Source organism: Pedobacter sp. BG31, assembly GCF_042464845.1.
GTDB classification, from domain to species: Bacteria; Bacteroidota; Bacteroidia; order Sphingobacteriales; family Sphingobacteriaceae; genus Pedobacter; species Pedobacter suwonensis.
Genome location: NZ_JBHNZK010000004.1, coordinates 230687 through 314840 on the forward strand (window position 1 = coordinate 230687; position 84154 = coordinate 314840).

At 38.8% G+C, this 84154-nt stretch carries 66 protein-coding genes and 2 pseudogenes (1 of these 68 only partly in view); 23 read left to right on the forward strand and 45 right to left on the reverse strand.

Annotated elements, in window-relative coordinates; all coding sequences use genetic code 11:
- From gldL to ACFE6N_RS07755, 4 genes are all read right to left on the reverse strand, one after another.
- On the reverse strand, window positions 1–649 hold the 5' portion of the coding sequence (gene gldL / locus ACFE6N_RS07740) for a gliding motility protein GldL (protein WP_378935309.1). Its footprint begins 158 nt before the window's first position; only the first 649 of its 807 coding nucleotides appear in the window; it begins with the start codon at window positions 647–649; its stop codon lies off the left edge, out of view.
- 39 nt (window positions 650–688) lie between these two features.
- Complete coding sequence (locus ACFE6N_RS07745) at window positions 689–2014, reverse strand: SUMF1/EgtB/PvdO family nonheme iron enzyme (RefSeq protein ID WP_090983354.1); 1326 nt, start codon at window positions 2012–2014, stop codon at window positions 689–691.
- A gap of 224 nt (window positions 2015–2238) precedes the next feature.
- Window positions 2239–3009, reverse strand: coding sequence for a uroporphyrinogen-III synthase (locus ACFE6N_RS07750; RefSeq protein WP_090983220.1), 771 nt, complete (start codon window positions 3007–3009; stop codon window positions 2239–2241).
- A gap of 14 nt (window positions 3010–3023) precedes the next feature.
- Complete coding sequence (locus tag ACFE6N_RS07755; RefSeq protein WP_378935311.1) at window positions 3024–4001, reverse strand: DUF4271 domain-containing protein; 978 nt, start codon at window positions 3999–4001, stop codon at window positions 3024–3026.
- Window positions 4002–4216: 215 nt separating this feature from the next.
- On the opposite strand from ACFE6N_RS07755, the gene hemW reads away from it, so the two are divergent.
- The 7 genes from hemW to ACFE6N_RS07790 all read left to right on the forward strand — a co-directional run bounded on the left by hemW (window position 4217) and on the right by ACFE6N_RS07790 (window position 10769).
- Window positions 4217–5350 (forward strand): radical SAM family heme chaperone HemW, encoded by a 1134-nt coding sequence (hemW, locus tag ACFE6N_RS07760; protein ID WP_378935313.1) that lies wholly within the window; start codon window positions 4217–4219, stop codon window positions 5348–5350.
- A 95-nt stretch (window positions 5351–5445) separates the two neighbouring features.
- The gene (locus tag ACFE6N_RS07765) at window positions 5446–6228 is read left to right on the forward strand and encodes an SDR family oxidoreductase (RefSeq protein WP_378935315.1); all 783 of its coding nucleotides are present in this window, start codon (window positions 5446–5448) and stop codon (window positions 6226–6228) included.
- A 305-nt stretch (window positions 6229–6533) separates the two neighbouring features.
- Entirely contained in the window at window positions 6534–7085 is a 552-nt protein-coding gene (locus tag ACFE6N_RS07770; RefSeq protein WP_378935317.1) for a fasciclin domain-containing protein, read from the forward strand.
- A gap of 231 nt (window positions 7086–7316) precedes the next feature.
- Window positions 7317–8198 carry a cupin-like domain-containing protein gene (locus ACFE6N_RS07775; protein WP_293745212.1) on the forward strand — a complete coding sequence of 294 codons (882 nt, stop codon included), beginning with the start codon at window positions 7317–7319 and terminating at the stop codon, window positions 8196–8198.
- Window positions 8199–8259: 61 nt separating this feature from the next.
- Window positions 8260–9045 carry a DUF3050 domain-containing protein gene (locus ACFE6N_RS07780; RefSeq protein WP_378935319.1) on the forward strand — a complete coding sequence of 262 codons (786 nt, stop codon included), beginning with the start codon at window positions 8260–8262 and terminating at the stop codon, window positions 9043–9045.
- Window positions 9046–9174: 129 nt separating this feature from the next.
- The gene (locus ACFE6N_RS07785; protein WP_378935321.1) at window positions 9175–10053 is read left to right on the forward strand and encodes a cupin-like domain-containing protein; all 879 of its coding nucleotides are present in this window, start codon (window positions 9175–9177) and stop codon (window positions 10051–10053) included.
- Between the two features lie 101 nt (window positions 10054–10154).
- Window positions 10155–10769, forward strand: a complete 615-nt coding sequence (locus tag ACFE6N_RS07790; protein WP_378935323.1) for a sugar O-acetyltransferase — start codon at window positions 10155–10157, stop codon at window positions 10767–10769.
- A gap of 535 nt (window positions 10770–11304) precedes the next feature.
- Here the strand turns inward: ACFE6N_RS07790 and ACFE6N_RS07795 are convergent.
- Complete coding sequence (locus ACFE6N_RS07795; protein ID WP_378935325.1) at window positions 11305–11730, reverse strand: YybH family protein; 426 nt, start codon at window positions 11728–11730, stop codon at window positions 11305–11307.
- A gap of 93 nt (window positions 11731–11823) precedes the next feature.
- Between ACFE6N_RS07795 and ACFE6N_RS07800 the strand changes: the two genes are divergently transcribed.
- The 5 genes from ACFE6N_RS07800 (at window position 11824) to ACFE6N_RS07820 (ending at window position 17860) form a co-directional block, all read left to right on the forward strand.
- Window positions 11824–12705, forward strand: coding sequence for a carbohydrate kinase (locus tag ACFE6N_RS07800; protein WP_378935327.1), 882 nt, complete (start codon window positions 11824–11826; stop codon window positions 12703–12705).
- Between the two features lie 352 nt (window positions 12706–13057).
- On the forward strand, window positions 13058–14155 hold the full coding sequence (locus ACFE6N_RS07805) for a VWA domain-containing protein (RefSeq protein WP_378935329.1): 1098 nt from the start codon (window positions 13058–13060) through the stop codon (window positions 14153–14155).
- Window positions 14156–14307: 152 nt separating this feature from the next.
- A complete protein-coding gene (locus tag ACFE6N_RS07810) occupies window positions 14308–15795 on the forward strand; it encodes a sigma 54-interacting transcriptional regulator (protein ID WP_090983351.1) in 1488 nt (495 codons plus the stop codon).
- Window positions 15764–16546: an AAA family ATPase gene (locus ACFE6N_RS07815; protein WP_378935331.1), complete on the forward strand. Its 783-nt coding sequence runs from the start codon at window positions 15764–15766 to the stop codon at window positions 16544–16546. Before ACFE6N_RS07810 ends, ACFE6N_RS07815 begins: the two co-directional genes overlap by 32 nt.
- 51 nt (window positions 16547–16597) lie before the next feature.
- Window positions 16598–17860 carry a metallophosphoesterase gene (locus ACFE6N_RS07820; RefSeq protein ID WP_378935333.1) on the forward strand — a complete coding sequence of 421 codons (1263 nt, stop codon included), beginning with the start codon at window positions 16598–16600 and terminating at the stop codon, window positions 17858–17860.
- An 81-nt stretch (window positions 17861–17941) separates the two neighbouring features.
- Here ACFE6N_RS07820 and ACFE6N_RS07825 read toward each other — a convergent pair whose 3' ends face one another.
- The 3 genes from ACFE6N_RS07825 to ACFE6N_RS07835 form a co-directional block, all read right to left on the reverse strand.
- Window positions 17942–18631 (reverse strand): response regulator transcription factor, encoded by a 690-nt coding sequence (locus ACFE6N_RS07825; protein ID WP_090983192.1) that lies wholly within the window; start codon window positions 18629–18631, stop codon window positions 17942–17944.
- A gap of 97 nt (window positions 18632–18728) precedes the next feature.
- Window positions 18729–20402: a sensor histidine kinase gene (locus ACFE6N_RS07830; RefSeq protein WP_378935335.1), complete on the reverse strand. Its 1674-nt coding sequence runs from the start codon at window positions 20400–20402 to the stop codon at window positions 18729–18731.
- Between the two features lie 2 nt (window positions 20403–20404).
- A complete protein-coding gene (locus tag ACFE6N_RS07835) occupies window positions 20405–22288 on the reverse strand; it encodes a S9 family peptidase (RefSeq protein ID WP_378935337.1) in 1884 nt (627 codons plus the stop codon).
- A 229-nt stretch (window positions 22289–22517) separates the two neighbouring features.
- Between ACFE6N_RS07835 and ACFE6N_RS07840 the strand changes: the two genes are divergently transcribed.
- Window positions 22518–24341 carry a tetratricopeptide repeat protein gene (locus ACFE6N_RS07840; RefSeq protein WP_378935339.1) on the forward strand — a complete coding sequence of 608 codons (1824 nt, stop codon included), beginning with the start codon at window positions 22518–22520 and terminating at the stop codon, window positions 24339–24341.
- A gap of 240 nt (window positions 24342–24581) precedes the next feature.
- Window positions 24582–24884, forward strand: coding sequence for a DUF4286 family protein (locus tag ACFE6N_RS07845; RefSeq protein WP_145859181.1), 303 nt, complete (start codon window positions 24582–24584; stop codon window positions 24882–24884).
- A 30-nt stretch (window positions 24885–24914) separates the two neighbouring features.
- Here ACFE6N_RS07845 and ACFE6N_RS07850 read toward each other — a convergent pair whose 3' ends face one another.
- The 3 genes from ACFE6N_RS07850 to dtd all read right to left on the reverse strand — a co-directional run bounded on the left by ACFE6N_RS07850 (window position 24915) and on the right by dtd (window position 27317).
- Window positions 24915–25241: a nucleotide pyrophosphohydrolase gene (locus tag ACFE6N_RS07850; protein ID WP_090983182.1), complete on the reverse strand. Its 327-nt coding sequence runs from the start codon at window positions 25239–25241 to the stop codon at window positions 24915–24917.
- Window positions 25231–26772 carry a glycosyltransferase family 39 protein gene (locus ACFE6N_RS07855; protein ID WP_378935341.1) on the reverse strand — a complete coding sequence of 514 codons (1542 nt, stop codon included), beginning with the start codon at window positions 26770–26772 and terminating at the stop codon, window positions 25231–25233. The genes ACFE6N_RS07850 and ACFE6N_RS07855 overlap by 11 nt, the downstream gene beginning before the upstream one ends.
- 92 nt (window positions 26773–26864) lie before the next feature.
- Window positions 26865–27317: a D-aminoacyl-tRNA deacylase gene (gene dtd / locus ACFE6N_RS07860; protein WP_378935343.1), complete on the reverse strand. Its 453-nt coding sequence runs from the start codon at window positions 27315–27317 to the stop codon at window positions 26865–26867.
- A 29-nt stretch (window positions 27318–27346) separates the two neighbouring features.
- On the opposite strand from dtd, the gene ACFE6N_RS07865 reads away from it, so the two are divergent.
- Both ACFE6N_RS07865 and ACFE6N_RS07870 read left to right on the forward strand, forming a co-directional pair.
- Window positions 27347–28372, forward strand: coding sequence for a hypothetical protein (locus ACFE6N_RS07865; RefSeq protein WP_378935345.1), 1026 nt, complete (start codon window positions 27347–27349; stop codon window positions 28370–28372).
- On the forward strand, window positions 28338–30782 hold the full coding sequence (locus ACFE6N_RS07870; RefSeq protein ID WP_378935347.1) for a hypothetical protein: 2445 nt from the start codon (window positions 28338–28340) through the stop codon (window positions 30780–30782). Before ACFE6N_RS07865 ends, ACFE6N_RS07870 begins: the two co-directional genes overlap by 35 nt.
- A gap of 114 nt (window positions 30783–30896) precedes the next feature.
- Here the strand turns inward: ACFE6N_RS07870 and ACFE6N_RS07875 are convergent, their stop codons facing one another.
- The gene (locus tag ACFE6N_RS07875) at window positions 30897–31943 is read right to left on the reverse strand and encodes a 3-oxoacyl-ACP synthase III family protein (protein WP_090983172.1); all 1047 of its coding nucleotides are present in this window, start codon (window positions 31941–31943) and stop codon (window positions 30897–30899) included.
- A gap of 171 nt (window positions 31944–32114) precedes the next feature.
- On the opposite strand from ACFE6N_RS07875, the gene ACFE6N_RS07880 reads away from it, so the two are divergent.
- Window positions 32115–32396, forward strand: coding sequence for an ATP-dependent Clp protease adaptor ClpS (locus tag ACFE6N_RS07880; RefSeq protein ID WP_025143968.1), 282 nt, complete (start codon window positions 32115–32117; stop codon window positions 32394–32396).
- Window positions 32397–32563: 167 nt separating this feature from the next.
- Here ACFE6N_RS07880 and ACFE6N_RS07885 read toward each other — a convergent pair whose 3' ends face one another.
- From ACFE6N_RS07885 to ACFE6N_RS07950, 14 genes are all read right to left on the reverse strand, one after another.
- A complete protein-coding gene (locus ACFE6N_RS07885; RefSeq protein WP_378935350.1) occupies window positions 32564–33163 on the reverse strand; it encodes a thioredoxin family protein in 600 nt (199 codons plus the stop codon).
- 451 nt (window positions 33164–33614) lie between these two features.
- Window positions 33615–36089 (reverse strand): glutaminase domain-containing protein, encoded by a 2475-nt coding sequence (locus tag ACFE6N_RS07890; RefSeq protein WP_378935352.1) that lies wholly within the window; start codon window positions 36087–36089, stop codon window positions 33615–33617.
- Window positions 36090–36286: 197 nt separating this feature from the next.
- Window positions 36287–37108 (reverse strand): PKD domain-containing protein, encoded by an 822-nt coding sequence (locus ACFE6N_RS07895; protein WP_186462329.1) that lies wholly within the window; start codon window positions 37106–37108, stop codon window positions 36287–36289.
- A 25-nt stretch (window positions 37109–37133) separates the two neighbouring features.
- Window positions 37134–38570 carry a PA14 domain-containing protein gene (locus tag ACFE6N_RS07900; RefSeq protein ID WP_378935354.1) on the reverse strand — a complete coding sequence of 479 codons (1437 nt, stop codon included), beginning with the start codon at window positions 38568–38570 and terminating at the stop codon, window positions 37134–37136.
- A 31-nt stretch (window positions 38571–38601) separates the two neighbouring features.
- Complete coding sequence (locus tag ACFE6N_RS07905; protein WP_378935356.1) at window positions 38602–40299, reverse strand: DUF4983 domain-containing protein; 1698 nt, start codon at window positions 40297–40299, stop codon at window positions 38602–38604.
- 35 nt (window positions 40300–40334) lie between these two features.
- On the reverse strand, window positions 40335–41954 hold the full coding sequence (locus ACFE6N_RS07910; RefSeq protein ID WP_090983159.1) for a DUF5008 domain-containing protein: 1620 nt from the start codon (window positions 41952–41954) through the stop codon (window positions 40335–40337).
- A gap of 34 nt (window positions 41955–41988) precedes the next feature.
- Window positions 41989–42729, reverse strand: coding sequence for a fasciclin domain-containing protein (locus ACFE6N_RS07915; RefSeq protein WP_159435227.1), 741 nt, complete (start codon window positions 42727–42729; stop codon window positions 41989–41991).
- 16 nt (window positions 42730–42745) lie between these two features.
- Window positions 42746–44266, reverse strand: coding sequence for a RagB/SusD family nutrient uptake outer membrane protein (locus ACFE6N_RS07920; RefSeq protein WP_378935359.1), 1521 nt, complete (start codon window positions 44264–44266; stop codon window positions 42746–42748).
- 10 nt (window positions 44267–44276) lie between these two features.
- Window positions 44277–47423: a SusC/RagA family TonB-linked outer membrane protein gene (locus ACFE6N_RS07925; RefSeq protein WP_378935361.1), complete on the reverse strand. Its 3147-nt coding sequence runs from the start codon at window positions 47421–47423 to the stop codon at window positions 44277–44279.
- 22 nt (window positions 47424–47445) lie between these two features.
- Window positions 47446–48537, reverse strand: coding sequence for a DUF5007 domain-containing protein (locus ACFE6N_RS07930; RefSeq protein WP_378935363.1), 1092 nt, complete (start codon window positions 48535–48537; stop codon window positions 47446–47448).
- A gap of 36 nt (window positions 48538–48573) precedes the next feature.
- Window positions 48574–49683: a discoidin domain-containing protein gene (locus ACFE6N_RS07935; RefSeq protein WP_378935365.1), complete on the reverse strand. Its 1110-nt coding sequence runs from the start codon at window positions 49681–49683 to the stop codon at window positions 48574–48576.
- 11 nt (window positions 49684–49694) lie between these two features.
- Window positions 49695–51212 carry a RagB/SusD family nutrient uptake outer membrane protein gene (locus ACFE6N_RS07940; RefSeq protein ID WP_090983344.1) on the reverse strand — a complete coding sequence of 506 codons (1518 nt, stop codon included), beginning with the start codon at window positions 51210–51212 and terminating at the stop codon, window positions 49695–49697.
- 34 nt (window positions 51213–51246) lie between these two features.
- Window positions 51247–54261 (reverse strand): SusC/RagA family TonB-linked outer membrane protein, encoded by a 3015-nt coding sequence (locus ACFE6N_RS07945; protein WP_378935367.1) that lies wholly within the window; start codon window positions 54259–54261, stop codon window positions 51247–51249.
- A 513-nt stretch (window positions 54262–54774) separates the two neighbouring features.
- Window positions 54775–56310: a SulP family inorganic anion transporter gene (locus ACFE6N_RS07950; RefSeq protein WP_378935369.1), complete on the reverse strand. Its 1536-nt coding sequence runs from the start codon at window positions 56308–56310 to the stop codon at window positions 54775–54777.
- Between the two features lie 200 nt (window positions 56311–56510).
- Here ACFE6N_RS07950 and ACFE6N_RS07955 point away from each other — a divergent pair, with 200 nt between their 5' ends.
- Entirely contained in the window at window positions 56511–57128 is a 618-nt protein-coding gene (locus tag ACFE6N_RS07955; protein WP_378935371.1) for a hypothetical protein, read from the forward strand.
- Window positions 57129–57307: 179 nt separating this feature from the next.
- Here the strand turns inward: ACFE6N_RS07955 and ACFE6N_RS07960 are convergent, their stop codons facing one another.
- Window positions 57308–58462, reverse strand: coding sequence for an aspartyl protease family protein (locus ACFE6N_RS07960; RefSeq protein ID WP_378935373.1), 1155 nt, complete (start codon window positions 58460–58462; stop codon window positions 57308–57310).
- Window positions 58463–58675: 213 nt separating this feature from the next.
- Here ACFE6N_RS07960 and ACFE6N_RS07965 point away from each other — a divergent pair, with 213 nt between their 5' ends.
- Complete coding sequence (locus tag ACFE6N_RS07965; protein WP_134204693.1) at window positions 58676–59089, forward strand: VOC family protein; 414 nt, start codon at window positions 58676–58678, stop codon at window positions 59087–59089.
- A gap of 201 nt (window positions 59090–59290) precedes the next feature.
- On the opposite strand, the gene ACFE6N_RS07970 is transcribed toward ACFE6N_RS07965, so the two are convergent.
- A complete protein-coding gene (locus ACFE6N_RS07970; RefSeq protein ID WP_378935375.1) occupies window positions 59291–61657 on the reverse strand; it encodes a hybrid sensor histidine kinase/response regulator in 2367 nt (788 codons plus the stop codon).
- 347 nt (window positions 61658–62004) lie between these two features.
- Window positions 62005–62586, reverse strand: a complete 582-nt coding sequence (locus ACFE6N_RS07975; RefSeq protein WP_378935377.1) for a hypothetical protein — start codon at window positions 62584–62586, stop codon at window positions 62005–62007.
- A gap of 168 nt (window positions 62587–62754) precedes the next feature.
- Between ACFE6N_RS07975 and ACFE6N_RS07980 the strand changes: the two are divergent.
- Window positions 62755–63609 (forward strand): annotated as a pseudogene (locus tag ACFE6N_RS07980) (IS982 family transposase); the annotation flags it as partial.
- A gap of 200 nt (window positions 63610–63809) precedes the next feature.
- Here the strand turns inward: ACFE6N_RS07980 and ACFE6N_RS07985 are convergent.
- From ACFE6N_RS07985 to ACFE6N_RS08060, 16 genes and pseudogenes are all read right to left on the reverse strand, one after another.
- Complete coding sequence (locus ACFE6N_RS07985) at window positions 63810–64037, reverse strand: hypothetical protein (RefSeq protein WP_378935379.1); 228 nt, start codon at window positions 64035–64037, stop codon at window positions 63810–63812.
- On the reverse strand, window positions 64034–64366 hold the full coding sequence (locus ACFE6N_RS07990; RefSeq protein WP_378935381.1) for a hypothetical protein: 333 nt from the start codon (window positions 64364–64366) through the stop codon (window positions 64034–64036). The genes ACFE6N_RS07985 and ACFE6N_RS07990 overlap by 4 nt, the downstream gene beginning before the upstream one ends.
- Window positions 64367–64517: 151 nt before the next feature.
- A complete protein-coding gene (locus ACFE6N_RS07995) occupies window positions 64518–64952 on the reverse strand; it encodes a hypothetical protein (protein WP_378935383.1) in 435 nt (144 codons plus the stop codon).
- A 743-nt stretch (window positions 64953–65695) separates the two neighbouring features.
- Window positions 65696–65950, reverse strand: a pseudogene (locus ACFE6N_RS08000) (RHS repeat domain-containing protein); the annotation flags it as partial.
- Between the two features lie 332 nt (window positions 65951–66282).
- A complete protein-coding gene (locus ACFE6N_RS08005) occupies window positions 66283–66681 on the reverse strand; it encodes a hypothetical protein (RefSeq protein ID WP_378935385.1) in 399 nt (132 codons plus the stop codon).
- Entirely contained in the window at window positions 66682–67149 is a 468-nt protein-coding gene (locus tag ACFE6N_RS08010) for a hypothetical protein (RefSeq protein ID WP_378935415.1), read from the reverse strand.
- Window positions 67150–67191: 42 nt separating this feature from the next.
- On the reverse strand, window positions 67192–67560 hold the full coding sequence (locus tag ACFE6N_RS08015) for a hypothetical protein (protein WP_378935387.1): 369 nt from the start codon (window positions 67558–67560) through the stop codon (window positions 67192–67194).
- 311 nt (window positions 67561–67871) lie between these two features.
- The gene (locus ACFE6N_RS08020) at window positions 67872–68138 is read right to left on the reverse strand and encodes a hypothetical protein (protein WP_378935389.1); all 267 of its coding nucleotides are present in this window, start codon (window positions 68136–68138) and stop codon (window positions 67872–67874) included.
- Between the two features lie 2 nt (window positions 68139–68140).
- Complete coding sequence (locus ACFE6N_RS08025; RefSeq protein ID WP_378935391.1) at window positions 68141–71842, reverse strand: DUF6443 domain-containing protein; 3702 nt, start codon at window positions 71840–71842, stop codon at window positions 68141–68143.
- A 79-nt stretch (window positions 71843–71921) separates the two neighbouring features.
- Window positions 71922–75209: a DUF5977 domain-containing protein gene (locus tag ACFE6N_RS08030; RefSeq protein WP_378935393.1), complete on the reverse strand. Its 3288-nt coding sequence runs from the start codon at window positions 75207–75209 to the stop codon at window positions 71922–71924.
- A gap of 208 nt (window positions 75210–75417) precedes the next feature.
- Window positions 75418–75924: a hypothetical protein gene (locus tag ACFE6N_RS08035; RefSeq protein ID WP_378935395.1), complete on the reverse strand. Its 507-nt coding sequence runs from the start codon at window positions 75922–75924 to the stop codon at window positions 75418–75420.
- A gap of 40 nt (window positions 75925–75964) precedes the next feature.
- On the reverse strand, window positions 75965–77155 hold the full coding sequence (locus ACFE6N_RS08040) for a hypothetical protein (RefSeq protein ID WP_378935396.1): 1191 nt from the start codon (window positions 77153–77155) through the stop codon (window positions 75965–75967).
- 2 nt (window positions 77156–77157) lie between these two features.
- Complete coding sequence (locus ACFE6N_RS08045) at window positions 77158–79101, reverse strand: type II secretion system protein GspD (RefSeq protein WP_378935398.1); 1944 nt, start codon at window positions 79099–79101, stop codon at window positions 77158–77160.
- On the reverse strand, window positions 79102–80526 hold the full coding sequence (locus tag ACFE6N_RS08050; RefSeq protein WP_378935400.1) for a GspE/PulE family protein: 1425 nt from the start codon (window positions 80524–80526) through the stop codon (window positions 79102–79104).
- Window positions 80516–81043: a hypothetical protein gene (locus ACFE6N_RS08055; RefSeq protein ID WP_378935402.1), complete on the reverse strand. Its 528-nt coding sequence runs from the start codon at window positions 81041–81043 to the stop codon at window positions 80516–80518. The genes ACFE6N_RS08050 and ACFE6N_RS08055 overlap by 11 nt, the downstream gene beginning before the upstream one ends.
- Complete coding sequence (locus ACFE6N_RS08060) at window positions 81043–81459, reverse strand: type IV pilin protein (protein WP_378935404.1); 417 nt, start codon at window positions 81457–81459, stop codon at window positions 81043–81045. The genes ACFE6N_RS08055 and ACFE6N_RS08060 overlap by 1 nt, the downstream gene beginning before the upstream one ends.
- Before the next feature lie 1027 nt (window positions 81460–82486).
- Here ACFE6N_RS08060 and ACFE6N_RS08065 point away from each other — a divergent pair.
- The 3 genes from ACFE6N_RS08065 to ACFE6N_RS08075 all read left to right on the forward strand — a co-directional run.
- Window positions 82487–83125 carry a hypothetical protein gene (locus ACFE6N_RS08065; protein WP_378935406.1) on the forward strand — a complete coding sequence of 213 codons (639 nt, stop codon included), beginning with the start codon at window positions 82487–82489 and terminating at the stop codon, window positions 83123–83125.
- A 132-nt stretch (window positions 83126–83257) separates the two neighbouring features.
- The gene (locus ACFE6N_RS08070; protein WP_378935408.1) at window positions 83258–83542 is read left to right on the forward strand and encodes a hypothetical protein; all 285 of its coding nucleotides are present in this window, start codon (window positions 83258–83260) and stop codon (window positions 83540–83542) included.
- A 176-nt stretch (window positions 83543–83718) separates the two neighbouring features.
- The coding region (locus tag ACFE6N_RS08075) for a helix-turn-helix domain-containing protein (protein ID WP_378935409.1) at window positions 83719–84154 on the forward strand (436 nt) is incomplete at its 3' end.

Genomic DNA, 84154 nt, shown 5'->3' on the forward strand with positions numbered 1-84154 from the left:
ATTTATTCATCGATTTTAAATGCGCGCTGGAATCTTGTAATTCCAATTCATAAACTGCATTTAAAGCCGATAAGTTCTTAGCTAAATTGTTAACCTGTTCGTGGTATGCCTGAGAATCTACATTGCTTTCGCCCATTGCTTTTAAATTGGCCGTTGCTTTTTCAAAAGATGCACTCAAGTTATCAAAACCGGCTGATGCGGTTTTAATCTTACCGGTTAATTCGTTTGTTGCTGTAGATGCATCTGCAACATTTGAAATTGCAGCTACTTTATCGCCAAACGTGCGCAAACCGGTACCTAAGCTTTCAATTAACTCCGGACCAATTTTAGCATCTGATAACATTTTATCCAAAGCTGCTGTATTAGACGGGGCCACTGCAGCAACAGGTCTGGCCGAAGCTGTTGGTAATTCTCCTTTATAATCTGCTTTTAATTCAGGATAAACTCTTTCCCATGCCGGTTCTGGTTCTGGTGGAAAAAACCCGGTTAAAAAGAATAAAAATGCCTCTACACCAAGACCAAGCCCAATCATGTAGTTACCTAAAATCCCGCCGATGTGTAGGATTTTAAATAATGCTCCGATAATTACAATACTTGCTCCCCATGAAATTGCCACATGTAACCAGCCTGGTTGTTTTTTTGCTGCCATAAATTTGATGTTTTTCTTTAGTTTTAGTTGTTAGTAGGTTTAACGTCTTAAATCAGTACCCGGGTAAGATGAAACGCATCTGAAACCAATATATGACCTCTGTGTATCCTGATATTCGTATGTTGCTACAGCATTTTGTAAAAAATAGCCTGTATCTTTCCAAGAACCTCCTTTTACCACTTTACGCTTTTTGTATTTGCTGTCGCCTGCACCAGCATCATAAGTAAAGTTGGGGTTTAGATCGTGTAATAGTGGGCTGGCACCTTTGTTATAAGCAGTGATAGTCCATTCAGATACGTTTCCGGCCATATTGTACAGACCATAATCGTTAGGAAAATAAGATCTGACGCCTACCGTATAAATTCCACCATCGCTCGAATAATCGCCGCGGCCGGGTTTAAAGTTAGCTTGTAAACATCCTTTTGTATTCCTGATGTAAGGTCCTCCCCAAGGATATTTGGTTTTGGTATTACCGCCTCTTGCAGCATATTCAAATTCTGTTTCAGCCGGCAACCTGTAGTCTGATCTTGATCCAGCAGGCAGTTTCCTTGCTGTCGCAACACCATCGTACAATCTGGTTCTCCAGTGAGCAAAAGCTTTTGCCTGCTCCCAACTTACACCAACAACAGGATAGTCGTCATAGGAAGGATGGTTGTAATAACCACGCACCATCGGATCGTTTTGTGAATAGGAATAATCTGTTTTCCAAACCATTGTATCAGGATAGATGGCAACCGTGTAACGATCGATATAATCCTGGCGTTTGCTGTTTGGATCTTTATGGCCAATAGCGGCTTTCTCCATATTTAATTCGGCATATGAATATTCGAATTTGCGAACATCCAGTTCTTTCTTCCCTGGAAGGGCATCTAAGCCTGAATAATACATACCGTCTAGCTGGCTTGCCTGGGCAGCCGCTGCCCCCCTGCCCTTATTACGCCAAATATTAACCCCGTTTGGGCCTACCTTTTTCCAATCGATGTATTTCTCTCCGCCAAGAGCCGTTGCCGCATTTCCTTTTGGAGTAATCATAAACTGTTGTGGATTGCCCATCATCACAATCGCAATAGAATCGCGCACCCAGTTGGTAAACTGGCGATATTCGGCATTTGAAATCTCGGTTTGATCCATAAAGAACGCACTGATCGTGGTCATTCTACTTGGTCCGTTCTGAGAAAAGGTAATATCTTCATCAGATCCCCCCAGTGGTGTATGCCCTGGTGGAATATAAACCATTCCTAACGGGATTCTATCGTTTTTAAATTTTCGGTTATAAGCGCCAACCAGCTCACCCTGGCCGCCATGGCCACAGCTTGCTAGCATTACAGTTATCCCTACAATAGCTAGAAGGTAGATTTTCTTCATATTTTCAAGGTTGTGCACAGCACGATTAGGAGCAATTTTATCAAAAATCACTGAAATTATCTACAAAAGCAAATATTTTACATGAAATCATTATCTAAACCCGGTTAAAGAAAGATTAACAATTGATCATCCGGCGATATGCGTTTTCAATAAAAGACATAACTCTCTTATTAACAGGAAAGTTATGCTTTTGTTGTGCTGACTTGAAAAAATATTTTTTATTGCTATTTATTAGATATTTTGATGTAATTCTCAATGGCCATGGTCATTGATGGGACACCTGGGGTTGGCGCGGCAATATCTACAATCAGATCCATATCCGTACAGGCTTTACTGGTATTGGTTCCAAAAGCTGCAATACGGGTATTGTTTTGTTTAAAATCAGGGAAATTTTTAAATAAAGATTGAATACTTGAAGGACTAAAAAATGCGATAACATCATAGAATACCTCGGCTAAATCGGATAGATCGCTCACTACAGTCCTAAATAAAACCGCCGGTGTAAAATTGTATCCGCTTTTTTCCAAAAACTTCATGGTATCTTCGGTTGCCACATCAGAACAAGGGTATAAAAATTTCTCGTTTGCATGTTTCTTTAACACTTCGGCCAAATCGGCTGCAGTTTGTTTACCAAAAAAGATCTTACGCTTACGATACTGGATATATTTCTGCAGATATAAAGCAATGGTTTCAGACAGGCAGAAATATTTTAATTCTGCCGGCACTTCATAACGCATTTCCTCGCAGATTCTAAAAAAATGATCTGCTGCATTTCGGCTGGTAAAAATCACAGCCGTAAAATCGGCCAGATTAATCTTATCCTTTCTAAAGTCTCTTGCGGGTACACCTTCAACGTGGATAAAAGACCTAAAATCAACTTTTAAGTTGTGTTTTTTGGCCAAATCATAATAAGGAGATTTTTCTGTTTCAGGTTTTGGTAAAGTAACCAAAATACTTTTTACTTTGCGGATTCTAGAGTCGTTCTTTTCTTGCATTTTTCCTTTTCCTGCTACAGTCCTATCGTTTTAATTAGTATGAGGACGGGACATATTTCAAGCGCGCAAAAGTACAAAAATAAATGCATTTTAGAAAACTTATTGTTAGAAAGTATCGTTACACCTGCCCTCAGGAGCTGAAAGGTAAAAATGACGCCTAACAACAAGAAAGCCAACACAATATAAACCGAACCGTATTTTAGCGGCGACAGGGCAAAAGCAACTACTAGGGGAATGAATAGCAATGACGCATTGAAGTAACTGAGATACAAAATTGAAATATATTCCCCCACTGGTTTCTGCACATTAAACAGATAACCTAAAAATCGTAAGATGATTAGTTTGAGGGCATAAAAAACAATAATCGTGATGGAAATACTAAAGAAAAACTTAAAGCCGTCTTTAGCTTGATACATATCATTCCATTGGGCAACCAGAAAAAAGAACATTCCAAAAACGAAACCAAATTGCACAAAAAGCAACAAAAACGGCCATGAACTAAACAGGTTATCTTCTTTGTTAATATTGTTCAAAATCCTGTTACTGAAAAAGGCCTGAACGATTGCTGATAATTGCTTAGAAAAAGCATTTTTTAAAATGGCAAAGATAATAAGCATACCAAAAATAAAGCCTAATAAGCCTACGTTTCCCTTCGGGATTTTGGTACCCAACTGGTAAGGATTTGCTTTCTTCTTTAAATGTTGGTACTTTTTGTGCCATGCCCACAAATCCAGCTCCGGAGAAAGATATTCCTTTTCAATAGTATCCAGAAGCGCGTTTTTATTAATTAAACGATCGGGAAGTACCCAGGTATGATGAATTAATGAATCGGTAACATACCGCTGCCTGGCCAATGTTGCCGAATCAGGCCGGTATCTTCGATATTGGTATTGCTTCACGGCTACGCTATCTGTTTGAACAGGAGTTTCCTGTGCCGCCAAACAATTAGCAAACCATACAAACGCGAACAAAAAGAAAATAAATTTTGGCATGCGGTAAATCAAAACTTCAAGATGCAAAAGTAGTTGAATAATCAGGGTTTACCTAAAGAAAATAAATTGATTGGTGAATATGCACAGTAAAGCTATTACTTAACATTACCAAACGAATAGTAAAGCTGTTACTTTACTTAGATTTGGAATTATATGCTGATGAGGCTTGTATATTATGACAATAAAGAAAAATTAACTTCGCTATCTTTGCAGCAATGTCCGGTATCTATATTCATATTCCTTTTTGTAAAAAGGCCTGCCACTATTGCGATTTTCATTTCAGCACTTCCTTAAAACATGCCGATGAAATGGTAGAAGCCATTTGTAAGGAAATAAAAATGAAAAAAGACCGGATTCACGGACAGGTTGGGAGTATCTATTTAGGCGGTGGTACACCTTCTATCCTATCTGAAAATGCGTTGCAAAAAATTTTTGATACGATTAACCATACTTTTTCGGTGGATGCAAATGCGGAAATTACCATCGAAACCAATCCCGATGATTTAACGGCCCGGAAATTAAAGGAGCTGAAACAATTGCCGGTTAACCGCTTTAGTGTTGGAGTCCAGTCGTTTTATGATGAGGATCTGATCTGGATGAACAGGGCGCACCAGGCTCAGGAAGCCGAAAATTGCATCAGAAGAAGTCAGGATGCTGGTTTTGAAAACTTAACCCTCGATTTAATTTATGGTTACCCTTTGCTTACAGATCAAAAATGGCTGAGCAATATCGAAAAGGCCATTGAACTTGAAGTTCCGCATATTTCTGCCTACGCACTCACTGTTGAGCCCAGAACGGCTTTGGCCCATGCCATAAAAAACAAAAAACAAACGCCCGTAAACGATAACCAAAGTGCTGCGCAGTTTGTAATTTTGATGGATAAACTGGTAAATGCCGGATTTGAACATTACGAAATTTCGAATTTGGCCAAACCAGGCCATTATGCCCTGCATAATACCAATTATTGGAAAGGCATAGATTATATTGGCGTTGGTCCGTCTGCACATGGTTTTAACGGCCAAAACAGGTATATAAACCCTGCGAATAATGCCTCTTACCTGGAAGCTTTAAACCAGAATAAACTTCCTGAAATGGTTGAAGAATTAAGTTTGCATGATAGATTTAATGAATATATCATGACTTCGCTGAGGACAATGTGGGGAACTGATTTACAAAAAATAAATAGCGATTTCGGAAAGGATTTTTTAGAAGAGACAAAATATAACCTTAAAAATTTTGAGGATAAAGACTGGCTGGTGATTGATGCTGATCATATTTATTTAAGTCAGAACGGAAAATTGTTTGCCGATCATATTGCTTCGGAATTATTTATATTAGGAGATGAATGAGTAAATTGAGAACGATTGGATTAAAGAATAACTGAATAGCGATCAAAACGACGTTCACGCATTCAAAACTCAATCATTCAATAATTAGCAAAAATATGTCAAAAATTGTATGGATCACAGGCGCATCATCTGGCATAGGAGAAGCCCTGGTATATGAATATTTTAAAACAGGAGATAAACTGATCATTTCAGGAAGAAACCGCGATGAATTATTCCGCGTTAAAGGAAACTGCCAAAACTCCTTTAATGTCCACGTTTTGCCATTCGATTTAAGCGAAACAGCTTCACTGGAAAATAAAGCTGCTGATGCCATCCGTATTTTTGGCAGGATCGATTTATTGATCAATTGCGGAGGTGTAAGCCAGCGAAGCCTGGCCCTGGCAACCAATCTTCATACTGAACAGCAAATTATGGATACCAATTTTGGGGGTACGGTAGGGCTTAGTAAAGCGGTTTTACCCTCAATGATCGCCAAAGGTGGTGGCCAGATCGTAGTAATTAGCAGTCTTGTTGGGAAATTCGGCACGAAGTTCCGCTCTACTTATGCGGCATCCAAACATGCGCTGCATGGCTATTTCGATTCGCTCCGATCGGAGGTTTACGATAAAAATATTGATATCACGATTATCTGTCCAGGTTTTATCAAAACCAATGTAACCTACAATGCGCTCACAGGAGATGGCAACCCACTTAATATAATGGGTGATGCGCATGAAAACGCCATGACACCTGCCGACTGTGCTAAACAAATTGTGCAAGCTGCCAGCAGCAAAAAAGAAGAGGTTTATATCGGCGGGAAAGAAACCAGGGCAGTATTATTGAAACGGTTTTTTCCAAAGATTTTTTCAAAAAAAGTGAGAACGGCAAAGGTGAATTGATAAGCATTTGGCGTCGGGCCTTAAGGGTGATCAGCGATTTGAGAAGCTCACAGATCACAAGTTTTGTAAGTACCGATCTTTTCATAAATCGGCCTAATCAGGCGACTCCATTTTTTTAATCGGATTAATGAAGACGTTAAAATACTTCCATCTAAATCGCCAAAAACATCTTTTTAAAATTTAAAAATAAAATTTTAAATCACTAATAATCAAAAACTTAATACATAATTTTCAATTTCTAAAAACCAAGCATCTGTAAGCTGTCGTAAATGGAATCAAATAACAGAAACTTAAAATTAGAAATAATGAAAAATTTAATCTTATCCGCATTTGCCATCATTACCATGGCATTCACTACTCAGGTTTACGCTCAAAAAAATCCAATGGTTGGCGGCGCTGCCATGTACGCAACCAAGGATATTGTTGATAACGCGGTAAATTCAAAAGACCACACTACATTAGTGGCAGCAGTTAAAGCGGCAGGTTTGGTAGAAACATTAAAAGGTGCTGGTCCTTTTACAGTTTTTGCACCAACCAATGCTGCCTTCGATAAACTTCCTGCCGGAACCGTAGACAACCTGGTTAAACCAGAAAACAAAGCAACCCTTACCAAAATTTTAACTTACCATGTTGTTGCAGGCAAAATGGACAGTAAAGCAATTGCAAAAGCAATAAAAGCTGGTGGTGGCAAAGCAGAATTAACAACCGTAGAAGGTGGTAAACTTTGGGCCTGGATGGAAGGCAAAAAACTGGTGCTAAAAGATGAAAAAGGCGGAATGAGTACAGTTACGATTGCAGACGTTTATCAAAAAAATGGTGTGATCCACGTAGTAGACACCGTATTAATGCCTAAATAACATTAAAATACATCCTTATTATTAGCAAAAACGTTCTGTCGAAAGTCGGAACGTTTTTGTTTTTTAAACAGTTTATATCTACGCACCAGAAATAACTATAATTCATAATTTAACCCAACCTTATACCATCTGACTTTTTTTGATGAATTGTCAGTTTTTTTTCAAGTTTTTGTATTTGTCATGCTTAGTGTTCTTAACTATTTAATTTTGTCCCATTAATAGTTTCTTAACATGAAATTCCTTTTATCTCCTATCGATGTAGTTGAAGATATTTCCAAATCAGATTTCGAACTGAACTATCTTAAACCACGCAAGCCTTTGGTAATAAAAAACATGGCCAAAAAATGGCCAGCTTACCAAAAATGGACGATGGAATATATGAAAGAAGTAGTTGGGGATAAAACTGTTCCACTCTACGACAGTTCCAAAGCTGATCCTTCCAAACCTATCAATGCATCCGCTGCCGAAATGAAATTTGGCGATTACATAGACCTGATTAAGGAAACTCCGACTGATCTACGCATCTTTTTATTTGATCCGATAAAGTTTGCACCTGAGCTGCTGGAAGATTACATTGCACCAAAAGATTTAATGGGTGGTTTTTTAGATAGTTACCCTAATATGTTCTTCGGCGGTAAAGGCTCAGTAACCTTTTTGCATTACGACATTGATTTAGCACACATTTTCCACACGCACTTTAACGGAAGGAAGCATGTAATCTTATTTGATTATAAATGGAAAGAACGTTTGTATCAAATTCCATATGCCACTTATGCTTTGGAAGATTATGATGTAGAAAATCCCGATTTTGATAAATTTCCTGCATTAAAAGGTGTTCAGGGTATTGAAGCATTTTTAGAGCATGGCGATACTTTATTTATGCCTACAGGTTACTGGCACTGGATGAAATACCTGGACGGCTCATTTTCGATCAGCTTAAGGGCATGGGATAAAAGCTGGATGGTGAAAGCAAAAAGCTTGTATAACTTAACTTTACAGCGTAAATTTGACGACTTTATGAAAGCAAACTACCGCGAGAAGTACATGCAATGGAAAGAAAATCTTGCAGTAAAAAGAGCGGGCAGAGCGCTTGAGAAAAATTTACCGAAATAATAATGACTGAATCAATTTATCTTAAAGTTTCAAATAATTCAGTCATTCACCTATCCAACATATGCATTCCAATATTCTAAAAATCCAAAAAGAAATTGAGCCGCTTAGGCAAGAGATTATCAACCATAAAGTATACTCGGCAATTAATGAGGTGGAAGATCTCCGCATTTTTATGGAACACCATATTTTTGCAGTTTGGGATTTTATGTCGCTGCTTAAAGCCTTACAGATAAATTTAACCTGCACAAACTTACCCTGGTTCCCGGTAGGTGATCCGGTTACCCGGCAACTGATCAATGAAATTGTTGCGGGAGAAGAATCGGATGTAGATGCTGATGGAAACATAAAAAGCCACTTTGAACTCTATCTGGATGCCATGGAACAATGTAATGCAAATACTAAACCTATCCAGATCTTTTTGGCAGAACTGAAAAACGGGAAAAGCTTCGATGAGGCTTTTGAAATCGCCGGGGCACCAGCAAGTGCAAGGGATTTTGTGAATGCAACTTTCGAAACCATTAATAGTGGAAAAACCCATTTACAGGCAGCAAGTTTCACTTTTGGCAGGGAGGATTTAATACCAAACATGTTTTTTAGCCTGGTAAATGACTTAAATAGTACCCAGCCTGAACAGGTTTCGATCTTTAAATATTACCTGGAGCGCCATATAGAAGTAGATGGTGACCACCACAGCCATTTAGCGCTCAGTATGATGGAGAAGCTTTGTGAAAAAGATGAATCATTTTGGACAGAAGCCGAAGAAACCGCAAAAATGGCGCTACAAAAAAGGATCGAACTGTGGGACGCTGCCTATGCCGAAATGATCAAAAATAAAGTGGAGGCTTAATTATTAAATTGTTAAGTATTTACTAATTTTAGATTACGTGATTTTAGTCACATTTAGCTGTTAACAACAATTTTATAAAATAAAATTTACACATTTGTTGTTCGGCACAAATAACCGATTTTTAAAAGCATGAGTTTCATTTTAAAACCTGTTGATATCGTTGAGAGCATCACTCCCGAAGATTTTAAGAAAAATTATCTGAAAACTAAACGTCCGTTAGTAATCAGAGGCCTAACAAAAGATTGGCCTGCCAGAGAAAAATGGACGACTGAATATTTAAAGGAAATTGGTGGAGAACTCGAGGTGCCGCTTTACGATAACTCTAAGGCAGATCCGTCAAAGCCGATTAATGCGGCAACGGCACACATGAAATTTGGCGATTACCTTGACCTGATCAAGCGGGAACCAACTGAGCTGCGCATATTCTTTTTTAATCTGTTTAAAAAAGTGCCCAGTTTAATTAATGATGTTAAAATCCCCAAAGATTTAATGGGTGGCTTTATAGAAAGCATGCCTGCAATGTTTTTTGGCGGTTCTAACTCGGTAACCTTTTTGCATTACGATATCGATTTACCGCATATTTTCCACACACACTTTGGCGGCAGAAAGCACATCATCTTATTCGATTATAAATGGAAAGACAGGTTGTATTGCCTGCCAAATGCAACTTATGCTTTGGAAGATTACGATGTGGCCAACCCGGATTTTAAGAAATTCCCGGCGCTAAATGGTGTTGAAGGTTATGAAGTGTTTTTAGAACACGGCGATACCTTATTTATGCCAACAGGAATGTGGCACTGGATGAAATATGTAGATGGTTCATTTTCTTTAAGCTTAAGGGCCTGGGATCAATCAATTACACGTAAAATCGCCAGTGTTTGGAGTTTATTTACCCATGGTGCCATTGACAGTCTGATTAAAATGACTTTCAAAGAAAAATATGCCCATTGGAGAGAGAGAAGAGCGGTTAAAATAGCCGAGAAGGCTTTGGCGAAAGGCAAGCCGTAAAATTGAAAAAAATTAAAATACAACGGGACATCGGTAAACGATAGTCCCGTTTTTTATTATTATTGCGAAAACACTTTAGCGGAATAAAAATCAGATTAGCAATGAAGACCAATAAACTTACTGAAAAACAAAAAATGCTGAGTGGCCAAGCTTATCAGGCGGGTGATGCCGAACTGGCAAAAGAAAGATTAAAAGCCCGGGAACTGGTTTATGAGTTTAATCACCTGGCTCCCAAATTCGTTAAACAGCGCAAGGAATTACTAAAAAGGCTATTCGGCAAAACCGAAAGGATGTTTTATGTAGAACCACCCTTCAGATGCGATTATGGCTATAATATTGAGATCGGAGATAATTTTTATGCCAATTTTAACCTCGTTATTTTAGATTGTGCAAAGGTAACTATTGGCAACAATGTTTTTATTGCACCAAATGTAGCCATATATACTGCCGGGCATCCAATCCATGCTCATTTACGTGATCAGGAATACGAATGGGCACAAGAAATTACCATTGGTAATAGTGTTTGGATCGGCGGAAATGTAGTCATTAATCCGGGCGTTAAAATAGGGTCTAATGTAGTAATCGGATCTGGAAGTATTGTTACCAGAGATATTCCGGATAACGTTTTTGCCGCAGGAAACCCATGCAGGATAATCCGCCAGCTAACAGATGCAGATAAAGATTATTATTACAAGGATTTTAAGTTAGGTGAATAAAGAATCGTCCCGATTTGCAATCGGGATGCTCGAGAATAGCGATTGTATCGCCTTAAAAATGACTCCCTTTCGCATTTGAAAATGCTAATCTCCCGAATCCCCGTTACAAACGGAGACTATAATGGAATGGCGATTGTATCGCCTTAAAATGACTCCCTTTCGCATTTGAAAGTGCTAATCTCCAGAATCCCCGCCAACAAACGAGGACTATTGGATCATATATATATAATCCGCCAATTAGTTGCAGATAAATTGTTATTAAATAGATTGTAAGTTAGACGAACACGAAATCGTCCCGATTTGCAATCGGGATGCGCGAGAATGGCGATTGTATCGCCTTAAAAATTAATTTTAAAACATTAAAAATGCTATTCCCGCAAGCTCTCGTTAAAAACGAAGACTACAAAGGAGATATTCGTCTTGACAGATTTCTCGACTTCGTTGCACTCCGCTCGAAATGACGACCTCTGGGAAATTTTCATTACCAACGCAACTAGGCCTCCCTCTTCCATTTTACATCTTACTTCTTCCGTACTTAGCTACTATGATCAATAATTACTTTCCAGTCGCCCTTAATTTTTTTAATCAATAAGGTAAAATATCCCTTAAGTTCATCCTTTTCACGTTTTACATTCCAGCTGCCGAGTACAAAAGCCAGATCAGGCCTTAAAAAATCGACCTTTTTGATACCAAACACCAAAAACCCCATGGCAGATTTATCAGGATAACCCTTTTTATAATTATCCAATGTTTTTTGCCAGCCGTAAGTCGGTCCGCTTTTGCCAACAAAAAGCAAACTGTCCGATTTTTCATAACCTTGCATAAAGGCTTCGACATCGCCTTTGTTCCAATCGGTACGCTGCCTTTCAAGAAGATTAAGTATGGCCTGCTTATCTTTCGAATTTTGAGCAAAAGCGCCAAGAGAGGTAAAAATTAATGCAATTAAAAGTATTTTTTTCATGATTATTGAAGTTAACGTAAAAATTAAAGATATGAAACAAATTATTTTGTTCCATGGGTAAAAATTCTTTATTTACAGCTCTATAAATCTACTATGCAAAATAAAGTAATTACAATTGGTGAAATACTCTGGGATGTTTTCCCAGAAGGGAAAAAAGCTGGCGGCTCGAGCATGAATGTTGCGCTCAATTTGCACAAGCAAGGTATGGAGAGCCAATTTATCAGCGCTGTGGGCAATGACGAAAACGGCAGAGCACTTCTTAGTTTTCTAACCGGTAACCACTTTGCAACTGATCTGATCCAAATTCACACCGAGTTACCCACCAGTACGGTTGTGGTGCAACTAGATGAAAACCATCAGGCTACTTACACCATAAAAAAGCCTGTAGCATGGGATGATATCAAAGTTACTGATGATAACTCCAAAGCTGTAAAACAGGCTGATGCATTAGTATATTGCAGCTTAACCTGCAGGGAAGAAAAATCAAGAGAAGCCATCCTGGCACTTTTAGAAAATGCCAAGACGAAAATATTCGATATCAACCTCCGGGCGCCATTTTATTCGAAAGAATTAATCGGAGCGCTTTTGGCAAAAGCAGATATTCTGAAAATAAATGAAGATGAGCTGGTTTGGGTACAAGAATCGTTTGGTTTAACAGGCAATACTGACGAACAATTATTAAAACAGCTTTCAGCTCAGTTTGATATCGGAATCATTTGCCTTACACTTGGCGATAAGGGTGCTTGTGTATTAAAGGAAGGCAAATTATTCAAACATGCAGGTTATAAAGTGCAGGTAGCTGATACAGTTGGCGCCGGTGACGCTTTTTTAGCCACCTTTATTGCCTGTTATCTGCAAGCTTATCCGATGGAAACCACTTTGGACAATGCCTGTAAGGTTGGTGCTTTTGTAGCTTCACAGCCTGGGGCAAATCCTGAGTATAATAAGAAAATTTATCATATGTCGCTCGAATAAACATTCTGCTTCCAGTTGACAGTTTTCAGTTGAAAGTTTTCAGATTCCAGTTCACCTTTCTATTTGTACCGATGGCATTTGCGTTAGGGATTGTAAGGGTTCAGTGCCGGTTCTTTACCGGTACCGAAGCGAAGCGTAGCCCTGGAAAGCCCGACCCTTGCGCAGCTTGGTGAAACGCCCAAATGAGTTTGCAATTTACTGTTTGCAGTTTTACATTAACTGTTGGAATTTTTAATTTGATTATGCTTTGGCCTTTCAGCTTTTAACTTTCCGCTTGCATCCAAATATGACACCGCGCTTAAATTAAAACAAAGCGAAACTTTTATCTTCGATAAATCGTTAATACAAACACATGAGAGGTTTTCGTTTTTCTGATTATAAGCCGGGCGATGTGCCTAAGGGCGGGTTTGATGAGTTGCTGAAATTATTTAGCGAACTGCTGAATTATACGGCGGGAGACGCAGCAGAGGCGTTAAGCTGGCTGAACGAACTCGACAAACAATACAAACTAACCAATAACGATTACGGTATCGGTAATTTTATCGACGACCTGAAAGATAAAGGTTACCTGACGGAAGACAATCAATCCGGAGCATTTAAAATTACTGCTAAAACAGAACAGACCATCCGAAAATCGGCCTTAGACGAGATTTTCGGCAAGCTCAAAAAATCTGGTCGCGGTAACCACAACAGTAATCAATCTGGAATTGGTGAGGAAAAAAATGCCGACAGACGGGAATATAATTTCGGTGACAGCCTGGATCAGATCGACATGACCGCTTCGATACAAAATGCGCAGATTAACCATGGCATTGGCGATTTCACTTTAACTGACCGTGATCTGGAAGTAGAGGAAAAGGATTTCAAAACCTTAACTTCTACGGTATTGATGATCGATATTTCTCACTCCATGATTTTATATGGTGAAGACCGGATAACACCTGCAAAAAAAGTTGCCATGGCTTTAGCCGAGCTGATTAAAACGAAATACCCGAAGGATACTTTAGATATCGTGGTTTTCGGAAATGATGCCTGGCCCATCAGCGTTAAAGACCTGCCTTATCTGCAGGTTGGACCTTACCACACCAATACGTATGCAGGATTAGAATTGGCTGCAGATTTACTCCGCCGGAGGAAAACCCATAATAAACAGATTTTTATGATTACCGACGGAAAACCAACCTGCCTGAAAGAAAATGGCAGATACTATAAAAACAGTATGGGCTTGGATAGGAAGGTCATCAATAAAACCTTAAACATGGCAGCCCAATGTAAGCGGCTGAAGATCCCGATTACAACATTTATGATTGCCAAAGATCCTTACCTGCAACAGTTTGTTCGGCAGTTTACCGAAATTAATGGCGGCAGGGCTTTTTATAGCTCTCTAAATGGTTTGGGCGAATACATTTTTGAAGATTACATTAAAAACAGAAGAAAAACAGTTAAGTAAGGTTGAAGGTAAAAGGCATAAGTTAAAAACCATCGCCAGTTCCTGCCCAGATCAACCATAAAACATTAAAAAGGAAGATAGATATAGGTAAGAGGCTTGCGCACTTGCAAACCTTATACCTTAAACCCTATGCCTTAAACCCAATTAAAAAGATGCAAAACACAACATTAGGCCAGTTAAAAACTACAGGATATACATCACGATCAGTAAAAGAAGAACTCAGGGAAAATCTGATCAAAGTTTTACGCGACAAAAAAGCGGAGTTTGAAGGCATTATCGGCTATGATGAAACAGTAATTCCCGAGCTGCAAACGGCTATTTTATCGCGTCATAACATTTTACTTTTAGGTTTACGCGGGCAGGCAAAAACACGTATTGCCCGTTTAATGGTAAACTTGCTGGATGAATACGTACCCTATGTAGCAGGAAGCGAGATTTTCGATGACCCGTTAAATCCAATTTCCTGGTATGCAAAAAATGAGATTGCCACTAAGGGTGATGATACCGAAATTGCCTGGTTGCACCGAAGTGAAAGATATACCGAAAAACTGGCCACACCGGATGTTACCGTTGCAGATTTAATCGGCGATGTTGACCCCATTAAGGCGGCGACCTTGAAGTTGACTTATAACGATGAGCGCGTAATCCACTTTGGATTGATTCCGCGTGCACACCGCAGTATATTTGTGATTAACGAACTACCCGATTTACAGGCGCGTATCCAGGTGGCATTGTTCAACATGCTGCAGGAAAAAGATATCCAGATCCGTGGCTTCAAATTGCGTTTGCCACTGGATATACAGTTTGTTTTTACAGCAAATCCGGAAGATTATACCAACCGCGGAAGTATTGTTACACCGTTAAAGGACAGGATTGAGAGCCAGATTTTAACTCATTATCCAAAAACGGTCGAAATTTCACGCAAGATTACTTTCCAGGAAGCAAAATTAACGGCTGATCAGCGGACCAGCATAGAAGCCGATGGATTGGTGAAAGACCTGATAGAGCAAATTGCTTTTGAAGCCCGTAAAAGTGAATATATCGACCAAAAATCGGGTGTATCTGCCAGGTTGACCATCTCCGCTTATGAAAATTTAATCAGCACCGCTGAAAGAAGAATGCTGATTTCCGGCGATAAAAACACATTTGTACGTTTATCTGACTTTGCAGGAGTTATCCCGGCCATAACAGGTAAGATAGAATTGGTTTACGAAGGTGAATTAGAAGGGCCCGCACATGTAGCCACAACATTAATCGGCAAAGCTGTCAAAACCTTATTTGCACGGTATTTCCCCGACCCCGAAAAAGCAAAGAAAACAAAAACGGCTAATCCATATACCGAAGTAACCGAATGGTTTACTGATGGTAATAATATTGATGTTACCGATGCTTTAACGAATGTACAATACAAAAAGGCGCTGATGCTTGTACCAGGTTTATACGATCTGGTAAAGAAGTTTCATCCTAAGCTAAGTGAGAACCAAACTTTACTTTTAATGGAATTCGTGTTACATGGTTTAGCTGAATATTCACAACTGAGCAAAAACTTTTTAAATGGCGGCTTCGGCTTCTCTGATATGTTTGGCAGTTTATTTAATGCCGAATTTGATGAAGAAGAAGATGAAGACGACTTCAGATAAGCAAATGGAATTCAACGGATATCTCTTATCGCTAAGGTTAAAACAAGAGAACCTTCCTAATGGATATCCGTTTAATATACCTTGTTTAAAATCTTTTGAAAAACTAGATTTCCACCCTAATGTTACTTTCTTAACCGGTGAAAATGGAGTTGGAAAGTCAACCCTTATCGAAGCTATAGCCGTTTATCTTGGCTTTAATGCGGAGGGTGGTGGCAAAAATTTTAACTTTAAAAGTACTGCAACACATTCTGCTTTGCATAACCACCTTATGATAACAAAAGGATTTAAACATATTAAAAACGGTTATTTTTTAAGGGGAGAGAGTTTCTACAATGTTGCGAGCGAGATTGATAAACTGGATGAGGAACCTCGCGGACCAAAAATTATAAATTCTTATGGTGGTGTATCTCTACATGAGCAATCGCATGGAGAGTCGTTTTGGTCGCTTTTTATGAACCGTTTTGGCAGCCACGGCGTTTATATACTTGATGAGCCCGAATCTGCGCTTTCTGCAACAAAACAAATCGCAATGTTATCCAAAATCAATAATTTGGTTAACGATAATTCGCAATTGATCATCGCCACACACTCGCCGATTTTATTATCCTACCCGAAAGCCTGGATATATGAAATGACCGAAAACAAAATAGTGAGGGTTAAATATGAAGAATCGGAGGTTTACAGGGTCTACAAGGCCTTTTTAGATCATCCGCAACGAATATTGAATGATATATTTACTTCAAATACTTAATTTAGGCGATTAAATCAATTTATTTATACTTAAATCGAATAACCCGATCATATGGGAAGATTACCTTTCATTATTGCCGCCTGCATTTTCATTATTGCATTTGATATTTACTGCTTTAAAGCCATCATCGCCGTATTTAAAAAATGGAAACCGAATACTAAAAAGGTATTTACCATTGCTTATTGGACCTATAGCACCTTACTGATCATCGGTGTTTTTTGTGGCATTTACCTCAATCTTTTCCTAACCCTAAGGGCTGTTATTTTAGTGGCTTTCTTTTTAACTGTAGCCTGTAAAATGGCGATGTTGCCTTTTTTAGTGTTAGATGATTTACGCAGGTTGTTCATTAAAATTTTCAGAAAAAATAAAACAGCCGAAGCTTCAACCATACCACAAAACGAACAGTCTACTACTGGCGACCATATTTCACGATCAGAATTTCTGGTAAAAGCCGGATTGGTAGCGGCTGCAGTTCCACTAACATCATTGAGTTGGGGTATTATTTCAGGCGCTTATGATTACCAGGTGAGACGTGTTAATTTGATCCTTCCTAACCTTCCCAAAGCTTTTGATGGCATTACCTTGGGACAGATTTCTGATATTCACTCTGGCAGTTTTTATAACAAAACCGCTGTGAAAGGCGGTGTAGAAATGTTGTTGGGTGAAAAACCCGATTTTATCTTTTTCACAGGCGATTTGGTGAATAACCTCACTAACGAAGTAAAGGATTATCAGGATATATTTTCGAAAGTAAAAGCACCGCTAGGCGTATATTCTTCGTTGGGCAATCACGATTACGGTGATTATTATTTTGGGAAGGAATCATCTCCGGCCAAAGTTAAAAACCTGAAAGATATGGTTGACGTGCATAAAATAATGGGCTACGATCTTTTGATGAATGAAAACCGGAGATTAAAGGTAGATGGGGAAGAAATCGGGATTTTAGGGGTTGAAAACTGGGGAATGGGCCGTTTTCCTAAATATGGAAAAATGGAACTGGCAGTTCAAAATACAGATGATTTACCGGTTAAACTTTTACTTAGTCACGACCCATCGCATTGGCGTGGAGAAGTTTTACAGAAATATCCACAAATCGATGCCATGTTTAGCGGCCATACGCACGGCATGCAGTTTGGCGTTCGTTTAAAGGAAATGCAATGGAGCCCGGTGCAATACATTTATAAAGAGTGGGCAGGCTTATACCAGGAGCAAAAACAACAGCTGTATGTTAACGTGGGATACGGCTTTTTAGGTTATCCGGGCAGGGTTGGTATTTTACCGGAGATTACAATATTTACTTTGAAAAGGGCTTAGCGTTATCTGACGTTACCATCTGGCATCTATTTGAATAACTTAAAACCGCCAGATGGCAACATCTGACGGCACAAACAGTCTTTATCCTGCATTAAAGCGATAACCTACGCCCCTGACCGTCTGCAGCAACTGCGGGTTATCAGGATTCAATTCTATCTTTTTACGTAGGCGTACAATATGCATATCAAGCGTTCTGGTGTTCACGTCGGAGTTGTAGCCCCACACCACCAGCATCAGTTCATCACGGTTAATTACTTTACCAGGGTTACGCAAGAAATAAAGGAGAATACGGTTTTCCAATATCGTCAACTCGATTTTCCTTCCGTCCCTGAATAGGGTGTGAATATTTGGATGGTGCTCCATATTACCAAAACGATGAATCTCGGCCGAATCTTTATTAACGATAAATTTCACCTTGCTCTCCAACATGGCCACCAGTACATCCATATTAAACGGTTTGGTGATATAATCAGATGCACCAAAATTGTAGGCATCTATTTTATCTACGTCCTGGGCCTTTGCTGTCATCATAATCACCAGGTTCTCGAAACCCTGTTTACGTACATTCTCGCAAACCTCAGCACCCTGCTTACCTGGCATCATCCAGTCTAATAACACAATATCAGGCTGATCGGCCAAAATCATCCTTTCACCCGCTTCACCATCGTTGGCTTCCAACACGGTATAACCTTCGGCCTTTAACCGGTGAGCAACCAGAAAACGAAGATTCTCATCATCTTCTACAATTAATATTTTTACTTCTTTAGACATTTATGTGTGTGTTACATTGTAATGTTGAAACGTTGCAATGTTTGAAGGTTAATTTAACATTACAACCTTTCAACCTTTAACTTTCCAATTCCTTAATTTAACTATTATAAGGCAGCACGATTTTAAATTCTGTACCACTCCCTACTTTACTTTTTACGGAAATTTCTCCATCCATAAAGTTAACCAGTTCTTTGCAGAATGCCAAACCCAGGCCTACACTGCCCATTTGGTTATATTCATTCTGGATCCTGAAAAACTTCTTAAATATATTGTTTAATTCAGACGCCGGGATGCCAATTCCCTTATCAGCAAAACGGAAAACCAGTACCCCTTTTATCAGCTTTGCACTAATGTGCAGTTTTTTCTGCTCTGGTTTTGAATACTTGTAAGCGTTCTCTGCCAGATTATCGAACAAGCTACCCAATAGTACCGGATCGGTAATAAAAGTTTTAAATCCCGCTACCTCATAAGTAATTTTAAAATCAGGATGTTTTAAGGTATGCGATTCAATTGTACTTTCTATAAAATCAACAATATTAACCTCATCCTGGTTTAGTTTAATGGCTTTATTTTCAATTTGTGTAAAGGCCAGTAATTTGTTCATCAAACCATTCAGTTTATCGGCTTCTTCATCCAGTATCTTGCCATAAAGCTGCTGCTCTTTCTGACTTAATGCCGGCGCGCTTTTAATATTGTTCCCCGCGATTTTAATTACACTAACAGGGGTTTTAAACTCATGCGTCAAGTTGTTTACAAAATCGTACTGCAACTTAAACATTTTACTGTTGATATTCAGGTTACGGTAAATCAAAAATGCAACCAGTAAAAGCACACCGTATACCAGCAATAACACCAATGCTATTGGCATGAAATAAATAAAAATTTCTTTCTTGATGTAAGATTTTGATGAAATGAGGTATAATTTAAAATCAGAAAATGCACCAGGAAGGGCAATTTCAGTATTGATATTTTCATCTGAAGTATCAATCGGATCATAAGTCAGTGGTTCAATCCTGATGGTTTGGTACAGCAAGGGCCTGGTATTGATAATCTTGATTTTATGTGCATTGAGATTAAAAACCATTATATCCTGTTGATATACAGGCGCCGGGCTTAACTTCCTCCTGATCATATCTTTATATATCCTTAAATCTTCACGGCGGGGAATATTTAAGTAAGTGATTTTATTTTCGTTGGAATTCACAATAGAAAAGTTGGTAAACAGCTCTTCTTGTGTGGGCACCGATGCGGTATCAAGATCCTCAACAAAAGTGGCAAGTTTAATGGCAATAGCATTAAAATCACTGCCTACGGTAAAAGATTTTGTATCATCCTCTGAATACAACTTTACTGAATCAGGCTTTACTCCTTTCCCGAACTGGAAAATAGATTTTGGCCCGATACCCAAGTGATTTGCATTAATCCCATCTTTAACCGGCACGTTCTTCACTTCTGTATCGTAAAAAGTAACCTTAGAGATGAAGGGATATTTTAACATCACAGTATCTACAAACTTCGCTGCAGTAGAAGAGTCCAGATAGCCATTATAATAAGAAATCTCAGGCATTTTGTTCTGAAAAAAATCATTGTACGGCTTAATACTTTGTTCCAGGACATTTACCTTCTCTGAAACAAAATCATTCTCTATCGTTTTTTTGCTATAGTTAAACGCGAGAAAAAGCGAAAGGATAAAAAGTATAGAAATGAGTGTAATAAAGGTTACACCTAAGGTAAAGTTTTTACGGTAGTTGCTTTGCTTTTCTAAGGCCATACCTATCTTTTACCTAAGTTTTCTTTTAAAAACTCTTCCAAGGCTTTGTACAAAGCTGTCCTGCTCTGCTGACGTACCAAAGGATCTGGACCTTCCTCTTTTTCAATATAAGTAACCTGAACGTTCCTTTTTTTAAGTTCTTTGATAAACTGTACACCTTCTGCTACGTTAACGCTTGGATCTTTGGGATTCTGGGCAATAAAAACAGGCGATTTAAACCGGTCTGCATGAAAAACAGGCGAAGCAAATCGCATATAATCCGTATCGGTTATCGGATTACCTAAAATTTCATAATACATCTGCAATTTGGCCTTTAAAAATGGTGGAAAGGTTTTCAGATAGCTAAACAGGTTAATTACACCTGAATTTGATCCGCCACATTTGTAAAGATCGGGATTTTTATATAAACAATTTAAAGCAATGTAGCCTCCAAAACCATTGCCGTAAATGGCAATTTTTTTAGGATTGGCAATTTTCTCCTTAATCAGCCATTTTACGCCATCGTTAACATCATTCTGTATCTTATCGCTCCATTGCTTAAAACCCGCAGCATAAAATGATTTTCCATAACCGGTAGAACCCCGGTAATTTACCTGCAGAACGGCATAGCCACGGTTGGCCAAAAATTGTACCTCTGCATTGTAGCCCCAACTATTTCTTGCTTTAGGACCATTATGTGGCAGGACAACCACAGGTAAGCCAGCTGCTTTCTTATTTTTTGGCAAAGTTAAATAACCATTAATGGTTAGGCCATCGCGGCTTTTGAAACTGATCGGTTTCATGGCATTCATATCTTCCGGTTTAATGGAAGGACTTACATCCGTAAGCTTTTTAAGCTTTTGATCAATTGCGGTATACAAATAATAAGAACCTGGATTTTTATCGGTAAAAGTACGGATCACAAACACCTGGTCTGTCTTATCTCTGTCCATAATGATCCATTCAGTACCAGGTAAAAGTTTATCAATCCTGGAGTAAGCTACCTTTACACTGTCATCAAGGTAAAATTTTTCTCTTTTCCAGGTCTCGCATGTTGCAAAAAGCATTTTTTTTCTGAAACGGGAGTAGGTTGCATCCACCACGTTTAAAGTATCATTTGCAAAAAGAACCTCTTTTTCTTTCCCTTTTTTTAAATCAACCGCTACCAGCGCATTTTTATCGCGGTTAATACTCGAAATGGCATAAAGTACATTAGGCTGGTCTTCAGAAAATGCAATGGGTTGAAAAGTAGTTTCAAAATTATTGGTAATTACAGGCGCAAAAGATTCATTTTCATTTTCGCGGTACATCAAGGTTTCGTTCACCCCATCACTGGCAACAGCAATTTTAAGTACACCTTTACTATCCGTCATCCATCTGGTAATATTGCCCGGGTTTTTCGCAGCAATCTCCATTTTTCCATCCCGAACGTTTAATCGGTACACGTCGAAAACCGTCGAATCTCGCTTATTCGAAGCTACAATAATATATTTATCATCAATCAATTGGTCTTCAATTACCCTCAACCTGTTTTTCTCATTGGCACTCAACTGCACCTGCTTGCTCCCATCTTTATTGATCACAAAAATATCGGATCTACGCTCTTTAGACCCATCTTCGGTATAATAAATCAGTTCATTATTGCTGGTCCAGAAATGAAAACTGATGTTCTTTCCGTTCAAATGTGTCAACTGAACAATATTACCCGTGGCAATATCTTCAGCAAAAAGGTCCAGTTTTTTATCATGAAGCTTTAAATAAGAAAGACTTTTTCCATCTGGAGAAATGCGATAGTAGGCCTTATCTTGCGTTTTAAAAAAATCGTCTACAGGAATAGTATCATGTTTTGCGCCTTTACAAGCCCAAACCGATGCAACCATTAACAGTAGGAAAATTTTTTTAAGCATAAATAAATCCTTTACGGGATAACAAAAATAAGGATCGCAACAATTTTAACAGCGATATACACCAACAATGTTACTCATGCGATCAATAATAAGTAGTGGTTCAATTTAGTATTTATAAAATATCTACAAAATAAAATACAGGTAACATTTAAAATACGTTTAATTTCAAGTGCCGGTTTGGCTTAAGATGTATTAAAATATTACATTTAAAACTTATAATTTAGGGTTTATGAACCGTTTTTTTTTCATCATATCCGTATTGCTGTCGTTTGGAGCCAATGCACAAATCTTCCGCCCCAATCAGCAGATTGCACCTGATGAAAGCAGTCTGGCTATCCAGTATTATCAGGATGGCGCATATGACAAGGCCGTTGTGTTACTGGAAAAACTTTATTCTAGCCCGAATAACGAAGTTTATTTTGATATTTACTTTAATACCCTGCTAAAATTAAAACGCTATGATGTAGCGGAGAAAATGGTTAAGAAAGAAATCAAAAAAGATCCAAAGAGCGACGTTTACCCAATCGCATTGGGCAAACTTTATCAGGAGAAAGGCGATGTGCAGGCTGCCAATAAAATCTTTAATGAGGTCATTTCGAAACTGCCAAAAGAAGAATTCAGGATCAGAAATCTTGCCAATAACTTTTATCGGTTCGAAAACTACGATTACGCAGTACAAACCTTTAAACAGGGCAGAAAACTATTTGGAGACGATCAGATGTTTGTCTTTGAATTGTTAAACATCTACCGTTTTAAAAAAGATAAGGCCATGCTCATGCAGGAGTACCTGGATGCGCTTGCAACAATGCCCCAGTTATTACCGCAGGCAGAAACTGTACTCGCTTCTATTTTTGAAGATAAAAACGATTATCAAACCTTTCAGGCGGCCATTTTAAAAAAAGTACAAAAAGCACCTGATGCCGAAGTTTACATTCAGTTGCTCACCTGGAATTACATTCAGCAACAGGAATTTGAAATGGCCCTGCGCCAGCTTATTGCCTATGATAAACGGACTAAAGCAGATGGCGGTACTTTGTTTAATGCCATTTATACCTTTGTTGACAATGGTGCCTACGAAACAGCGATTAAAGCTTACGATTACCTGCTCACCAAAGGAAAAGATAACCAGTATTATCTTCCTTCAAAAATAGAGATGCTGAATACCAGGTACAACCTACGGACCAGCGGAAAATATTCAGTTGCAGACCTCGATCTGCTTGCAAAAGACTATGAATCCTTGCTTGAAGAAAACGGCAAAAACAGGAATACCCTTTTTGCAATAAAAAAACTGGCCAACCTGCAGGCTTACTATTTAAATAAACCGGCTAATGCAGAAAAAGAATTGGAAAATGCAATAAAAATGCCAGGCATAAACGACCAGGACTTAGGCCAGTTAAAACTTGATTTGGGCGACATTTATATTTTAACGAACCAACCCTGGGAAGCGTTTTTAGTGTACGAGCAAGTAAGCAAAAGGTTTGAAGGTCAACCCATAGGAAATGAAGCCCGCTTCAGGAGCGCTAAACTTTCTTTTTATCAGGGCAATTTCGAATACAGCAATAGCCAATGTTTGGTTTTAAAAGCTGCTACCTCGCAACTGATTGCCAATGATGCATTGAATCTAAGTTTATTGATCAGTGATAACATCCAGACACCAGCCGATAGCAATGCCCTGAAAATGTATGCTGACGCAGAAATGCTTTTATTTAGAAACCTCCCTGAAAAAGCAATAAAAAAAATGGACAGCATTGCCATTGCCTATCCTCAAAACAGCTTATCAGATGCCATTATGATGAGTAAAGCAAGGATTTTTATTAAAGCAAACGATTTTCAAAAAGCTGCTGATATCCTTAAAAAAGTAACGGAAGAATATAAAGACGGGATCTGGACAGATGATGCCTTATTTACCTTAGGTGATTTATACGAAAAGAAACTGAATAATATCACACAAGCGAAAGTGTATTTCCAAAAACTGATTACCGATTATCCCGGCAGTATGTTCAGCGCTGAGGCCAGAAAAAGATTTAGGAATTTGCGGGGAGATGGGGTTTAGTGAGCCAATGGTTCATTTCGTTAGTTCATTGGTTATTAGTCATTGGTTTATTGGTCATTGGTTAATTGGTTAATTGGTCATTGGTCATTGGTCATTAGTTCATTGGTCATTAGTTCATTGGTAACTGCAGATTGGGAACTGTAAGCTATCTTATGATTGATTGGTTAATATCTAAATCACTTAAAGAATAAATCTACATCGTTAATTTTTTAACGTTTATATATTAGTTACCTTTGCGCCATGTTTTTATATAATGTTACGCTCATCCTTGAAGATGCAGTAGCCGAAGAATGGTTACAATGGATGCAGGATGTTCATATTCCACAGGTTATGGCAACGGGTATGTTTGTTTCTAATCGTTTATTAAAGGTTGTTGATTCGCCTAATGAAGGGGTAACTTACTGTTCGCAATATGTTGTAGAGACATTAGATCACTACAATAAATACCAGGAAACCTTTGCACCAGCTTTGCAGGCGGAGTTAAACGAAAAATACAAAAACCGTTTCGTTGCGTATAGAAGTTTAATGGAATTCGTAGCTTAGGCTCCGGACTCCTGACTAAGGACTTCCGACTTATTTAAGCTTCTCATTATTCTTATGCCTGTCGGCATCGCGGATGCTCTTTTTCTCCAGGTTCTTTTCTAAAGCTTCCGTTAAATTTATACCGGTTTGATTGGCCAAACAGATTAAAACAAACATTACATCGGCCATTTCATCAGCCAGGTTTACGGCCTCATCACTTTTTTTGAACGATTGCTCGCCATATTTACGGGCCATAATCCGGGCCACCTCCCCTACCTCTTCCATTAAAATTGCCGTATTGGTTAGTTCGTTAAAATAACGGATACCCGTGGTGTTAATCCAACGGTCTACCGTTTCCTGTGCTTCGTTAATAGTCATTTTTTTCTTCTTCTATTTCTGCTTTTATGATAGGGGTTACTTCGGGTTTTGCTTGTTCGAGTAAAAATACCCCTGCCCCTCTTTCTCTTGCATAGGGCGTTTTTATTTCACCGATTTTGGTAATCTGCTCAAAATAGGGCTGCTCTCTCTTACGGTCGGGATCTTCATCGTTGGCACCAGTAATCATAATAAACGTTTTAATCGGTTTATCCATTTTAAACCAATAAAGATAATCGGCGTTGTACGAGACCGCATTGATATTTTTATATTTTGAGTAATAGTTAATCGCACCAGCCTGCCCGTAATTATCGGCACGTATTAGTAGGGTAGATTTGTCTTTAACTTTTCCGTAAGCAACATCAACCAGTGCGGCCAGTTCTTTCCAGCCCTGCATATCTGCATAATCCTGAGGCAGCGCATGATTTTCCCCGTCTTCCCAACGTAAAGCCCCTACCCGCTCGAACCTTTTATGATGGGCAATAATTTGCGCAGGACTATAAACCGGCATCAAAAGGGGCAACAGGTAAATAAATGAACAAATATTAAAAGCAAAAAGCAAGCCCGTTAATATATATTTATTTGCTAAAACCCTGCTTAAATAAACCGCACCAAAAACCAGTAAAACCGGATATAAACCTAAAGCATAATAATCTTTTGCTTTAAAATAGCTAAATACAATTAGCGTAATGAAATAAGTAAGAATAATCCAGCTGTGTTTCCTGAAGTCTTTATAAAAAACCAAACTACCAATCCCAGCCAGGAGAACAAATATCGAACTGATAAAAAAGAGAAATTGAGTGATGAAAAAATCAATCCGGTTTACATGTACCAGTTGTGTGGCCTGCAAAAGTTTCATGTGGGTGAGTACAGGAAAGTGATGTGTAATTTGCCAGATTACATTTGGCGAGATAATTAAAAGTGCAAGTAAAATGGCTGGATAAAGATGCTTATCGATAAATATTTTTCGATTTGAAGTAATAATGATGGCAGGCAACAGACCAATGATCAGGAAAAGAACATTATACTTATTCAAAAAGCCCAAAGCCACAGCGATAGCAAAAACATATAAATACCTGGCTTCATTCTTATCAAAATATTTCAGCAAATAATAAAATATGGCTGTCCAGGCTAAAACATCAAAAGAGTTAGGCTGATAAAGGGTATTTAACCTCAGCAGAGCAGAACATAAAAAGGCTACGGCAACCAGGCATTTAGCCAGGAGGTTACCTTTTAAAAACCCGACAGTTTTCCAGCAGTAAAGTAGTGTTAAAGCACCCATTAAGGCAGGAACAAGCTTTACCATAAAAACACTATTGCCTAAAGCTTTGATCAGCCAGGAAAAAAGCGAAGTTAATGGCGGAACCGAGGTGAAACCTGCCGCAAGATGATTGGCCTGATCTAAATGCAAAAATTCGTCGCGGTGTAATTCATAAACGGAATTAACCAATACAAAGGATAGCAACACCTTTAGAATCAGAAAAAACACAAGACAAGTGTATTCTGCCAGCCTTTTAGGATTTGGTTCCCCCATATTTACTTAAGTCCAGGTTTTTCGCGATAAACAATGCTGATTTTTGACAGTCAGTTGCTTGATTAGTTACACGATGGCTATTTAAATTTTAATCATTCTTTCTTTTTGGTGTCAATTATGATCGTAACCGGTCCGTCGTTTAATAAAGCTATTTTCATATCGGCACCAAAAATTCCGGTTTTTACTTTTTTCCCCAATAAAGCCGAAAGTTTATCAATCATTTTCTCATATAAGGGAATCGCAACATCCGGTCGTGCTGCCCTTGTAAAGCCCGGACGGTTTCCTTTTTTAGTAGAAGCAAACAACGTAAACTGGCTGATCAATAAGATATCTCCACCCACATCAGCAAGCGCCTTGTTCATCAATCCGCTTTCATCACTAAACACACGCATACCGATAATTTTCTGCGCCAACCACTCTAAATCTTCTACAGTATCTGCATCTTCGATACCCAACAATACCAGAAATCCGCTTTCGATGGCCCCTGTTATGTCACCATCAACGGTACAACTGGCCGCTGTAACCCTTTGTAAAACTGCACGCATTTTATACTATTTTTGCTTAAATCAATTCTATGCGCAAGATAAGTATTTTAGTCATCTCTGTATTTCTCTTTTTCGGTTGCAAACAAAAACCGGTTGTCAACCCTACTTTTTACTATTGGAGAACGGATTACCAGAATAAAAAAGCAGAAACTGACTATCTTGATCGATTTAAATCAAAATCTTTGTATGTGCGGATAATGGATGTAGATTTTAACCCAGATCTGCAAATGCCCGTACCCATTTCGCCTATTAAATTTTCAGACCCCGTACCTAAACAGGTTAACATCGTCCCAGTGGTATTTATCGTTAACCAGGTATTTAATAAGATTGATACCATGCAGACTGCCGTAATGGCCAATCGCATTGCTAAGTTTGTGGCTGAAAAGGCAAAGCAGGCCGGAAAGGCAGACTATACCGAATTACAGATTGATTGTGATTGGACCAAAACCACCAGAAACAGGTATTTTAAATTTTTAGAGCAGTTAAGCGCCAACCCATTGTTAAAGGGCAAAACCATTTCGGTAACCTTGCGCTTGCATCAGGTTAAAAATATCGTGTCAAGTGGAATTCCGCCAGTAAATAAAGCGATTTTGATGTGTTATAACATGGGCAATCTACGTAAATATGGCGATCAAAACTCAATATTGGACCTGCATGAAATGGATCAGTATCTTAAAGATTTTCTGCAGGAATACCCCTTACAACTCGACGTGGCGCTACCCCTATTTGAATGGGCAGTAGTATTCAGAAACCGACAATATGCAGGTATTTCGAAGCGGATCGGCAAAATACAGATCGAGGATAAAAAGCTTTTCAAACAGCGCGAAAATTCCATTCTTTACGACCTGCTGACTGATTACCCTACTGCTGGATTGAAAAAAGGCGATGTAATAAGATGGGAACAGGTTTCTGCTGATGATTTACTTTTAAGCTCTAAATTTTTATCCCGATATTTAAGCCCCAGAGAACGAAACATCGTTTTTTACCATTTAGACATCGACCTTTTAAAACATTTTACCAATGAAGACCTTCAAAAAGTCATTGCTGATTTTTAGTACATTCCTGATTACTTTTTTCGGCGAAATTGCTGTAAATCTTGCCTGTGGCGGTGAGATTGATCCTTATGATTATTATATTTCTTATTTCCATAACAATATTGAAGGAGATGAATATTCGCCATTTGCCTATAACCAAATGGTTTATCTTAACAGCGAAACGGACGTAGCAAGCGAGCCGGATATCAACAGCCGCGAATGGGCCCGATTCCTACATGTTAAAAATGAGGATGTATTAAAGGTCATGTACAAAACAGACAGTGCAACCAATGTAAAACTGGTCAATTTTGATGGCAATATTTCACAGTTACCTGATAGCCTGCAAGAGAATAGTTTTATCCAGGCACTGGGCAAACGCAAAGCGTCTTTAAAATATTATCAGTTCGCTAAAAGCTGTGAACCATTGGCCAATGTGACATTTAACCTTTGGGATGCAACACCACGTGATACCACTGCTATGGCTGCAAAAGCCCGGGAAGGATTAAAATTAACAACTGCTGAAAAAGATGACTTTTTGAAACTACGTTATGCTTACCAAACGGAACGGATGTTTCATTTCGCTGGAATGCATGCGGAGAGTAAATCAACTTACGAAACGCATATTAAAACCAGTAAAATCAACAGTGCCGTTAAAGGTTGGGCATTGGCGTTATATGCAGGATCAATCCGCAGGTTAGGAAATCCGGATGAAGCAGCTTTTTTATTCTCAAAAGTTTTTGCCAGCAATCCCGAGCGGAGGATACAGGCTTACAAAAACTATTATTATACCAGTTCCCCTGTTCAAGGAGCTTTAAAATACGCCAGCACCAATAATGAAAAAGCCAATATCTGGGCAATTAATGGTTTTGGCAATGCAGATTCAGGGATAGAAAGCATGAACAAAGTTTACGGCTATGAACCCAAAAGCCTGCTAAACGGAACATTATTGGTACGCGAGGTAAATAAACTGGAACAAAATCTTATTCAGGCAAATGACATAGCGAAAATTGGTTATAATTATTATTTTTCGGATAACGACAATCCTAAGTATAAAGACAGTTTAAAAAATGTTAATCTAAAACACCTAAACGAAATCAGAAATTTCGCCTTAAAACTGGCTGCGGAAAAGAAATACCCGCAACCTGAACTGGGTACTTTAACTGCGGCCTATTTATCATGGATGGAGAATAACGATCCTCTGGCATTAAATTACCTGGCTACTTTAAAACCAGAACAGCTATCGGAAAGATTGCGTGATCAATACCGCATTATCGATCTGTTGGTCAAAGCTAAAAACATTAAAAAAGGCAATACATTTAACGAAAACGGTTTACTGCCAACATTAAAATGGCTGGACGAAAAGCGTTTTGCAGAAAACAAAAACCAACCTTACGAACAATATTATGATAATGCCGATAAACGGTTTAGCAGAACGACCAGGAATTTTTATCAGCAAATATTAGCGTCTGCTTATTTAAAGATGGGCGACACCGCTAAAGCTGCACTGGCAATGGTTAAAGGTGATCTGAACCGCAAAACGCTGAAAGAAAATTCCCTTTTCCAGAATATGAGCTACGAGAGCATTAATTTTTGGCAAAAATACCTAAGCCCGAAAAGTATGCAGGGTTTAGCGGTTTATAAAACAAAAGCGATGGGCAATGATGTTACCGCCCTGTTGGCTTCGGCTTTAAACCAATTGAAAAACGACGACTTTTATGAGCTTTACGGCACCACTTATTTGCGTACACATCAATACGACAATGCTGTTCAGATGTTTGCAAAGGTTTCGGCGGGTTATCAATATTTTGCTCCTGAAAACTGGTACGGAGATGGGGAAAACACTAAACTTTACGCCAATCCATTTATCGAAACCATTAATGATTTCCCTAAAAAGTATGTAACAGCCAAAGCATCTATTACCAAAAAAACTTTTGCTGCAGAAATGCTTCGTTTACAGAAGTTAACGGTTAGCGACAAAAAGAATGCCGCGCTTTACTACTATAGAATGGCGAATGCGGTTTACCAAACAGGTTATTTTGGTAACAGCTGGTTTCTGATCAGTTACGATTGGTCATCTTACGACAATAGCAACCCGGCGAAATATGTTTACGACGGGGATTATAAAAAAGCACAGACCGCAAAGGCGTGGTATTTGAAAGCGAGGGCATTAAGCACCAATGCCGATTTTAAGGCAAAATGTACCTTTATGCTGGCCAAATGTTTGCAAAAGCAGATCATCATGAATGCCAATCCACTATCATTTTACTATTATGATAAAAAGGACATAAAATGGAGAAACTTCATCAAGGCCAATTATAACAATCCTTATTTAAAAGAATTAAGATTCGACTATACTAAAACTCCTTTTTATGCCATTGCAGCAAGCGAATGCAGTTATTTAGGTGATTTTATCAGGCCTAAAGCGCAATAAGTAGCGTCGTCCCGATTGAAGCGCAGCGAAATGCCTGCCTGTACAGGCTGGGAGAGATCTATGAAGCAGATTTCTCGACTTCGTTGCACTTCGCTCGAAATGACGAATCTACAGCTACCACCTGATCAGCGCACTGGCCCAGGTAAAGCCAGATCCAAATGCAGCAAGGCAAACCAGATCGCCATCTTTGATTTTTCCCGCCTCCCAGGCTTCGCATAAGGCAATGGGAACAGAAGCAGCTGTGGTATTTCCGTATTTTTGAATGTTGTTGAATACCTGATCGTCGTTTAAGCCTAACAATTGCTGTACATACTGGCTGATACGAAGGTTTGCCTGGTGCGGCACCAATAGATCGATATCTTTCTCAGTTAAATGATTAGCGGCCAAAGCCTCTTTTATCACCTCCGGAAATTTTACTACCGCTTTTTTGAAAACAGCAGGTCCATCCATATAAGGCAAGGCGGCGCCACTTTCTAAAATTTCGGGTGTCATAAACAATCCGCCCAATTCCTGTTCCGGATAGGCTGGTTTATCATTTAGCCATTTATTGGCATGCGAACCTGGGTAATACATCGCCAGAATTTCTGCATCCGCACCATCACTATGTAAATGCGTACTTAAAATTCCTTTTCCTGTTTCATCCGTAGGCTGTAATACAACAGCACCTGCTCCATCGCCAAAAATTACAGAAACATTGCGGCTACGGGTCTCAAAATCCATGGCGAAAGAATGTTTCTCGCTTCCTACCACCAGCACATTTTTATACATGCCGGTTTTCACAAACTGATCTGCTACCGAAAGTGCGTACACAAAGCCTGAACATTGATTCCTGATATCCAAAGCACCGATTTCGCCCATACCCATTTCCCGCTGCAACAATACCCCACATCCCGGGAAATAGTAATCAGGACTTAACGTAGCAAAAACAATAAAATCGACATCTTTCGCGGTAATACCGGCTCTTTCGATGGCGATTTTTGCCGCCTCAATACCCATGGTAGTGGTGGTTTCTTCATTACGATCGGCAAAACGGCGTTCTTTAATACCCGTACGTTCCTGGATCCAGGCATCATTGGTATCCATAAACCGGCTTAAGTCATCGTTGGTATACACGTTTTTCGGAACGTAGTAACCTATTCCTGCAATTTTAGACTGGTGCATGCTCGTATATTATTTGGTTAACAAATGTATTAAAAGGGATGTAAGATGTATGAGGTAAGATAAAAAATGTAATACAAAGGCTAAAAAATCTACTTCTATTGCCTAAAATAATCACAACTATCTTCTATTTAACCTATTACATCTTACATAAAAAATAGTTATTTTTGCACCATGTCTACAGAAACCAAAGAAGAGACCTTTACGCTCGAAGAAATCTTAACTTCCTTAAAAACCGTACATCGCCTTATTTTGTGGAATGATGATATCAATACATTCGACCACGTGATTTATTGCATGATGAAATACCTTGATTATAACGAATCGCAGGCGGAAAAAATTGCATGGAAAGTGCATAATGAAGGTAAATGTCCTGTTTTAGAAGGATCTTTTACCGAAATGGAAGTATACCGCAAAATTCTGCAGCAAGAAGGCCTGACAGTTTCTGTTGATTAGGGTATTTTCAAGCGAATCGTCATGCTGAACTTGTTTTACAAGTAGAAATAGTATTTTCAATTGCCTTGTAGCTACTTCGTGGTCAGCATCTACTTAAGCAGAAGACCTGAAATAAATCCGATGGCTATCGGTTCAGGGTGACGACCGTGTAAAAAGAGACAATAAAATTACCCCTCCAATCCTTTTAAAAGTGTTAATAATCCAGCCTGTGTAGTTTGCGTTTTATCTTTAGCATACCAACCGTGAAGTTTTTCTGCTAAAACCGGCATTTCGGAAGTTTCCGTCCTCCATTCTTTTAATAGTTCCTGCAAAACCTGTGGCCTTGGGCCCCAGGTTGCCAAAACCTGTTCGGCCGATTCATTTAACACAATTAAAACCGGAATTGCTCTTCCCCCATTGGTTAAATGCGCATCAATTAATGGAAGATTTTTATCTCTAAGTACAAATCTCAGTTCAATTTTACCTAACGATGCCGTTGCGATTTTATTGAACAGTGGGACAATCTGCGCAGCGTCACCACACCAACCCTCAGTAATAACTAAAAATTTATAATTTCCTTTAAGATGATCGATTGTTGATACCAGCTCATCATTTAGGCTAATTGTTTTATCTACACGGTTCATACGCTGAACATTCATTTTAGTGTAGTGCAGATCGTAAGCTACATCACCAGTAGCTTTTCCCTCCAATAGAAGTTGATCAATCAAGGCGCGATAGGTTTGATAATCCATTCCCTGCCCGCTGAAAATTTCGCTGTAATTAACCATGATGTTTAATATTATGCTGCAAAGGAAAGGAGAAATTAGATGAAAATAATCATGATTTTGCAAGAAAACGCAGGTGGCTGATTGCATAATTCTTGGGCTGTTCAGCTAAACTGCAAACAACAAATTAGTATTTCTGAACATCCTAAACCTAACACTCAGTATTTCCATCCATTAACCTGATTCAATAGCCATTGGATAAGTTGTTAAGCCTGCAGCGAAGTAAAAGCAATGACTGTGATAGCCAAGGCAAACGGTTAAGCACTACAGACCAATCTTCCGTAAATTATGCTACTTACTGACTATTAAGAATGTATACCTGGCTTATTTGATGACGGACACCAGGCGAACAGATGTCGATGTGCTTCAATGATACTTAACATGTCATTAATAAAAAAGGTTCCGCAAATTAATGCAGAACCTTAAGTGGTTAATTTGATGGGGAGGTGCGTTATTATTTACTGTTTAATTTATCGGCAAGCAGCTTCATGTAAAAACCGCCCACCACACTTCTGGCTTTGAAATTATCGCGGATGCCGGTATTTGAATCATAGAAATCATTTAAAGGCACTCTCGATTCAGTTTCGATAGCATGCTTGTAAACCGGATGAACCAGCGCCTCGAATTCCTTTTGTGTTGGTGCAAAAGCAGCGGTCCACAAAATCCAGTCATTTTTAGTATAGGCCTTTCTGCTATCTAATGGAATACCGTATTTATTTTGTTTCGTCAGGTAATATTTGGTTTCGGTATCATATATTTTTTGAGGGAATAAATTTAAATTTAAGACCTTATCCCAAACAAGGTTATATTTCTGGCTCCATGTATTCTTATTATCGAACGTTAGCGCATAATGATCGCCGGCATCGGCCATTTCCATCCATTTTGGCACCATGCTTTCGGCAATCGCCCTATATTTTTTAGCGATATCATCGTATCCCAATGTTTGGGCCATCTGGGCATAACAAGCTATACCTACAATTGCTTTTACCGATAAGTTAGCATTGCGAGCCAGGTGACCGGCAAAGTCATCGGTACATAATTGTGTTTTTGGGTCTAAACCTTCTTTGGTTAAATAATCAACCCATGTAGTTAAGGTTTTCCAGTGTGCTTTGGCATAGTCGGCATTTCCCTGTGCTTTGGCAATTGCAGCAGTTAAAATGATCATGTTACCTGATTCTTCAACAGGCATTGGCTCGCCATATGTTTGCCCGTTGGCCAGTGGATAAGTACCAAGATCGTGTGCTGCCCAGGGATGAGGATACTTTCCGCTTTCGCTGAAATAGAAAATACCATTTAACATCCCTTTTAATAACTCTGGATTATATATCAGGTATAAGGGTGCCGATGGATAAGTTACATCTACCGTGTTGATAAAACCGCCACTGTTATTTTCTTTTGATAACCATAAAATTTCGCCCTGGGGACTCTTTACCAGGGTGTGTGCGGCAATGCTCTGGCGATAACCCAGAACACATAAATCGGCGTATTCCTTACCACCAGATTTTAAGGCATCGGCATACAAAGCCTTATTAAAAGTTTCACACTTCTCTACTACTTTTTTATATTCGTCTGCCGCAGCAGTTAATTGTGCCTCAATGGTTTCTTTACCTGAGGTATTCCACCAGGGCCTTAAATTTTTATTGAAATACTGAATACTGTAAATTTCATCATAACCCAGTTCAACATATTTCTCAACGGCAGTTTTGCCTACAGTGCCGAAAGGGATAATGGTATTTAAGGCAAGCATTTTACCTTGTTTGGCAGTTGAAGCGGAATTACCTTGTCTAAATGCATCAGCTGCATTTTTTTCAGTTGTTACAAACTGGATGGCATTACTGGTTTTTGGCGCAGCTACATAAAAGTAACCCCAATCAATACGCATATCATCACTTGCTTTTTGAAGGATCGGCTGCTCTACCGTACCTGTTTTCAATACCGATAATTTGGCTGTGCCGTATTTAGTGGCTGTAACTTCCTGCGTAGGGCGATAAACAGCAATGTTTGACGCTGCGCTCAGATATACCTTTACCTGATGTGTTTTGCTATCATTTGCCTTTACCTGGTACGAAACATAAGAAACCGGGCGAGCAAACAAACCCAAATCATTCATCAATAAGGGTGAAGTGAAAGTTAATTTGAGATCTATTTTACCACAAGTAAAGTTATAAATGGTTTGCGTAGCATTAATTTCTACACTTTTTTGCTTAGCGATCTGAACTTTCCCGGCATTATCCTTTAATTTATCTACCAGACCAAAATCAAGGAACCGACCGCCGGCAGTATTTTTAAGGTGAATGGCCATTACATTTGATCCTGCTTTTAAAGCACTCTTATCGCTATTGCTTAATGCAATATATTTGAAATCATTGGTCCAGCCTTCTTTTGTATAGATTCTTTTTCCATTCAGGTAAACCTCGATATTATCGTCATGATTAATTTTTAAAAACAGCTCGTTTATTGACGTAGGGTTAGCGACATTGAAAGTTCTCCTTACCCATATATCGTTTGATTTCCATAATGTTTTTACATTTTTGGCATCGTCGCCTATAGGTGCATTACCCGTTTGCCAGTTGCTGGCCGCGTAGCCAGCAGCCTTCCAATCTCCCTGAGGCTCAGTTTCAGTATATCTTACCTCATACAATTTTTCATCTGATGCAGGTACAACGGTTTTATAGCTGGTACTTTCTTTACCTAAAAAGCGATAAATACTACCGTCAACATTGATCATTCCTAAAAGCGAATGATCGGCACCTGTCCAGTGTTGAGTAGCAGACTCATTTAATTTATCGGTGGTAGACCAAATGCTGAAATAGGTATTGTGTGTAATTAAGGGATAGGCCGGGGCTTTCCGTTCCTGCGCCTTTAACAAACTGCCTGCAAACATACAGCCGAGTATGCCTATGGCTTTTAATATTTTGGTTCTGTTCATTGTGTGTGTGTTGAAATCCGGTAGTATATCTGGTTAGATTAATATTAGTTAAACGTTTTACTAAAGTATAAAATATAATTTGCTTTATGAAAAGAAGTCTATTTTAATTGTCTAATCGACAATTAAAGTAATAGTCTAAAAAAATACATGAAGTTTTCAGGCTTCATGTATTTTTCAGATGTGTAGAGCGCTATTTATTAAGGCTGTTTTTTATTGATGGTCCACTCTGATAACTGGAATAAACGGCTTCCCCTATTGGCTTTGATATAAAGGCGGTAAAATTTATAGGCTACAAAATTGTCGAAATAATACCGTTTGGTTACGCGTCTTTCACCTGAATTGGCCCAGGGGCAAGAGGTTACCGTATGTAAGTCGGTATACTGAATACCATCTATTGACCCCTGTAAAATCCAATACCGTGGGTCCCTGTCTTCAGCATCGTTGCCCGAAGTTAAAGTGTAAGCGCCAACTACCTGCGGCGTTGTGAGTTCAAATGTACACCTTTGCGTACCATCAAAACCTGCCTGTAAGAACTTGGTTGTAATGTCGCCATCCACCAGTTTTTTCGATCCCTCATTAGAATCGGGTCCGGCACCTGCTTCTAAGTTTACCGAAAATATGCCTCCAATAGTGCGCATATAATTTTCTCCGATTTTGGTAGGGTCGAAATTGGGATCAACAATATTTAAAATCACTTCTTTTGCGGCAGAATAACCCTGGCCATTTCTGGTGGTTAATGTTACTTTATATTTACCCGGGAAACGGTAGGTATGTTTTGGATTAACTAAAACCGAAGTACTGTCATCTCCAAACTGCCACAATAAAGTTTTGTAATTTGTAGAGGTACCGGTGAACTGATACTCTAAAAACTTTACCGTATCAGGCCTCACATAGGTAAAACCTGCTGTTGGTTTAGGTTCGTCCACTACAGGCACAACCTCTTCCGCATCTTTCTTACACTTTACTGTGGTAATTACAATAAGTATTAAAAGAGATAGGAGACTAAATAATCTTTTCATGTTATTTTTCATATCTGATTAATATTTAAGGTGTTGGGAATAACTGAGATTTTGGTATTACCCTTTTGGATAAAATATTCGGCACTTCAATTTCTAAATAAGCTTGCTGACCGCCCACATTTTCACGGTGATGTGCCTCAATGGTGTAACGTTTTCCGCGTTCTAAAAATATGGTACCTTTACGTGAGTCTTTATCCCATTGAGTGGTATAATCATCAACCAAAGCAACACCATTTACATATAGTCTGGAACCATCATCCCAACGGGTTTGATAGAAAGTATAGGTACCACGTACCGGAGCTAAAAATTCGCCCTTCCATTTAACAGCAAAATTATCCCGGCTTAATTGAGTTCCGCCATCATTTTTTACGTTGTCGGGCCAACCATCACCACTAAAATTAATTTGCTGATCAATCCTTGTTACAAATGGTGCGCGTCCATCATCCGGATCTAACTGGGTGTTGGTATAATATCTCGCGGTTAAACCAGTACCGTTTCCGGTAATGTAAGAGTTATTATCCAAGTTTACGTTAGGATCCACCACCACAATTAACTTACTTTTTGTAGGGTGAATTACATGATTGTTTGCCTCGCTAATACTGAAGGCGAATGCAAATTTCTTATTGGCAACAATGTTGGCATCAAAAACCGGCCATGGGATCTGAAGCCGCACCACTGCACTGGAAGCGCCTGTGGCAAAGCGAACCAAAGTATCAACACTATAATCTTTAGCAGCCAGATGTATGGCATCAGCAGGCAACGTTCCGTTACCTACCAGCGTACTAACGGTATCAATATTTTCTTTGATTTTAATATTGAAAGCTGTTGATGGCTGATTTTCCAGATTTACAATGAGCGGAATGGTTACCCCTGCAGGCCCCACTATATAATCTCCCTGATATACCACGTTGTAGATACCTGCGTTTTTGAATGTTAAGTAATGTAAATCGGTAGATTTCAGCAGATCAGAAGTATTGATGATTACCATGATGGTAGATTTGCCGGCAGCAATTTTGTTTCCTTTGCCCGGAGCTGAAAGCTTTAGTGCAAAGACAACTTTTTTACCATAATTGCGCTCCAATACGGACCGCCGGACAATGGCAATACCTTCACTGTTATCGGTACCATAAGCCACATTGATTACATTTGGATACTCAACTGCTGTAGACGGCATGAGTACCGCGTTGGTGATGGTTCCATTATTAATTAACTGGGCAACGGTATCATTATTTAAAGTTAAACCCACCTGGAAGGCCTCTTCTGCAACGCCGGTTAAAGAAATTTTAAAAGGCACCTTAACGTATTCGTTATCTATGGAAACCTTTCCGGCAACAATACCTTCCCCTGTTATACTCCGGATATTGGGATCGGGCAGTGTTAAGTCTTCAATTTTTGATTTGCGACAAGAATAAATGCCAATGATGGCTAAACTTATCAATGCGATATATATAATTTTTTTCATTTTATGCTATTTTAAATGATCAGCAAATCTGTTATTGATCTAACCAAACGCGGCCATCAAGTTTCCAGGTTTGTTTATTGGCAATTTTTAACCAGTTTATAATCTGCGCCGGGATATCTGCTGTTTGCGGAACAAATACGGCCAGTGTTTCCGGAGCTGGCGGGCAGATCAGATCATTAAAACTCTCCCAGTCATAAGTTCCCTGAAATTTAAAATCATGTGCCTGCGAACTGATATCTGCCATGATATTGCCATTCCCATCTGTTGCAGGCCAGTACCCTACCAGGAAATTAAAGTATGGATGACTTTGATCTATTGAAGTTTGACAGGCATAATTACCAATCATTCCATCAGGAACAGAGAATTTAAAAAAGCGGATGTCGCTGACATATACATCAGGCGAGCCGTGGCCATTTCCGTTCAAAAATCCCAGTTTTAAAGGATTGGAATTCGCCAATGAACCCGAACCTGTAATTTCGAGTTCATTGTTAAAGGTACCATTGGTATAGGTGCGTACAAAACGCTGTCCATTACGCACTTCAATTTTTGCAGTCAGGTTTGTCCATTTTCCTTTAGCAAAACTTCCGCCCCTGCATTGGTGATAATCTCCATCTTTAGTGCCCCGCCACTCAAAATACCAATAGTCTTCTTCTAAATAGATTACCCAACCTACGCTTGGATGGCCACTGGACCACTCGTTACGCTTGCCGAGCACACTTGGCCAGAAAAATCTGTCTTCATTCTTTTTAACCTTTAGCTCAATGGTCACCTTTGTTGTATCGTCAATATTATAAACATTGGCATCAGCAGCGTCAACCTGTGCCCTCACGTTCTCGCCCTTAAAACGGATGGTTTTGCCCAAATACCGGTTACCCGTAAACGGCTTTGTTAAAATCCGTTTGTTGTAGGTTGGTGCATAATAAATTACAAATGCGTTTACTTTGGGTTGGCTAAAAATGGTCTGGTCATCGGCATTTGCAGGTAAAGTATACTGCCCACCAGCACTTGAGGCAATAACCACCAACCATTGTTCATTATTATAATTTGGGCGTTTTTTTAATGCTGCAAGAATTTCACCTACACCGGTATCAAATTTTTCTATCGCTGCTTTATATGCCGGAAAAGAAACATCATATCCAGAGGCTGCCCCTGCTGCACTAACTCCTGTAAAATGGCCTACAATAACTGATGCGGTATCACTTCCGATATTGCTGATCAAACCTGCTTTAACTGCATCATCATCTGCCACCAGACTACTGGCATCAGCCCCCGTGTTTAACGATTTAAAAACCGCCGAAGGCGTATAGGTAACAATTTTCGATTTTGCACTTGCCTCTTTGATCCTGTTGAAGATTATCGGGTAATTCTGCAGATTGTTGTTCGTTAATGCATCACTGGTAACCTTATGCTTCTCCTTTTTAACCCCGGTTAACATATTTGCCCAATTAGTTGCATTTGCCGTTGCATCAGGATCACTTAAACCAACCCAGGTGTAGATTGCGTGCGGTAAAATGGCATCGATATTTGGCGTATTGGCATCTAAAACCGATTGCCCCCTGGCGCCATCAACTATTAAATAAAGAACCTTACGGTTTCCGTATTTAACGGTTGTAGTATCACTTGCATTCTTATCCCCAATAGTTCTCTCGAATTCTTTATTGCAAGAAAATATGGCTGTGGCGGTTATTGCTGCGATTAAGCCAATCAATAATCTATATTTTTTCATCATACTCATCTTAATTTATATCTGGTTAGCTTAATCTGTTATTCGATGGTTACTCTAATCATATTGTATAATGGTAAATTATCAAAACGGCTAAACCCACCGATTAGCAATAATGCTTTTTTACCATCTGCAGATTTGGTTTCAATTACATCAGCTAAGCTACCACTAAACGGACCGGTTGAATTGTATCCTTTAGCCAATGTTCCTGTTGGGGTTAAAACCATAAACCCATTTCTGGTGATGCCATTATATTTGATAAAATAGCCACTTACCACAATTAACCCGTTGCTAAGCTGTTTGGCAAAATCAGCTTGCCCTCCTTCGAAGTTCAGCGATTTGAATGATTCGTCTAAAGTGCCGTTATCGTTTAAAACGGCAACACCTAAAGCTGCTTTACCGTTATAGTGCGTAAAACTTCCGGTGATCACGTATTTTTTTGTGGTTACATTATAAGTACAGGAATATATGCCATTATCTGCACCGGTGCCAGGCGTAAAAGTAGGGTCAATGCTACCATCAGCATTTAACCGGATGATGCGGTTAGCTTGCTGACCATCGAAAGTGGTAAAATTACCAAACACCACCAGTTTTTCTAACTTCTCAGCCTCAGTGTGCATATAAGTATCGATAGGTCCGTTTGCACTTTCTTTTCCCTTATTTGTAGCGGTATTAAAACGGAATGTTTTATCAAGGCTGCCATCTAAATTGAAGCGCAAAACCTGGCGGATTTCTGTACTATCCAAGATTACCGTATCTCTTGATAAGTCGTAATTGAACTTATCATAAGTTCTTTTAACATAATATCTAAAATCACCGGTAGCCAGAATTTTCCCTTGATGCGCATATACGCGGTTGATAAAACCATTGGTGCCACCGTTAAACCTCGGAAACCATTTTTGGGTAACGGTATCAGTTACCGTTGGCTTTCTCTTTGTTTGGATTTTTACCGTGTCGATTGCTCCGCTGGTGAACAAACTGGTAATATTGCTGATGTTTTCGGTACGCTGGTTAAATCCGCTAAAACCACCTGCTATAATAAAACGGCCTCCAATCTCTAAAATCCTGGCCAAACTACCGTTAGCCCCCCTTCCTGTACGGAAGGTACGGTCATATTCTCCATCCAGTGATGTTCTTGCAATCCTGTTAATCGGAACCACACCGCCCTTGTTATCAAAATTTGTGAAATTACCTACTACGATATTCCTTCCATCAAGCATTTCGTATACCTGACTTACAAAACCGTTGGTGCCTGCTGTGGCTTTAAAAGTGGGATCAATCTTAATAAGCCCCGTTACCGTAAAAGTAGGACCAATAAATAACTGATCGCCAATGGCGATGGATGTTACGCCTGTACTTCCGCTTTCCGGAACTTTAACCGTAATTTCTGTGGGGGTTACACTAACTACTTCCGCCTTTTCGCCATTGAACATAAAGGTTAACTGATCTTTATATTTATCAAAGCCAGAAGCTTTGATCACCACGGAGGTACCAACATTACCAACAGCAGGAACAGGTACATCAGTTTGTGAAATGGCCACCCCTAAAGGTGATTTGGCATCGGCGTATGGATCAGGAATCACATCGTCGGCCTTTTTACATCCCTGAAAGCTAAAAGCCAGCAGGGTGATTATTGCGAATATTAATTTAATTTTTTTCATGGTTTAATTTCTTGAGGTCACTCCAAATGCGATTTTATTTTGAAGAATCAGACGGTGTTAGCCCACTATAATACACATCACTAAAAAAATCGCGTTCGTTGAAACCGAAATAAGCGCCACCTCTTGTTTCATTATAGGCCAAAGTGTGCACAACGCCATTGGTAGGTTTTATATCAGACGACGCTACCTTATTGATGTACCAGTTATCATTAGGTTTTGAAGCATCAGGGATATAGGTCAGATTTAATTGGCGGTACCCGATATACTTGATATTATTTGCGGTGCCATAGGTTACCCCGATATTTGAGATATTACCCCCGAGAGAATAATACAAACCGCCTGGATAAACACTTTTAACATCAAAATCGATCTGTTGATAGTCCTTTAATTTATTCACACCCTTAAACATATAGCGTTGCAAATATCTCTTCCAGATTACCGGACTAATCTGATCCAGCGTTTTAACAGTATCTTTTCCTGAATAAAAGAGAAAATTATTCAATCCACCGGTTTTAACTGTACCAATTGTTTTCTTAATTACCTCATCATCAGGTGCAAAAAATGTAAAGTCTTCATTAGAAAAGGTGCTTTCCATACCGGCCAGTTTTACAATTTGGGCTATGGTATCAAATGGTACTTTTTTAGCCTGTAAGTATTGAAGCATGTTCCCGTTAAAATTAGGATTGGCCAGACCTCCATCCCGATAATATTCATCTCGTTTACAAGCATTTAACACAAGCAGTAAAGCAGCACAAGCAAAAATTAGCTTTTTCATATGTCTTTTATTATAATTAATTACCACCATTAACCCAGTAATCATTCAATTTCATAAATGGGTTGTTGTTTAGCGCATTTTGGTTAATTGGCCAGGTCCAGGCACCACGACTAAATTTATCGGATGTAAGTACGTTGTAAGAATACTGACTGTTCAAGATTCTCTTCGTTCTAACGAGATCAAAATAATGGTGTCCCTCGCCAATCAGTTCTCTTGAACGTTCGTAAAAGATAAATTCTTTAAGATCTCCGTTTGAAGAGGTATAGGGAGATGCTCCAGCGCGGGCCCTTACCATATTAACCAATTTGATGGCTTCGGCATCTTCATCGATATTGGCCATCGCCTCTGCTGCCAGCAAAAGTCCCCCCCCATATCTAAAAATCATAAAGGTGTTATCCGGATTGGCATCTTCCTCCCCTACGATAAAAGAGTTTTTGGCATATTTTAACATCATGAACTTACCATTGTCGGCAAAAATATCTTCATTAAACCAGGTAGTAATCCTTTTATCACCACCGTCCTGAAAAAGTTTTTGCATGTACTCGCCCCGGTAATAAGCAAAACTTACGCGGTGGGTATACTCAGGCCTTTTGTATGGATAATGCAAAAACATATCGGCAATAGGTGCTACGTTCAGTACGGCATCACCATAATTTATACTTTGATAAAATTCGAATAAGCTTTCATCCGAACGGCCTTTGATTACTGTTGACCAATCTGAAAGTGGTAATAACCGATAGGCATTACTTGCAACCAGTTCTCTCCCTAAATCTGCGGTAGCCTGATAATATTTTTTTGCGTTGGCACCATCGAAACCTGCATTCCACATGTTCATCTCCATCATCAGGGCAATAATACTGCCTCTGCTTGCGCGAACGCCTTTTAAAGCAGGGTCGCTATAGGTAAATGGAATCTGGTTTTTGTAACTATTTAAATCGGCAATACATTTATTTAATACGGATACGAAATTTTCGCGGGGTAGTGATGTAGAGTGAAATGCATCGGTATAATATACTACATCGCCAAATAACCGTACCATGGTAAAGTAACAAAGCGAGCGGATAAATGCGGCTTCGGCTTTAAACTGTCCTTTCTCTGTTTCGGAAACACCGGGTACACCTTCCTCTAATTTCGCGATGAGGATATTGGCTCCTTGAATGGCCCTATAATAACCTGTCCAGTCTGTTATTCTGTCAAAATTGTAATAATCCCAGGGCTGCCCTCTTCTGATCAGGTTTAACAGATCGTTTCTACCTAAATACTCCACATATTCCCTTGAAGGAGCATTATCAGACTGGCTTTCGTGCAATACTTCGCCCGATCGGTATTCTCCCACTGCACCAACATAATGTGTTTCGTTTATTTTGCTAAAAACAATCCTCGACAGATCATAAATATTAGCAACCACATCATCTTTAGACTGGAAATAATTGTTTCCTGTTAATTTATCCAAAGGCTGTACGTTTAAAAACTTTTTACATGAAGGCAAGCAAAAACATGCCGCAATAACCAAAGTGTAAATAATAACTTTTCTCATAATAAATATTTTAGTTGCCTGTATTAAGTTCTAAGTTTAAACCAATGTTATAGGTACGTGGCACAGGATAACCGTTAGAAATATCGCGACCTAATGAGGTTACGTTTTCCGGATTGGGGCCACTATACTTAGAAAATGTAATTAAGTTATTGGTTGAAGCAAATATTCTTAAATTGGCCAGCCCATATCTTTGGATCATCTTCTTATCGAACATATAAGAAAGCGTTAAATTATTAATTTTCAGATAGGTACCACTTTCCTGCCATAAAGTTTGATCGGCCCTTAATGGTTGAATGTTTCCATAACGGCTAAAATCATAAGGGTATGGATATTTAGCTACATCACCGGGGCGCTGCCAGATATTTAAATCACCCAACGGGACTACGGCGTTCAATGCATAAGGATCTCTCATAATGGCAATACGGTCTGCCAAGGCGTTATTTAAGATTGTTCTGTCAGCGGTGTAACTGGCATATACATTTAAACCCCATTTTTTATACCTCATGGTTAAGGATAAACCACCGGTTAACAGTGGTTGGGAGTTCCCGGTAATTTCATAATCGCGGCCATCCAGAATATAATCGCCGTTTACATCTTTCAAAATCGGGTCGCCGCCATAAAAGAAGGTATTGTTTGTTTGGTACCTTTTTCCGGTAACCGGATCTACCGGTACATCAGCATCTGTTTTATAAACCCCCTGGTTAATCCGCAGGTAGTTTGACAGGGTATTTCTGCCTACACGGAAAACATTATGCTGCAGGTAACCAGAACCATCGAAACGGATATACTGTCCGTTATATTCTGCCGGCAATTTTAACAGCACATCGCGGTTATACGCGCCATTTATCGAAAAAGATAAATCAAAATCCTTGCTGGTAATGGCTTTTACGATTAAGTTTACCTCGGTACCATAGTTAGCGATCCCCAAATCGTTACTCGCCAGTTTATTAAAACCTGTAGTATTTGATAACACACGATCGAACAATAAGTTATCTACCTTTTTGAAATAACTATCTACAACGATCGAGAATCTGTTTAGAAAACCAATATCGAAACCAATGTTGTACTGGCTTGTAGTGGTTGGTTTTAATGCCGGATTCGGAATTAAATCGTAGTTGATACCGATGGTTTGCGTGTTGTTGTAATTTCCATTCAGGTTGTAGATACCATAAATACTTTGAAGATTACCTGTAGGAACAATATTTTGGCCCCATGTTAACCTTAAACTACCATAGTCCAGCCATTTTTGATCAATTAACCAGTTTTCTTTGTTAAAATTCCATCTTAAACCTACTGAAGAGTTTTTAGAATATGGATTTTCCAAACCACTAGATGAGGTACCGTCTAAACGGTAGGAAAACTCGGCCACATATTTTTTGTCGTAATCGTAAGATAGCGATCCAGCAAAAGAAGCAATTGTGGCGTTTTTATAACTACTTAACACCCCGCCACCTCTTGAGTAATAACCGTCGTAACCGAGTGGCCCCTGAAGCTGATCATTCGGAATTCTTTCCTGCCTGCTGATGGATGATTGGGCCCCCAGTTTATAGATTTCGTTAAAAGTATTGATGAAGATATTGTGCTTTTCGCCTAATGTTTTAGCATAGGTAATTGCATTTCTGTTGTACAACTGAAAATTTCTGCCATTGTAATCATAAAGTTTGGCAAATGATCCATTGGCCGCAGCAGGTGTAAACGTAGTTTCTGTATCTGATGTATAATCGTAGCTTAAGGTAGATGATGCTGCCAAACCTGGTATAAATTCGTAACGGGCATCGATATTTGCCCTTAAATTTCTGGAGTTATTATCATTCAGCGTTTGCAAAGCAGATAACACCCCGCCAGAGGCCTGATAAAAAGAAGGAGGCGGTAAAAGCGTTGAAGCCTGGCCGTTTGCTGCTACACCCGATTGAAGTAAGCCTGCGCCGTTACCTTTATTTTGTTTACCCACCGAGCCATTAACAAAACCGAAAAACCTAAATTTATCGTTCGGTTTAAACTCCATGTTCATGTTTAAGTTATACCTGTTATAACCCGTATTTTTAATTACACCTTTTTCTGCATAGTAGCCCATGTTGGCTTTGTAATTAAACTTTTGGTCGCCACCATCTAAGGCCAGGTTATGGCTTTGGTTAAAGGTGGTTTGATAAAATACATCCTGCCAATCGGTAGAGTTATTGTAATAGGCATTTAAACTATCGGCAAGGAAAGGTGTATTGCTGATTCCCCTGATTTGATTAATGGTTTCGGCATTTAATATAATCTGCTGGATCTTTAACTGACGTTCAGAATTACCGCCTAATGTTTCGCGTAGTTTAGGAGGAGCATTTACGAAAAAGTTTGATACGTATCTAATCCGTGGCACTTTAGAGTTACCTCTTTTAGTAGTGATGATGATTACCCCGTAGGCCCCTCTTGACCCGTACATGGAAGTGGCCTGCGCATCTTTCAGGATCTGGATATTTTCAATATCCTCCTGAGGGATCAACGAGAGCGGACTCACGCCAGGCCCCTGTGTTTGAAAACCAAACTCCGCTGCCTTATCTGCATCTAATGGCACACCATCGATGATGTATAATGGCGAAGTAGGCTGTAAAAAAGAATCGTTACCGCTACCCGAAATACTTAAGCTGGATAAACCACGAAGCTGTACCGACCCCCTAAAACCAGGGGCACCGGTATTATTCTGGATATTTAAACCCGGAACCTTACCCTGTAAAAGCGTTTCAATGTTTGACACCGGAACATCAGCAACATCCTTTGCACCAAGCACTTGCACCGATCCGGCGGTTGTTTCTTTTGGTCTGTTCTGGTAAGCTACGATAATTACATCATTAAGATCTTTACGGTTTTCGCTAATGGTAACCGTAATATTGGTTTGACCGGTAATTTTGGCTGATGCCGTATTGTAACCTAAAAATTTAAAAAGCAACGTTTCGCCAACAGGTACGTTAACCGAAAATTTTCCATCGCCATTGGTTTGCGTTAAGCCTTTATTTGTGCTTTGCAAAATAACGGATACGCCTGGCACCCCTTGTTTGGTGTCTTTATCGAGTACCCTACCATTTACAATAATGTTTTTTTCTTGCGAATAGGCATTCGTACAACATATTATACATACTATAAGTAATGTATATAAAAGTATATTTCTTTTCATCGTAATTAACTTTATGGATCAACTATTCGTTAGCAAATTTTGGGTTCTCATTTTTGAAATGAAAAACGATTTCCCAGTCGCCGGCCTTGTAAATAGCGAAATCGACACCGAAACTGCCTACTGTACGTGTACCCCCAAAACCAATCCGGGAGTAGCTCAGTTCTGCTTTTGCCCTTGATCCGCCTCTGGCGTAAGATGTAGGGATTTCAACCAATGGAATTGGATAAGCAACATCATACTGCACATATTTTTCGGTTTTTTGGATATTGAATCCATGGATCATCTTATCCCAAACCGTTTCATTAAAAAACTTGGGATCGATCGGTAAAGAATCTTTACCCAAAACCACAATACGCAGGGAATGTCCGTTACCGCCAGATGTAAACGGGCGGATGTACACTACTGCATCCTTTTTATCATTGTTGCTCACCAGATTTAAATTTGAGGTAGCACCGATTACATTATTCAGATAAGGGCGGATGTAATCCCTCAGTTTTTTGTCTAAAGGAAATTTTGGATCAGGCGCAGGCAAACCCGTGTAGGCATTAAAATCATTCGAAGGTTCGTAAGGGCGCTCTCTGAACGGCCTGATCTGAAAATCCCTGATCAAACGCTCGCCACCCGAATTTTTAACCTTTACATCAAAAAAGCGGGTATCCTGAGAAAAGTTGGTACTATCTGTTGGACGAGGTTTTAATATCTGGTTAGTTGCCGATGGCCATAAAATAAATTCACCTGATGAACGTATCTCGAATATGGGATGTGTTTCAATTTTTCTTTTGGCCTCAATTTCGGCCAGGCTTTTTTCCAGACCGGTATAAGGAGCTGTCCACACATAAGTTGGCGCAGGTGTAAAAAGATCGTTCACCGGCTTTCCATCACCAAACCTCACATTTACAATTTCAAATGTAATCGGATTGGTAGAGTTATCGCTGTTAAAGCCTCCGATAAGGTTGGTTCTTCCGATGATCGGCTCCAGAATTTTATTGCTAAAATTTACATTGTTGCTGATATAATCTTTCTCATCAGGTAGATCAAATATCTTTTTACAGCCGCTAAAAAGAATTGCAGCAAGTAACAGGAGCGCAAAATATTTATATATGATCGATTTCATCGGACTATTTGGTTTAATTTTTCTATTTCGCATCACTTATTTCGTTTTGTTTATGGTAAACTCAGCCAGCTGGAATGTGCCGCTGTTTCTAAGCTCGGTGATCACAATGCGGTAAAATTTGTAAGCCACTGTGTTAGTACACCTAAATACCTTTTGCTGATACCTTTCTTCAAAGAAGAAATTAGATCTTCTATCCAGCTCCACCCAGTTCGAGCCATCCATTGAGCCTTCGTAAGTCCAGGCTTTTGGATCCCGCTCGTTGGCATCATTTGCAGATGTTAAGGTATATACTGATGAAACTGCCGGCGTTTTAAGTTCAAACCTCATCCATAGTTCGCCCTGTAAGTCGGCCAGGAATTTAGTATGGTCATCACCATCAATTACCTTTCTCGAATTTTCTCCACTGGTTATCCCTCCACCATTTTCGCGGTTGGATGAAAATATTCCACCAATTTCGAGGTAAAGGTTTGGTGGTGGCGGCACAAAAGTTAACCGGGTAACAAATTCATTAAAACCAAATACGTGATCGGCACTGATAACGTGCACAATACCATTTTTGGTCCGGATGTTATTTGACGATGTGGTACTGGTTGCCCAGTTACGAACGAATTTGCTTTTTTTGGTATTATCGAAATTGATAACCTCCGGTCCGGCGCCTACTTGTCCAGAAGCAGACATTTTGGTTACACTTGCATGCATGGGGTAACCGATGCGAACACTTTTTAAGTCTAAACCATCCTGAAGTTTTAAAGAATCGGTTGTTTTTCTACCCCGTACAATATAATAAGAGGTCATTGTATCTAATTGAACAGCATCAATGTTTGCCAAAAAAAGCGGATCCTTATCTGATAGCCTCCGTAGGGTATTTAAGTTCCGTAAAGCCAGCTGAAAGCTTGGGTTACTTACTGCAAATAAAGTAACATTGCTATCGGTTAAGGTCTTTTTCAAACCCATCCTGTCTATCGCTACAATCAGGGAATCAAAAACCCCCGGTTTACTTTTCAAATAATCGTAAGTATTTCCAGAAAAAGTTACATTCTGATCTGGTGCGTCATAAAATCCCCCGTTCTTTTTGCAGGAAGAATTGATGAGTGTTAGCAATGATAAGATTGCCAATGCACCTAAATATTTTATTGAATTTTTCATATCTGTGATCATTAGCGCCAGTAAGCATTTTGGGTTAATAAACTATTTTGAGAAAGCAGTTTTCTGGATATTGGCCAGTAGATGCCACCAGAGTTAATGAGGTTCATAAATTTGGCATCGTTTTGTTTGATTTTGTTGTAACGGATCAGATCATACCACCTGGAGCCTTCGCCCAACAATTCGCGGTGGCGTTCTTCGAAGATTAGTTTAATCACATCACCACCGTTGATCGCATCAATCAAAGCCGTAACATCATCGTATCTTCTACTCTGTACAACCAGCAACTCATTTAAAGCGCCATTTTGATCGCCCAATACGGATAGTGCTTCAGCACGCAGCAGAATGATATCTTCCAGGCGGGTAAAAACCAAAGCACTGGTAAAATACCTGAAGTTTGGATCTGTTCCGCCTCCCTGTATGACTTTGATTTTGCTGAAAATGGGATATTTACCATTAAGGTTGGTAAAATATCTTCCATCGTATTTGGCCTGGCCTAAAGTATCAACAGCAAACCTTTGGTCTTTTGGAAGGTTGAAATATTTCAGGATCGAATCTTTTGGAAGGTAAATATCCGGAACCGACTTGGTCATCACCGGTTCAGCCAAAGTCAACTCTTCAATATGCCCGGTTGATGAACCATCCACGTGGCCATAATCGGAGTTGAAACCGAACATCTGCCTGGTATTTTTATTATAGAAAAACCCATTGGAGTTAGACAAATCGGCACTTCCGGTAAAACCGCCGGCGCTTCTGCCATAATTATCTTCCACGAATTTGGCATATTTAGAAACGTTGGTATAATCGCCATTCCATGCGGCCAAATGAGCTAAAACGGCATATGCCGTAACTTTTGTAGCCAAGGCACCGCCCCATCTTCCCGAAGTTTCATTGTAATAATCAGTCGGCTGTTGCACGTCGCCGCCACTGTAAATAAAGGGCAGATCAGCAGCTGCTTTAAGCATTTCCTGTTCGGCCCACGCTAAAATCCTGGCCTGGCTTTCGCGGGGTTTATTGGTAAATTTACCTTCATCTGATGAGGTAATAAATGGGACATCGCCCCATATTCTTACCATGTAGAAATAAGCAAAAGCCCTTAAGAACCTGGCCTGCGCAATATCAACCGTCATGTTATTGCCCGTATAGCGTTTATCTGTTTCTCTTACATGCGCAATATTTTCCAGGAAAACATTGGCACCGTTTACAATAGCGTAAAACCTTGTCCAATCAGATAAGGCTTCCATTACAGGGTATGCCGCATTTAAATTATTGCCGATCACAGCCTTTAAATCCTGTCTTTTCGGGCTTAAAAATTCTCCTGTTCTTACATCACCATAAATCCAATGACCATTGTTATCTGATAATGCAGCACGCGTTAAAGCATACACACCTAAAATTCCGGATCGGGCATCTTCTACTGTATTCCAGGCATTTTTTTCGCCAACAACCCTGGTAGAATCTGTTTCTAAAGCTTTATTACAACTTGAAAAGGCTATTACAGAAAGCAGTAGTACGTAAAATATATTTTTCATCTTACCTGATGTTTTGTTCGTTCTTGTTTTCATCTTATAAATCCATTTTAACACCCAGGGTATATGTTCTCGGAATGGGCTGACCATAACCGGTATCAATACCATCATAATTCACCAGTTCGGGATCCTGGCCGGTGTAAGGCGTGATGGTGAAAATATTGCTTACTGCACCGTACACGAAAAATTTGTTGATTTTGATGTTCTTCTTACTTAATAGATTACCCAGTTCGTAACCCAATGAAACCTGCCTTAATTTTAAGAATGATGCATTTTCCAGGAAGAGGTCCTGATCTGCGCGATATGGGATTACGGTACTCCAAGGATTGTAAAGCGGATATTTTGAGTAATCGCCACGTTTCTCCCAGAAAGTAATTTCTTTAACAGAACTGATATCGGTATTACCCTCGCGGTTAACAAAGTCAAAACGGTTGGCCATTTCCTGGTTGATGAGCTTTCTGCCTAAATTAAAGTAGAAACTCGTACCCAAACTCCAGTTGCCATACTTGAAGTTGTTATCAAAACCTCCTGAAAGGGTTGGTAAAGCGTGGCCCTTTAATACTTTGTCGTTATCATCAATGGTGTTATCTCCATTTTGATCTTTCCAGCGTGGATCACCTGCCTTTAACACAATTCCCTTGTATTTTAATTTCTGCCCGTTAACCGCCGGCACATCTGCATCTGCCGTATAAATGCCATTGTTTTCCAATAACCAATACTGATCTACGGGCTGGCCAACTTTCAGGAACCTGTTACCCACCACTAATTGATCGAGTCCCCTGGGCAATGCTTTTAATTTGTTGGCATTGTGGTTAAAATTTAAAGCTGAATTCCACGAGAATTTACTTTTTGCAATCACCTGGGCACTTAAGGTAAAATCGACACCCATGTTGTTTACAGACATACCACTTTCGATGGCTTGTTTATAACCATACTCTGCATAAGCGGGGATACCAATCAATTGATTTTTATCGGTTTTGCTATAAAGATCAACTGAAACGTGCAAACGGTTTTTCAACATCGCTACATCAGCACCAATATTGAGTTGATCTGAATACGACCAGGGCACGCCGTAACCTACCCAACCAAACTGGTAAGGGCGGGTTAATACCCCGAATGCATTATAACCCGGTACCGTTAAGTTACCGGTGTAACCAACTGAGGCGGTATATTGTGGGCCCTGGGTATAGTTATCGTAACTGAAGGTACGCCCCATTCTGCCCACACTTGCACGCAATACCAGATCATCAACCAAGCTGTTCCCTTTCAAGAATTCGTTTTTAAGACTCCAGGCGGCAGAAATAGTTGGCGAATAAAACCACCGGCTTGTAGGCTGTGCATTTGAAGAGCCGTCTAAACGTAATATGGCTGATAAGAAGTATTTATCGGCGAATGAATAATCAGCTTTTCCATAGAAAGACAATAAGTTATCTTCAGTTTTATCTAAAAACCGATACGTTAACTCTCTTGGAAAGGCTACAGGCGTTAAATAACCTCCATTATCTGAACCATCATCGTTTTTAGGTTTAGAATCAAGTAAGTTGATTTTGATATAATCGTTAACGCCTTTATAAGCGTAGGCATTACTGTATTTATAAATATCCCATTGCATGGTTTGCCCTAACGAGAAATGAAAATCGTGGATTTTATTCAGGTTCAGATCATAGGTAACCTTGTTATCCATCATTAACCTTTGGCTAAAGCCATAGTAATTGGATGCATAACTGTTTCCCTGCAAAAGCGTTCGGGCATAAAAAACATCCCTGTAGCCCTCACTGTAATCGGCGTTAAATGATGATGTTACCTTAAACTGTCCGAAAGTTCCTTCTAATTTAGCATAACCTTGAATGGAATTTGTTTTGTTATCATCAAAACCTTTCTTGTATTGCTGGAGATATGAACCATAGAAATCTTTATTTGGCGGCAGCGGCGCACTCAAATCAGGGAAATAATTAAGTTGTGCAAAGCGGTCGCGCAAGGTTTTATTTCTATCGCGGTTCAAACGGTTTGCATTAATCATCGTTGAAAACAGCAACCACTTGGTTGGCTTCATGTTGATATTAAAAGTAGCGCTATACCGGTCGATACCCGTTTCATCGGCTACACCTTCACTTTTGGTATTACCCAATGCAAACCTGAAGTTAGCCCGATCTGTACCACCTGCAAGCGAGAAATTAACACCATACACCAATGCATTTTTATAGTATAAATCGGTCCAGTCTGATTTACCACTATATACATTGTTTAGTGAATCGCTTAGATATACCGGATATTCTTCATCGTCAGAATACCTGCCATTTGTGGTGTACACGCCATAAAAGCGTTGCCTGAAGTCATTTTCATATTTACCATTGATGGTATTTACGAATGGCTTTTGCACCATACCGATGTAAGAATTGAAAGATATCGCGCGGTATTTGCCAACGGCTGTTTTTGAGGTTAACACAATTACCCCATTAACACCTCTTGGCCCGTAAACAGAGGTTGAACCCAGATCTTTAAGCACTTCTACCGATGCAATATTATTCATATCGATGCCCGCCAGCAGGTTGGTGGCCGGACCAATCCTGTTGAAATCAAACTGTTGGATATCAAAGGCAAAAGGGTGCTCTCTTACCAAAGGAATACCATCGAGCACCACCAATGGCTGGGCATCGTACAAATCCTTTTTAGATAATAATGGCATTGCAGCCCCTCTGATAAACATATTCTGCATAGAACCAGGTTCACCTGAAGGTTCCTGAACGTAGAGACCGGCAAAATTGCCCTTTAAATTCTGTTGCAATGAAATAGCCGGAAAGAGTGCTAAATCCCTGGTATCTTTCTGTACACCTCCAGACAATTTGTTGTAAAGTGTTTTTTTCCTGATCTGTTCAAGACTATCTTTCCTCAAAGAGTCTTTAGGCGATACGATCTTTATTTTAGTTGTATCCTGAAAGATCAAATAGTTAATTGTAAGGCCTTTATACTTTTTTTTGCCTGCAGCATAATTTGGTAAAACGTTTAACGTAAACGCTGCAAAAAAAGCAAGGCACGCCCATAAGTATCGCATAGTTAATGGATCTTTTAATTGGTAAAAAAATGATTACTAAAACTTATTTTTTAGGAAACGGCAAGACATGTCTGAAGTTAAAAGGACAAGTACTCTGACGGTAGTGGTTAGGGATTCTCATAATTTAGTTATTTGGTTAATTCAAATATATAATATGCTAAAACGTTTTAATAACAAATTGTCATTTTTATGAAATTTTTATTAAATGGAGGGATAATATTGAATTATAACAAAATAAATGTCAACCAGACAGATAAAAAAATAAATATTGCTAATATTTCTTATCAAAGTAACACACTAAAAAACAGCATGTAAAGATTTTTTTAACCACAGATACAATAAATTAAACATTTTTTTGTTGCGATTTAACCGAAATACTTAAACGTTTAAGTTGAAAACAGGAAATTTGGATTCGCCTTGGTTTAGACACCAGTACATCCTTATCTTTATGATGGCTCAAACAGCATCTTAAATCAAGCTTAGCTTGGGCGATAAGACGAAAACTACTCCATTTTATTTTTCTGTTGCTACCATATAGATGGGATCTTCTATAATATTTACCGTTATAATCTGATCAGCATTTTTTAGCAAGCGTTTGCAGTCGCTACTCAAATGTTTCAACTGTAGTTTTTTATCTACTAAGCGGTAACGTTCAGTTAGTTTATTCAGCGCATCAATACCCGACATATCAAAAACACGGCTTTGCTTAAAATCGATTATAATCTGTTGCGGATCTTGGCCTATATCAAACAATTCATTAAAATGAGTAACCGATCCAAAAAACAAAGGTCCGTATATCTGATAAATTTTTACACCACTGGCATCTGTATGTTCATTGGCCCGTATCCGTTTAGCGCTTTCCCAGGCAAAAACAAGCGCCGAAATAATTACACCAATGAGTACGGCGAGTGCCAGGTTATGCAGCCAAATGGTAATAACGGCCACCAGAATACCAATAATAATATCCTGCGCAGGCATTTTATTGATTACTTTAAAGCTCATCCATTCAAAAGTACCAATGGCAACCATCATCATTACACCAACCAGCGCAGCCATAGGTACACGATCGATTACCGGGGCACCCACCAAAATGATCAACAGAACGGTTAATGCTGCAATAATGCCCGATAACCTTGCTCTGGCACCTGCCGAGAGGTTTACCAAAGTTTGGGCAATCATCGGGCAACCGCCCATACCCGTAAAAAAACCATTTGCAATATTCGCAATGCCTTGTGCAATACTCTCCCTGTTTCCGTTACCTTTGGTTGCCGTCATTTCATCAACCAGATTTAGCGTGAGCAAACCCTCTGTTAAGCCCACACCGGCCATAATGAGCGAATAAGGGAAAATGATCTTGAGCATATCCAGGTTTAGCGGTACTTCAGGAATGTGAAAAGGCGGGAAGCCACCATTTACGGAAGCAATATCCTTCACCAGTTTAGTATCAATCCCAAAACAAAATACAACAAGAAACACTACAATAATCGCCACCAGCGAAGATGGAACGGCTTTGGTAATCTTGGGTAAAAGAAGCACTATAGCCACCGTTAGTAATACCAAAGCCAACATGGTATACAAAGGCATACCACTCAGCCATTCTACCTTGCCATTAATAAGGGTTTTAAACTGCGTCAACTGCGACATAAAAATGATAACCGCCAAACCGTTAACAAAACCAAACATAACAGGCTGCGGAACCAGCCTCACAAATTTGCCCAACTTAAACAAACCCACCATAATCTGAATCAGCCCTGCCAAAGCCACTGCAGCAAAAACATATTCTATGCCATGGCTTTTCATCAACGTAATAAGTACAATTACCGTTGCACCTGCCCCACCAGATACCAAACCAGGTCTACCGCCCAAAACAGCAGTAACCAGCCCCATAATAAAAGCAGCATACAAACCCGTTAAGGGAGGGAAACCTGCAAGAATAGCAAATGATAGCGATTCGGGAATCATGGTCATAGCCACCGTTAAACCTGCAAGCATTTCAGTTCTGTAATTTATTTTCTTAGAAAAATCGAAAAGTTGCAGGTAGGGCTTCATCTGTAAAAATTATTAATAAGCTGCAAATATCTAAACTTTATCGGAACATTGGTTCTATTATAAAATAGACAGAAATCACTTTAGCCTTGCAACAGAACTTCAGATCCAGGAGAAAGATCATAAAATGACTAACCCTAGTGTAGCGTATGCCAACAGCATTACGTTTTAGAGAGACAATTCATCTAAATCATCACACTGCTATGAAAAACATCTTATTGCTATTATTTACTGTTTTCGCATTTGTTTCCTGTAAAAAATCAGAAAGATATGGTCCGCTGAACTTAAAAAACGGACAGGAAGTGGAATTACTGGTCAGCCATCGTTATGGTTCAGATAACGATCTGCTGTTGAAATTGCCTGGCAATGTAGATGCCGGCGCTTCACTCTGGGGTTTTGATCAACGTGAACCAGGCTATACTTACCGGGTTAAAGCGAGGTTCAACCGCGATGAAGTACCTTTGCAGGATGGGCCTGAGTACTATTTTGTTTTCGAAAAGATATTGAGCAAGGAGCAGTATAAAGGAAATGAATCTTTTACGGTACAACTGATTACTTCATATGTACCTGGAGGACCGGGAATAAAGCTGAGCAAAACAGGAAATGAATATTACCTGATTCCAGGCAAATTACAGCTCACTTATGCAAACAGTAGCATTCAAAACGAGCTGGAAGAAATCTGGTTAAACGTACAGGAAATCCGTGCAAACTCAGTAAAAGGACAACGCCCGAAATGGAAAGCCATTAAAGCTACGGTAGTACACGATCCACAGAAGTTTGGGAAAGCCTATATGGTACAACAGATACAGTTTGTGAATTGACTAAAAAATCGGACTGAAGTAAAATGGATGATTTAAGATGGACGTAAGGCCTCAATCTAATGGAATTGAAGCCCTAAGTTGAAAATCTTCATTTCGTCGCACTTCAGTAGAGATGACGTCCCTAACGCTGCGTCATTTGCGGTTTTGCTTCTTGATCTTGGCGGTACAAAACAGAAATATTAACTTTTTTGATCTGCATAGGCAACATCATAGAGATGATTAGGCTTTAAGTAAATGACATTGTTTTGAAAGTCAAAAACCGTATTGAACCTTTTCAGAATATCGTTTCCGAGGTAGTGAACGTTAGTGCCTGGCATGGGTTTATTCTGTTCCATCACCTGCGCCGGAACGTTTTTCAGTTCAAAATTACCGATTTTCAGGCTTTGAAGTTTTACCGTAGTTACCGGCACTTCATTGCCATTTACCCCACGCATCATTACCTTTTTCATCACCTCCATCTTTTCGGCAGGAAACTTCATTTCCCTCAGCAGGTCACGATCAAGCATAACGGTACGCTGATATCCTAAATCAAAGAAAAACAGGCTTTTATTTTTAGTTCCGTTCTGAGAAATTTCACTTTCTATAAAAGGTTTATTTTTGATATAAGTGATCTTAAACCTGGTGTATTGCTTATCCTGTAAAATCTCTTTGGGCATCGTCGAATGCACCATCATTTTATTTTGATCATAATCCAAAGCTACAATCATCCCATCAAATATATCCCAACCTAACAAACCGTCAGTTTCGTTCCCGGCCAACTCAATATCATAAATTTTGCTTTTGTAGGTATGGTTTCCAATTTTGATATCATAATCGGTGTGGTAAAGCTTGGGCTTCGATTTCACTTTTGTTGCCAGTGCAGCATTGGTAAGATCGATGTCATTTGCACCCGAATCAAAATTCATTATTAGCGAATCCGTGCCATTAAAAATGATCGGCAGAAAATTCGTATTGTATTTATTTACAAAAAAGGGTACAGCGTCATGAATTGCAGGCGATACCTTACTAAAGTTTTTTAGTACTGGAGCGGTGATTTGCGTCAGGCACGAATCTTTTCCATTCAATAAAACAATAAATTCCTTTTTTTGCCCCGGACTAATATTAAAAACGATCGAATCAACATCCGTTTTGAATTTTATCCTTTTGGATTTTGTAAACTTACCCATAGTATAAACATCAAGTTTAACTTTGGGATTGATATACCAGCGTGAAATTGCATGAGGCTCTTCGTAAATTTTTGCCTGACCTGCATTTGCCTTTACTACTTGTAGTTTGTTTTGAGCAAAGACAGAAAGGGGAAGCAAGAGGGTTAAAACAGGCAGTATTCGTTTCATGAATAGTGATGGGTTGAAAAAATAAAGATAAAAAGAATCATCAAGCTTTGTCATATTCCATCCATTTAAAATTTGAAACGGCACCTATACCCCCTGGACTGTTAAGTGAATAGGTATCATAAAGTCGCGTTTTACCCCTAAACTTGTCTTTTTTGTACACGAACAGCTATAGGCGATGCCGTTATCTTTGAATAACTAAATAAGAAAACCAATATGGCAACTCGAATTTTTGTAAACCTGGCAGTTCAAGATCTTGACCGATCTGTAGCATTCTTTACTAAACTGGGTTATACTTTTAACCCGCAATTTACCAACGAAAAAGCAACCTGCATGGTCATCAGCGATACCATTTACGTGATGCTGCTCACCAGAACATTTTTTCAAACCTTTACCGAAAAAGAAATTGTAGATGCCCGTAAAGCCATAGAGACCTCCATTGCAATATCCGCAGAAAGTAAGGAAGCGGTTAACGAAATGGTAGATAAAGCAGTCGCTGCCGGTGCCACCATACCCAATCCGGCTACTGATTATGGTTTTATGTACCAGCATAGTTTTGATGATCTTGATGGACACCACTGGGAATATGTATGGATGGACCCAAATGGCATGCCGGAACATCTGGGTTAATTAGATATGACTTTAAGTAAAGCAAGCAGGGTAAAATCCTTTGCTTGCTTTTTTGGTTAGAACGGGCAGGTAAACCAAATTTACCAATGATGCCAAAATAGCGGCTGATTATCCGAAATCTGTTGATTATTTGCTAAAAAATGAAGGCGATTACTTTAGGGAGCAAAGCAGGTGCTGGCTTGCGGACGCCTGTATTATGCTTTAATTCATCCTGCGCGATAAAACGCCGGTCACTTTTTGATACATCAGTTCTTCGTCAACCGGCTTATTCATATAGTCATCGGCTCCGAGGCCAAAAACCCTGTCTTTAGTACTTGTGGTTGTATCTGCAGTAATTACAATAATTGGAATCGTTGTTTTGTTTATACCGGTTAAGTTATTTCTGATGGCAGAAATGGCCTCGTAACCATCCATAACAGGCATTTGCAGGTCCATTAAAATTAAGTCAATGGTGTCATCACTCTTCAGCATCTTCAGGCACTCCGCTCCATTATCGCAAATACTTACCTTTGTATTTTTCCAGTCTTCAAACATCATCTGAATGATCATTTGATTCATTGGGTTATCTTCAACAACCAAAATATGTTTTCCTAAAAGATCATATTCATCGTCTGGATACAGATTAATTGTTTTGATGGTTTCCTGAACAGGATAAGCGAGCAGAATTTCACAGGTAGTGCCCATATCCGCTGCGCTATCAATATTTATTTTACCCTGATGCAAATCAATCAAAACTTTAACGATACTTAAGCCGATGCCAAAACCACTGTGTTTTCTTTTATTGTCAGACCTGTTTTGAGAAAATAAACTAAAAATAATTCCCAGCTTTTCTTTAGGAATGCCGATCCCTGTATCTTTAATAGTAATCTGCAGGGTCAATATGTTTTGTTCTATGGCTGATTTGACTTGCATTGTGACATTTCCCTGGGAAGTGAATTTAATGGCATTGCCAAGTACATTGTGAATAATTTGCTCAAGCCTGACCGGATCGCCAAGCAGCATAATGTTCTCGTCCAGTGACTTTATAAAGCTAAATTTCAAGCCTTTATCTTTACACTGTTTCTCTGCGCTTAATGAAAGTTTATTTAAGATATTAACCGGATTAAAATTTACTTTTTCGAGCTTTAGCTCACCTTTTTCAACCTTTGAGAAATCAATAATGTCATTTACTGAGGAAATTAAACCATGTGATGCATATTTGATGATCTCACAATTTGCGATTACCCTCGGGTCGGTACTATCTTTTTCCATGATTGAAGCAAGCCCGAGAATTGCATTCAAAGGCGTTCTCAGTTCATGGCTCATATTGGAAAGAAAGTAAGATTTCATATCGCTCATTTCTTCTGATTTCTGTAGTGCGAGGATTTGAAGCTCTTCCTTTTTATTTCGGAGCATTCGAATTCGGTTTGCCATGGAGAGGGATAAGGCAACGATTTCTAAGCCAATTCCAATTTTGGTTATATTGTTAATAGAAAGGTCGTCGGCTAAAATACCGAATCTTGTTATTATTCCCGTAATAATGGTTAAGGCCAGAATTACAATACCTGTAGTATAGAATAGATCGATAGGCTGTCTTTTGTAAAGGATTACACTAATGGATAGAAAAATGATAAGCAGCCCAAGCAATATTATAATATTGATAAGCAGATAGCCATATTTTAATAGAACCGGGCATAAAATAATACCAATAAGCAAAAGTGCTAATGAAATATAAAGCGGGGTAAAAACTTTGTTAATTCTTTGATTTTTTCGCTTGATTTCCAAAAATTCCTGACTGTATTTTGCGAAAAAAAAGCTACAAAGTATACCCGAAATGATGACCGCATGAAGGCTGAGCCAGGAATTTCCGGTATCGATGTATTGATGATAAAAACCATCCAAAGCAAATTGGCAAAGGCCTACAGAAACCACATAAAGCGCATAATACAGGAAGGACGATTCCTTCATGGCCAAGTAGAAAAAGAAGTAAGTAGTAGCAATTACGGTAAGTATGCCATAAAAAATACCCATTATCAAATATTCACCAGCCGTGCGTTCGAGCAAACTTTGCTGGCTGATCAGCAACAATGGCAGACTGTTTTCCTGTCCATCATTTCTAATGTCTGCAAATGCCCTCTTTGTTTCGCCCGGTTCCAGAACTATCTTAAAAATTGTTTGCCTGCTTTTCACACTTCTGCTTGAAAAGGGTAAATCATCACCACTTTTTTGAGATTCAATTTTGTTATGGGCATCAATTAAATAAAGATTTACCTGATTTGTTGACGGTTCTGCTATTTCTAAGTAATAGGTTAAGGGCGTTTTGGTTGTGTTTTTTAATTGAAAAATTAACCAGTAATTGCAACTCGTGAAACCGAGATTACCTAATTTTCCGCTTAACTTTTTGAAAGGAAGCTTTCCGCTGTTACTAACGATTTCATTTAATGCTACCGTTTTTGAGCCGGTATTTAGTATTCGCGCATGATTTAGTATCGATAGTTCTTCAGGTAAATTATCTTCGCGAAATTGGTATTGAGCTTTAGCTTTTAACAAGCAAAGCAATAAAAGCGATAAGGTAAATAGTATTCTCACAATAGACCATTGGAGTGAGGCTAATGTCCTGCCTACTCACGCATTAAAAAATGAATTATTACAGCAATTGAATTCGACCTTTAAGGATATAAATAAGCAGTAAATGTAATAGAAAATTTGAAAACTACTGTTGGCATTTTTTAGATTGTCTGCGGCACAATGAAAATTTCCCTGGGAATCATTTTCTGAAAAAATTAGTTCGTTTTTGTTTAATAATTTAATTAAGGTCAGGTTAAAGAATAAATTATTTTAAGTGAGCACTCTACTCGCGTTCAACATTAATGAATCCGAAGTCTTCCTGCGCTAAACCTCAGGAATAAGACTACGGACAGATGGGGTAATAGCCACTACCGAATCTTAGGTTCATAGATATTTTCAGGATATCTTCTTTTCTCTTCTTCGAATTTTTGCTTCATAAGTTTTTCGTATTCTATTTCTCTCCAAATTGAACTACTCCAAAAACGTTTATCATTTAAATTATATTCGTAAATATCTGTTGTATCCTTAGTAACAAAATTATTAAAACAAGCTTCCCTAATATCCATTGATATATCCCTCTCGCTCGAGGAATTGGTGAATACAGGCCCTCTCCAGGTTAGGCTTATTGTATTCCCTTTTCGAATACCCAAATAAGTTGTTGCATCATAATACCATGTATTTTCATTTTCGGGAGCTAGTTGCCTTTTTGTGAGATTTTTAACGATAACAAATACTGCCATCTTTTTAAAATCAGCGCTATATAGAACGCTGTCTATGATTAAAACCATTGAATCAGAGTAAGCAGAATTATCAAAAAAGCCTTCTCTTTTAGATAAAAGTAATTTCAGTTGTTTTTTTAATTCTTTTTTATCTCTTAGGTAATATTCTCTTTTTATGGAGCTATGATTTAGAAATTCTCTTGGGGTACTAGTATTTTTTTTAAATTCCATCCACCCACCATTATTTTTAAAATACCAATATACTGAGAAAATAGAACCGAAAATGATAATGGTTAATAACCTGAGTTCGATTTATAATTTTTAGAAAAAATTAGTCAATCAAAGTAATTATGCTTATATTTAAGTATCTGACATTCAAATATTTAAACATAAAAACAGATGATTGACTACGCTAAAATTAGTGATATTTTTTGTCTTGTAGATGAGTTCTGCAAAGATTTTGATCAAACCACAAGTCCTTTTCTTTTGGGCAAGCCCTCCAAGCGTCCTGCGACCATGTCTAAAAGTGAAGTAATCTCTATCTGTCTGTTCTTCCACCTGAGCGGGTTCAGGTGCTTTAAACACTTCTATCTGTTTTATCTCCAAAAGCATATGCAAAGCGAATTCCCAAATACTGTGTCCTATAACCGCTTTGTTGAACTCAGCCAGAGCGTGCTCATGCCAATGACGATCTTCCTGAAAACCTGCTGTCTAGGCTGCTGTACGGGTATTTCATTTGTGGATTCCACCCCTATTCGGGTCTGCAACAACAAGCGTATAAAAAGAAACAAGGTATTTAAGGGGATAGCGGAGGTGGGAAAATCCACAATGGGCTGGTTCTATGGATTTAAGCTGCACATCGTAATCAATGACAGGGGAGAGATATTAAATTTTGCCATCACCCAGGCCAATGTGGACGATAGGGAACCACTGAAGAACGAGCGCTTTTTAAAAGCTGTGTTCGGAAAGCTTTTCGCCGACAAAGGGTATATATCCGAACAGCTAGTCAAAATACTGTTCGTCAGCGACATACATCTGGTTACCAGTATCAGGAACAATATGAAAAATAGCCTGATGACCATGAGCGACAAAATTATGCTCCGTAAAAGGTCTGTGATAGAAACCGTTAATGATGAGCTTAAAAACATATGCCAGATAGAACATTCAAGACACAGGTCATTCGCTAATTTTATCTCAAATATTATAGCAGGCCTAATCGCATACTCATTCTTTCCTAAAAAGCCAGCTATTAATTATCAGACTAAACAATCATCTCAGATTTTCGCATTTTGGTTAATCGAACTCAGGTTAATAGTGTTTTTTTCATTACTTATTGTTTTACCCATTTGCTACCATTCCATTTATAAGTACCTTCAGACAAAGAACTCATATCATTCAAGAAAGTAAAAATAGAATGATCAGTACTGCTTCCCGTATTGGTCCTAATACTTGCTTTAGATAACATTTCCCATATGCTTATACTGTGTTGTTTTGATTCCTCTCCAATTACTGCTCGTTTTATAACCACTAATTCCCGCTCCGGTATGTTTACCATTAATAAAGATTACTAAATTTCCGTCGGGATCGATAGCATTAGAAGGCTGGTTTAGAGCGTAAACGTAGGGTGATGTTGAAAAATATAGTTCGGCTTTACTATCGGTTTTATTCCACCTTCCAATCACCGGGTCATAGAACCTTGCCCATAATCATATTGACCTAACTCTTTCTGCAACTCCTTGCCGTTATAAAGATACTTATTTACATTGGAATTTGGTGAACCTGCTTTTCTTAAACCAAAAGCGTAATAATCGTCACGCTGTATTACCTCTAAAGCATAAGGAGCTACAGGACTCTGTTTAAAAGTTGCTCTTATATTACCCAAATGATCAGTCAGGTTATACTCATAACTGTAACTGCCATTGCTATTGCGGGCTATCCCTTCTTCAGTGTGGATGATATCAATAGTGGTACCATCTGGCTTGTATTCTATTCCGCCAATATAATTCCTCACCGAGCCACCGCTGTTCCTGGCAAGTTTGTTGCCCGCAGCATCGTAAAGGTTTTGCCAAGTTAAATAAATTTTGGTCTTAGCGAGACGCTAAGACCAATTAGGTGAGGCTAAGAGTAGATGGGCAAGCCAAGACCAGAATGGGAGTATGGACTTATTTTCCTGTCTTAGCAATATCCATTAAGTTACTTACAAAATTTCTTTTACGTACTCCATCATTTATTATTTTTGCGATAAAATCGCCCCATTTAAAATCATCTTGATCAATGTATTCAAATGGTGAAACATTTAATTTAGTATTTGGTACTGAATATAAAAATTTGACCTGCACACCATTTCCATCAATAAGGCTAAACTTGCTTTCAACATTACTGTGCTTTTTAAGCAATACCCGATGGTATTCTGTAATTAGAAACTTTTCTTTTCCAAATAAAAAATAAAGATTATTATCTACCACTAATAAGGCGGAAAAGACTCCATTGACAAACTTATACCATCCATTTATGAGTGGATTTGATATGTCTTCTATTTCAGTTTTAGATTTATAGTCAAAATATTTTATAGCATAGTCAAAGTTTCTTAACATCATAATGATAAGTATTTCAAATTTTAAAATCCTAAATCTTTACCCCCAGTTCTTGTTGCACTCTTTATTATGTCATCCCAAGATTTACCTTGTTGTTTTAAATAGTCTATACTTGGCCCTAGTTTATCTCCATACTTTTGGATATTTCTTTGATAAATTTGTTGCAATATATTATCAGGGGTTAAGGTTTTGTATTTTAATCCAAGTTCTCTTCTTAGACCATGTAGTGCTATTGCAATTTCTTCGGATGAACTTCCTGCTCTCCTCATTTTTGATGCAACTGATGACAGGCCTTCAACTTCAGTAACATATGCCCCTCTAAGAGCAGTTATCCCCTTAGCTGCACTAGAAGTGGATCTTGCTCCAACCTGATACGCGCCAACCATCCAATCACCCCTGATTTCAGTACGAGCATCACTAATCATTTGATTATTGTATGCGCCTAACCCATCTCTATCTAGAACATCCAAAGCATTTGCCTGACGGCTATACGCCCCTCCAGAAAAGACATCATATAGAAATTTGGCGAATCCTCCGGTTTGGTCTTTGGCAACTATAGTGGTCAATCCACTAGTAGATGAGGTAACTTCCTCACCCGTTTCACTGTTAGTAGCTGTTCCATTTGCATTTAAGTTCACAATGCCGCCATCATCGGATTTTACGTAACCTGCTTCTCCAACATATCTGTATCCATCCTGTTTCCCATTACCATCAAACCACTTAACAGTTCCCGTTACATTTGATTGATACCAATCATATGGTGCCATCCCATCAGGGTCGATAAACCTTATCGGATTGTTGAAACCATAATTATAAGGAGAATGCCTCCTCATCTTCTCCGATAATGGATCTACCACATTCCACCTTCCAATCACTGGATCATAGAATCTAGCACCGTAATCGTACTGTCCTAACTTCTCCTGTAACTCCTTGCCATTGTAAAGATACTTATTTACATTAGAATTTGGCGAACCTGCTTTTCTTAAACGGAAAGCATAATAACCGAGGCACAGCCGAGCTCATGAACTCCGTTAAAAATATAAACTAGAGTGAATAATCGTCATGCTGTATTACCTGAGGAATATGGAGGCATAGGACGTATTGCCATGTCAAATAAAACTTGGCCTTAGCGAGACGCTAAGACCAGTTAGGGGGCTTAAAACTACGGACAGATGGTGAATTTGTAATCTGAATACCAAAAACAAATAACATCATTAATTTAATTAGTTTTTCATGGACAAACAATTTCACTTTTAGAAATTTATTTGCGTTTTATCATACTCGTTTAATTGAAACGCGAAGATTAACATGAAGATTTATACGCTAATCACTTTTACTTGTGTTTTACAAGTATAAAATTACCTTTAAATCCTTTTCCACTCATAAAAACAGTATCTTGACTAACCTTTTTTATCTTAAAAACACAAACGTCGCAAATCTTAAAAGTGCTGTCTTTTTCATTAAAGCTCCATGCTCCCTTACCTGAACTTTCTAGATTTAACATTGATGGATTACCTTTTTTATTTTCATTAATTGAAGAGAGTGGTTGAGACGAGCCATCACTATAAAAAATCCATTGAATTGTACTAAAAGTATATTTTCCATCGTTGATCTGCTGTTTTTGTATCCAGTAACTACCGTCATTATTATATTCCAAAACCTTTAATATATCATTTTTTCTTTTGCAACAAAAAAAAGACATAACCATTAGGTATAATATTATTTTTTTCATCTATTCGGAAGGATTTTTCAACATTTTCACAGGCATAATGTATTTTTGGCCCTTATAATATACTGGATAGCCACTACCAGAAACTACATTATCTCCTATTTTCCAGTCTTTACTTATTTTATTGAAGTTACTAACATATTCATTAACCCCATTCTCTCTATTGTACCTAGCATTATATACATGATTCGCAAATGATCCGACCGTACCCAGCTGAAAATCAAATGTTGCCTCGCTAAAATTCTCACTAAGTATCTGTTTTTGATAGACTGTAGAATGGCTTAAATAAGTTTCTTTAAAACCTGAAACATCGTCTGCTTCATGTGTACTTTCATGACCCAATACACTTAAAAAATTCTTTGAATCATTAAGAGTTGGACTTAAGCGCCCATTTCTCAAAATAGATACAGATATAGAACGATCTGCATGATCATAAAAAGCTACAGATTCATCTTTAGGCCTAACTCCAATATGCTGCTTAGCATAATAGGGTTGAGTATGCTTTTACGGCACTTATTCTTTTTCTTTGATAAAATGATCAAAAAAATCCCCAAACTCTGATTCAAGTCCTTGGGCTAAAGAGAAACTTCGGGAAGTAGAAAGTTCAAATCCAGAAAGCTTGTCCCTTATTTTTAATATATTCTCTTTTGTACTTTCATCTATTTTTTGGGCAATGGACAAATTCACATTTAGAATACGAAAGTTTCCACTAATACTTTCACAACCCACTCCAACAAAATAGATTATTTCCTTAACGGCAGGTAAACTTATCCTTATTGCGATTCTTTTTAAACTTTCACTATAAAAAGCGATTTGAAGTGTCCCCCCTGTATAAGATTGAAGTAAAATATTGGCTTCCTTTATGTCCGTAATTATTTTCATTGTGTATTTATTTTACGAATCCAGTTCCATTCCAAAATACCTGACTACCATTTTGAATAAATGTTGTCTTTTGCAATAAAGATGAATTGTTAATTATGTGATTAAACTCATAGTGTGTAATTCCTGGTTTAGCAAAAGCTGGATTAAAGCTTGAAATATTGAATTTTATGGAACTCGCATTTCGTGCAACTTCCTAATTGATTGTTTAAAATGAAAAGTGTCCATTGATGCCCTTCCCCAATCTATTTTTGTAAGCCCAGCCACATTTTGGTCTTAGTGTCTCGCTAAGACCAAAGTGGGCAGCAACTGTATTACATAATATTTATTTTGAATTTTTGTTCGATGTCTTTCGCATCCTTGAAGAGTTTGTAAATATAAAAGCAAGCTTCGCTTTCGGTATCAAAATTCTTCTCATTATTACGATTACCTTTTTCGTCCAAGTAAAAAACCTCCCATACATTGTAATTCTTATTCAAGATTATGGCATCAGAATTTAATTCTCCCGACAGAGAATATTGACTTTTTTCTACGCCCAAATCATTTAGTTTGTCTTCTAATTTTTCAATTGTCATTTTCATCTTTATTGTATTGGAACGATTATTCCTCTCTTGAGAAGCGTATTCATATTTATTGGTGATAAATATTGCTTACCTAATCCGATTTTGCCGAAAGCAGGTGCAATTGTAGATGACTGAACTTCAAATGGTTTAACAACCTTAAAAGCATTATACGCCCCTGTATTTCCTGACGGCAAAGCTCTCATATCCATTGGTGTATTTTTCGGCGAAAAATATTTACCAAAACCACTACCAAATCTATCAATCTCTGTACCTGGCATTAAGAACTCTCTCTCCCACTTTCCTAGTGCACCTCCATTGCTTGGCCAATAATTTGTTAGAGCATTACTTCCCTCCCTAGTGGCATTTGATCCAGAACCTTTCGCGAAAGTCGCATCAGCAGTAGCCACAATTTTTTTCTCTGCAACTTTTACAACTTCTTTTTCTGTTTCTTTTACAACTTCTTTGATAATCTGTGTCGCGGGTGCTTTTATAACAGATGCCGCAATTGCCATTTCTCCTGCACTTGCTCCAAAGGCAGCCCATTCAACCCCACTCTTCATCAGTTTGGCAATACCTATAGCTTTATTTACCTGATATTGTAGATCAATATCGCTAGGATTACCTCCAGAACGTAACATAGCCTCATATTCACGCCCCCTGTTCATACCAAAGTATAGCTCATTGAGCATATAGAACTTGAGATTATCCATGAGCTCCTTGGTACTATTTACCATGGTGATATCCATTAGAAATTGGCTAGCTGCCTTGCCAGCCATATTTCCAACACCTCTCATCTCAGCCATTGAACCAGGAACATACATTGCGCCCATACCAGGTATCATAACTGGCATCATTCCATCAGGATCTTTAAAGCTGATTGGATTATTAAATGCATAACTATAAGGAGAAAAGCTGCGCATTTTTTCTGCCATAGGATCTACAGCACTCCACCTGCCAAGAACTGGATTGTAAAAACGTGCGCCGTAGTCGTACTCTCCCAATTCGTCTTGTAGTTCTTTACCATTATAAAGGTACTTATTATCATTTGAGCCTGCTTTTACAGCCTTCCTCAAACCAAATGCGTAATAATCATCCTTTTGAAGTACCTCTAGTTCATTATTGATTGGATTTTGATAAAATGTTGTCCTCGCGTTTCCAAGTTGGTCAGCAAGAGTATATTCGTAATTATAATCTCCACCTGAGTTTCTGGCAATCCCCTCCTCTGTTGAAATGAAATCTATTAAACTACCATTATTTTTATATTGAATTCCGTCTACATAATCTGTAACTTCAGTACCATTACGCTTTTGGAGTTTTCGCCCATTTGCATCGTAGATGTAAACTAAGTTCTTATTACCCGAGATTTTAGAGGGAAGTTCTAAAATATTATAATTTATGTTAATATCTTTTTGAGAATCGCTAATTAGATTACCATTAACATCATAGTTATAATCTGCATTAACAAAGCCCTGAACATGTTTGAATTGATGGCCTTCGTAAGCCGAATAATTATTGATGCCCTTACTTTCTCTATCTAATGTTTTGATATTACCCATCGGATCATAGACGATCTCTTCACTCAAACCGGGAGATGAAGCTTTGGTCAATCGGTTTATCTTATCATAATTATAGCTAAATGTATTTGTATTGGGATTATTACTATAACCCCACAGTTGATTCGAGACATTACCATTATACTGAGCACCCGCTGTTCCTGCTGCATCTTGATAATTCAATTGAAAACTAAACTGAGCACTCGTGCTGTTTTTTAGCCAGCCACGCTCATTGTAAGCATATTTTATACTCTGTAAAGAAGTTCCATCAGAAATACTTGCGCTAAAGAACGATCCTTCTTTTGCCTCAAAACCAGGTTGAAGTATAATGCTGTTGCTTGCAATTACAGTTTTGCGTTCGCTGGCATGTACGATATCTGTTTCATTTAGCAAGATATCTGCTTGTGAAGCCTGACCTGCATTAGTTGCATGTAAACGCTTTTCTTTAAGCTGACCAATTTCGTTGTAAAAGCGCTCGGAGAGCATTACTCTTTTACCAATCTTTGCACCAGAGTTAATCTGCTGGTAAATCTTCGCTTGTCGGCCAGCATGATCATATAAATATTCCTTAGCAATTGTTGTGCTTTGATTTGGAGAAAGACCTGTGTGAACCCTTGTACTGGTTAAAAGTTCGCCTGCAAAATTATAGCTGTTGTTTACCACATCGGTTCCACCAAGATGGTTTTGGCTTTTAGTTTGCAACACCTTTCCTTCATTGTCGTAATAACTTACCTGAAGTAACATCGCTTGTGTAGCGAGTTGTGTCCCATCCGGACCAATTGTATTTATTTTAGATCCGGTAGGTAACGATTTAATTCTATTGCCATCAACCTGTCCATTACCATAAGGATGACCAAAGCCATTGCTATAGAAATCATAATCATCATAATAATTAATAGAGTAATAGGCAACAATTTTGCTTTTAGGTAACGTTACATTGGTATAACCAGTAAATGTATTACTGGTGTTCCCATTGTCTCGAGTTTCAAAAAGGGGTAAATTAGTGATCGACTGATTATTGACGGCATTCTGCAAATCGATCCGACTGCTATTATCCTGAATGAAACCCGAAATTATTGAACGCCCAAATACGTCATATTTATTAAAATTCCATTCTTTGACAGATTTAGCCGCTTGGTTCGCATTCTGAGTAAATACCAGCTGATCTAAACTATTATAAACAGCATATTCCCATCCTTTACCTGGAATCTTTTTCTCAATTAAGCGTCCCCTGTCATCATAATAGTATTGATAACAGTAATTATTTAATTTGCTTTGACTAATATCACCATTATCAGGGTCTGCGCTTGATGGGATAACATAACTTAATAAACCAAAATCATCATAAATATAATAAGTGCTTAATGTTTCAATGGTATTATCAACCAATTTATTAAACGTTCTTCTTAATACAATTGCGCCATTTTTATCTTTATATTCTTCAACCGTACCTGCTTTGCCATCCGCAACACTCCAGTTTTCATCTTTTTTTATAGTAAGGTATAATTCATTGGGCCCATAAAACCCTGAACTGCTAAGTGTCCGTTGATATTCTAAACCTACTGTATTAACGCTATTAGAAGTATATTTCCTTACCGCAAACCCATCTTGACTATAATTGGTATTCGTGTTATTGAAGCCATAAACTGATTTTAAGGTATGCCCATTAGAAATCTGCCAGGTATCGCCTGGCGCCCCCTGTTCAATAACCCGATTCAGTGGCGACCGCTCAAATTTATTTTCGCTAAATGGATTGGCTATCCTTGTTAAACCATCACTAATAGCCCCTGCAGGATTATAGAATTGCTGTAATCCGTTGGTAGTGGCTGCTTCTTTATAACTGCCATAATTTGCCTCTGGTGCATATGGAAGATAGTTAAATTTTGTTCTTCCCAGATCATCGAAAGCAAATGGCTGCACAATGTCGTTACCGCGCGGACTAGCTTTTATTTCAACGGTTTGTAAAGGCCGTCCAAATCCATCGATATATTTTACACTCGTATTTACTTTAGACTTATCAAGCCCATTCAACTGATTAATGTCTGTTATATTATCTGCCTTAACAATAGTTTCGGCAATAAAATTTTTTCCAGTTGAAAGTGTCTGTGCCTTTATTAAATTGTTTAAAGCAAGTAAAAGAAGTAATAGAAAATATATTTTGATTTTCACATTTGATCTATTTGAGAAACTCCAGTTTTTCATCTGTGGTCTTTTACAATTTCTTATCATGATTATTAAGTGCTGAAGTCTAGTTTTCTATTATTTCTATAAGCTCAACTTCTACAGTTGTACCAGCATTAACTTGCAAAGAATTACTGTATTCAAGTACCCCTCTTTCCATTTGTACCTGCTCTATCACATCGGTTAATGCCCCACCGCCACCACTTATTGGATCGTACCTGATTCTTACTTTGCAAAGAGCACGTTTATCGTCGTCAAAAGATTTAGTAATGGTGTAATTTACATGAGTAAAATATGGATCTACAGTATAAGTAACAAAATAATCAGCAGAAGCTTTACAGATGCCATTCGCATTTGCGTAGGCTTGTCCATTATTAAGTAAATAATTTTCCGCCTGCTGATCAGCATCAGTTTGACTAATGATAGAGGTAAACTGACCAGCAGGAACAACAAAGAGAATAGGGATTGCAAAATTACCTGGAGTACAATTATCTTTCATAAAATTTTGTTCTCTCCTTAAATTAAAATAAGTACGAGGAGCATAATTGTAACTGTAGCTTTTTACAATTTTTTGATTTTGATCTTTTATAGTCAGTAATCTTTGTTGGTCATCATATTGGTAATAAGCAATCTGCCCTTTTGCATCAGTTTGACTATTAAGCCCTACTAAGGGAATATATGAATATTTCGATATCTGCGCATCAGGGAGCGCAGCGTATAAGGGTGCTATAAAATTGTCAACTGCAATTTTATCAGGACTCAACTGACCGGCAAAATTATCTATATTTTCAGCCCCTAAAATTGACTCAACAGTACTTAAATCTGTATTTTTTATCTCAGCAATTGGATTTTGATAATTATATCCCCATAGGTACATTGTTTTTAATCCGCCAGGATAAGAAACCAAAATAGGATTTCCCTTTTTATCATAACTATTATAAATTAATCTATCTTCAATAGGTTTGGATAAATATTGTGTTCTGATCTTACTAGGTAAAATCAAACTGGTGTTTTTTGGCCAGTTGGTGGCATAATCATTAAATGTTTTTTCGAGTAACGAGCCATTTTTATATTTTTCAAGTTGTATGTTATAACCGATCATGTATCTATTTTCCATCTCTTGATAAGGATTGGTATTACCTGAAGTAACCATATCACGTGGATAGAGGTACTTAAACATATAAGCATCTCCTTTACTATCAACATAATCTTCCTGGATTTTCTGTTTGTAAGTGCTTTCGTAAGATAGATTGGTAATTTTATCAATATTAGAATTATTTGAGCTTCCATCAAAAACTCTTTCTGTAACTTTGCTATTTACTATCCATTCATTTGAAATATCGTAACTCACAAGAGCTAACCAATTTGCGCTCCAGGTAGTGGTATAAAGATATCCTTTAGTTATATTTGAGTTTTTTGTGGTGTAGGCCATTTCAGTCTGTCTTATTGGAAAAACCGTACTTCCACTATTAACATAATCTGTCCTTAGTCTTAATAAACCGTTCATATTATTATTCACTTGTGGAAAACGAGGATATAAATCCAATGATGCGGAAGAATAATTGTAGTACTCATCTACTGAAAAAGTAGATTCTGTTGCCCCTTTATTCTTAACCACAACACGATCATACCCTATGATATTCCCCTGTGCATCACCACTTATTGGTATTGAAGAGCTTGAATATAGTGTTGTTCCTCTTTCTTTAACCGGACCGTTATATTGAGTACAAGCCCCAGTCAAATACACAGGGAAGATAATCTCGTATGGAGTTGAATAATTTATTTTAGACATAATTTTACCACTGGACTGGTTACCGTCTGTGGATGTGTATTCAAATTCTTTGCGTGTAGATACACCTGGATTGACATTATCATTGCTATTAATTACTTTTATCCTAACCCCAGCGCCAGACATACCTTTACCAGTAGTACTAGGAGAAGACCAAAACAGGCTATTTCCAAGATTAGAAAAATCATTTATTTCCCATTCAAAATAGGTAGACAACTGGCTAGGAAATAATATGCTAGAAAGCAAATTTGCCTTTACATACCTTCCATCTGGATTTCTGGAACTTCCTTTCGGATCTACAACGCCTGATTGATTTTTGGGGAATAACTGATCATTATTTTTTGGTCCGTTAAAATAACCCCAATGATCTATGTCTTTTGAGTCTTTATCTGGAAGTATTTCACCAGAATAAGCAAGCTCGTGCGTTTTAGGTTGATTGCCAGAACTGCCAAATTCAATTACCTTATCTAAACGCAGTCTCTTTGATAGAAAACCTGCGCGCCCAGATGAGACAAAATAGCTTTGATGGAAACTAAATGTTTTTAACAGGTTATATCCAGGTTGCAATAAATTAAATACCTTCAATTCCCGTAATCGTTTAGCTTGTACTCCGGTTACCCTTAAGTCTTCTCGATCAGCCGTATAATTAACTTCAATTTTACCTCCTGGAAATACAATATCTTTAAGATCAATTGTGTTAACTTTAACGTTATATGTTGTTTTCGACAAACTACCCCGTAGCATAGGTGGCTGGTAACAACTATAGGGTATAGTTGTAATATATGCGGTACCCTGTCCAAATACTTGATCAATAACAGGTATATTTTCAACCTGTGCACCAGTTGTATAATTAAAAACAATTTCTTCTCCATTGGTATACGTTATTTTACTCAAATACCAGGCAGAAACGTAATCAGATGGTTCTACAGGAGATGAATAACCGCCCTCCGTTGTTGCACGGTCATTTTGAATTTCCTTATCATTAAATTCATAAATAACACCAAATTTATCTGTCACTGTCCAGGTCTGATTATTGTTCATAATAATCTTCAAATCATCATCATCATAAACACTTATGCGTTTTATTTCATAAGGCTTGGCAGGATTGGAAGAATAGTCAATCAAAAATTTGCCTGAGAAATTTGCAAAATTAAAATAAAAAATATCTGGTTCCTTATCCGTTCCATCATTGTTTGTATGGTCTGCATTTTTATAATATCCATCTGACGAAAGGTCATCTTTCATTTTTTTAACCCTGGTTATTACGCCTCCTGCATTTAGAGACCATCCAAGACCTACAGATGAGGATTCATCTGCCACTTTAAATCCACCTGCATAATAGGAAAGGCTTACAGGAACTGAACTTGCACCAATTTTAATTTCGTACAGTGGAATTTGAATACTTGGTATTCCTGTATAAGTGGCAACTGGAATATCTCCGTATTTGCCCAAACTTGCCGCAGTTGGAGAGGGTGAGATTGGTGAATTAAATTTAACTACATTTGATTGTGCTACTACTTTTTGAAGGAAAAAGGGTAGAAGAAGCGCTAATAGTATCTTTTTCATTTTTTACTTGTTAATCGAATAATATTTATCTAGTTTGTCATTAACATTGCCAATATCAGCCGAAGCTAAATCAAAAAAAAGCAATGACTAAATCTTTTTGACGAACGATGCTTTTCGACTGATGAACGTGTGTTTTGGAGTGACGAACATAATTTTCATTATTTGTAAAAACCTCAAATCAGCCCACCAAAAATTTTAGAAAAAATTCCTAATTCTCCTTCCCTACAAGCTGCAGTTCCAGGTTAAGTTTATCTGTTTTTTCTTCGTTGCCATTCGCAGTTTTTTTCATCAGTTTGGCGCCGGCAATTTTGCCAATACCCGGACTTTTGGCAAGCGTATCAAGCAGTTTAACGATGTTGAAATAACTGCCCTTAAAAATGAATTTCTGCGTAACTATACCCCGCGCAATTTCACTGGTATCCTTTTCGGCAGGAATGATGTTGGGACTAAAATTGATCTCTACATTTTTGGCAATGGCCATGGCCGATACCGATTGCCACAGGCGATTTTCGCGGTCTTCTGTGCGAACTTTATAACCTTTTAATACCGATTGATAAAAAGTATGTTTGCGTTCCAATTGTGGAAAAGCAGCATCAGGTTCCTGGCCGGGCTGTTGTGCAGCTTTTAGCTGCCGGTTTAGTGTAACAGCTGAGATGGCCTTTTCGAATGAAAAAACATATGCAAGATAAACCAATACAATCATTAAAAAAACCATAACGACTCTTTTATTTTTCTGGCTAAGTTTCGCTATCATATCAGTATTGGATCAAAAGGTTAAACTGAAAATTTTGCGATTCTGTATCCTGCTGGTAACGCAAAAGTTTAACTTCTTTCGCCCATTTTTTTTCTTTAAGCAAAAAAATCCAGTTGTTTACTGCAGTCAGGTTAGCGGTTTCACCAGCTATCTTGATTGAGGCAAGTAAATCTTTTGCATCCTTTGGATCTTCCTTTAACTGATCAAATATCACCTCGTTTAAAGTAAGTGCCTTAGGTTTGCTGCTACCGATTTCGTTCAGTAAAAAAGCATAACTATAACCGCCGTTCCAGCCCAGTTTATTTAATAATATCTTTTGCTCCGTGATCTCTTTTTTCAACAAGTCGCTTTGATCTGCAGTTGCCGTCATTGCCCCCACCTGCTCATTTAATTTCGCATTTTCTGCATTATAATGGGTTAAAGTCAAAAAGCTGATGAGTAAAAGACCAAGCAATGCAAAAACGAAAATTCCAGCTGCTTTTTTAAGTTTTGATTGTTCAAGAAAATCTTTAAAACGGTTGTCTACCTGAGTATCATTTGCCTTAATCACCGATAATTTATCGTGCAGAAAAAGCTGAAAGGCCAATGCATAGGGTACCAGCAAAGCAGGCTTAAGTTTGGTATCGCCGAGTTTCAAATTTCCGGCATCTTCTGTTCCTTCTGCATAACGATAGCCCGCTATTGCACCTGTTTCATCCACATCAAACTGGTGACCATTAGCTGTAAAGCCACCACCGGGCACACTTAACAGTTCCCAAATCGAAATTACTGATAATGCACCCAGGCTCAAAGCATATACCTGCAAGCCCGCGGTTTGCAGTTTTCCTACCATATCATCGGCCAGGGCTTGCCTGATGATGCTGAGCCAAACCAGATCGTTAGAAAAAGCTTCCTGTACATAAAAATCTTTCCTTTCAACTGAAGGAAAGGCTGTCCTGAAGAAATCCTTATTTTCTGTTCCGCTGCCCTTGATTTGCTTATGAATAATGCCTTTGCCACTTAACGCTAAGGCAACCGGGAATTTGCGTGGGAGACGCTCCAGCACTTTCACCAGCGTACCCTCAACCGTATGGTGCTCTGCAGCATCTATCCTATCGCCCTTACGTGTAATTACCGCATAAGTACAGCGATAAGTTTCGTTTTGCAACAAGGCAATTTCAATGGCCAGTATCTGTTCAAACGGTTCGAACATGCCTAATATAAAATTGTAGGTTTAATAAATACCAGTGTTACCACTTTGTTGTTCGATTTTTCCCTACTGCTAAACAACCATTTCAATATGGGGATTCGCGATAAAACAGGTACACCTGAACCGCTCTCGCTGCTTTCTGTACGTTCTAAACCACCCAGAACGATCATATCTTCGTTTTTAGCCCTGATAATAGAACTGAACTTACTGGTTGATTTTGGCGGCGGTGCATTTAATGGCGGGTTACCGATAAAATCAGAAATGTTTACCTTAATGTTCAGCGTTACCTGGTCATCTCCGGAAACCACAGGCTTAATATCAATTTCGAGATTTGCATTAACCTCTGTAAACTGTTCGGTTACGACCGTTTGTGCATTTAATGATGGAATTACATTTTGTGTCCGCTGGCTGTAATATCTTGAACTACCGATACTTAAATTAGCTGAATGACCATTAAGGGTTGATAATTTCGGTACCGAGCGGATATCAACATTGTTATTGTTTTCTAAGGCACTGAGTTTGACATAAAAATTAGGGGTTACCCTACCTAGATTTACCGAGCCGTTTCTTCCCAGTTTAGCCAGGAAATTATTGATTGAATTGGCACCAAATGTATAGTCGATGCCCGGTAAGATGGTTCCACCGGTTCTCACACTGTCAGATACCCCTGCGGTGATACCTGTTTTTACTGTTTTACCTTTGCGTACATCTACCAGGGTAACTTCGATCAGTACCATAGGCACTACCCGGTCTATCTGTTTAATGTAATTTTCAATTTCATTTACCTGTGGCGAAGCCCCCGAAAGCAATAAGGTATTCTGCTCCCTGAACTCTTTAATCTCCACTCCTCTTTTCCATTCGGCTGGGATCATCATTTGGATGGTATCCAGCGAGCGGTGCTGCAATTGTACAATCCTGTTGGCGCGTAATCCCTCCAGTTTCCGGTCGCCGATTAAATACACACCACCATCTTTTTTAAAGGTGTATTCGGTTCCCTGCAATAAAGCGGTAAGAAAAGTATCATACCCAATCCCATTTAGTTTGGTGGTTACGGTGCCTTTGATATCGGAATAGATAAAATAATTGGCACCAACTTCGTTCGAGGCCGATTTAATCAGGTCCAATATGGGTGTATTTAGTGCGTCGACGCTTACCGTGCGGTTGCCCTGGTTATCTTTCCGGCCGTTCAGCGTAAAGTTTGATGCTCCCTGCCCCATAGCGGCTTTATTGCTTCTTTTTACAGCTGTAGCCTGATCGCCGTTTACATAAAGCTCCTCTCCTTCACCTAAAGCCTGAAAAATAAATACCCCATCATTGGTTTTGTTCATTTTAAGCTCATTGGCATAGGCCAGTTTTTCCAGCGCGACTTCAAACGGGGCAGCAGCAATAAAGCCACTCACTTTTTTACCCATCAGGGCAACCGGCACCACCACATTTTTTTGCGACAGCTGGCTGATTTTTTTTGCCACCTGACTTAAGGTATCGTTATTGAGTTCGAAACCGAGATATTCATTGGATGCATTATAATTCACTCGAAAATCTTTAGGTACCACCACAGGCTTGGGTGATTGCACTTTAGTTACCGACATAATGGAGCCAATAAGGTTAACATCCAGGTCGTATTCTTTGGCCATGAACAGGATCACATTCATCGCCGTTTCGTTACGAAAATTGGTATAAACCTTAAAGTTCAATTGCGGGTCGATATTGATGTTCAGGTTGTTGGCCTGCGCCAGTGCCCTCAAAAATTCTTGAGCGGAAGCACCCGACATGGATAGCTGAACGGGTTGGTTTAACCCAGGCACGGTTACCGAAAGGTTACGAAGGCGCTCTTCGATGGCTTTTAGCCGTTCCTGACTGTTGATTTGTGCAGAGGCAGCTAAAACGAATAGATTTAACACGATAAAGGCCAAACCCATCAACATTTTTAATAGCGTTTTATTCTTCATTTAGATAGCGAGTAACAAGGGGTAAATTTCTTCGATGGAGGTTAATCCATCAGCAAATAATGCAAAAGCATTTTTAGATAGTGTACTTATTTTTTTCTCTTCGAGAACAGGCTCGATGGCCATGTTCCCTTTCCTGATTTCCTGCGACAGTTCGGCGTCGATCGGGATTACTTCATAAACCGCCTTCCGGCCACTGTAACCCGTATAATAACAGTGTGCACAACCGGTAGCCACAAAATGCGTATTTACTGTTTTAGGTGGATTAAACTGTCTGGGATATCGCCCGGCCTCAAGCGGTTCTTCTTTTTTACATTTCGGGCAAAGCAATCTTACCAGGCGCTGGGCTACAGTAGTATTGAGCGTATTGGCTACCAAAAAACCAGGGATACCCATGTCCATTAGGCGCGATACCGTACCCCAGGCCGAGTTGGTGTGAATGGTAGATAATACCAGGTGACCGGTTAATGCGGCCCTGATGGCCATATTGGCCGTTTCCGGATCTCGGATCTCACCCACCATAATCACATCAGGATCCTGCCTTAAAAAGGTACGCAAAGTGGCTGCAAAACCCAATCCGATATTCTCCCTCAACTGCACCTGGTTTACGCCTTCCAGCGTATACTCAATCGGGTCTTCAATGGTGAGGATATTACGGGTACTTTTATTTAAAAGTTTTAAGGTGGCATACAAGGTGGTGGTTTTACCCGATCCGGTTGGCCCGCTGATCAGAATAATCCCATTGGGGCGTTGCACACCTTCCATATAGTGCTGCATATCCTGTTCAGATAAACCCAGGGTATTCAGATCGATATCGGTGCTGCTGTTGTTTAATAACCGGAGTACAATTTTTTCTCCGTAAAGGGTGGGCAATACCGACACCCTGATATCAAAAGCGGCAAAACGTGCAGAGGTAAACTGAATCCTGCCATCCTGCGGCAAACGTTTTTCGGCGATATCCAGGTTGGCCATGATCTTGATTTTATTGATCAGCGCAGGATAGTCTTTCTTTTCAATCTGATACCGCTCAATCATCATCCCGTCTATCCTTACCCGCACACGGGCACGTTTTTCAAAAGTTTCGATGTGGATATCACTGCTTTTTAAACGCCTGGCTTCTTCAATCAATACGTTTAAAAAGTCATCATTAGCTGAAATTACTGAAACTTCTTTATCATCACTCTCTGTAGATACATCGCCCAGGTAATATTTAGACAGCAACCTGCTGATTTCCTGTTGATCGAGCGGTAATAAAGAAACATTACAGCCCAGCATCACCTGCAGTTCATCTGTTAGCTGGCGCTCATCACCAAGGCCATCCCAACACAATACCAAACTCCCGTTTGCTCCGCGTTCTTTCGGAAATACACGATATTCCATCGCAAACGCTTTGGATATCAATCCCAGTATTTCAGGTTTAATTTCCATAACCGAGTAAATTGATAAGGTGATCATCCGAAAGCAGATTGATGGCAGGTGTAAACCAACTGATTGCCATCAATATCATAAATAGCAATGCCTGATAGCCTGCCAAAGGTATTTTTTTTCCATGCGCAGTAGACTGGTAGCCAAAAATCGCGGTAAACAGGATGATGAACATCAGGCTTAACAGGTAAAATAGCACATAATTTAAAAATGAAAATCCAACACACAATACCACCAGGAACAACAGGTCGCCCAACCCGAAAAAGCCGTCAAATATATTGGTCAGTTTTTTTTGTTTGATGGAAATATATCCCGTTAATACTGCAAATTGTAAAGCTAAAAACAGTATGCTTTTACCTGCCTGTGCAACGGTTCCGGAAAAACCCAGTACCTGTACTGTGGCTGTTGTCATCAGCAGGAAAAGTATTGGAAACATCCACCAGTAAATTCCCCGGTATTTAAAATCCTGATAAACCATACCCGCTAACACCATAAAAATCGCCCCCTGCAATAAAAACATTAATCGGCAACAATTTCCTTTAAGTTCTTATCCTGGTCGATCTGCCATACATTATAGGTGCCATCGCCATCAAAATCGGCCACAGCGGTAGCTTTTGCCGTAAAGGTATTGTTTGTAGCAGCCGTAATTTCAATTTTATAATTGGCTTTACCATCCTTTGCATCAGAAGTTAATTTTTCCTGAATAAAGCCGATTTCTGATAAATCTGAAGAATATTTAGAATGTTCGTAAAAGTAACTCTGTTCCAGCTTGGCCACATGCTCCAGCTGCATTTTGGCCTCGGTTGTTTTGGCCTTGGTAATCAGTGGCATCAGGTTAGGCAAGGCCAGCAAAATTAATATACCAATAATGGCCAGCACAATCAGGATTTCGGTAAGGGTATAGGCGTTGAGTTTTTTTGAAGTATTAATTTTCATTGCACACGTTAATTTGTTTGGCACATTTCCTGAAAGAAATGTGATGAGGCTGTAAAATGCAAAGAAATTTATAATATTCCCAATATTTTTGACGAACAATGCAAATTGAGTGATATTCTTGTATTTTGGAGTAAAAAATCAATACGTAGTTTCCTTTGCTAATCTTCGTGTGATATTGATGTATCAATGCGTGTTTAGAGGCTTTATTATAAGTAAGATTGTCATCCTTGAGGGATAATTTATTTTATAAAAACTACTATAAATTACGTAACTGATTTCTTATGCCAGACCGCTCAGTCTTGCCTCGGCTCACCGCCGCCGAAAGGCTCTTACTTTTTGGCATCAAAAAGTAACAAAACCGAGGCATTGCCGAGCTCATTAATACAAATGAAAAAAATATAAAAACATTAATAAAATGCCGGCTGAAAATTTTTCTTTTGAAGGCAGTAGTATGGCTGGAACAGTGCAGTCCGAAAAATTTATTAGGCCGGTTTTAAGTAGAACGGTGATACAGTGCTATGGCCTAGCTATACCGAAATGCATTATGCCAAATCTACTCATTAACGGGCAATTATAGAATAAAGTCAATGGTAGCTTGTCGAAAGGCCATGTTTTAAATGCGTTTCGACAGGCTCAACATGACAGACTAATAATAAATTATTTTGATTGTCAGTCCGCGTTCAACATCAATGAATCCGTAGTATCTTTATACTCAGCCTAGCGCCCAAGGACTATGGACAGATAGGGTTTGTCTTCTGCTCATGATCTGAATCACAATGATTTGCACTATTTTGCAATCAAACGCCTTAATTTAATCATCAAGATTTCTTTGTGATTTGAAATTTTATTTCTAAATTGCTGTTGCGAAATAATAATAAACAGAATTTTCAACTTAGACAGAGGAGCAAATAAATAAGCAATCAATTTTAACAATATTCCTGGGTGAGCGGTTTGGCACCGTATCTAAATTTTCTCTGAAAAGAGTTTATTGTTGTTTCGCAGCACCCAGGATCTTTTTAACAATGTTATGCGAAACAACAATTGTAAAAACCAAAACACACAGCTCCCTGTTCAGGTTGCAGCTGAACCCAATTACATGAATGTATTGCCTGCCATTTGCGCGGTAAAGGCTACCCTACATCACATTGATGGCAAAGTTTCTGAAATCATCATGACTTTGCCACGCTACAGCGGTTGGGCAGAATTTTTAGAGGATGGGCAAAATGCCATTCGGGAATACGTATATCAGCTCACCCGGCATTGGATCCAGATTAGCCATTTCTTTATTGAAACCGGAACCATCACACCCAACGGTACAATAGCTTCGTGTTTTTTGCCCCGCCGGTTCGATATCCCTTTAGGCAAATTTTATAAACCGATGGTGCCTGGCTACTGGGTATCAGCCAATCAGCATCCGCACCATCCAAAGCATCAACAAAAAGGATCGGGCAGAAGTTTATCCGAATTAATGGCTATTGCAAGCAACAGAAATGATGTTGTTTATCATCATATAGAACCCAATATTATTCTTTGTGGCATTCCTAACGAAAGCAAATCGGCCTATTTTGAAAAAGGTGATGTTCCTATCGGGCATTTTAAAAAGAATGGAATCGAGTACATGGTGATTTACAGTTATAGTGTTGATGGGGAAAGGATTTTTGAGTGATATACGGGTAAACTAGATTTAAGCCCTTGCAGATGGTAAGGCCTAAACTTTTCAATACTTTTAATTAAGAATTGGTAGAAATAGCAAAGCGCAGCAATTTCAACTGCGGCGCTTTGCTTTGTTAGTTAGATTTTGGTCTGCGAGAAGCTAAGACTAGATGGGGAGCATCCGCATCATCCAAAGTATAACCAAAAAGGATCAGGCAAAAGTTTATCAACATTAATTGCTATTGCAAGCAACAGAAACGATGTTGTTTATCATATAGAATCCAATATTATTCTTTTTGGCATTCCTAAAGAAAGCAAATCGGCCTATTTTGAAAAAGGTGATGTACTTATCGAGCATTTTAAAAAGAACGGAATTGAATATACGGTGATTTACAGTTATAGTGTTGATGGGAAAGGGATTTTTGAGTGATAGAAGGGGCAAATTAAATTTAGAGGCTTTATCATAAGTAAGATTGTCAATTCTGAGCTTGTCGAAGGCCATGTTTAAATGCGTTTCGACAGGCTCAACGTAACAGATTATATGAATTAGTCAAAACTTAATCTGACAGTTACGATAAATTAAACAACGTAACAGAGATTAGTATTATGACTACACAATCAAAGATCATTAAGAACAAATTAGGTATCCTTGAGCTTGCTCAGCATTTGGGCAATGTCTCGCAAGCCTGCAAAGTAATGGGTTATTCACGCGATAGCTTTTATCGTTTCAAAGAACTTTATGAACAGGGTGGTGAGCTTGCCCTTCAGGAAATCAGCAGAAGAAAGCCAATTCTCAAAAACCGTGTTGAAGAGCATATTGAGAAAGCTGTTGTGGCAATGGCTGTAGATCAGCCAGCCTTAGGTCAACTCCGGGTATCTAACGAGCTTAAAAGACAGGGCATTCTGGTATCACCCGGCGGAGTCCGAAGTATTTGGCTCCGCCACGATCTTCACACCTTTCAACTCCGTTTAAAGGCATTAGAAGCTAAGTCCGCACAGGAAGGATTAGTCTTGACCGAAGCTCAGGTCGTAGCTCTGGAAA

Excerpts from the sequence above, each read along its gene's own strand:
- ACFE6N_RS07745 (WP_090983354.1), bottom strand. The coding sequence starts at position 2,014 with ATGAAGAAAATCTACCTTCTAGCTATTGTAGGGATAACTGTAATGCTA.
- ACFE6N_RS07750 (WP_090983220.1), bottom strand. The coding sequence starts at position 3,009 with ATGCAAGAAAAGAACGACTCTAGAATCCGCAAAGTAAAAAGTATTTTG.
- ACFE6N_RS07755 (WP_378935311.1), bottom strand. The coding sequence starts at position 4,001 with ATGCCAAAATTTATTTTCTTTTTGTTCGCGTTTGTATGGTTTGCTAAT.
- hemW (WP_378935313.1), top strand. The coding sequence starts at position 4,217 with ATGTCCGGTATCTATATTCATATTCCTTTTTGTAAAAAGGCCTGCCAC.
- ACFE6N_RS07765 (WP_378935315.1), top strand. The coding sequence starts at position 5,446 with ATGTCAAAAATTGTATGGATCACAGGCGCATCATCTGGCATAGGAGAA.
- ACFE6N_RS07770 (WP_378935317.1), top strand. The coding sequence starts at position 6,534 with ATGAAAAATTTAATCTTATCCGCATTTGCCATCATTACCATGGCATTC.
- ACFE6N_RS07775 (WP_293745212.1), top strand. The coding sequence starts at position 7,317 with ATGAAATTCCTTTTATCTCCTATCGATGTAGTTGAAGATATTTCCAAA.
- ACFE6N_RS07780 (WP_378935319.1), top strand. The coding sequence starts at position 8,260 with ATGCATTCCAATATTCTAAAAATCCAAAAAGAAATTGAGCCGCTTAGG.
- ACFE6N_RS07785 (WP_378935321.1), top strand. The coding sequence starts at position 9,175 with ATGAGTTTCATTTTAAAACCTGTTGATATCGTTGAGAGCATCACTCCC.
- ACFE6N_RS07790 (WP_378935323.1), top strand. The coding sequence starts at position 10,155 with ATGAAGACCAATAAACTTACTGAAAAACAAAAAATGCTGAGTGGCCAA.
- ACFE6N_RS07795 (WP_378935325.1), bottom strand. The coding sequence starts at position 11,730 with ATGAAAAAAATACTTTTAATTGCATTAATTTTTACCTCTCTTGGCGCT.
- ACFE6N_RS07800 (WP_378935327.1), top strand. The coding sequence starts at position 11,824 with ATGCAAAATAAAGTAATTACAATTGGTGAAATACTCTGGGATGTTTTC.
- ACFE6N_RS07805 (WP_378935329.1), top strand. The coding sequence starts at position 13,058 with ATGAGAGGTTTTCGTTTTTCTGATTATAAGCCGGGCGATGTGCCTAAG.
- ACFE6N_RS07810 (WP_090983351.1), top strand. The coding sequence starts at position 14,308 with ATGCAAAACACAACATTAGGCCAGTTAAAAACTACAGGATATACATCA.
- ACFE6N_RS07815 (WP_378935331.1), top strand. The coding sequence starts at position 15,764 with ATGAAGAAGAAGATGAAGACGACTTCAGATAAGCAAATGGAATTCAAC.
- ACFE6N_RS07820 (WP_378935333.1), top strand. The coding sequence starts at position 16,598 with ATGGGAAGATTACCTTTCATTATTGCCGCCTGCATTTTCATTATTGCA.
- ACFE6N_RS07825 (WP_090983192.1), bottom strand. The coding sequence starts at position 18,631 with ATGTCTAAAGAAGTAAAAATATTAATTGTAGAAGATGATGAGAATCTT.
- ACFE6N_RS07830 (WP_378935335.1), bottom strand. The coding sequence starts at position 20,402 with ATGGCCTTAGAAAAGCAAAGCAACTACCGTAAAAACTTTACCTTAGGT.
- ACFE6N_RS07835 (WP_378935337.1), bottom strand. The coding sequence starts at position 22,288 with ATGCTTAAAAAAATTTTCCTACTGTTAATGGTTGCATCGGTTTGGGCT.
- ACFE6N_RS07840 (WP_378935339.1), top strand. The coding sequence starts at position 22,518 with ATGAACCGTTTTTTTTTCATCATATCCGTATTGCTGTCGTTTGGAGCC.
- ACFE6N_RS07845 (WP_145859181.1), top strand. The coding sequence starts at position 24,582 with ATGTTTTTATATAATGTTACGCTCATCCTTGAAGATGCAGTAGCCGAA.
- ACFE6N_RS07850 (WP_090983182.1), bottom strand. The coding sequence starts at position 25,241 with ATGACTATTAACGAAGCACAGGAAACGGTAGACCGTTGGATTAACACC.
- ACFE6N_RS07855 (WP_378935341.1), bottom strand. The coding sequence starts at position 26,772 with ATGGGGGAACCAAATCCTAAAAGGCTGGCAGAATACACTTGTCTTGTG.
- dtd (WP_378935343.1), bottom strand. The coding sequence starts at position 27,317 with ATGCGTGCAGTTTTACAAAGGGTTACAGCGGCCAGTTGTACCGTTGAT.
- ACFE6N_RS07865 (WP_378935345.1), top strand. The coding sequence starts at position 27,347 with ATGCGCAAGATAAGTATTTTAGTCATCTCTGTATTTCTCTTTTTCGGT.
- ACFE6N_RS07870 (WP_378935347.1), top strand. The coding sequence starts at position 28,338 with ATGAAGACCTTCAAAAAGTCATTGCTGATTTTTAGTACATTCCTGATT.
- ACFE6N_RS07875 (WP_090983172.1), bottom strand. The coding sequence starts at position 31,943 with ATGCACCAGTCTAAAATTGCAGGAATAGGTTACTACGTTCCGAAAAAC.
- ACFE6N_RS07880 (WP_025143968.1), top strand. The coding sequence starts at position 32,115 with ATGTCTACAGAAACCAAAGAAGAGACCTTTACGCTCGAAGAAATCTTA.
- ACFE6N_RS07885 (WP_378935350.1), bottom strand. The coding sequence starts at position 33,163 with ATGGTTAATTACAGCGAAATTTTCAGCGGGCAGGGAATGGATTATCAA.
- ACFE6N_RS07890 (WP_378935352.1), bottom strand. The coding sequence starts at position 36,089 with ATGAACAGAACCAAAATATTAAAAGCCATAGGCATACTCGGCTGTATG.
- ACFE6N_RS07895 (WP_186462329.1), bottom strand. The coding sequence starts at position 37,108 with ATGAAAAGATTATTTAGTCTCCTATCTCTTTTAATACTTATTGTAATT.
- ACFE6N_RS07900 (WP_378935354.1), bottom strand. The coding sequence starts at position 38,570 with ATGAAAAAAATTATATATATCGCATTGATAAGTTTAGCCATCATTGGC.
- ACFE6N_RS07905 (WP_378935356.1), bottom strand. The coding sequence starts at position 40,299 with ATGATGAAAAAATATAGATTATTGATTGGCTTAATCGCAGCAATAACC.
- ACFE6N_RS07910 (WP_090983159.1), bottom strand. The coding sequence starts at position 41,954 with ATGAAAAAAATTAAATTAATATTCGCAATAATCACCCTGCTGGCTTTT.
- ACFE6N_RS07915 (WP_159435227.1), bottom strand. The coding sequence starts at position 42,729 with ATGAAAAAGCTAATTTTTGCTTGTGCTGCTTTACTGCTTGTGTTAAAT.
- ACFE6N_RS07920 (WP_378935359.1), bottom strand. The coding sequence starts at position 44,266 with ATGAGAAAAGTTATTATTTACACTTTGGTTATTGCGGCATGTTTTTGC.
- ACFE6N_RS07925 (WP_378935361.1), bottom strand. The coding sequence starts at position 47,423 with ATGAAAAGAAATATACTTTTATATACATTACTTATAGTATGTATAATA.
- ACFE6N_RS07930 (WP_378935363.1), bottom strand. The coding sequence starts at position 48,537 with ATGAAATCGATCATATATAAATATTTTGCGCTCCTGTTACTTGCTGCA.
- ACFE6N_RS07935 (WP_378935365.1), bottom strand. The coding sequence starts at position 49,683 with ATGAAAAATTCAATAAAATATTTAGGTGCATTGGCAATCTTATCATTG.
- ACFE6N_RS07940 (WP_090983344.1), bottom strand. The coding sequence starts at position 51,212 with ATGAAAAATATATTTTACGTACTACTGCTTTCTGTAATAGCCTTTTCA.
- ACFE6N_RS07945 (WP_378935367.1), bottom strand. The coding sequence starts at position 54,261 with ATGCGATACTTATGGGCGTGCCTTGCTTTTTTTGCAGCGTTTACGTTA.
- ACFE6N_RS07950 (WP_378935369.1), bottom strand. The coding sequence starts at position 56,310 with ATGAAGCCCTACCTGCAACTTTTCGATTTTTCTAAGAAAATAAATTAC.
- ACFE6N_RS07955 (WP_378935371.1), top strand. The coding sequence starts at position 56,511 with ATGAAAAACATCTTATTGCTATTATTTACTGTTTTCGCATTTGTTTCC.
- ACFE6N_RS07960 (WP_378935373.1), bottom strand. The coding sequence starts at position 58,462 with ATGAAACGAATACTGCCTGTTTTAACCCTCTTGCTTCCCCTTTCTGTC.
- ACFE6N_RS07965 (WP_134204693.1), top strand. The coding sequence starts at position 58,676 with ATGGCAACTCGAATTTTTGTAAACCTGGCAGTTCAAGATCTTGACCGA.
- ACFE6N_RS07975 (WP_378935377.1), bottom strand. The coding sequence starts at position 62,586 with ATGGAATTTAAAAAAAATACTAGTACCCCAAGAGAATTTCTAAATCAT.
- ACFE6N_RS07995 (WP_378935383.1), bottom strand. The coding sequence starts at position 64,952 with ATGATGTTAAGAAACTTTGACTATGCTATAAAATATTTTGACTATAAA.
- ACFE6N_RS08005 (WP_378935385.1), bottom strand. The coding sequence starts at position 66,681 with ATGAAAAAAATAATATTATACCTAATGGTTATGTCTTTTTTTTGTTGC.
- ACFE6N_RS08015 (WP_378935387.1), bottom strand. The coding sequence starts at position 67,560 with ATGAAAATAATTACGGACATAAAGGAAGCCAATATTTTACTTCAATCT.
- ACFE6N_RS08020 (WP_378935389.1), bottom strand. The coding sequence starts at position 68,138 with ATGAAAATGACAATTGAAAAATTAGAAGACAAACTAAATGATTTGGGC.
- ACFE6N_RS08030 (WP_378935393.1), bottom strand. The coding sequence starts at position 75,209 with ATGAAAAAGATACTATTAGCGCTTCTTCTACCCTTTTTCCTTCAAAAA.
- ACFE6N_RS08035 (WP_378935395.1), bottom strand. The coding sequence starts at position 75,924 with ATGGTTTTTTTAATGATTGTATTGGTTTATCTTGCATATGTTTTTTCA.
- ACFE6N_RS08040 (WP_378935396.1), bottom strand. The coding sequence starts at position 77,155 with ATGTTCGAACCGTTTGAACAGATACTGGCCATTGAAATTGCCTTGTTG.
- ACFE6N_RS08045 (WP_378935398.1), bottom strand. The coding sequence starts at position 79,101 with ATGAAGAATAAAACGCTATTAAAAATGTTGATGGGTTTGGCCTTTATC.
- ACFE6N_RS08050 (WP_378935400.1), bottom strand. The coding sequence starts at position 80,526 with ATGGAAATTAAACCTGAAATACTGGGATTGATATCCAAAGCGTTTGCG.
- ACFE6N_RS08055 (WP_378935402.1), bottom strand. The coding sequence starts at position 81,043 with ATGTTTTTATTGCAGGGGGCGATTTTTATGGTGTTAGCGGGTATGGTT.
- ACFE6N_RS08060 (WP_378935404.1), bottom strand. The coding sequence starts at position 81,459 with ATGAAAATTAATACTTCAAAAAAACTCAACGCCTATACCCTTACCGAA.
- ACFE6N_RS08065 (WP_378935406.1), top strand. The coding sequence starts at position 82,487 with ATGCGAAACAACAATTGTAAAAACCAAAACACACAGCTCCCTGTTCAG.